Source organism: Candidatus Bathyarchaeota archaeon (assembly GCA_018396705.1).
Taxonomy (GTDB): Archaea; Thermoproteota; Bathyarchaeia; order Bathyarchaeales; family Bathycorpusculaceae; genus DRVP01.
In genome coordinates this window covers 111,499-222,098 of record JAGTQZ010000009.1, presented here as the reverse complement: position 1 = coordinate 222,098, position 110,600 = coordinate 111,499, and the positions used below count along the sequence as shown (strand labels likewise).

Annotated in this window: 120 protein-coding genes, 5 tRNA genes, 2 other RNA genes and 2 pseudogenes (1 of these 129 running past the window's edge); 69 read left to right on the top strand and 60 right to left on the bottom strand. The window is 43.3% G+C overall.

All coding sequences use genetic code 11. The features are described from left to right. A partial coding sequence (locus KEJ24_09355) for a hypothetical protein (GenBank protein ID MBS7648020.1) occupies positions 1-524 on the bottom strand: 524 nt, incomplete at its 3' end. Between the two features lie 650 nt (positions 525-1,174). On the opposite strand from KEJ24_09355, the gene KEJ24_09350 reads away from it, so the two are divergent. Then, positions 1,175-2,734 carry a right-handed parallel beta-helix repeat-containing protein gene (locus KEJ24_09350; protein ID MBS7648019.1) on the top strand — a complete coding sequence of 520 codons (1,560 nt, stop codon included), beginning with the start codon at positions 1,175-1,177 and terminating at the stop codon, positions 2,732-2,734. Between the two features lie 155 nt (positions 2,735-2,889). Here KEJ24_09350 and KEJ24_09345 read toward each other — a convergent pair. Continuing rightward, positions 2,890-2,974 (bottom strand) — tRNA-Leu (locus tag KEJ24_09345). 117 nt (positions 2,975-3,091) lie between these two features. Between KEJ24_09345 and KEJ24_09340 the strand changes: the two genes are divergently transcribed. Next, positions 3,092-3,186 (top strand) — tRNA-Thr (locus KEJ24_09340). Between the two features lie 76 nt (positions 3,187-3,262). Continuing rightward, complete coding sequence (locus KEJ24_09335; protein ID MBS7648018.1) at positions 3,263-3,409, top strand: hypothetical protein; 147 nt, start codon at positions 3,263-3,265, stop codon at positions 3,407-3,409. Positions 3,410-3,777: 368 nt separating this feature from the next. Here the strand turns inward: KEJ24_09335 and KEJ24_09330 are convergent, their stop codons facing one another. Next, positions 3,778-3,999, bottom strand: a complete 222-nt coding sequence (locus KEJ24_09330; protein ID MBS7648017.1) for a hypothetical protein — start codon at positions 3,997-3,999, stop codon at positions 3,778-3,780. A gap of 197 nt (positions 4,000-4,196) precedes the next feature. Between KEJ24_09330 and KEJ24_09325 the strand changes: the two genes are divergently transcribed. After that, positions 4,197-6,884, top strand: a complete 2,688-nt coding sequence (locus KEJ24_09325; GenBank protein MBS7648016.1) for a bifunctional acetate--CoA ligase family protein/GNAT family N-acetyltransferase — start codon at positions 4,197-4,199, stop codon at positions 6,882-6,884. Between the two features lie 120 nt (positions 6,885-7,004). On the opposite strand, the gene KEJ24_09320 is transcribed toward KEJ24_09325, so the two are convergent. Then, positions 7,005-8,549, bottom strand: coding sequence for an AMP phosphorylase (locus tag KEJ24_09320; protein MBS7648015.1), 1,545 nt, complete (start codon positions 8,547-8,549; stop codon positions 7,005-7,007). Positions 8,550-8,626: 77 nt separating this feature from the next. Between KEJ24_09320 and rbcL the strand changes: the two genes are divergently transcribed. Further along, positions 8,627-9,841 (top strand): type III ribulose-bisphosphate carboxylase, encoded by a 1,215-nt coding sequence (rbcL, locus tag KEJ24_09315; GenBank protein ID MBS7648014.1) that lies wholly within the window; start codon positions 8,627-8,629, stop codon positions 9,839-9,841. On the opposite strand, the gene KEJ24_09310 is transcribed toward rbcL, so the two are convergent. Continuing rightward, complete coding sequence (locus tag KEJ24_09310; GenBank protein MBS7648013.1) at positions 9,821-10,756, bottom strand: S-methyl-5-thioribose-1-phosphate isomerase; 936 nt, start codon at positions 10,754-10,756, stop codon at positions 9,821-9,823. The two genes, rbcL and KEJ24_09310, sit on opposite strands and share 21 nt — an antisense overlap. A gap of 444 nt (positions 10,757-11,200) precedes the next feature. On the opposite strand from KEJ24_09310, the gene KEJ24_09305 reads away from it, so the two are divergent. Together KEJ24_09305 and KEJ24_09300 are read left to right on the top strand one after the other, a co-directional pair. Further along, the gene (locus tag KEJ24_09305) at positions 11,201-11,734 is read left to right on the top strand and encodes a hypothetical protein (protein ID MBS7648012.1); all 534 of its coding nucleotides are present in this window, start codon (positions 11,201-11,203) and stop codon (positions 11,732-11,734) included. 35 nt (positions 11,735-11,769) lie between these two features. Beyond that, positions 11,770-12,120, top strand: a complete 351-nt coding sequence (locus KEJ24_09300; GenBank protein ID MBS7648011.1) for a type II toxin-antitoxin system CcdA family antitoxin — start codon at positions 11,770-11,772, stop codon at positions 12,118-12,120. Here KEJ24_09300 and KEJ24_09295 read toward each other — a convergent pair. Both KEJ24_09295 and KEJ24_09290 read right to left on the bottom strand, forming a co-directional pair. Next, positions 12,079-12,432 (bottom strand): hypothetical protein, encoded by a 354-nt coding sequence (locus KEJ24_09295; GenBank protein ID MBS7648010.1) that lies wholly within the window; start codon positions 12,430-12,432, stop codon positions 12,079-12,081. The two genes, KEJ24_09300 and KEJ24_09295, sit on opposite strands and share 42 nt — an antisense overlap. A 7-nt stretch (positions 12,433-12,439) precedes the next feature. Beyond that, the gene (locus KEJ24_09290; protein MBS7648009.1) at positions 12,440-13,114 is read right to left on the bottom strand and encodes a hypothetical protein; all 675 of its coding nucleotides are present in this window, start codon (positions 13,112-13,114) and stop codon (positions 12,440-12,442) included. Between the two features lie 308 nt (positions 13,115-13,422). On the opposite strand from KEJ24_09290, the gene KEJ24_09285 reads away from it, so the two are divergent. Beyond that, on the top strand, positions 13,423-13,626 hold the full coding sequence (locus KEJ24_09285; protein MBS7648008.1) for a hypothetical protein: 204 nt from the start codon (positions 13,423-13,425) through the stop codon (positions 13,624-13,626). A gap of 42 nt (positions 13,627-13,668) precedes the next feature. Here KEJ24_09285 and KEJ24_09280 read toward each other — a convergent pair whose 3' ends face one another. Then, positions 13,669-13,950 carry a hypothetical protein gene (locus KEJ24_09280; protein ID MBS7648007.1) on the bottom strand — a complete coding sequence of 94 codons (282 nt, stop codon included), beginning with the start codon at positions 13,948-13,950 and terminating at the stop codon, positions 13,669-13,671. 643 nt (positions 13,951-14,593) lie between these two features. Here KEJ24_09280 and KEJ24_09275 point away from each other — a divergent pair. Continuing rightward, positions 14,594-16,879: an N-6 DNA methylase gene (locus tag KEJ24_09275; GenBank protein ID MBS7648006.1), complete on the top strand. Its 2,286-nt coding sequence runs from the start codon at positions 14,594-14,596 to the stop codon at positions 16,877-16,879. A gap of 15 nt (positions 16,880-16,894) precedes the next feature. Here KEJ24_09275 and KEJ24_09270 read toward each other — a convergent pair whose 3' ends face one another. Then, positions 16,895-17,542: a hypothetical protein gene (locus KEJ24_09270; GenBank protein MBS7648005.1), complete on the bottom strand. Its 648-nt coding sequence runs from the start codon at positions 17,540-17,542 to the stop codon at positions 16,895-16,897. Positions 17,543-17,734: 192 nt separating this feature from the next. On the opposite strand from KEJ24_09270, the gene KEJ24_09265 reads away from it, so the two are divergent. Together KEJ24_09265 and KEJ24_09260 are read left to right on the top strand one after the other, a co-directional pair. Beyond that, entirely contained in the window at positions 17,735-18,265 is a 531-nt protein-coding gene (locus KEJ24_09265) for a hypothetical protein (GenBank protein MBS7648004.1), read from the top strand. Continuing rightward, on the top strand, positions 18,255-19,037 hold the full coding sequence (locus tag KEJ24_09260) for a hypothetical protein (protein MBS7648003.1): 783 nt from the start codon (positions 18,255-18,257) through the stop codon (positions 19,035-19,037). The genes KEJ24_09265 and KEJ24_09260 overlap by 11 nt, the downstream gene beginning before the upstream one ends. A gap of 57 nt (positions 19,038-19,094) precedes the next feature. Here the strand turns inward: KEJ24_09260 and KEJ24_09255 are convergent, their stop codons facing one another. Continuing rightward, positions 19,095-20,030, bottom strand: coding sequence for a DUF4268 domain-containing protein (locus KEJ24_09255; GenBank protein MBS7648002.1), 936 nt, complete (start codon positions 20,028-20,030; stop codon positions 19,095-19,097). Positions 20,031-20,115: 85 nt separating this feature from the next. Here KEJ24_09255 and KEJ24_09250 point away from each other — a divergent pair, with 85 nt between their 5' ends. Beyond that, positions 20,116-20,448: a hypothetical protein gene (locus tag KEJ24_09250; GenBank protein MBS7648001.1), complete on the top strand. Its 333-nt coding sequence runs from the start codon at positions 20,116-20,118 to the stop codon at positions 20,446-20,448. A gap of 152 nt (positions 20,449-20,600) precedes the next feature. Here the strand turns inward: KEJ24_09250 and KEJ24_09245 are convergent, their stop codons facing one another. Further along, positions 20,601-20,915: a hypothetical protein gene (locus KEJ24_09245; GenBank protein MBS7648000.1), complete on the bottom strand. Its 315-nt coding sequence runs from the start codon at positions 20,913-20,915 to the stop codon at positions 20,601-20,603. Positions 20,916-20,966: 51 nt separating this feature from the next. On the opposite strand from KEJ24_09245, the gene KEJ24_09240 reads away from it, so the two are divergent. Then, entirely contained in the window at positions 20,967-21,308 is a 342-nt protein-coding gene (locus KEJ24_09240; protein MBS7647999.1) for a hypothetical protein, read from the top strand. A gap of 6 nt (positions 21,309-21,314) precedes the next feature. Here the strand turns inward: KEJ24_09240 and KEJ24_09235 are convergent, their stop codons facing one another. Then, the gene (locus tag KEJ24_09235) at positions 21,315-22,130 is read right to left on the bottom strand and encodes a hypothetical protein (protein MBS7647998.1); all 816 of its coding nucleotides are present in this window, start codon (positions 22,128-22,130) and stop codon (positions 21,315-21,317) included. A gap of 66 nt (positions 22,131-22,196) precedes the next feature. Between KEJ24_09235 and KEJ24_09230 the strand changes: the two genes are divergently transcribed. The 3 genes from KEJ24_09230 to KEJ24_09220 all read left to right on the top strand — a co-directional run bounded on the left by KEJ24_09230 (position 22,197) and on the right by KEJ24_09220 (position 24,050). Beyond that, positions 22,197-22,355 (top strand): ribbon-helix-helix protein, CopG family, encoded by a 159-nt coding sequence (locus tag KEJ24_09230; protein MBS7647997.1) that lies wholly within the window; start codon positions 22,197-22,199, stop codon positions 22,353-22,355. Positions 22,356-22,582: 227 nt separating this feature from the next. Beyond that, on the top strand, positions 22,583-22,834 hold the full coding sequence (locus KEJ24_09225; GenBank protein MBS7647996.1) for a hypothetical protein: 252 nt from the start codon (positions 22,583-22,585) through the stop codon (positions 22,832-22,834). Between the two features lie 286 nt (positions 22,835-23,120). Next, on the top strand, positions 23,121-24,050 hold the full coding sequence (locus KEJ24_09220; GenBank protein MBS7647995.1) for a site-specific integrase: 930 nt from the start codon (positions 23,121-23,123) through the stop codon (positions 24,048-24,050). 31 nt (positions 24,051-24,081) lie between these two features. Here KEJ24_09220 and KEJ24_09215 read toward each other — a convergent pair. The 5 genes from KEJ24_09215 to KEJ24_09195 form a co-directional block, all read right to left on the bottom strand. Then, positions 24,082-24,160 (bottom strand) — tRNA-Pro (locus KEJ24_09215). 26 nt (positions 24,161-24,186) lie between these two features. Then, positions 24,187-25,119, bottom strand: coding sequence for a tyrosine-type recombinase/integrase (locus tag KEJ24_09210; protein ID MBS7647994.1), 933 nt, complete (start codon positions 25,117-25,119; stop codon positions 24,187-24,189). Between the two features lie 307 nt (positions 25,120-25,426). Further along, the gene (locus KEJ24_09205) at positions 25,427-25,618 is read right to left on the bottom strand and encodes a hypothetical protein (GenBank protein ID MBS7647993.1); all 192 of its coding nucleotides are present in this window, start codon (positions 25,616-25,618) and stop codon (positions 25,427-25,429) included. 15 nt (positions 25,619-25,633) lie between these two features. Continuing rightward, positions 25,634-28,690, bottom strand: a complete 3,057-nt coding sequence (locus KEJ24_09200) for a bifunctional DNA primase/polymerase (protein MBS7647992.1) — start codon at positions 28,688-28,690, stop codon at positions 25,634-25,636. Positions 28,691-28,707: 17 nt separating this feature from the next. Then, positions 28,708-28,872 carry a ribbon-helix-helix protein, CopG family gene (locus KEJ24_09195; GenBank protein ID MBS7647991.1) on the bottom strand — a complete coding sequence of 55 codons (165 nt, stop codon included), beginning with the start codon at positions 28,870-28,872 and terminating at the stop codon, positions 28,708-28,710. 82 nt (positions 28,873-28,954) lie between these two features. Here KEJ24_09195 and KEJ24_09190 point away from each other — a divergent pair, with 82 nt between their 5' ends. Continuing rightward, complete coding sequence (locus tag KEJ24_09190; protein ID MBS7647990.1) at positions 28,955-30,034, top strand: hypothetical protein; 1,080 nt, start codon at positions 28,955-28,957, stop codon at positions 30,032-30,034. Between the two features lie 73 nt (positions 30,035-30,107). Here the strand turns inward: KEJ24_09190 and KEJ24_09185 are convergent, their stop codons facing one another. After that, entirely contained in the window at positions 30,108-30,350 is a 243-nt protein-coding gene (locus tag KEJ24_09185) for a hypothetical protein (protein MBS7647989.1), read from the bottom strand. A 418-nt stretch (positions 30,351-30,768) separates the two neighbouring features. Here KEJ24_09185 and KEJ24_09180 point away from each other — a divergent pair, with 418 nt between their 5' ends. Next, complete coding sequence (locus KEJ24_09180; protein ID MBS7647988.1) at positions 30,769-31,266, top strand: hypothetical protein; 498 nt, start codon at positions 30,769-30,771, stop codon at positions 31,264-31,266. 103 nt (positions 31,267-31,369) lie between these two features. Here the strand turns inward: KEJ24_09180 and KEJ24_09175 are convergent, their stop codons facing one another. Both KEJ24_09175 and KEJ24_09170 read right to left on the bottom strand, forming a co-directional pair. Beyond that, positions 31,370-32,056, bottom strand: a complete 687-nt coding sequence (locus KEJ24_09175) for a peroxiredoxin (protein ID MBS7647987.1) — start codon at positions 32,054-32,056, stop codon at positions 31,370-31,372. A 111-nt stretch (positions 32,057-32,167) separates the two neighbouring features. Further along, positions 32,168-32,725, bottom strand: coding sequence for a hypothetical protein (locus tag KEJ24_09170; protein MBS7647986.1), 558 nt, complete (start codon positions 32,723-32,725; stop codon positions 32,168-32,170). A 159-nt stretch (positions 32,726-32,884) separates the two neighbouring features. Here KEJ24_09170 and KEJ24_09165 point away from each other — a divergent pair, with 159 nt between their 5' ends. Both KEJ24_09165 and KEJ24_09160 read left to right on the top strand, forming a co-directional pair. Next, a complete protein-coding gene (locus tag KEJ24_09165) occupies positions 32,885-33,778 on the top strand; it encodes a VIT1/CCC1 transporter family protein (GenBank protein MBS7647985.1) in 894 nt (297 codons plus the stop codon). A 39-nt stretch (positions 33,779-33,817) separates the two neighbouring features. Beyond that, a complete protein-coding gene (locus KEJ24_09160; protein ID MBS7647984.1) occupies positions 33,818-34,240 on the top strand; it encodes a hypothetical protein in 423 nt (140 codons plus the stop codon). A 56-nt stretch (positions 34,241-34,296) separates the two neighbouring features. Here the strand turns inward: KEJ24_09160 and KEJ24_09155 are convergent, their stop codons facing one another. Then, positions 34,297-34,416: a desulfoferrodoxin FeS4 iron-binding domain-containing protein gene (locus KEJ24_09155; GenBank protein MBS7647983.1), complete on the bottom strand. Its 120-nt coding sequence runs from the start codon at positions 34,414-34,416 to the stop codon at positions 34,297-34,299. 256 nt (positions 34,417-34,672) lie between these two features. Between KEJ24_09155 and KEJ24_09150 the strand changes: the two genes are divergently transcribed. From KEJ24_09150 to KEJ24_09135, 4 genes are all read left to right on the top strand, one after another. Then, a complete protein-coding gene (locus tag KEJ24_09150) occupies positions 34,673-34,978 on the top strand; it encodes an Hsp20/alpha crystallin family protein (GenBank protein ID MBS7647982.1) in 306 nt (101 codons plus the stop codon). Positions 34,979-35,197: 219 nt separating this feature from the next. After that, complete coding sequence (locus KEJ24_09145) at positions 35,198-35,386, top strand: flavodoxin domain-containing protein (GenBank protein ID MBS7647981.1); 189 nt, start codon at positions 35,198-35,200, stop codon at positions 35,384-35,386. 119 nt (positions 35,387-35,505) lie between these two features. Continuing rightward, positions 35,506-35,643 carry a hypothetical protein gene (locus tag KEJ24_09140; protein ID MBS7647980.1) on the top strand — a complete coding sequence of 46 codons (138 nt, stop codon included), beginning with the start codon at positions 35,506-35,508 and terminating at the stop codon, positions 35,641-35,643. A 465-nt stretch (positions 35,644-36,108) separates the two neighbouring features. Next, positions 36,109-36,504 carry a hypothetical protein gene (locus tag KEJ24_09135; GenBank protein MBS7647979.1) on the top strand — a complete coding sequence of 132 codons (396 nt, stop codon included), beginning with the start codon at positions 36,109-36,111 and terminating at the stop codon, positions 36,502-36,504. Positions 36,505-36,598: 94 nt separating this feature from the next. On the opposite strand, the gene KEJ24_09130 is transcribed toward KEJ24_09135, so the two are convergent. After that, a complete protein-coding gene (locus KEJ24_09130; GenBank protein MBS7647978.1) occupies positions 36,599-37,543 on the bottom strand; it encodes a site-specific integrase in 945 nt (314 codons plus the stop codon). A gap of 290 nt (positions 37,544-37,833) precedes the next feature. On the opposite strand from KEJ24_09130, the gene KEJ24_09125 reads away from it, so the two are divergent. Continuing rightward, positions 37,834-38,025, top strand: a complete 192-nt coding sequence (locus KEJ24_09125) for a tautomerase family protein (GenBank protein MBS7647977.1) — start codon at positions 37,834-37,836, stop codon at positions 38,023-38,025. An 18-nt stretch (positions 38,026-38,043) separates the two neighbouring features. On the opposite strand, the gene KEJ24_09120 is transcribed toward KEJ24_09125, so the two are convergent. Beyond that, positions 38,044-38,358 (bottom strand): hypothetical protein, encoded by a 315-nt coding sequence (locus KEJ24_09120; protein MBS7647976.1) that lies wholly within the window; start codon positions 38,356-38,358, stop codon positions 38,044-38,046. Positions 38,359-38,470: 112 nt separating this feature from the next. Here KEJ24_09120 and KEJ24_09115 point away from each other — a divergent pair, with 112 nt between their 5' ends. The 5 genes from KEJ24_09115 to KEJ24_09095 all read left to right on the top strand — a co-directional run bounded on the left by KEJ24_09115 (position 38,471) and on the right by KEJ24_09095 (position 42,492). Further along, on the top strand, positions 38,471-38,959 hold the full coding sequence (locus tag KEJ24_09115) for an AIR carboxylase family protein (GenBank protein MBS7647975.1): 489 nt from the start codon (positions 38,471-38,473) through the stop codon (positions 38,957-38,959). A gap of 12 nt (positions 38,960-38,971) precedes the next feature. After that, positions 38,972-40,030, top strand: a complete 1,059-nt coding sequence (gene purC, locus KEJ24_09110; GenBank protein MBS7647974.1) for a phosphoribosylaminoimidazolesuccinocarboxamide synthase — start codon at positions 38,972-38,974, stop codon at positions 40,028-40,030. After that, positions 40,027-41,127, top strand: coding sequence for a formate--phosphoribosylaminoimidazolecarboxamide ligase family protein (locus tag KEJ24_09105; protein ID MBS7647973.1), 1,101 nt, complete (start codon positions 40,027-40,029; stop codon positions 41,125-41,127). Before purC ends, KEJ24_09105 begins: the two co-directional genes overlap by 4 nt. After that, a complete protein-coding gene (locus tag KEJ24_09100) occupies positions 41,124-42,209 on the top strand; it encodes a formate--phosphoribosylaminoimidazolecarboxamide ligase (GenBank protein ID MBS7647972.1) in 1,086 nt (361 codons plus the stop codon). The genes KEJ24_09105 and KEJ24_09100 overlap by 4 nt, the downstream gene beginning before the upstream one ends. A gap of 91 nt (positions 42,210-42,300) precedes the next feature. Continuing rightward, a complete protein-coding gene (locus KEJ24_09095) occupies positions 42,301-42,492 on the top strand; it encodes a hypothetical protein (protein MBS7647971.1) in 192 nt (63 codons plus the stop codon). Here the strand turns inward: KEJ24_09095 and KEJ24_09090 are convergent. Further along, complete coding sequence (locus KEJ24_09090; GenBank protein ID MBS7647970.1) at positions 42,489-43,259, bottom strand: serine/threonine protein kinase; 771 nt, start codon at positions 43,257-43,259, stop codon at positions 42,489-42,491. The two genes, KEJ24_09095 and KEJ24_09090, sit on opposite strands and share 4 nt — an antisense overlap. Positions 43,260-43,335: 76 nt before the next feature. After that, positions 43,336-45,555: an elongation factor EF-2 gene (locus tag KEJ24_09085; protein MBS7647969.1), complete on the bottom strand. Its 2,220-nt coding sequence runs from the start codon at positions 45,553-45,555 to the stop codon at positions 43,336-43,338. 218 nt (positions 45,556-45,773) lie between these two features. On the opposite strand from KEJ24_09085, the gene KEJ24_09080 reads away from it, so the two are divergent. Beyond that, positions 45,774-47,984, top strand: coding sequence for an elongation factor EF-2 (locus tag KEJ24_09080; protein ID MBS7647968.1), 2,211 nt, complete (start codon positions 45,774-45,776; stop codon positions 47,982-47,984). A gap of 7 nt (positions 47,985-47,991) precedes the next feature. Next, on the top strand, positions 47,992-48,882 hold the full coding sequence (locus tag KEJ24_09075; GenBank protein ID MBS7647967.1) for an 8-oxoguanine DNA glycosylase: 891 nt from the start codon (positions 47,992-47,994) through the stop codon (positions 48,880-48,882). Between the two features lie 2 nt (positions 48,883-48,884). On the opposite strand, the gene KEJ24_09070 is transcribed toward KEJ24_09075, so the two are convergent. From KEJ24_09070 to KEJ24_09060, 3 genes are read right to left on the bottom strand one after another with little or no spacing between them, the layout of a single operon-like run. Further along, positions 48,885-49,253 carry a hypothetical protein gene (locus KEJ24_09070; GenBank protein MBS7647966.1) on the bottom strand — a complete coding sequence of 123 codons (369 nt, stop codon included), beginning with the start codon at positions 49,251-49,253 and terminating at the stop codon, positions 48,885-48,887. 5 nt (positions 49,254-49,258) lie between these two features. Beyond that, positions 49,259-49,588, bottom strand: coding sequence for a thioredoxin family protein (locus KEJ24_09065; protein ID MBS7647965.1), 330 nt, complete (start codon positions 49,586-49,588; stop codon positions 49,259-49,261). Positions 49,589-49,636: 48 nt separating this feature from the next. Continuing rightward, a complete protein-coding gene (locus tag KEJ24_09060) occupies positions 49,637-51,946 on the bottom strand; it encodes a tRNA(Met) cytidine acetyltransferase (protein MBS7647964.1) in 2,310 nt (769 codons plus the stop codon). A 276-nt stretch (positions 51,947-52,222) separates the two neighbouring features. Between KEJ24_09060 and KEJ24_09055 the strand changes: the two genes are divergently transcribed. Next, entirely contained in the window at positions 52,223-52,981 is a 759-nt protein-coding gene (locus tag KEJ24_09055) for a hypothetical protein (protein MBS7647963.1), read from the top strand. Positions 52,982-53,052: 71 nt separating this feature from the next. Here KEJ24_09055 and KEJ24_09050 read toward each other — a convergent pair whose 3' ends face one another. The 8 genes from KEJ24_09050 to KEJ24_09015 all read right to left on the bottom strand — a co-directional run bounded on the left by KEJ24_09050 (position 53,053) and on the right by KEJ24_09015 (position 59,421). Continuing rightward, on the bottom strand, positions 53,053-53,502 hold the full coding sequence (locus tag KEJ24_09050; protein ID MBS7647962.1) for a hypothetical protein: 450 nt from the start codon (positions 53,500-53,502) through the stop codon (positions 53,053-53,055). 72 nt (positions 53,503-53,574) lie between these two features. Beyond that, the gene (locus KEJ24_09045) at positions 53,575-54,654 is read right to left on the bottom strand and encodes a hypothetical protein (GenBank protein MBS7647961.1); all 1,080 of its coding nucleotides are present in this window, start codon (positions 54,652-54,654) and stop codon (positions 53,575-53,577) included. A gap of 89 nt (positions 54,655-54,743) precedes the next feature. Next, a complete protein-coding gene (locus KEJ24_09040; protein MBS7647960.1) occupies positions 54,744-55,718 on the bottom strand; it encodes a hypothetical protein in 975 nt (324 codons plus the stop codon). Positions 55,719-55,725: 7 nt separating this feature from the next. Next, positions 55,726-56,052: a hypothetical protein gene (locus KEJ24_09035; GenBank protein ID MBS7647959.1), complete on the bottom strand. Its 327-nt coding sequence runs from the start codon at positions 56,050-56,052 to the stop codon at positions 55,726-55,728. Next, a complete protein-coding gene (locus KEJ24_09030; GenBank protein MBS7647958.1) occupies positions 56,042-56,326 on the bottom strand; it encodes a hypothetical protein in 285 nt (94 codons plus the stop codon). Before KEJ24_09030 ends, KEJ24_09035 begins: the two co-directional genes overlap by 11 nt. Continuing rightward, positions 56,326-56,625 carry a hypothetical protein gene (locus tag KEJ24_09025; GenBank protein MBS7647957.1) on the bottom strand — a complete coding sequence of 100 codons (300 nt, stop codon included), beginning with the start codon at positions 56,623-56,625 and terminating at the stop codon, positions 56,326-56,328. The genes KEJ24_09030 and KEJ24_09025 overlap by 1 nt, the downstream gene beginning before the upstream one ends. After that, positions 56,626-59,013, bottom strand: a complete 2,388-nt coding sequence (locus tag KEJ24_09020) for a hypothetical protein (protein MBS7647956.1) — start codon at positions 59,011-59,013, stop codon at positions 56,626-56,628. A gap of 252 nt (positions 59,014-59,265) precedes the next feature. Next, positions 59,266-59,421, bottom strand: coding sequence for a hypothetical protein (locus KEJ24_09015; GenBank protein MBS7647955.1), 156 nt, complete (start codon positions 59,419-59,421; stop codon positions 59,266-59,268). Between the two features lie 108 nt (positions 59,422-59,529). Here KEJ24_09015 and KEJ24_09010 point away from each other — a divergent pair, with 108 nt between their 5' ends. Next, complete coding sequence (locus KEJ24_09010) at positions 59,530-60,258, top strand: winged helix-turn-helix transcriptional regulator (protein MBS7647954.1); 729 nt, start codon at positions 59,530-59,532, stop codon at positions 60,256-60,258. Positions 60,259-60,293: 35 nt separating this feature from the next. Here KEJ24_09010 and KEJ24_09005 read toward each other — a convergent pair whose 3' ends face one another. The 3 genes from KEJ24_09005 to KEJ24_08995 are packed head-to-tail and all read right to left on the bottom strand — an operon-like array spanning position 60,294 to position 61,273. Further along, complete coding sequence (locus KEJ24_09005; protein ID MBS7647953.1) at positions 60,294-60,719, bottom strand: winged helix-turn-helix transcriptional regulator; 426 nt, start codon at positions 60,717-60,719, stop codon at positions 60,294-60,296. A 36-nt stretch (positions 60,720-60,755) separates the two neighbouring features. Beyond that, a complete protein-coding gene (locus KEJ24_09000) occupies positions 60,756-60,968 on the bottom strand; it encodes a hypothetical protein (protein ID MBS7647952.1) in 213 nt (70 codons plus the stop codon). Then, positions 60,968-61,273 carry a hypothetical protein gene (locus KEJ24_08995; GenBank protein MBS7647951.1) on the bottom strand — a complete coding sequence of 102 codons (306 nt, stop codon included), beginning with the start codon at positions 61,271-61,273 and terminating at the stop codon, positions 60,968-60,970. Before KEJ24_08995 ends, KEJ24_09000 begins: the two co-directional genes overlap by 1 nt. Before the next feature lie 83 nt (positions 61,274-61,356). Between KEJ24_08995 and KEJ24_08990 the strand changes: the two genes are divergently transcribed. The 3 genes and pseudogenes from KEJ24_08990 to KEJ24_08980 all read left to right on the top strand — a co-directional run bounded on the left by KEJ24_08990 (position 61,357) and on the right by KEJ24_08980 (position 62,186). Then, positions 61,357-61,530 (top strand): hypothetical protein, encoded by a 174-nt coding sequence (locus KEJ24_08990; protein ID MBS7647950.1) that lies wholly within the window; start codon positions 61,357-61,359, stop codon positions 61,528-61,530. A 295-nt stretch (positions 61,531-61,825) separates the two neighbouring features. Continuing rightward, positions 61,826-62,083: pseudogene (locus KEJ24_08985) on the top strand (type II toxin-antitoxin system CcdA family antitoxin). Positions 62,084-62,111: 28 nt separating this feature from the next. Next, positions 62,112-62,186 (top strand) — tRNA-Ile (locus KEJ24_08980). Between the two features lie 87 nt (positions 62,187-62,273). Here the strand turns inward: KEJ24_08980 and KEJ24_08975 are convergent. The 3 genes from KEJ24_08975 to KEJ24_08965 are packed head-to-tail and all read right to left on the bottom strand — an operon-like array spanning position 62,274 to position 63,522. Then, positions 62,274-62,441, bottom strand: a complete 168-nt coding sequence (locus tag KEJ24_08975) for a hypothetical protein (protein MBS7647949.1) — start codon at positions 62,439-62,441, stop codon at positions 62,274-62,276. Between the two features lies 1 nt (position 62,442). Further along, positions 62,443-62,922, bottom strand: a complete 480-nt coding sequence (locus KEJ24_08970) for an NAD(P)H-dependent oxidoreductase (protein MBS7647948.1) — start codon at positions 62,920-62,922, stop codon at positions 62,443-62,445. Between the two features lie 18 nt (positions 62,923-62,940). Continuing rightward, positions 62,941-63,522 (bottom strand): cysteine hydrolase, encoded by a 582-nt coding sequence (locus tag KEJ24_08965; protein ID MBS7647947.1) that lies wholly within the window; start codon positions 63,520-63,522, stop codon positions 62,941-62,943. A gap of 125 nt (positions 63,523-63,647) precedes the next feature. Between KEJ24_08965 and fba the strand changes: the two genes are divergently transcribed. The 3 genes from fba (at position 63,648) to KEJ24_08950 (ending at position 67,314) form a co-directional block, all read left to right on the top strand. Continuing rightward, positions 63,648-64,565 (top strand): class II fructose-1,6-bisphosphate aldolase, encoded by a 918-nt coding sequence (fba, locus tag KEJ24_08960; protein MBS7647946.1) that lies wholly within the window; start codon positions 63,648-63,650, stop codon positions 64,563-64,565. A 12-nt stretch (positions 64,566-64,577) separates the two neighbouring features. Then, entirely contained in the window at positions 64,578-65,606 is a 1,029-nt protein-coding gene (locus tag KEJ24_08955; GenBank protein MBS7647945.1) for a 6-phosphofructokinase, read from the top strand. A gap of 109 nt (positions 65,607-65,715) precedes the next feature. Continuing rightward, the gene (locus KEJ24_08950) at positions 65,716-67,314 is read left to right on the top strand and encodes a restriction endonuclease (GenBank protein MBS7647944.1); all 1,599 of its coding nucleotides are present in this window, start codon (positions 65,716-65,718) and stop codon (positions 67,312-67,314) included. An 11-nt stretch (positions 67,315-67,325) separates the two neighbouring features. Here KEJ24_08950 and KEJ24_08945 read toward each other — a convergent pair whose 3' ends face one another. Then, positions 67,326-68,288 (bottom strand): 6-phosphofructokinase, encoded by a 963-nt coding sequence (locus tag KEJ24_08945; GenBank protein MBS7647943.1) that lies wholly within the window; start codon positions 68,286-68,288, stop codon positions 67,326-67,328. 110 nt (positions 68,289-68,398) lie between these two features. Between KEJ24_08945 and KEJ24_08940 the strand changes: the two genes are divergently transcribed. The 5 genes and pseudogenes from KEJ24_08940 (at position 68,399) to KEJ24_08920 (ending at position 72,253) form a co-directional block, all read left to right on the top strand. Then, entirely contained in the window at positions 68,399-69,205 is an 807-nt protein-coding gene (locus KEJ24_08940) for an ATP-binding cassette domain-containing protein (protein ID MBS7647942.1), read from the top strand. After that, positions 69,202-70,017, top strand: coding sequence for a hypothetical protein (locus KEJ24_08935; GenBank protein MBS7647941.1), 816 nt, complete (start codon positions 69,202-69,204; stop codon positions 70,015-70,017). Before KEJ24_08940 ends, KEJ24_08935 begins: the two co-directional genes overlap by 4 nt. Positions 70,018-70,029: 12 nt before the next feature. Beyond that, a complete protein-coding gene (locus tag KEJ24_08930) occupies positions 70,030-70,350 on the top strand; it encodes a divalent-cation tolerance protein CutA (GenBank protein MBS7647940.1) in 321 nt (106 codons plus the stop codon). Between the two features lie 36 nt (positions 70,351-70,386). Continuing rightward, positions 70,387-70,703, top strand: an RNA gene (gene ffs / locus KEJ24_08925) — signal recognition particle sRNA. Between the two features lie 92 nt (positions 70,704-70,795). After that, positions 70,796-72,253, top strand: a pseudogene (locus KEJ24_08920) (glycoside hydrolase family 1 protein). Between the two features lie 314 nt (positions 72,254-72,567). Here KEJ24_08920 and KEJ24_08915 read toward each other — a convergent pair. Further along, on the bottom strand, positions 72,568-73,032 hold the full coding sequence (locus KEJ24_08915) for an Lrp/AsnC family transcriptional regulator (protein MBS7647939.1): 465 nt from the start codon (positions 73,030-73,032) through the stop codon (positions 72,568-72,570). Between the two features lie 138 nt (positions 73,033-73,170). Here KEJ24_08915 and glnA point away from each other — a divergent pair, with 138 nt between their 5' ends. The 4 genes from glnA (at position 73,171) to guaA (ending at position 76,816) form a co-directional block, all read left to right on the top strand. After that, positions 73,171-74,634, top strand: a complete 1,464-nt coding sequence (glnA, locus tag KEJ24_08910) for a type I glutamate--ammonia ligase (GenBank protein ID MBS7647938.1) — start codon at positions 73,171-73,173, stop codon at positions 74,632-74,634. A gap of 25 nt (positions 74,635-74,659) precedes the next feature. Next, the gene (locus KEJ24_08905; GenBank protein ID MBS7647937.1) at positions 74,660-74,893 is read left to right on the top strand and encodes an Lrp/AsnC ligand binding domain-containing protein; all 234 of its coding nucleotides are present in this window, start codon (positions 74,660-74,662) and stop codon (positions 74,891-74,893) included. A gap of 24 nt (positions 74,894-74,917) precedes the next feature. Continuing rightward, on the top strand, positions 74,918-75,196 hold the full coding sequence (locus KEJ24_08900; protein ID MBS7647936.1) for an Lrp/AsnC ligand binding domain-containing protein: 279 nt from the start codon (positions 74,918-74,920) through the stop codon (positions 75,194-75,196). A gap of 75 nt (positions 75,197-75,271) precedes the next feature. Then, on the top strand, positions 75,272-76,816 hold the full coding sequence (gene guaA, locus KEJ24_08895) for a glutamine-hydrolyzing GMP synthase (protein ID MBS7647935.1): 1,545 nt from the start codon (positions 75,272-75,274) through the stop codon (positions 76,814-76,816). A 144-nt stretch (positions 76,817-76,960) separates the two neighbouring features. On the opposite strand, the gene KEJ24_08890 is transcribed toward guaA, so the two are convergent. Continuing rightward, on the bottom strand, positions 76,961-77,662 hold the full coding sequence (locus KEJ24_08890; protein MBS7647934.1) for a DUF3786 domain-containing protein: 702 nt from the start codon (positions 77,660-77,662) through the stop codon (positions 76,961-76,963). A gap of 136 nt (positions 77,663-77,798) precedes the next feature. Between KEJ24_08890 and KEJ24_08885 the strand changes: the two genes are divergently transcribed. Further along, complete coding sequence (locus tag KEJ24_08885; protein ID MBS7647933.1) at positions 77,799-79,139, top strand: hypothetical protein; 1,341 nt, start codon at positions 77,799-77,801, stop codon at positions 79,137-79,139. Positions 79,140-79,455: 316 nt separating this feature from the next. Further along, the gene (locus KEJ24_08880; GenBank protein MBS7647932.1) at positions 79,456-81,081 is read left to right on the top strand and encodes a hypothetical protein; all 1,626 of its coding nucleotides are present in this window, start codon (positions 79,456-79,458) and stop codon (positions 81,079-81,081) included. Between the two features lie 4 nt (positions 81,082-81,085). On the opposite strand, the gene KEJ24_08875 is transcribed toward KEJ24_08880, so the two are convergent. The 3 genes from KEJ24_08875 to nucS are packed head-to-tail and all read right to left on the bottom strand — an operon-like array spanning position 81,086 to position 83,386. Further along, positions 81,086-81,616 (bottom strand): inorganic diphosphatase, encoded by a 531-nt coding sequence (locus tag KEJ24_08875; protein ID MBS7647931.1) that lies wholly within the window; start codon positions 81,614-81,616, stop codon positions 81,086-81,088. Between the two features lie 52 nt (positions 81,617-81,668). After that, positions 81,669-82,529: an MBL fold metallo-hydrolase gene (locus KEJ24_08870; protein ID MBS7647930.1), complete on the bottom strand. Its 861-nt coding sequence runs from the start codon at positions 82,527-82,529 to the stop codon at positions 81,669-81,671. Positions 82,530-82,576: 47 nt separating this feature from the next. Then, positions 82,577-83,386, bottom strand: coding sequence for an endonuclease NucS (gene nucS / locus KEJ24_08865; protein MBS7647929.1), 810 nt, complete (start codon positions 83,384-83,386; stop codon positions 82,577-82,579). Between the two features lie 42 nt (positions 83,387-83,428). Here nucS and KEJ24_08860 point away from each other — a divergent pair, with 42 nt between their 5' ends. From KEJ24_08860 to KEJ24_08850, 3 genes are all read left to right on the top strand, one after another. Continuing rightward, a complete protein-coding gene (locus tag KEJ24_08860; protein MBS7647928.1) occupies positions 83,429-83,989 on the top strand; it encodes a class I SAM-dependent methyltransferase in 561 nt (186 codons plus the stop codon). Between the two features lie 94 nt (positions 83,990-84,083). Further along, on the top strand, positions 84,084-85,016 hold the full coding sequence (locus KEJ24_08855) for a 4Fe-4S dicluster domain-containing protein (GenBank protein MBS7647927.1): 933 nt from the start codon (positions 84,084-84,086) through the stop codon (positions 85,014-85,016). A 2-nt stretch (positions 85,017-85,018) separates the two neighbouring features. Then, positions 85,019-87,475: a hydrogenase iron-sulfur subunit gene (locus KEJ24_08850; protein MBS7647926.1), complete on the top strand. Its 2,457-nt coding sequence runs from the start codon at positions 85,019-85,021 to the stop codon at positions 87,473-87,475. Positions 87,476-87,663: 188 nt separating this feature from the next. Here the strand turns inward: KEJ24_08850 and rnpB are convergent. After that, positions 87,664-87,968, bottom strand: an RNA gene (gene rnpB / locus KEJ24_08845) — RNase P RNA component. Positions 87,969-88,062: 94 nt separating this feature from the next. On the opposite strand from rnpB, the gene KEJ24_08840 reads away from it, so the two are divergent. Next, on the top strand, positions 88,063-88,647 hold the full coding sequence (locus tag KEJ24_08840) for an adenylate kinase family protein (GenBank protein ID MBS7647925.1): 585 nt from the start codon (positions 88,063-88,065) through the stop codon (positions 88,645-88,647). A 10-nt stretch (positions 88,648-88,657) separates the two neighbouring features. Here KEJ24_08840 and KEJ24_08835 read toward each other — a convergent pair whose 3' ends face one another. Then, positions 88,658-89,023, bottom strand: coding sequence for a restriction endonuclease (locus KEJ24_08835; protein ID MBS7647924.1), 366 nt, complete (start codon positions 89,021-89,023; stop codon positions 88,658-88,660). A 67-nt stretch (positions 89,024-89,090) separates the two neighbouring features. Here KEJ24_08835 and KEJ24_08830 point away from each other — a divergent pair, with 67 nt between their 5' ends. Continuing rightward, on the top strand, positions 89,091-89,300 hold the full coding sequence (locus tag KEJ24_08830) for a DUF1922 domain-containing protein (protein MBS7647923.1): 210 nt from the start codon (positions 89,091-89,093) through the stop codon (positions 89,298-89,300). Here KEJ24_08830 and KEJ24_08825 read toward each other — a convergent pair. Together KEJ24_08825 and KEJ24_08820 are read right to left on the bottom strand one after the other, a co-directional pair. After that, positions 89,278-90,036, bottom strand: coding sequence for a ZIP family metal transporter (locus KEJ24_08825; GenBank protein MBS7647922.1), 759 nt, complete (start codon positions 90,034-90,036; stop codon positions 89,278-89,280). The genes KEJ24_08830 and KEJ24_08825 overlap by 23 nt on opposite strands. 28 nt (positions 90,037-90,064) lie before the next feature. Next, positions 90,065-91,018 carry a TIGR00269 family protein gene (locus KEJ24_08820; protein MBS7647921.1) on the bottom strand — a complete coding sequence of 318 codons (954 nt, stop codon included), beginning with the start codon at positions 91,016-91,018 and terminating at the stop codon, positions 90,065-90,067. 85 nt (positions 91,019-91,103) lie between these two features. Here KEJ24_08820 and KEJ24_08815 point away from each other — a divergent pair, with 85 nt between their 5' ends. Continuing rightward, positions 91,104-91,811 (top strand): nucleotidyltransferase domain-containing protein, encoded by a 708-nt coding sequence (locus KEJ24_08815; GenBank protein ID MBS7647920.1) that lies wholly within the window; start codon positions 91,104-91,106, stop codon positions 91,809-91,811. On the opposite strand, the gene KEJ24_08810 is transcribed toward KEJ24_08815, so the two are convergent. Together KEJ24_08810 and KEJ24_08805 are read right to left on the bottom strand one after the other, a co-directional pair. After that, positions 91,797-92,894 (bottom strand): mRNA surveillance protein pelota, encoded by a 1,098-nt coding sequence (locus KEJ24_08810; protein MBS7647919.1) that lies wholly within the window; start codon positions 92,892-92,894, stop codon positions 91,797-91,799. The two genes, KEJ24_08815 and KEJ24_08810, sit on opposite strands and share 15 nt — an antisense overlap. Before the next feature lie 33 nt (positions 92,895-92,927). Continuing rightward, positions 92,928-93,362 (bottom strand): CBS domain-containing protein, encoded by a 435-nt coding sequence (locus KEJ24_08805; protein ID MBS7647918.1) that lies wholly within the window; start codon positions 93,360-93,362, stop codon positions 92,928-92,930. Between the two features lie 92 nt (positions 93,363-93,454). Here KEJ24_08805 and KEJ24_08800 point away from each other — a divergent pair. From KEJ24_08800 to KEJ24_08790, 3 genes are all read left to right on the top strand, one after another. After that, positions 93,455-93,529 (top strand) — tRNA-Ala (locus KEJ24_08800). Positions 93,530-93,673: 144 nt separating this feature from the next. After that, positions 93,674-95,500, top strand: coding sequence for an aldehyde ferredoxin oxidoreductase family protein (locus tag KEJ24_08795; GenBank protein MBS7647917.1), 1,827 nt, complete (start codon positions 93,674-93,676; stop codon positions 95,498-95,500). A gap of 24 nt (positions 95,501-95,524) precedes the next feature. Continuing rightward, positions 95,525-95,791, top strand: coding sequence for a MoaD/ThiS family protein (locus KEJ24_08790; protein MBS7647916.1), 267 nt, complete (start codon positions 95,525-95,527; stop codon positions 95,789-95,791). Positions 95,792-96,009: 218 nt separating this feature from the next. On the opposite strand, the gene KEJ24_08785 is transcribed toward KEJ24_08790, so the two are convergent. From KEJ24_08785 to iorA, 4 genes are read right to left on the bottom strand one after another with little or no spacing between them, the layout of a single operon-like run. Further along, positions 96,010-96,744: an acetate--CoA ligase family protein gene (locus tag KEJ24_08785; protein MBS7647915.1), complete on the bottom strand. Its 735-nt coding sequence runs from the start codon at positions 96,742-96,744 to the stop codon at positions 96,010-96,012. 21 nt (positions 96,745-96,765) lie between these two features. Beyond that, positions 96,766-98,157: a CoA-binding protein gene (locus KEJ24_08780; protein MBS7647914.1), complete on the bottom strand. Its 1,392-nt coding sequence runs from the start codon at positions 98,155-98,157 to the stop codon at positions 96,766-96,768. A 47-nt stretch (positions 98,158-98,204) separates the two neighbouring features. Further along, on the bottom strand, positions 98,205-98,795 hold the full coding sequence (locus KEJ24_08775; protein MBS7647913.1) for an indolepyruvate oxidoreductase subunit beta: 591 nt from the start codon (positions 98,793-98,795) through the stop codon (positions 98,205-98,207). Between the two features lie 3 nt (positions 98,796-98,798). Continuing rightward, positions 98,799-100,622 carry an indolepyruvate ferredoxin oxidoreductase subunit alpha gene (gene iorA / locus KEJ24_08770; GenBank protein ID MBS7647912.1) on the bottom strand — a complete coding sequence of 608 codons (1,824 nt, stop codon included), beginning with the start codon at positions 100,620-100,622 and terminating at the stop codon, positions 98,799-98,801. Between the two features lie 213 nt (positions 100,623-100,835). Between iorA and KEJ24_08765 the strand changes: the two genes are divergently transcribed. The 5 genes from KEJ24_08765 (at position 100,836) to cysS (ending at position 105,405) form a co-directional block, all read left to right on the top strand. Beyond that, positions 100,836-101,870, top strand: coding sequence for a phosphoglycerate dehydrogenase (locus KEJ24_08765; GenBank protein ID MBS7647911.1), 1,035 nt, complete (start codon positions 100,836-100,838; stop codon positions 101,868-101,870). A gap of 94 nt (positions 101,871-101,964) precedes the next feature. After that, entirely contained in the window at positions 101,965-102,714 is a 750-nt protein-coding gene (locus KEJ24_08760; GenBank protein ID MBS7647910.1) for an alpha/beta hydrolase, read from the top strand. 256 nt (positions 102,715-102,970) lie between these two features. Beyond that, complete coding sequence (locus KEJ24_08755) at positions 102,971-103,525, top strand: hypothetical protein (protein MBS7647909.1); 555 nt, start codon at positions 102,971-102,973, stop codon at positions 103,523-103,525. Positions 103,526-103,753: 228 nt separating this feature from the next. Then, positions 103,754-103,903, top strand: a complete 150-nt coding sequence (locus KEJ24_08750; protein MBS7647908.1) for a hypothetical protein — start codon at positions 103,754-103,756, stop codon at positions 103,901-103,903. Positions 103,904-103,965: 62 nt separating this feature from the next. After that, positions 103,966-105,405 (top strand): cysteine--tRNA ligase, encoded by a 1,440-nt coding sequence (gene cysS / locus KEJ24_08745; protein MBS7647907.1) that lies wholly within the window; start codon positions 103,966-103,968, stop codon positions 105,403-105,405. Here cysS and KEJ24_08740 read toward each other — a convergent pair. Then, entirely contained in the window at positions 105,402-106,190 is a 789-nt protein-coding gene (locus KEJ24_08740; protein MBS7647906.1) for a lipoate--protein ligase family protein, read from the bottom strand. The two genes, cysS and KEJ24_08740, sit on opposite strands and share 4 nt — an antisense overlap. Before the next feature lie 204 nt (positions 106,191-106,394). Between KEJ24_08740 and KEJ24_08735 the strand changes: the two genes are divergently transcribed. The 3 genes from KEJ24_08735 to KEJ24_08725 all read left to right on the top strand — a co-directional run bounded on the left by KEJ24_08735 (position 106,395) and on the right by KEJ24_08725 (position 108,335). Further along, positions 106,395-107,165 carry an FxLYD domain-containing protein gene (locus KEJ24_08735; GenBank protein MBS7647905.1) on the top strand — a complete coding sequence of 257 codons (771 nt, stop codon included), beginning with the start codon at positions 106,395-106,397 and terminating at the stop codon, positions 107,163-107,165. Positions 107,166-107,286: 121 nt separating this feature from the next. Further along, entirely contained in the window at positions 107,287-107,727 is a 441-nt protein-coding gene (locus tag KEJ24_08730) for a 30S ribosomal protein S12 (protein MBS7647904.1), read from the top strand. A 5-nt stretch (positions 107,728-107,732) separates the two neighbouring features. Beyond that, positions 107,733-108,335, top strand: a complete 603-nt coding sequence (locus KEJ24_08725; GenBank protein MBS7647903.1) for a 30S ribosomal protein S7 — start codon at positions 107,733-107,735, stop codon at positions 108,333-108,335. A gap of 12 nt (positions 108,336-108,347) precedes the next feature. On the opposite strand, the gene KEJ24_08720 is transcribed toward KEJ24_08725, so the two are convergent. Continuing rightward, complete coding sequence (locus KEJ24_08720; GenBank protein ID MBS7647902.1) at positions 108,348-109,526, bottom strand: 50S ribosome-binding GTPase; 1,179 nt, start codon at positions 109,524-109,526, stop codon at positions 108,348-108,350. 295 nt (positions 109,527-109,821) lie between these two features. On the opposite strand from KEJ24_08720, the gene tuf reads away from it, so the two are divergent. Beyond that, positions 109,822-110,600, top strand: partial view of a translation elongation factor EF-1 subunit alpha gene (tuf, locus tag KEJ24_08715; GenBank protein MBS7647901.1) — the 5' portion only. The gene runs 529 nt beyond the window's last position; 779 of the gene's 1,308 nt are visible here — the first part of the coding sequence; it begins with the start codon at positions 109,822-109,824; its stop codon lies beyond the right edge, outside the window.

Genomic DNA, 110,600 nt, shown 5'->3' with positions numbered 1-110,600 from the left:
CCTTTTTCAAGCTCTTCTTTGATGTCGCCGTATGTTAGGGTTAGCAGGTCAGATAGGCTTAATCCGCTTTGGAGGATGGAGGCTGCAATGCTTCGGTACATTGGCTTGTCCATGGCGGCTATAAACTCGCTTATCTCCGCTAAAGTCCAGGGATGCTTCTTGTATACTGGCTGTGCTGGTGGAAGACGCACATAACGCAAGCTCATGGGTATATTATAATATTTGGCTAGGCTTTGGACAGCCCCAACATAAACCCTAACGGTTTTTGGCGCATAACCGCGACTTTGAAGCCAAACCACAAAAGCGTTCAAAACCTCCATAGCTATGCGCCTCCTTTCGCGTCTAGGCAAAAGCCTATCCCGTTCAACTCGATCCAGAAAATCCCTCAAAGATCCCTGACCAGCATAAAACTGCTCAAAAAGCTTCAACCCTCGACCATAAACATTACGAGAACTCACTCTCAAAACCGACAAGAAATCCCTTAAATCGGCGTCATCTAGACATGCCAAACACGACACCAGCAACTATCCTGCCCAAAACATTAAAATTGCAAGTAATGGAAAAGCAAAACTAAAAAAGAAGATCAAGAACTAGATGTTCAAGTTTCCTTGACATCTTACTTACCATTAGAGACGCTGAAAATATCAGTGTAAGTAAAAATTTCACCGTAACTTTATAAGGGCACCCAGCGGTGTATTTTGATGCTGGTGTTCAAAAATGAACAATCTCCCCTTCCAAGGTGACAGAGAAATGCATGAAAAAGGAACCTTGAAAAGGGGAGGGATTTGTACCCAGAATGGCGGTGCCCGGCCAGGGCGCCACACTTTAGGATTGAGTCCCTTCCTTCTACTTTTAAGTACATACACTTAGCCATTCTCGGCGTGGGAGTAGACGATATACAGCTTTGATGCAGCAATAATGGTGTACAAAAGGATTTTCAGGTAAAGAAAGACGAATTTGCCTTTTCTTACCTCAACTACATAGCGTTCTTCGGATGTTTTTAAGGAACAGGTATTGAAGTGGTCTTGCTGGTCGTAAGCTGCAGACGTTGTCTTCTATTATCCAATACTAGCCGGTTCCTTTAGATATTGTTTAACAGAAAGTATGCTTCTTTTGCTTGGCTCTACGAAAATTTTAAAATTGCATTATATTAATGAGGATTTTGGTGTTTTGAATGAGACGTGTATTTGTTGTTTGCGGGATAGCATTGTTAACATTGGCTTTCTTGTGTTTCATTTCTAGGGTTCCCATGGTTCATGCATGGGTTGGCACTGTTTACATAAGGAGTGACGGACGTATTGAACCTGTTGGTGCGCCAATTAATACAACCGATGGGATAGTGTATAAGCTGTGGGACAACATTAGCGTGAACAGTTTTATGGCAAAAGGCATTGTCATAGAGCGGGACAACATTATTCTTGATGGTAATGGTTTCACCGTGTATGGGTCACAATCCCAATTAACGACAGGAGTGGATTTGGGGCAGCGAAACAATGTGACCGTTAAGAACTTGAACGTTGAGGGACATGCCTTTGGTATTAACTTGTATCAAAGCGTGAACATTAAGGTTCAAGCATGTAATATAACAGGTAATAATTGGGGAATTGACTTAAAATATTCCAACAGCAGTATGATATCAGAAAACAGTTTGGCAGACAATGGTTTGGCAATCCGCCTAGGAAGTCCCTCAACTCACAACTTTATATTGCGTAACAATGTGACTGGCGCTGGAAGCGGCATCGTAATCCAAGAAAACTGCAACTTCACTATCATATCAGAAAATTATCTGAATGGTAGCTTTTCTGTAACAGCATCTGGTATAGCGGTCAGCGCTTCAGAGAATAAGATTTTAAGGAACACAATAACCGCATATGGTGCAAGCGACATCAGTCTTTCCTATGCCACAAAAAACCTAATTTATGGAAATAATATTACCTTCAGCGGATCCGGAGTTGATCTTCACGAGAATGCCGACAATAACACAATTGCTGGAAACATGATCGCCTTCAATGGATTTGGCATATACATCTACATGGCTTCTTACAATAGAATATACCACAATTGGTTTTACCAGAACGGCGTAGATATTGAAGTTGATGATGGAGTTATTAACTATTTTGATGGAGGCTACCCTATGGGAGGAAATTACTGGCTAGGCTACAGCGGGGCAGACGTATATCATGGGCCAAACCAAGATCAGGAGGGTTCTGACGGAATAATCGATCAGCCATACCAAACATCTTATGGCATCGTTGACCGTTATCCGCTGCTCGCTCCCCCTGCACCATTGCCCCTCATAACCATCGATGGATTGACATATATCATTGAAATAATGAGTAACTCAACAGTTTCAGACTTATACATCAACCCGGAGGAAGGCCCGTTCATAAAATTCAACGTTTCCGGCCTAGACGGGACCATAGGCTTCTCAAGAGTAATTATCCCAAAAGAGTTCCTTTGGACCGAAAACTGCTGGGTCATCACCATCAACGGACAAGCCGTAACATACGCCTTAGAACTCTCAGACACGGAAAACACATACCTATACTTCACTTATACGCATAGCACAAAAACCGTAACGATCCAAGGAACAAACATCATACCAGAATACCCAACAATAACATCGCCAATACTCCTGCTGCTTATAACAACCCTCATAACAATCACAAGAAGCAAAAAGCAAAAGACGTCACATGACATTAAAAACCGCTATTTTTACATCAGTGTTTCCTAACAGAAGTGTAAGAGTTTAAAAAGAGTTTCGAAAACACGCAGGATATTTTGACTTTAGAATGTGTTGGTTACTGGCTTTTGTCTCCTGCCAGCCTCGTCACAACCATCAAAGAAGAATAAAGCAACACTGACATCTATAATTTACCAGTTAACTAGTGCGGGGGGTGGGATTTGAACCCACGAACCCCTACGGGACAAGGTCCTAAGCCTTGCGCCTTTGACCAGGCTTGGCGACCCCCGCATTTCAAAGCTGCACCATTATTTTGCATTTTTGTCTGAATAATAAAAGTATTTGTTAAGTTTTATTTGCAAAATCCTTTAAAGACTCTGCAATTTAAATTCTTGTTAGAGTCTCCATGCCTCGGTAGCTCAGCCTGGTGGAGCACCGCCTTGGTAAAGTGAATTGTGGATCCGAAAAGGCGGTGGTCGCGGGTTCAAATCCCGCCCGAGGCTCTAATGTCCTATTCTAAGTTTTGTTTTAATGTTCAATGGAGCTTCTATATGAAGGAAATCAGGATTATTCAACGCATTGGTTAGCGCGGGCTCTGCTTGCGGTGCTTTCATAGGCCCATTTTTAGCTGAAAAAATGGGATTCGCTTATACATTTATATCAAGCAGCATAATCTTCCTTCTCGCCTACGTGGCCTTCAAGATTTTTGACCGAATTTCTGCATAGGACATGGATAAAATAAAGGGAAAAATGAAAAGGGTTGCATAGCCATTCTTTAGCATGACTATGTACACGTGCCTGATGCAGGCTTGCTTTCCTCAGACTTCTTCTCTTCACACTTCTCCTCCTTCTTCTTTCCCTTCTTCGGCAAGCCTAGTCGCCTCCAATTTAAGTCTGAGAGAGGGCTAAACGCGTTTAGCCCTCGTTGTGGGCTGAGGCGCACTTACCTAAAAACTTTACCATAAAACCCAATATGCATTGAACGTTTCACTAACGCCCATGAATTGATTAGTTATTTGACCACTCAAATGTAACTATATGACAGAGCTAGAGAGGGCGGTTTTGCTGAAATGTAAATGTGAAATGTAGCCTTGCTAGTGTTTCAACAATGAGATAAAAGCTACCGCCAAGAAAGCCACGCCAGCTAGGAAAAGGCTGCCGGTGAGGAACCAGATCACAAGCGCAATGATGGCGGCGGGGAGTATGAAAAGCAAAACTTTGACAATCAAGATAATAATGGCGATTCCTATAATAAGCAATAATAAGAGCAATGCTAACTCGTAAATGTTGGGAAACTGGAAAAACGGTGTAGGCAAGCAACTCCCCACTCATTTTCTTATAATTTTAACTATTTAAGGGTTAAACAAGAATTTCTTTAGTGCTTCGTTGTAATTGGCGGACTTGCAGGCTAAAATGCGTATAGAGCAAAACTGCACATGATCAAAATTTTAAGTGGTAGTTAAAAATATATGGCGTATATACTTTTATTAGTCTTAATTAGAGGATCCGGGGAGTGGGCACCGAAAATCTAGACAAAATTTTCAACCCGAAAAGAGTAGCCATAATAGGCGCCAGCGACAGAGAAGGTTCAATAGGGGCAAAGCTGTTGCGTAACTTAGTTGGAGTAGGATATCCCGGGGTTGTTTACCCTGTTAATCCCTTCAAATCCACCATTCAAGGCATAACAGCTTATCCAAGCATCACAAAGATCCCATGGCAAGTAGACCTTGCAATAATCGCCACACCAGCGCACATCGTGCCCCAAATTGTGGAGGAATGTGGGAAAGCTGGTGTTAAAGGAATAATTATTATTTCAGCGGGTTTTAGAGAGGCCGGTAAGGAAGGAGAAGCCCTTGAAAAACAAATCCTTGAAATTAAGGATCGCTATGGCATGCGCATAATAGGCCCCAACAGTATGGGTGTGATAAGGCCAAGCATTAGGCTGAACGCCACTTTTGCAGATAAAACAACCCTTCCTGGGAGAATAGCCTTCATATCGCAAAGTGCAGCCTTATGCGCTTCTGTTCTAGACTGGGCCTCTGAAGCTAACATTGGATTCAGCGCGGTAGTTTCAGTAGGATCCATGCTGGATGTGGATTTCGGCGACTTGATCGACTATTTCGGAACGGATCCACAAACCCGCAGCATAATTCTCTATATGGAATGCGTGACAAACGCACGAAAGTTCATGAGCGCTGCCAGAGGCTTTGCCAGAGCCAAACCCATCATGGTGATAAAGGCTGGACGCTTTCCTGAAAGCGCGGAGGCAACATTGTCTCACATTGGAGCTTTGTGTGGAGAAGACGCCGTTTACGACGCGGCCTTTAGACGCGCAGGCATAGTCCGAGTGGAGGCTATAAGCGACTTGTTTAACTGCGCAGAAGCTTTAGCTATGAGAGCAAGCCCAAAAGGCCCGAACCTCACAATTATAACCAATGCCGGTGGCCCAGGTGTGATGGCTACCGACGCTTTGATTTCGAGAGGGGGGCGTCTCTCTAAATTGAGCAGCGAAACAATTCAAGCTTTGAAGAGCGTTTTGCCTCTCTACTGTTGTGTCTCTAACCCGGTGGACATATTAGAGGAAGCAACGGCTGAAAGATTTAGCAAAGTGATGGAAATATGCTTTAAGGACCCCAATAGCGACGGTTTCCTAATCATCTATACACCCCAAGGGGCAGCTGATCCCATCTCAACAGTTAAAGCCATAATTCAAGCTTCTAAACAGACTAACAAGCCTGTTCTGGCGTCCTTTATAGGCGAAAGCGTAGCGTGCCGAAAGGCAAGACAGATTCTACAAAAGAGAGGTGTGCCTGCTTTCAGCACACCTGAACAGGCAGTTTCCACTTTCATGTACATGTACAGCTATACCCAGAACTTGGAGCTTCTTTATCAAACTCCAGAGGAAATCCCGGTGGAAGTTTCAATCCCAACATTCCTTAAAGAAGTCTTGAAAAAAGCTTTTAGTGAGGGCAGAACTGTTCTAAATCAACCGGAATCCCTTCATTTTCTTGAAGTTTACGCCATCCCCACTATAAAAACGGTTGTAGCTAGAACGCTTGAAGAAGCAGAGATCTTGGCTTCGGAGCTTGGGTTTCCAGTGGTTATGAAGGCTTTGTCTCCGCAAATAATTCATAAGTCAAAAGCTGGTGGAGTAATCCTCAACGTTTGGTCAAAGGAGGAGGTTAGAACTTTCTTTGATGAGTTGGCGTCGAGAGTTAAGGAAATGCGTCCGGATGCAGAGTTCCAAGGCGTCATCCTGCAACCCATGGTTTTGAAGAAAGGATATGAACTTTTACTCGGTGCAAGGAAAGATCCCCAATTTGGCTCAGTAATCATTTTCGGCACAGGTGGGATTGCAGCGGAGATAATGCAAGACATAAGCGTTGGGCTTCCGCCTCTTAACCAGGTGCTTGCAAGACGGCTTATGGAAAGAACCAGATTCTACAAACTTTCAGAGGCAAGCGATTTCCGTCCAAACTTTAAGCTTCTCGAAGAAATTCTAGTTAAGTTTTCCCAACTTGTTGTAGACCTCCCCGAAATAAAGGAGATAGAGATAAACCCATTAATAGTGGACGAAAAAAGCGCCGTAGCTGTTGACGCCAGAATAATCATTGATTCGGAAAGAATCTTGGAGAAAACTCATCCTCACGAGCATCTCGTGATTGCGCCCTATCCAAGAAAATACGTTACTCAGTGGACGCTTAAAAATGGGGTTCCGGTGATCATCCGCCCCATAAAGTCAGAAGATGAACCACTGTTGAGAGAGTTTTACTCTTCTCTTTCCGAGGAGACTATGAGACTTCGGTTTTTCCAAGTGTTCAGGGAGTTTTCCCATGAAACCTTGACAAGGCACTGCAACTTAGATTATGACAGGGAAATAGCCATTATTGCAGAGATTCAAGGGGAGAAGAGAAAAATCATCGGAGTAAGCCTTCTAACAACAGATCCGGGGAGAAAAAGCGGGGAATTCGCCGTGGTTGTTGGAGATCAATGGCAAGGGTTAGGCTTAGGCTCAAAGCTTATGGACTGCATCATCGAGGTTGGCAAGGACATGAATTTAGAAACAATTTATGGCTTTTTAGCTTCAGACAATTATAAAATGATTGATTTATGCGCTAAAAAAGGTTTTAAAATGCAACGAATAGACGCAGAGCTCACAAAGGCAACTCTAGACTTAACAATTCCACCCTTAAAGGAATAATCATGAAATATTTATTGGAAAGTCTCACCTGAAATGAAAGACGCGTTTTCTTTAATGGAAACTAGCAATCAAAATCATAAAACTGGAAATATCCGAAAACCGTTGGAGGATCTATTACCCTTACCGCTCTATGGCAAAGATTTTCAGATGTCTGGTCTCAGTTGGAACTGTTTCTATGAGCATTTGTTCATTCCATCTTTTGCCTAGGCCAATGGGGTTAAGACTTTCAGCCAGTTTTAACGCACTCTCCAGTTTGGTGCTTCTTTCAGCATATATTTCAAATAGAGTGCAACCTTTTTTGACACGGTCTCCAAGCTTAACGTGAAGTTTAACGCCAGCGCCCTTGTCTTTCGGGGCTCCCGCTTCTCTTGCTATCTGGGCAATGTGTTGATTATTTATCCATAAAACTTGGCCGTCCCTGTTAGAGGTGACCTCTGCAATTTTATCGCCTACTTTAATGTCTTCTGGCTTTATCCGCGGATTACCACCTTGAGCTTCAATTATATCTCTAAGTTTTTTCTCAGCTTTCCCTGACTTTAGAATGAAATCGGCTTGACGCTTCCCATCATGTATTCCCATCATCCTAAATAGGATGCCAGCCAACTCGGTTGCTTTGTCGCTGAGATCTCTCGCACCGCCGCCCATAATAGTTTCAAGAGCTTCCTTTGCCTCTAAAGCGGGTCCAATGGCATAGCCTAAAGGCTGTTCCCCAAAGGTTATTCCACATTGAACTTGAATCCCCAAGGCTTTACCAAGCTCGATGAAGTCACCGGCAAGCAGCTGAGCTTCCCCTATAGTTTTAACCTTAGCACCTCTTCCGGTGGGAATATCAACCACCAAGTGGGTGGAGCCAATAGCCTTCTTTTTACTCATTATAGAGGGAAGAAGCATGGGATCTATGCCTAGGGAATATTCCACTTGGATGAAGATGTCGTCGGCTGGGGCTAGCTCAAGGGCGCCTCCCCAGACCATGCATCCGTTGGTTTTGTTTACAACTTCGATTATCTCCTCTACAGATAGATTTACTGGGCAGAGGCATTCCACCCTATCAGCGGTTCCAGCGGGGGAGGTTACAGCTCTTGAGGAGGTTTTAGGTATAACGTAGCCGGCTGCCGCCACTATGGGCGTCACAAGAATTGTTGTTTTGTCGCCAGGTATCCCTCCAATGCTGTGTTTGTCGAGAATGGGTTTTTTGCCAAAGTCCAAGGTTTTGCCTGTTTCAACCATTGCACTGGATAGGGCTGCTATTTCATCCATACTAACCCCTCGGATATGTATGGCCGTGAGGAAGGCTGCTATTTCAACGTCGCTTAGATGATGTTCCACCACATCACTAACTATCGCTTTAATCTCTTCTTCACTCAGCCTCTTCCCCATGATTTTCTTCCTAACAAAATTTAGGGATTTAGGGAGACATGCATATTGTACATCAACATTTTCGCCGGATTTTATACCAAGCTCTTGGGCGATTTCCCTATACAGGCCTATTTGGTTGCTGGGAAAACTGCTGGCAATGTTGACTATGGCTGCTATTCTCCGACTCTTGTAGGTGATTTGCACTCTGTCTGAAGAGTGTATTCCCAAGGCGCTGGCTGTTTCATCACTCAAAAGTACAATTCTCCTTCCACTGGCGCTTATGTCAAGGATTCTGGCTTCGAGCTCCATAATAGGCATCTCCGGAGAAGTTTATCTACATGTACTATTAAGGTTTAAGCAATAGGGGCGTGGGTTAATTGCGCTATATCGACTTTGTAAACTTAAGTTATAAACCCGACGGCAACAATGTTATCTGCGTTTTCTATATTGAGCCTGACGGCACCAGCATAGAAGAGGCTGCGGGTGGAGTTGCAGCGGAAAGCTCCATCGGTACATGGACAGAGTTGACGACTGAACAAGAGTATGTTAAAGCCTTTGCCGCCAAGGTTTTCGAGATAAGTAGCAACATCGTTAAGATCGCCTATCCCACAGAACTTTTCGAGGAAGGCAACATGCCTAACCTCCTCAGCAGCATAGCCGGAAACATCTTTGGCCTCCGCACTCTTAGATCCCTAAGACTGTTAGACATAATTCTTCCAGAAAAGCTTGCAAGAAGCTTTAAAGGTCCAAGGTATGGGATAGAAGGCATCCGCAGCCTTCTGAAAATTTATGACAGGCCACTGGTTGGCACCATAATAAAGCCTAAACTTGGCTTAAGAACCGAGGATCATGCCCGCGTGGCCTACGAGGCTTGGCTGGGTGGATGTGACATCGTTAAGGACGACGAGAACCTGAGCAGCCAACGCTTTAACAGGTTCGAGGATAGGGTAACGAAAACTCTTGAGAGCAGAGACAGAGCAGAGAAGGAGACGGGTGAAAGGAAGATTTACATGGCTAATGTGACCGCTGAAGCTAACGAGATGATTAGACGAGCGGAATACGTGCTTTCCCAAGGCGGCGAATGCATTATGGTGGACATTCTAACAGTCGGCTTCGCTGCCCTACAGAGTCTCCGTGAAATGGATCTTCCACTAGTTATCCACGGCCATCGAGCTGGACATGCAGCGGTAACCAAAAACCCGAGGCATGGCATAGCCATGAGAGTAATCGCCAAGCTGGCAAGGATCGTAGGCGTGGATCAGCTTCATGTGGGAACAGTGGTTGGCAAAATGTCCGATACAATGGAGGAGGTAAGAGAGAACATTAAGGCTTTGAAAACAGAAATGGTTGGTTTGAGGCCATGCATGCCCGTGGCCTCGGGCGGTCTGCATCCGGGGCTTGTGCCTGCCTTGATGGAGATTTTTGGAAGAGACTTTGTCATACAAGCTGGTGGGGGCATTCACGGTCATAGAGATGGAACTATAGCCGGAGCTAGAGCCATGAGGCAAGCCGTAGACGCCGTCATGAGGAAGATACCTCTTAAGGAGTATGCAAAAGAGCATAAGGAACTCGCCGTAGCCCTAGAGACGTGGAAGACCTGAGTTGAAGACCCAAGGATACCTTCTCCGGACAACCTCCGCTATTGAGTGAGGTGATATTATCCCCTCCTCGCATATTATGCCGTGAATGAAATCCCTTCTTGTGATGTCGAAGGCCGGGTTTCTTATGGTTAACGCTTTAGGCGGATTTTCCCAGATCTCCTCTGGGCTCCGCTCCTCTATCTCTTCATAGTCACCATACATAGTTTCTGGGTCAAACTTTAGAAGTTCCGCGGCCACATAGAAGGGTGTCCTAGCCTCCTTAGCGATTAGGGCTATGGCGCTTGTGCCAATCTTGTTTATAACGTTTCCCTCAGAGGTTATAGCATCAGCTCCCACAAGGACCATATCAGCCTCGTTCATGAAAAAGCGAGTGGCGGAATCCACAATCAGCGTTGTCTTTATCCCTGCCTCTACAAGCTCTTTGGCGGTTATCCTTCCTTGAAAAACCGGCCTAGTTTCAGTGCAGATGACTTCGAATGTTTTCCCTTGCGCTTTTGCCCTCTTGAGAATATTAGTAACCGTGGATGAGTGACAGTGAGTGAATATTACCGCTTTGTCTTTTACCCGCTTGGCGCCAATTTCAGCTATAAGCCCACTTGAACGGTCAAAATCCATCAAAAACTGCTTGGCGGCGGATGAAACAACATCGCGCAAGACTTTGACATCATCTTCTGTACTTTCCTCCACTCGGGCAAGTATCCTGCGAACAGCGTTCCTCATTAATGGTTCAGTGGCCCTGGATGTGAAGAGAATATTTCTCGCGGCGTATAACTCCTTCAAAAAACCCTCCTTATTCTTGGCCGTAGTCTGAACCGCCATGGTCTCGATGGCTTTGATAGCGGCTATGGCAATGTTCCTTGCCCCTTGAATTTCAAGCATTTTAATTTTATCCGCTACCTTCAAAACAACCCTCAAACTTCATCCTCGCCTACCATAAAAAGGGACTGACCGTATAAAGTTTTAACCACTAAACCAAACTAAAGCATCCGAGCCGCAAAACGTGAGGACTTCAGAAAACTTCGACACAGTAGCGGTGGGACAAACAGAACAAGAAGAATAATCTCTTGCTCTGCTTAGGAACATGTCATAGTGTAATGATTGCATAACGCTTTATGCATACAAGTATATACCGTGAAACCTATGAAACCAGAACAAGCATCCTAACAGAAACCAAAATCTTCAAACACGCACAAGAATTAGGCATAAACGTTTCACAATACTGTGAAAACACTTTAAAAATTTGGAATAGAAGCATTAACCAATTCATTCCAAAAAATAGCACAGAACCAAACTGCTTCTAACGAAAAGGGAGATTTCAAAACCTATCATGAACATGATTTAGTTATTGAGTTATGGCAAATGCCGATGGAAGTCTATTATGAAAAATTAGTTGAACACTTACAAGAGGCAAAGGATAGGTTTGTGTTCTCTCCAGAAGACGAGGGAGTGCACCATATTGCTCTGAAGCTATATGCGTATGCCCATTATGCAACTATTCGGGATTGCCTAGGAATTCCAACGGATATTAAATATGAGTGCCCTAAGGGTTATTATCCATTTGACCTTCTTGTAAGCGGATTATCATATATCGACCCAAACAGGAATATTGGAATAGAATGCATATCAAGGAAATCTTATTTGCTTAGACCTTCAATAATAGAAGAGAAAATTTCGAAAGCTCATTACCACCTAAGAATGCATGATATAAGTAGATTTGAAATCTATCTAGAACCGTCTTTTGAAACGGAAAAAACGTTGCGCAATATTGCGGATAAAATTAGGACATTCGGCGAATTTATTGCATGTAAAGTTCCAACATATAGATACGATGAGTTCGTCGAGGCGGCGGAAGAGTTGAGGTTTACAAAGGACTTAGAGCAATCCTTAGAATAAAAAAGAATGTATGGCATTTGCCATATGGTGGTTATATGAAAACCAAAACAACAATCCAAATAGAAAAAGAACTTTTAGAAAAAGCGGAAAAATATGGAATCAACATAAGCAGAACAGTTGAAAACTTACTCCAAATCTTCATTAAAGGAATAGAACAAAATTACACGCAGATACAAGGCAAAACTGAAACGCTAATCAAAAAGGAAGGTATCGGAAACGTAGTTTCTGATAAAGGATGGTGGGGTAGCTGGGATTTGAACAGGAGAATGCATGGAGATTTCTCCCGCAAATCCCCATTTTTTTATACAGAAATTTTAGGATTACAATTCTTTGTCTCATTCAACTTACGTAATGTAGGCTTTATGGTGTGGTCGTTTGTGGATTAGGCGTTGCAGTTTCTCATGCCTTTTCAGCCTTTTCAGTTCGAGTTTTTCCCTTTCAGTGGCTATGCGGTTGTAAAGCTCTTCAAAGTCAATAGTTGGCTCTTCTTTTGGTGTTGGTGGTTTCAATGCTGTTTCTTGAAGGTTGTCTTCGTCCTTTTCATCTAACAGTTCTATGGTTACTCTCCATTTCGGCTGGTTTTCTTCGCCTATAAGACCCGCCTCTCTGAGAATGCTTAGGATATAGTCGCAGGTTATCGCGTCGAGGTCGAACGCCTCATCGCTGAACATAAACTCAACGGTGACTTTCTTCTTCAAAGCTCAATCACCTCATTTGAATGCGTTGCTCCCACCATGCTTTGCGGAACAGTTTCCGCTTTACCCTTGTGAAAGCCTTGAGCCGACGCTCAAGCTCCAGCACTTTTTGGAGTTCTGGCTCTGGAAGGTAGGAGTTTTTGCTGTCGTAGCCCAGATAAACTCTTTCAGGCTTGATCCGCCTAATCCAGCTTACAAACTCGTCCATGTCAAACTCGAGGACCGGCTCTATGGTTAAAAACTTTCTCGGATGGTTCACGCTAAGGTAGCCTATGAACCTCTTGCTTGGCAGTGGAGCTTTACTAATCAGACGATAACCTTCATCTCGGTTTGTTTCGAGGGTTACATCCAAAACAACGTTTGGCGGGAAAGGCTCATAGTATTTGAACACAATTGGGTTTTTGGTTTGCAGTAGGAAGGTGCGGTCTGGATAACGCCTAATCACCTCAAGGATTTTACGCATCCACTCGGGCTTGCAGAAAGTTATGTCTCCGCTACTGCAAGGCCAGATGAACTGGTCACCTTTTGTTCTCGGCAAGGGACGATTAAGTCGTTCTGGATGAAAGTGCGGCTCGTAATTGTAGCATCTGCTACATCGGTTCTTTTGCCTTTTCATCTGCAACTTGAAACTCTTCTCACAATAAACACAGTCAAAACGGCAGCCGACAAAAACGTTCCACTGCAACACGCTATCACGATACATGTGTGTTTTCATAGGCTCATCAATTCCTCCTTAAGTTTCATACAAAGTTTTGGCAATATGGGTAGGGCTGCAAATTGTTCCCTAAACATAAAATCACCTCCCTTTCAAAAATTTTCTAAAACCAGAACCCTTCAAAGGGTAAAGATGAATTGACACAAACCACTATATAAAGTTTCGAAAAATTACTCCCAATTTCATGAACAACGAAGACCACGCTTAACGAGTTTGCTGATTTAAAATTCATAATTTATTTAAAAACGGAAACGTAGAACCGTTGTCTGCGTGAGAATATGCCAGAAACAAAAGCGAACACCACCACTATGAAGTTCGTCCAAATTGAGGTTAACCTTCTGATAAGAGCCACTGACCATTTAATTGACGCGTATAAAAGCCTCATAGACAAAAACCAGCAAATTAAGGCGACAGTCACCATTCTCCAGAAGCTAAAGAAAAGACTTAGCAGAGCTTCTTCCCGTCTCAAGAAACAGTCATAAAATAAAAGAACCAATGAATCTTTAAGATTCAGTTTACGCTATTTAGGGATTCAACTCAAACTTGGCAATGTCTTCCCATGTAACTGGTTTTTGTTCTTTTTTGCGTTCTCTACAGAGCGCGTTGAAAGTCTTTCTAAATTTCCGATTTAGCTCATAGAGCTTTCCGTGCCTCCATTCTTTTCCAATTATTCCCTTCTCTTTTTTCCAAAGTTCCCAAAAAGCGGCGGCATACAGCATTTGCCTTTTTGATTCCTTGTGAGGATAATAGCAGAAATTTTCTTTCCTAAACCTTTTGCCATCAAACTCGATATCATAACTGCTCATAGGCTTCCCCGTTAAAAAAATGCTGTAGGATAACTAATATGCTTTTATTGGGATTTTAGAATAACATTATTATAGGGAAGAGTCCTTGAGTTCGGTTCCTGAGAGAAACATTCAGGTTGAGCTTTATCGCATTTTGAAGAATGTTATCGCTCAAAAGTTTTCTTTTAACGGTATTGAGTTTGTTGATGTTAGGTTTGAGCCGACTATTAATGGGAGGCCAGATCTTGTTGTTGAGGCTATTGATAAGGGTAAGAGGATTTCTTTGCTGGTGATTGAAACTAAGCGTAAGGTTCCTTTCATTGATAGGAAGTTTGATCCTTACAGTATTGATGTTATTAGGCAGGCTTCTGGTTATGCTGTTGAGTTGGGTGCTCCTTATTTTGCTACGTGTAATGGTGAATTTTTTGTCTTGTTTGATACTTTTACTGCTGGTGTTCCTCTTCCACAGAGGAAGTTGAAGCATTACAAGGTTTCGTTTGATGAAGACTTTGCCAAGATGCTTTTGGAAGAGGTTTCAAGGTTTAGAATTGGTGTTGGAAAGTGGCTTGAGCTTGATGATGTTTTCTTGCAGAGGCTTAGAACATTCCATAATTTTATAACGCCTTATATTTTGGAATCTTTGAATCAGCTTTTACGCGAAGATTTGAAGTTTAAAGAGGAGTATATTCGATGGTTGAGAGCGCAGCTTTTCGAGTATTCTCCAGAAATGAATGAGAGGATCGCCGAACAGCTTGCTTACATGTTAATGAATAGGCTAACATTCTACAAAACACTGGAAACCCAAGTGGCAACTATTCCGAAACTTTCCAAGATTGAAACAGAAGATCCCAAGGAATTCTCTGCTATTCTTAGAGGCTATTTTGATAAGGTGTATAAAGAAGTTGATTATGAAGCCATCTTTGAACCTCATCCAGTTCTTGATCAGATACCCTTCTCCAAGAAGCTGATGTATGCCTTAAACGAGTTCATTGAAGAGCTGGGAACATATAACCTTGCCAAGATAAGAAGCGATGTTATCGGAAGAGTTTATGAAGAATTAATTCCGGATGTTGAGAGGCATAGGCTTGGACAATATTATACTCCGCCGCCAATTGTTGAGTTAATAACGGAAATGTGCATTAGATCGCCCAACGATAAGGTGTTGGATCCAGCTTGTGGAAGTGGAAGCTTTCTCGTTAAAGCTTACCATAAGTTAAAGGATTTGAAGAAGAAGGAAAATCCGTTTGCAGATGAGAATAGGCTACATGAAGAGATTCTCAACCAGTTATATGGTGTTGATATAAACCCGTTTCCAGCACAACTCTCGAGCATAAATTTGGCGATAAGAAACCTCAGAGTCCCAAGTAGGCACATGAACATTGTTGTAAGCGATTTCTTCAAAGTTAAGCCTTCAATGGGTGTTATTCCAGAAGTTGATGTAGTGATAACTAATCCGCCATACACAAGGCAAGAAGAAATGGAGTATAAAGATCAAATCAGAGAAGAAGCACTAACATATTCTGATGGATCAAAGATTCAACTTGATGCGAGAGCTGGAATATACGCTTACTTTTTCACTCATAGTGCTAAGTTCCTAAAAGAACACGGTATGATGGGACAAATAACTTCGGACACGTGGCTGGATGTAGGTTATGGAGAAGGCTTAAAACAATTCTTCTTGGATCATTTTAAGATTCATGCAATAATATGGTATGATGTAAGAGCTTTCGAGAAAGCACTCGTTGGAACATGCATAACAATCCTTGAAAAAGAGGATAAATCGAGAGAAGAAAGAGAAAACAATCTTGTAAAGTTTGTGAGAATAAAGAAGGCTATACCAACAGAAGGATTGGTTAGGATAATTGAAGAAGCAAAAGAAAACTTTGAAGATGAACGCATAGGCATAACAGTTAAAAAACAGAAAGAACTCGAACCAAAAGATAAATGGGGAAAATATCTCAGAGCACCAACCATCTATTATAGGATTTTAAATCATCCAAAAGTTACAAAATTAGGTAAAATAGCATTAGTGCGGAGAGGTATCACAAGTGGCGCAAATGAATTCTTTTATTTGGATAAGGAAAAAATAAAGTTGTGGTCAATCGAGGAAAAATACCTAAAGCCTATTGTTGTTTCTCCAAAAGAAAAGAAAATTGAGATAACGTTAGATGATATCGATCAATGGGTATTATATGTTCATAAAGGTAAAGAAGAGCTTGCAGGAACGAATGTTTTAAAATACATCCAATGGGGTGAGGAGGTAGAAACTCGAATAAAAGGTGGCATAAAAGGAGGTACTGTAATTAAAGGGTATCATAACTTATCAACGGTGAAATCAAGGAAACTCTGGTATGCCGTTGGTGAACGAGAACCAGCTCCTATTCTTAGAAGCCGAAGAATATGGGAAAGATGCATGTACTTCCTCAATAAGGCAGATGCATTAGCAAATGATTCATTATATGAGATACATCCAATCAACAAAAATGATGTTGATGTTCTTGCAGGTATTCTTAATTCCTCACTTACCGCTTTAATATCAGAGTTAGAAGGGCGATTCTATGGCGGCGGCGTTCTTGAACTTGAAATATACGAAACAAAGAACATGACCATTGTAGATCCAAATAAATTATCTTTAAATGAAAAGCAGAATATTGAAAAAGCTCTATCTAAAGTTTGTGAGGCTCAAAGGAAAGGTGATGAGAAGTTGGAGCAAGAAGCGAGAAGGGAGCTTGATTATGCTGTTTTTGATATTCTTGGATTAGCTGAGGATGAGCGTAGGCAAGTGTATGAAGGTTTAGAGGCTCTTAGGAGAATGAGGCTTCAGAGGAAAGAGGTTGAAATTTTAGTTGAAACTGCTGAGCAATGGAAACCAGCCAAAAAGCCTAAAAAAGAGCGAATAAAAAGAGTTGAACCTTCAAAAAGGCTTGACGCATGGATAGATAAATCTTAAAGCATTATCTAAACGCTAACCTTCTGGAAAACGTTTTGAACCAAGGTAGTTCAAGTCGCCCAAGTGATTAATTTCGTATCCAGCAATTTCTATTCTCTGAGATTCATCTTCCATTTTACCATGATATAAAATCAATATAACCAGATATTTCTCCGTTGGAATTCTGATTTCATGATGGGCAACCATAGCCACAAGTTCATCCAGAACTTCTTGCCTATCACGTAGTTTTGGAGCAAAAATTCCAACTTTAGCATATGCCTTTACATCTATTAATTTACGGAAATCGCGTTTTATAGAATCAATGGCTTGTTCAGAAATTTCAGATTCTAAAGCCAACTCAATCCAATAAGCCTTCTCATACCGAGGATCTTCAAAACACCAACATAGATCAACCAGGTATTCTTCGCAAGGCTCATTGTTCAAATCAAGGATACTATACTTCCTGTTTACGTATATCTGATATTTGTAATACTTCCCAAGCTCAGCAAAGAAATTTAAAATCGTTCTTGTCCACTTATCCCAATCATCCTTCCAACTCAATTTCATTTCTGGAAAAGCTTCTAAGAAAGCATTAAAAAGGAATCTGCATGAGCGCAAATTAACCACTTTTGTTTTTAACCCTTTGAAAAACTCAAACTGTTTAACTTCGGTTTTACCTTTCAAATAACTTCACCTAATAGCAAGTATCTCCAAGATTGGTTTATAAGTTATAAAAACTTTAACTTAACCAACATCAACGATCGAAAACTTATTAGACTCGAAAATATGATTATCATTAAAAGGTAGAAAATTTTTACACAAGATTCATAAAGTTAAAAATTATTATTTCCTTATTGCTACATGAGTGTTTCCAAAATGAAGAGTATGCCTGAAAAGCCGAACCCATTCCATGCAATTTACCGAAAGCTTAACACAATGGACGAGGAGAAAATCATAGATCTTTCAATTCTGGAAGAATTCCAGAAACTTCAGGCGGAATTCTCAGAAATCGAGGCAAGATGCATCAAAGATCAAAAATTAGCTATTGAAGATGCTTTTATTATATATCACGCTTCCAGAAGTTCTCGAATGATACTTGAAAAAATTTCTCAACGATTTAAGGAAGCCGAAAAACAACATGAAAACCCAATAATTGTAGATTTATCCAAAAATATCTTTCCTCATATGAATGATCTTTATAATCTAATATCCGCTTGCAAACGTGAAATGCCAAAAAATTTCCGATCTTTGATACTGCAACGTTTAAAATCTTTGCGAGACGCAGCAGCCGCCTCTTCAATGCTGCCCTCCATAACTGAGGAAAAAAGAGGAATCTCAAAAATTATGTTGCGAAAAAGCTTCCAAAATATTGCAGACGATTTCCAAGCGATGCTAAATGAAGAGTAGAATTTTAGTAGATTCTTGTGTTATAGTTTCAGCTTCCATTCTCGTAAGCAGTAGCGATATAGATGAGAAACTTTCAATAAAACATCACTTTTATGAGGAGTGCAAAGAACTTTTTACATTTATCCAGAAAAACTTAGCAAAACGCATTGGTATCATAACTTATACTATAGAAAATGAAGCATTAGGTGTTCTTGATAAAGTAATCGAAGGTGAGCTTAAAAGTAGAGGATATTCTCGAGAGAACTTCGAAGTTTTTTCTGCTGTATTTAACATTTGCGAGAATAGAATGAGAGGTTTGATTGCCCTCTTGCAACGTGAACCAGTAGATTCTGCTGATGTTGCTCAGAAGATTCTTCTCATAAAAAAGATGTATGAAGAAATGAAGGAAAAAGCTGTAAAATTGCCAAAAACTGCGGCGCTAAAAACCCAAACTGTGCCGCCAAAATTTAGAAGAGCGTTAAATTGGTTTGAACTCTTTAAAACTCAAGATGAAATGGAACATGCACAATTATACAACTTATTACGTAAAGACGTGGAACCATCGGACATTGCTATTCTGGCTGAAGCTTATCATCTTTATACAACATACATTGCAACCGAAGGGAAAGGTGGTAACCTGTATATTGCATCTAAGGACTCCCATTTTGTTCCAGTTAGAAGAAAAGGTTGGACATATGAAGGCCGTGAAATCACCGATGAAATCCAAAAGCGCTTTGGAATCATCTGTGAACATCCTAAAAAAGTAAAAGAATTGTTCATCAAAAAACAGTAAATCAGAGAAGATAGCTATGCGGCGTTCATCAAAAAGGTCAAGAGAATGCTTTATTATTTATGGCAGTTGTCTTATATGCTTAGCCAGCGCCTTTTCAAACCTAATCATAGCGTTGATCATTTGATCTTGAATTGTTGGCCAATCGTCCACGTTCTCCAATCCTTTGTTTGTAACGATTTTCGCTATGCGAGAAGCCCTTTTCTCGTTAAGGCGTTGCCACTCTAATTCGCCACCAAACTCTGCCTCAATTTCCTGTTTATGTTTGTAAAGTTCATCGAAAATCTTTTTATTTCTACCAGCATCTCCAGTGTCTATATACAGTTCAATCCTTGCTTGATCCATAAGAATGACATAGGTGTAAGCCAACCCAGTTTTACCTGCTCCGGTGCTTATCCAACATTCTCTGCTTGGAGAAACATTTGAAAACAAATCAGTCCTTCCTTTACTTCTTTCCAAAAGCTGCTTCCAAAATTCAATCCTCTTTACATGTCGCTCCGCAAGTTCGCCTTTCACAGCTCCTGCTTCTTTCATTTGTTTACTTGGTTGAGCGACTATAGAGAAGTGAGGAGCCGGCGGGGAATTTTCAATCTGGAAAACTTCTAATTTGATTAAATATAAAGCCACATCTGACGGAGTATTCTTATTTAACCATCTGATTGCCTCTATATGCTCAGGTTGGGGATCTTCACAGACCCAAACAGCTGTTTTCGCTTCCAGATTTGTCAAATAAGTGATTAATTTCCCTAAATGGTCATGATCGCTTCGACCAAACTGGTTCTCAATTACCACATAATCGCCATCAGGCCCCTCGGCCAAAAGATCCGCCTCATAATGTTCGCCTACATCCACTTCTTTATCCACAGCTGATAGTTCCATCCCTAAGACTTCACCGAGAAGATCAATATTCTCTTTCAACCATGGAGTAAAGTCCTTCTCTTCGTTTCTCCAGACATGGCGAACTGGAATACGCTTAATTCTACCGACACTTACCATATCCGTCCTCTCTTTGCCATAACCATAAATATAAAAAGTAGCAACCTTTAAATTTTCTTCGAGTTTGAGCTTACATAGTAAGATTATGCCCGAGGCGGAGCACGGATTTGTTCGAGCAATTTCTGAGGTAGTTGGAGGACTTATAATGTCACTGTTATTAAATACGTTTGCAAGTAGTGGATTAATACCTACTTCATATCTTTCGATGTTTAGGCTGCTTAATTTAATGCTAACAATAAGCTTTATTCTCGCAATACCATACTGGGGAACAGGCTATCTTCTGGGATGGCTTTTCGGCCTCACAATGATGGCGCAAACCGGGTTAATAGATCCTCTTGATTTCGTTATCTACTTTATAATCCCCGCAATTATTTTGATAGTCAGGATCGTCAAAAAGATTGGATTCGCAACAGATTAGCCCTTAGCAGTCCTTAAAACGTCGACAAACTTCTATCTAATGAATAATGCTCTATATTTCAACACTTTCAACGTTTATCCTTCAAGACAATAAATTAATTTTAAGAAGTAGCCATGTTTCCGGACGTGACCATTCGTGGGCAGCGTCATTTTTTATGGATTTTTGCGGTTTTTAATCGAAAACTGAAATCTATCCAAGCCAAATTTAACCAAAAATAGCTTCTTCCGTCGAAAGGAGACGGATTTCGGCTTAGTTAAAGGTAAGACTTTGATGGGAAATCGGTGGACTATGCATGTTTTGGGGCTTTTAGCTATAGTTTCAGCCATATTCACACCTACATAGTTGGTGTTCTTTTGGGTTGTTTTGGCTGAAAGCCTCGGATTTGAAGAGATTTTGCGAAAAGATGCTGTATCAGTTTCAAACTTTAAGTTTTTCTTGTCCATTTTCGGATGAGGGTTCATCGCCATATTAGGCCTGGTTTCAAGGTGTTTTACTGGAATATTCATTATTTGGAGGTGATGAGAATCCCTCATCCAAATTATCGGAACATCAGCTTAAGAAAGGAGGTTTACTGGAAGCTTCAAAGATTGGCTGAAGAGCAGGGAATGAGCATTAGCCAATTGTTAAGCTTGTTACTGGAAAATGTTAATCCAGCAAGCCTTCAGCCGACACAAGCTTCTTCCATAAACCAAGAACCATGCGGAGAACTATCGGAAAAAATTCAAACAACCATTCAAAATGAAAAAAATGATATAGGAAATAGCGAAAACTGGACGGATTGCCCTTTCAGTGACACCTGCCCCTTCACAGATCCAGAATACATAAAGCGCCACGGTTTTATCTATAAACCAAGGGGTTAGCAACTGCTACTTTTCTTCAATAACCAGTTTTCTGTGCGGACAGAAATCACAGTAACCCTTAAGCGGGATTCCGCTTTCAACTTCCTTATATATAGTGTCAAGTTCATCAGCTAATTCTTTGAGCGCTTTTTCCAATTCTTTATCTATTCCTTTAAGTTTCTGTTTTTCAGCAAAAGTAGCGGAAACGAGACTACTACAAAGCGTGTAGTTTACCTTTAAGGTGTTCTTCTTTAGGCCAGTTATTCGATTAATGAAACGTCCCCTTTTTCTCAAAATTCTGAGACAGTTTTCAAATTTTTCATAAATTTTAGGATAGCCAGTTCTCAGATGGCTAAAAAAAGGCATAACCTCTTTTCGAGACATAACATAGGCATTAAGAAGTGAACCAATAGAATAACGAGAAATCCCCATGTGCGATCCATTGCCAAAGATTATGTGCTTGCTGTGCTGCAGAGCAAGCTCATAACCTTTCTGGGTAAATTTAAAGATAGAAAGATCTTTTGAAGTTTCTCTGCCTTCCGAAGTATATGTTACTGTAAATTTTTCAGCTTGAGTTCCATCAGATCGGACAAGAAGAGGTTTCAATTTTTCTAAAATTGTTTTATACATTGTTGTTTCTGGATAAAATATGCCTAATTTCCCTTTTGTAGTTATTTGAATGGAAAAACCTTTCATATCTTTAATTTTAAAAGAGAGCCTTCCTTGGTAATCGCTCATATCACCTATTAATTCCCTTCCGTGTTTGAGCAAATTTTCTTTTGTATTATCAAAATCTAAATCTGTTTGGAACCAAATCGACTCTTTCTTTATTCCTGTCCGCATTTTTGTCCGAAAAATAGGGGGACTCAAGGGGGACTTATAATTTTCGGACATGAAGGTGTTCAAGAAATGAAAAGGAACTTGCGAATAACCGTAAGGTTAAAGGAAGCAGATAGACGCAAAATTGAAGAACTCCTGAAAGCTGGCAGGTTCAAAAACATAAGTCAAGTTGTACGTGAGGCCATCAAAGAGTTTCTTTCAAAGCAGTTAGGAGAGGCTAAACCATGATGAGTACTCTAAAGTTGTTCATTAAAGGCCCTCGGCCAAATAATATTGAAGTTCAGCTTAACTCCAAAAAAATAAAAATAAAAATTGTCTCTCTCTCCTCTCTCTTCTCTCTCAAGTCTCTCCCTCTCTCAAGGTCTCCGTTCAGTCTCTCACCCTTTCCCAATCTTTTAAATGAAACTGAAGCATTCCCTTCGCTTCTTTTTTTATTTTTTTAGAAGGTGGGCTTCATGGAATTTGTTAAGCCAAGAAGGAAGATTAGCTTCAAAGAACGCGTTCAGGAAATCGGGGAGCTTCTTAACAAGCAAGGAGAAGTTTCAATAAACGATTTATTCAAAAAATGGAGAATCACACCTCAATACATTAAAACAATCATGAAATGGGCGAAACAAATCTATTCTTATGCTGAATTTGACGAGGAAAATGGAATTCTGTTTATTCCTGAAAGAAAGGTAGGAGCTTCTAATGAGCGTTTGGGATAAAGTAAGGCGTAATTCTTCGCTTTTAACAATCGCTTGTAGCACGGCGACTCAGAGAGAATCTAACCGTTGGAAAGTCTGTCTTAAACCATTGAAATGTCCAGAGTGCGATTCAACAAGAATAGTCAAGGATGGCTTAAGATGGCTGCAAAATGGTCTAAGCATTCAGCGGTTTTTATGTAAAAATTGCGGTTTTCGCTTTTCATTAAATTCCAGTAAAAATGCGGAAAATTTAAGGAACAATTCAAACAAAATAATGGTTGATGCACATGAGGAGAAAAACCTTCTCATGGAAGCTGAGCCAAAAATCGAAAAGCGGGACGCGGGAGCCACAGAGCGGACACAGCAAGTCAAAGGTAAAATCATTGAGTTTGCTTGGTGGATGAAAAAGGAAGGCTATGCTGAAAACACTATTACCAGAAGGGTTAAGTTGCTTTCAGTTCTTGCCAAACGTGGTGCTAACCTATTTGAACCAGAAAGTGTTAAGGAAGCAATAGCCAGACAAGACCGTTGGAGTGTTAAGACAAAGGAGTTAGCTGTTGAAGCCTATAACTGTTTTCTAAGGATGGTTGGCGGAAGTTGGGTTCCACCAATCTATAAGCCTGTTAGGAAGTTGCCGTTTATACCCACGGAACAAGAAATCGACCAACTTATAGCTGGATGTAACCGCAAAACGGCTACGTTCCTTCAACTTCTTAAAGAGACTGGTGCCAGATGTGGGGAGGCCTGGAAACTTGAATGGATTGATATTGACTTCCAAAACAAGCTGGTTAAAATAACTCCTGAAAAAGGTGGAGAGCCAAGAGCCATAAAGATAAGCGACAAACTGATATCAATGCTCAATACGTTGCCCAAGAATCAACCGAAAATATTTCAAGGCTCCCTAAGACATTTTGCAAGGTCTTTCAGAAGACAAAGAACAAAGATAGCCCTCAAGCTTCAGAATGACCGAATTAATAGGATAACTTTCCATACGTTCAGGCACTGGAAAGCGACCATGGAATATTACAAGACCAAAGACATTTTGCACGTAATGAAGCTTCTCGGCCATAAAAACATCAACAACACGTTACTTTACACGCAACTCGTCAACTTTGAAAGTAACGAATATCATGTTGCTGTTGCGAAAACTTCAGAAGAAATCAAAAAACTCCTTGAAGCAGGCTTTGAATATGTATGCATGAAAGATGATTTGATGTACTTTAGAAAGCGCAAATGACAGAATGTTAGAGATGGGGCCTCTGGTGTTATGGTGGGGTAGCTGGGATTTGAACCCAGGATCGCCAGCGCCCCAGGCTGGTATCCTTGACCAAGCTAGACGACTACCCCAATAGAATAGTCGAGTACCCCAGGGCTTATTTTCTTTTCTTGAACAGTTTGCAGTTGTCAATTTCGCAAACATATTCGAAGCCTGCTTCAATGAGCTGTTTTGCCTCTTCTAGGGTTTTGGCTGTTTTGCAGATGTATTCGTCTTCGGTAATGTTTTGGACTAACTGGGTGTAGATCAATGTGTTTTTTATGTTTTTGTGTCCGAGCAGTTGCATGACGTGAAGTATGTCCTTGGTTTTGTAGTATTCCATGGTGGCTTTCCAGTGGCGGAAAGTGTGGAAGCTTATTTGGAGAAGCCTCGGGTTTCCAAGTTTGAAGACTATTCTTTTTCGTTGCTTTTCAAAGCTTTTTCTGAGGTAGAACTTGTTTTTATAGGTGAAGACTTTGATGTCCTTTTTAGGAAGGTTTGCAAGCATTGAGGCAAGTTTTGATGAGATTTTGAATATGCGTGGGTTGCTTCCTTTTTCAGGGGTTATTCTTACCGTGTTGCTTGCCAAATCAATGTCTGTCCATTTCAGGTTAAAGACTTCGCCGCATCTTGCACCTGTCTCTTTTAGCAGTTGGAGGAATACAGCCATTTGGCCGTTGCAGCCGGATATTAGGTCGTCAAGCTCTTTCTCTTGGGGAATGAATGGAAGCTTTTGTGGAACTTTATATTTTGGCGGGGACCATGTTATGCCTAGAAATTTGGCGAAAGCCTTGTAGGCTTTAACCGCTATGCATTTTCTGGCTTCGCTCCATGTTTCCTGTCTAGCGATAGTTTCTTTGACACTTTCAGGATCCGTTAAGTTGGCTCCTCTTTTACTTAACGTCTCAAGAATGTAGCAGTAATCTTTAATGGTGGCTTCGCTGTAACCCTCCTTTTTTAGTTTCCAAGCAAAGTTTACTATGCTGCTTTTTACATTAGCCTTGCTTGTGGCTCCCGCAGCCCTCTGCCCATTTTCCGCTTGCCTATTCATGGCCCATTCCACGCTTTGCTCCAGAAGGGCCAAGGCTCTGGAGCTGCATCGGTTAAAAGTTAAGCCCGCGTTGATTTTTAAATTCTTGCTTCCATGCTGCTTTGGCTTTTCAGCCCTCGGCCATGAAAAGCGGTAACCGCAATCTCTACACAAATAGCGTTGAACTGTGCAGCCGTCTGCTAGATAGCGTAAGCCGTCTTTGTAAAGCCTTTTGCTGCTGCATTCTGGACAGCAAAGCCCATTATGGGCTTCAACCATGAAAGCGGGCTTTTTTGACGGGCTTGCTGCAGGAGCCTCCTCAACCATTTTATACACCTTCAACTATTCGCCTTATAATGAGGGGAAGCATAGGGTTTTTCAGGCAGGCCCTCATGTAAGCCTCTAGAACTTGGCTCGGATGTCCATAGCCCCGATGGCGGCATAACAGCTTGAAGGCTTGATACACAAGTGTGTCAAGGCTTAGTTTGAAGCGTTTTTTGCCCTCAGCTAGAGGGCCCACTTTTCACCCCTCCTCCTAGCCAGCTTTTGTTTTTCCCAAATCTCTAGTTTTAAAGTGCCAAACACGTGAATGGGAAACTTTAAACATGGTCTTTTCCACTGGGTAAACGTTGCCTTTCGTGGTTAAAAGCTCGATTAAACTGGCTTGAACCTCTTCAACGTCGGCTTTCCACACGGTGAAAGAGGCCCAGTCGTCAACCACCCCGAAGAATTGTTTGTAAATATGTTTGTTTGCCTTATGGCTTAAAATGTAGTCCGCTATTAGGCGCCATAAAGCCCGCTGCCCTTCGGCTGTTAGGCGATAGGGCGTTTCGCATAAATAGACGTTAATTTCCGCGTAACGCAAGCCCTTGCGGATTTTAATCACTTTTTTGAATTGCTCGGCTAGTTTTGCCTTGAAGTCTGGCAAATCGAAACAGCTTAAGTCTCCATAGCAGTTTTCGCATTTGTTGGGCGGTATGGGCTTGCCTAGTCCTATGCAACCCGGAACCGTTGAATCCCTAGTTAGGCTTAACTCTTTTCTGAAGTGTTCAAGGGCTTTAACCCGGGCTAAGAACCATGTAAGAGGGCCTCTAACTTTAATTTCGGTTCCGTCTGGAAAAGTCAAGTCCATTGGTAGGTCGCGGTTGCACTTTCGCGTAAACTCAACGGCTTTCCAAACCCAAACATTAGGGATTTTAGCGGTTAGCCCGGCCCAACGCAGCATTCCAAGGCGTATCCCGGGCTTACGCTCAGCCTTAGCTTCCTCACAAGGCTCTATAGCCTCAACCTCTTCTTCGGTAGAAGCTTTAGCCTTCTCTAATGGGTGTAAGTCATCAAGCTCGATTATTTTGACGGTTTTGATGCCGATAGGTTTGATAGGTGCGGAAGGCTTATAGGGGAGCCCCACTTCTATAACGGTGCGCCTTTTACGATCCTTTAAAACCTTAAGCCCAAGGCGGTTTTTCGCAATCCTGGACAATTTTTGGTTAAGGCCCTTCAACTCATCTGGGTCCGGGTTTGGGTCGTCAAGGATTATTTTTGAAATCTTAACCAGTGGAATCCTCAAAACCATTTTCTGTGGTTCTGGTTGCAGGTAGGGCTTTAGAGTAGCCTTTTCATCTTCTACCCGGCTCACTAAGAGGCCTTCCGAACCACTCACACCTATCGGCACTTCACCGCAAATCCTAGCTAAGGCATCATTAAACTGCTCCTCAAGTTGCCAGTCTGGATCCGAGGCCTTAATTTGGGCTTCAAGTTCTTGAGCTAGCTCGTTAATTTCCTGTTTAAACTCTGGGTTTAACAAAAGCAAAGGCGCCAAAACTTCTTTAATACGGCTGCTTGACACGCTTAACTCAGTTTCCAGCTCCGGTGTTTCAAGAGTTTCAGCTTTTTGTTTAAGCTCATGGTATTTTCTAAACCGCCATAAAATCAGTTTATTACGAATGGCTTGGGCTTCCGCGAGGAATTTCTTATCCCTATATAATGGCATTGGCCGGGTTTTCTCACGTGCAATAAAAGTTAAACAACGGCTTTCAAGGGCCTTGTCCTTAAACTCTTCTCGGGTTGCTAAAAGCTTAGGCCCGAAAACATAATACGAAATTGTTTTTTGAGGATTGACATCATCGGCTCGCGTGTAATGAGCCAATCTTTTATCATAACCAATATTCAAAATTTTCACGATAAACGCGTAGAGGCTTGATTTATCAAAGTCAGCCTCATCTATGAGGGCCGTTCCACGCCAAAGGTTAATTCTCCTAACAATTGCCTTATCCGTATCACAGCCGGCTAAGATGATTGGGCGATAACAAATGGAGCCAACAGTGTCAAGCCATGTGCTTTTGCCCCGTCCATAGGGGCCTAAAGCCCGCCTATAGGGTAGCCTGGGCAAGAGGTCATAAACATAGGTGAGGAAAACGTAAAACGCGTCTAGTTTTCTTTCGAACTCGTTGGGTGCCTCGTGCCAACGGTTCAGAAAGTCTATGACTTCCTTGAATAGTTGCTCTTCGCTTTCATACTCCTCAACCTGACTTGGTAAAAGTGTTAGCCCGTTTTTTACGTCGGGGTTTTTAATTGGCTTATAAATGCAGTCTTCAAATTCGACAGTCTCCATTTTTTCAACAGAGCCCGTTTTTGAGTCATAAACTAGGAAAAAGACGTTTTGGCCGTCGAACCCCTGTTCTATCAGCCGGCTGTCTGGCAATCCAGCCGACGGAGTCCTCACAACTTTCTTAGGGCCTTTGATAATGGGACATTCAGCCTCTTTACAGTTAACCTTTAAAAGCGGATCATCACAACCGTAAACGTAGCCATGGGTTTCAGCGCTTTTTAATATGGCTTCAACTTCTCTGTTGGGTAAAGGCGGCCGGTTGCGGCTGTTCCAAGCTTTAAGTTTCACTAAGGCTTTGGTTTTACTTAACCCTCGAAAATTAACAAGGTAAGACGCTAGCCGGATGCCAACCTCGTTGCGTAGGCCCTCTTCAACCCCTTGGATAAGAGCCTTAATGCATGGTGGTTCCGGCCCCTTATAACCCTTGACAGGCTTTTCCTTGTTAAACCATGTTTTGGGCGGAATTTGAACCCCGGCCCTCTGAAGGGCCTCATAGAAGACGGCTTCCAAATCCTGGACTATGGTTGGCGAGTTATCGTTAAGCCTCCTGTAGCCCTCAGAGGGTGCCATGATAACGAGTTTTCCTTCACCGATTAACTCAAGCCCACAAACATTGTGATAGGCGCTTATGCTCTTTGGCTTGACATGGCTTAGATAAATCCAATGTTGGCCCTTGCTTGGAGTCTCCTCTATCTGGGTTATTGGCAAATTTCGAAGGACATTGCGGCCCCTCTCTACAGCCTCTTGACTGACATTTTTAACATCGAAATCGATAGCCCCGAGATACAAGCCGTTTTTTGCTTTCGAGCCACAAATCACCGCGAAACCGTCCGCTTGACTCCATGGAAGGCTGCAGAATTCCTCTTCCGTCTGAGGCTCCTTTTGCCATTTAGCCCATTCAATGAGCGGCTGCTTGCCTTTAAGCGGAACAATCGGAAGCCCTAAACTCCAATAATTGCGCGCAGCTTCAACGATTTCGCTCATTAAAATCAGTCACTCCTTCACGCTCTTTCGCCATCCAAAAGGCCGAGGTTGCGAAGTTTTTCTCTAACCGCATCTCTTATGAAGTCACTTTTTGAAACATGGGAATCTTTTTGAATGGCTTTTTCCACAGCTTTATCAAGTTGCTCTGTCACCGGGATTGACCATTTTTTAAGCCGCGACATCGCCACGTTCACCGCACTTTTTCAGCGAAAGTTAAATAACAAGTGGTTATTATACATGTATCGAGTACACGTGTGGTGTAGAATGCCAACCCTTGAAGAAGTCAAAAACAAAATCTTGACCTATCTGTTAGAAATCGGAGAAGCTAACGCTTCTCAACTTGAAGAGAAGGCTGAATGTGCAAATAAAACGTTCCTTAAAGCCCGCCAACAACTAGAAAAAGAAGGTTTAATAACGAAACGTTATGAGCCAAAACCAAACGGCGGCTTACATGCAATATATAGTTTAACGCCTAAAGGCAAAGAAGAAGCTGAGAAAGCAGCCATGAAAAGAGATTATAATGCAAAAATCGATAAAGCCAACCCATATGAAATTGAACGGATGAAACTTCAAAAACGATATGATGAAGTGTGTGAAAAAATCGCAAAACTGCAAAGTAAATGTCCACCCATTAGAGCTGTTATTGATGAATTGCGCAGGCTTAGATGGGATGAAGAGAGTATACAGCAGGTTGTAAGACAACATTATGCGAGATATCATAAAATTGAGGAGGGCCCTAGTAATATAATATTGAAGTTGATTTCGGTTGAGGAGCTTGAAAGGTATATGGATGAACATCCAGATGTCAGAGAGACTATATTAGAGACTATGAAGATCCCACATGAGGAAGCCAAACATAAAATGGACATGGAGTTAGATGTTTTCCGTTACATCTTAGCAATTGAATTTTACTTGATAGACGACTTGAAAGACGATTCGCTGCATATTCTAACACTTAAACCCGTTAAAGGTTTTTTTGTTTTATGGAGTTTTAAAGAGCTTGGCGATTTATATCTTGAAAAACAGAAACTAGAAAGGGAATTACAAAAAATGGAATGGAAGCTCAAATTTAATTTAAGCGAAGAAGACTGGAGGAAGCTAAACCCGATAATAGAGGAAGTTGAAAGTCGAAATACAAAGCAGGAGATAACATTGATAGGAAAAGAGCAAATTGAGGATTTTTTGGAGCGTTATGCCTACAGTAAGCAGCCCGACGCCCTTATTAAACTTATAAGACATTATATACGAAGAGGCTTTGACTGGAGAAGGGCTGAGCAGGCGGCTAAACAGGACCTTGAAAACTTCAAAAGGGAAAAACCAGAGTTATACTACATCTTTGCCTAAAGGCTAAATATGGCCCTTGTTAACGAAATTTTCGAGGTAAACGCATCAAAAAGCAATCCTGCATCGAGCTGCCTTATTTTTCTTGTATTTCCCCATACCATGAGTTTAGAGTTTCGAGGAGTTTTTGGGTTATGGGGCTGGAATTGTTTAATGTCACTAGGTAGTCGCGTTTTCCAAAACGTGAAACCAAAAAGATTCCTCCTGCTTGGAGCTTTTCGACAATCTGCCTAACTCTATCGTAGTCGTTGACGCCTATTGCCCGTGCAATTTGGCCTATTGAGCCGCCGCCAAGGCTTAAATACCGTATAACCTTCACCACCTCCGGGTTTTGCAGACAGTAGCTTAAATCACGTTTTTCAATTTCCAGCCCGCGTCAAGTCGCCTTTCTCCCTGAATTCCTCAGCCTTTCGGTGTCAAGCCTCGATTTTCCGTTGCAAATCCCGCTTCAGGCCCTTCGGCAGCTCATCAGCCTCTCCATGGCTAAATCACCGCCACAAGGCTAAAGTCTTCGTTACCCTACAATAGTAGGCTTCAAACTCGGCCTGCACGGTTTTTCCCAACAGGAAACCCCAACTTTTTGCAAAGCCAAAAACTGAATTTAAGATGCGTCACGTTTTTAGTTTTTCTTTTAGACGTTACTAACAGAAATAGGTTATTAGAGTTTATTTCTAACCAGCATTTTTCAAAGGCACAATTTTTATAATACAGCAATCCCTTAGAAGGATGGATGGAATTTGAGTAAAGCTTTGTTTTTGATGATCGCTATTCTGTCTCTGTTGCTTATAGCCGCGCTTGTAACCTTCAATGTGGGTCCTGGGGCTAGACGTCAACAAAGAGGATCTTATAGAATCTTTCCGAGGGATGCTGCCCATTGGTTTGGGTGGGCGGGTTTCGCGATTTTTGCAGTTTCAGCTTTCTATTCGGCTTTAAAGAGGGGTTTCCCAGGAAGCATTAAAAAGTGGTTGCTGATTCACTGTATCACAGGAGCACTTTCCATAGTGCTCGTTGTCTTCCACATAATCAACAAAATACAGGTTCCAAGGCCAGGATACTTTATCAGCTTCTTCGCTTTTCTTCTCATGGTGGTAATAGTTATAAGCGGGATACTAGGACGATATGTAAAAGCCAAAATCATAAAAGATTATTGGAAAGCACTACACATACCATTAACAATAGTCTTCTACTTCACACTAGCCTTCCACATACTCGAAAAAATAAATCTATTATGGTAGAGCACAATCATACTGTTCGTTTAATGTCTCTTAACAGATCTTGGGAGATTTATGTAACATCGTGAGAAAAATGTGGGGAGATATTTATGTAGATTGCTAGGTTTTACTCTACCTTCTTGTAGCATAGCCACCAATCTATGCACTTTATCTCTCCAGCCTTCTCTTGGTCTCTTCTTTTCTGGATCATGTCTACAGTGTTTGCTGGCGGAACGATCACGTTGTCGCCGATTATCTCATTGTTGGGCCAGTTAGCTGGTATAGCGTAGCCTTTGTCGGCTATTTGGAGCGCCTTCACCATTCGGAGTATCTCGTCCATGTTTCTGCCGAGCTCCATAGGATAATAGAGTATCGCCCTGACAATGCCTTTAGGGTCAACTATGAATACGGCTCTAACTGTCTGTGTTCCCGCGGCCTGCTTGTGACGCATACCTAATCTGGCGGAGATTTCGCCTGTATTATCCGCTATTATCGGGAACTTTATTTCTACATCAAGCTTTTCTTTAATCCATTCTTCCCACTTTAGATGGGCGAAAACTTGGTCTATGCTCAATCCTATTAGTTCGCATTGCAGCTTCTGGAACTCTTCATATCTTTTCTGGAATGCGACGAATTCTGTGGTGCATACTGGTGTAAAGTCGGCTGGATGGCTGAATAGAATAAACCACTTACCGCTGTAATCGTCTGGAAGCCTAATCACGCCTCTGGTGGTTCTAACCTCCATTTGAGGGAATCTGTCACCTATTAATGGCATTTTATACTCTTCCACAAAAATCACCAAAACACTTTTCATAATGAAATGACATATAAAATTTGCCTACAAAATTCGTCTCTTAAAAGCAGCTGAAAAATTATTTTCAGCGCTTTTATACCATTTCTTAACGAAAATTGGTTAATGCTGAAGTTAAGAGTTGGAGAAACCATTAATTTTTCTGCTTTCTCTTTTTATCAGCAGATTTTCGATCATCCTAAGGATTTGCTCATGCCTCTTTTCATCTTCAACTATCCATTCAAGAACCGCTTTAAAAGGCTCTAAATCTATTTTTCTTTCCTCCGCCATCAACTCAATCAATTTTACATGCAATACTGTTAGATATTCCTCGGCAGCAAAGCTTTCAAGCTTCATTAAACCATTTATCAACGAAACAAGTTCTTCATGGCTTATTCTACGCTTGCTCAGAAATTTTTCAGCGTCAACCACAAGGTTTTTCCAAGTTTCGCCCCAAACTTGTTCACACTGTTCAAAACGATCCTTCATATTGCCAGACGAACATTCGCCTATAACCTTAAAACATTCTGCATGTTTAAAAGAGTCGCGAGCAATAAAACTTAGAAGGCAACCGATAGGCTTGTCGTCCACCAACTTAACGATGTGTTCGTAAGCCTTTGCAACTCTCTCCTCCAGAAGGCCAGAGCAATATAGAAACTTTTCCAATTCCCTTTTTAACGTTGTCCTAACCATAAGGGTCCCCAACAAACTCGGAGGATATTACTGCAAACATAAAGCATTTGTTAACTAGAAATAAAGACCGTGACTCCAAATTTCAGCTGCTGGCAGACTTTAACGATAAGCTTAACAGAGCCAAAGGAACTAAAAAATGAATTAGGTGTTAGAGATACCATGTCGTATGGTTCTGAAAACTGTATGTTAAATGAGAAAGTCAAAAGGGCGTTATTAATGGCACAAAAGAATGAGATCACTGAGCATTTTATCTATGAAAAGTTAGCTCAGATGGTAAAACAGCCAAATAATAAGGAGGTCTTAAGACGTATTTCAAATGAAGAGTTAAAACATTACGAGTTTTGGAGGAAATACACGGACAAAGATGTAAAGCCAGATAAACTTAGGATTTTTAAGTATTTTTTGATTTCAAAGTTCTTCGGGATAACTTTTGGAATGAAGCTCATGGAAAGAGGTGAAGAAAAAGCTGAAGTGACCTATGAAAAAATATCCGAGTTTGTGCCCGACGCTAAAAACATTGTGAAAGACGAGGATGAACATGAAAGACAACTTATGAATTTAATTGATGAGGAAAGACTGAGGTATGTTGGCTCCATGGTGTTAGGTTTAAATGACGCTCTCGTCGAGCTTACAGGGGCTCTTGCAGGGTTCACCCTCGCCCTTCCAAACACTCGTTTAGTGGCATTAACTGGGCTGATTACTGGATTTGCAGCGTCGTTATCGATGGCTACGTCAGAATATTTATCAACGAAATCTGAAGGAAACGGTAAAAACCCGCTTAAGGCGGCTGGGTATACTGGAGTTGCCTATATCCTCACAGTTTTGCTTCTAATATCTCCGTATTTGCTTCTTTCAGACGCATATGCTTGCCTAGTTTTAACAATATTATTGGCGATCGCCATCATCTTCTTGTTCACGTTCTACATTTCAGTTGCAAAAGACCTGCTATTCAAAAAGAGGTTTCTAGAAATGACAGCCATTAGCCTCGGAATAGCAGGATTATCATTCACCATAGGATTTTTCATAAAGGCATTATCAAATTTAGAAGTATAATTATATGAGAAATTTGCTGGGAGAATTGTCGGTGCTAAAATGAGGCTGTGGTTAATTCATCCTAAATACCTTGATTGTAGAGGTTTGGTTGCCGTTTGGAGAGAAGGCCTTTTAGCAAAAAAGGTTCTGGAAGGAAAAACCAAGGGCTACAGAAATCATCCACAACTCAAAATTTTTAAAGAGTATGAAAAGCCCATTGATTTAATTAACGCTTATTTATTTCAAATCTATCTGGAAGCGAAAAGAAGAGGTTATTCGTTCGATTTTACAAAAATAGAAAGTTTGAACTTGAAAGAAGCTGTAACCATTACCAGAAGGCAATTGAGGGAAGAGTTTAGATTATTAATGGAAAAACTCCAAACACGAGATAGGAAAAAGTTTGAAGAATTAAAGAGCCTAGGCTTCAATAGCATAGAGCCAAACCCTGTTTTTAGAGTGGATAAGAATAAAAATGATGAATAGCCGTTTAAACAAAATTGCAGGATATAACTATGTTATTTGACAATGGAAAATTGGTTTTACGATTTAGTCAATTTCATTGGTTTTCCGCAGCAAACAAGCATTCCTTTTCCGGCTTCGATAACTTTAACTTTGTTACCACAGATTTCACAAAGGTAAATTTCTCCAACTTTAGTCACTTTCTCACCTCTTATTTCTTAAAGTTTAGCATAGGTTAAAAATGTTGTGAATTGTAGAAGCATGGAAAACATCAAGCTTTTCCATAAGGCAGGTATTAATTTAACAGAGGCATTGAAACAAGCGCTCTATGAAGGTGAAGATGTTTTAAAGAGATTCCTATTAACGAGATTTTAAGCAAAAATAAAGACTTAGCATTGTATGAATTTCCGCAAAACTTTTTAAGTTCAAATTTCCAAAAAATAATTGGTGGTCTTTTTGGCTAAAAAAGAAGAGAAGGTGAGAATACCAGTTCTACCGGACGCTTGCTTTTATCACGATGACGAAAAGTACATTGTTGAAATAGAGTTGCCAGGAGTTACAAAAGAAAATATTAACCTTGAAGTAGCCGAAACAAGTATATGCCTCAACGCACCGCGAAATGATGTGGAATATTTCGGGTGTTGGATTTTCGCCCACGAAGTTAAGCCAAAACAGGCAAAAGCATCCTTTAAAAATGGACTGCTTACGGTCACAGTTCCGCTAGCTAAACCAATGAAAGGAGTGAAAGTTCCCATAGAATAGAAACAAGGCGATTAATAATTTTCACGTCCCCCTTTTCTGGGATGAAAGTTTAAAAAGCTGGATATTTTGCTAATAACAACAAATTCCAACGTGAAGCTTGGGAGGTTACCCTCTTAATGGTTTTAAGAGTTAGAGTTTAAGAAACACTAGCTAATCAGTAATAAAATAGAAAAAAATTCTGATATGCTTTTAAAGGTAAATAATTGGAGGTAGGGATGTTTGGTTCGGATTCTTGTAGTTTATGATAGTCGAACTGGGAACACTGAAAAGCTTGCTGAAGCGGTGGCCAAAGGGGCGCGTAAGGTTTCTGGGGTTGAGGTAGTGCTGAAGAAGGCAAAGGATGTTACGCCGACGATGTATCTCGTGCTGACGCTTATGCTTTCGGCTCGCCATCTCATTTCAGCATAATGTCCGGAGAAATTCTAACAATGTTCACAAACTTATACCCTCACAGACATGCGATTGCAGGTAAACCTGCATGAGTATTTACTACAGGAGCCGGCAGCCAAGTCACAGCATTAGAAAATGTGGAGAGAATTCTTGGTACTTTTAACCCCAAATGGATAAAACCCGGAGTAGCTGTTGAGGGCGCACCTAAGGCAAAGGACCTTGAACAAGCAGAAAAACTTGGAGAAAAACTAGCTAAAGCCACGTTATCAAGATAATTAAACGAAGCCGTAAACAATTAGTTCCCTCACATTTTTATCTAAAATGTAGCTTTGGGTAAAGTTATGAGAAATGAGAAAGAAGAAAAGATATTATGCTATCGTAAAAAGAGAAAATGGGGTTATTGGTTGTTTTGACTTGTTTTAGACAATTTCTAATTTCACTTTTAATGGTATTGGATCCTTAAAAATTGACAAGACTGGGGCAGTTTGCTTCTGTTCCCACTCCAGGCTGCCTCAACTAGTTCTTTTCTCGCATTTACAGACACTTTAACTTTGACCGTTGCTTCGCTATCCAAAGCATGAAACAAACCCAGTTATCCTGGTATTTGTTAATAAGTTTAGGCTGATGTTCTTTTAATCATCGCTAACAGAAAATTGAAAATTGGTGTTATTTTGTCGGACAAATTCAAATGAGTTATATTAATATTTTTGTTTTGAATGTATATTAGCTGGATTTCATTTATGAAAGAGGATTGCCTAAACGTCATGCTAAACGCCCCAGATGTGCTTCAAAAGTTGGCTGGCGGCCTCAAAATCTCAAATACAGATGAGGTAAGCTTTATTGAGGCCTATCTTTACGATGCTCATGTGAGGGTGAAAATTGAGCCGAGGGGCGATGGCTCTCAGCTGAGGATTTCATATGATTTCACAAGGTATTGGCTGATGTTAACACTTGTAACGCTTTTGTTGATACCTATTTTCCTCGTAATAGATAAATTTCTATTTGGGAAGCCTGATCCACATTCTATTATGATACCTCTCATCATGCTCTTCGGATGGGCTCTTATAGCAAATCAAGACGAAAAGAAGAAGCGAGAGAAAATATTAAAAAAAATTACGACTATTGTAAATAGTTAACCCAAGAAACAGTCTACAACCCTGAGTTCAGCAGAGCACTATAATAAAGTAAGCGAGTTTCAACACGTTAGCGTTAGCATTCTGTTAGTCGCTGCTAAGTGCTGTTTTTGTATTGGGGTGGTGTTAGCCATGGTTCTGCTTGTTGGCGGTATGTTTGTCTCCAGCTTTCTATGCTTTTGATCATGTAGGCTTTTTGCTGTTCTGGAATTGCATGGCCCATCCAAAACTCGATGTAGAGCGGATCAACCTTGTGATCGCTTAGAAACGTGCGGAAAGCAGCCCGTAGCGAATGGGGGCTATAAGGATTTCTTCCCTTAAAATCTTCAGTAAATTTTTGAGCGATTTTGTGAAAGTAGGCGTGCACAACCCTCGAGGATACGTCATAAACTGGTGTCTCATTATTCAATTTCTGATCAGCTAAATAATTCTTAAGCAGCTCCACAGACCAGGTGCCCAAGAACGTTATAAAAGTTATGCCTGTCTTCTTCCTTGTTAGGTTAAGGCATATAGGCGTTATTCCCTTTTCAAACTCTTCTTTTATATCGCCGTATTTTAGAGCTAAAAGATCTGATAGGCTCAGCCCACTTTGAACAATTGAAGCAGCTATACTCCTATAGAGCGGCTTGTCCATTAAGGCTATGAAATCGCATACTTCCGCTATGGTCCATGGATGCTTTTTGTTGACTGGTTGAGCCGCCGGTAGTTGCACATAGCGTAAACTTATAGAAATGTCATAGTATTTGGCTAAGCTTTGAACAGCACCCACATAACTCCTCACAGTCTTTGAAGAATAGCCCCTACTCTGAAGCCAAACCACAAAATTGTTAAGCGTCACGCGGTCCACATGCTTTCTCTGGATTCTTGGTAAAAGCCTATCCTGTTCCACACAATCCAAAAAATCCCTTATAGAGCCTCGACTCGAGTAAAACTCTTGAAACGCTGCTAAACCACGACCATAAACATTACGCGTCGCGGGCTTCAAAAAAGAAAGAAACTCAGAAACCTCAGAACAAACCTCAAAACAATCTTCAACCTTCAAGGGCGCCTCTGTCAAATACGCCACAACCCAACAATTCTAAAGACTTCCTAAACGTTGCACAAAGAAAAAGATGGGGTTGTGCGGGAGAATTCGCCAGAAAAATCCTTGACCAAGCTAGACGACTACCCCATATATCGGATGGTTATCCTTCTGTCTTATTTGTGTTTCCGGAAGTTTTGATTTCGTTGGTATGGCTAAATGTTTAGAGCGCTGTTTCTTCCCACCAGCTTAGTGAGAAACTATTTATAAGCTATTTTTCTATTCTAACTCAAAAGTCTTGGAGGGTTAGGATGCCTTTCGTTCAGGTACATTTGCTTGAGGGGCGAACTGAGAAAGAGAGGGAGAAAATTGCAAAAGCGTTCACCGACGCTTTGGTAGAGATTCTCGGAGTGCCCAGGGAGATTGTTTGGATTCAGTTTATTGACATGCCTAAATCATATTTTGCTGTTGGCGGCGTTCTTAAGAGCAGGGAAACAAAATAACTTCCATTTTTCTTCCTTTTAAGTTTCTTCATCTTCTTTTACTTGCCTTGTTGATATCTCTCTTATTAGAGGTTCTTGCCGTCCACCTTCTATTTCTATTTGGGCTTTCGGATACTGTTTCTCAAGCTGTTTGCGGAGGGCATTCACGTCCACGTCTTTGCCCACTTTGGCCTTGACTTTTATACCTTGAGGTGTTTGAGTCACGCGTATGGAGTATCCGCTTGAGAACGTGTCTCCCTTCAGGTCTTTGAAAAAGTTTTCCATCTCGCTAAATAAGGAGCCGCCGAAAAGTTCATCTATAAAATTTCTTTCTCGCCTTTTTCTAGCAGACATCCTCTTCACTATTAAATGAGAATAGCGCAAGCTTTGCTTAAAAGTTTCGTTAACCACGCTTATGTTGATAAAGTTAATAAGCGGGCCCGGCAAAGTCTGTTCCGTGAAGTTGATGGTTGGAAAAGTTATAGTTTTAATGGGCTCAGAGAAAGACTTGGATTTCGCAAGGGAAATCGCCAAAAATTTAGAGATTTTCGGCTTAGCTTACGAGTTTCGGGTTGCTTCAGCCCATAAAACACCGGAAAAAGTTCTCAAAATTCTTAAAGAGTATGAAAGTGAAGCGGTTGTTTACATCACAGTGGCTGGAAGATCTAACGCTTTAAGCGCTTTTGTAGACGCTAACACCACTAAACCGGTTATTGCCTGTCCACCTTACTCGGAAAAGTTCGCCGGGGCAGACATTTATTCTTCGCTAAGGGTTCCAAGCGGCGTAGGCTCCGTTGTGATTATTGAGCCGGAGGGTGCCGCTATCGCTGCAGCTAAGATCCTCGCTTTGGCGGATAAGAGGCTTGAGGAGCGTGTGAAAGTTTACCAAAACGCAAAAAAGGAAGAGATTGAAAAAGCGGATGAGTCTGTTAAGAAAGGTAAAGCTAAAACTTAAGGTGCATAATGCGTGGGAAGCGTTAAAGACCTTGAAATAGTTGAAAAACCGACGAAAACCCGCATGGGTATTGGCAGATTCCACTTTTCAAACCGCTACTCGGTTTTCGACTGGGGTGAGATGCCCGATCATATAGACGGAAAGGGTGCAGCCTTATGCCTTATGGGGGCTTACTGCTTTGAAAGAGTTGAGGAGAAAGGTATTAGAACCCATTACCGCGGGCTTGTGGATAAGATAGGCAAGCTTATACATTTCGACGAGCTTGAGGAACCAACAAACATTATGGAATTTCATCTTGTGAATGTTTATAAGCCGAAAATCTATGTGGAAAATGGCAAATTAAAATATGACTACAGTGTTTACACACCTAAGCTGAAAAATTTTCTAATTCCATTAGAGATTATTTATCGAAACGGCTTGCCTGAAGGTTCATCGGTTTTTAAAAGGCTTGAGCAGGGGTTGATAACCCTTAAAGATCTAGGTTTAGACCATCACCCCAAGCCCGGTGAAAGGCTTGCCAGCCCCATTTTTGACGTCAGTACAAAGCTAGAGAGAGGAGACCGCTACTTAACATGGCGAGAAGCCCAGCAGTTGGTATGCTTAACGGACAATGAGGTAGAGGAAATAAAGGGCGTGCTCCTAAAAGTTGATGAAACAATTACAGAGTTGGCTGCCAAGGCTGGTTTGGTGAACGAGGATGGCAAAATAGAGTTAGCCTTCGACGACAAAAGGAGGCTGATGGTGGCGGACGTCGTTGGCACACTGGACGAGTGCAGATTCACCTACCAAGGCTTACACGTAAGCAAGGAGGTAGCCCGAATGTACTATAGGCAAACGGAATGGGCTAAACAAGTGGAACAAGCAAAACAAAAAGCCAGAGAACAGGGCTTAGAAAACTGGAAATCACTTGTTAAAATGCAACCTCCAAAACTGGATCCGATGCTGAAAAACTTGATAAGCGAAATGTATATGGCGACGGCGAACGCAATCACCAACCGCAAGCTTTTTGATGTACCAAGCCTCGCTGAAACAATGAAAAAGTACAGGGAATATGCGGGCGAAAAGTTATGATAAACAAAAGAATAATCGATAAAATAGTAAGCGAGTATGACGACCGCCACATTAGGATAGGTGTTTTAGGCTCTCATTCAGCTTTAGAAATAGCCCACGGTGCCAAACAAGAGGGATTTGAAACGATTGTTGTCTGCCAGAAGGGGCGGGAGAAAACCTACACTAAATATTACCGAAACCTTTTTGACCATGTGCTTTTGCTGGACAAGTTCGCAGACATAGCGCGCGAAGAGAACCTTGAAAAGCTACGCGCTCTAAACACGATTTTCGTGCCAAACCGCTCTTTTTCGGTCTACGTTGGCTACGAAAACATTGAAAAACGTTTCACCGTGCCCATGATGGGAAATCGTTTTATGCTCAAAACTGAAGAACGCAATGTCCCTAAAAACCAGTATTACCTCCTAGAAAAAGCGGGAATCCCAACTCCAAAAGTTTTCAAGTCGCCGAGTGAGATAGATCGCCTAGTCATAGTTAAGGTTCCAGAAAAGGAACGCGCCATTGAAAGAGCCTTCTTCTACGCCTCTTCGCCAGAAGAATTTAAACGAAAATCAGAAGAGCGTATAGCAAAGGGCATTATAAGCCGGGAAGCCCTTGAAAAAGCCGTCATTGAGGAATATGTTATAGGCGCCAAATTCAATGCAAACTTTTTCTGGTCGCCGTTAACCGATGAGCTCGACTTATTAGGTTTTGACAGACGAATTCAAACAGACCTGGATGGTGTGTTAGACCTTCCAGCTCAAGAACAATTAGAGATTGGAATAGCCACTCAAAACATTGAGATTGGACATATGGGAGTAACCATGCGGGAAAGCCAGCTGGAAAAAGTGTTTGAAGCCGGAGAACGCTTCGTCGAAATATGCAAGAAAGAGTACCCGCCGGGAATAATAGGACTTTTCGCACTGCAAGGGGCGGTGACTAAGAACCTTGAATTCTATGTGTTTGACGTGAGCCCCCGCGTACCCGGATGCCCATGTGTAGAGCCAACATCACCATATATGAAGTACAAGTATGGCGTTGAGGTTGGACCGGGCAGAAGAGTTGCCATGGAAATAAAACGCGCCATTAAAGAGGGCAGACTAGAGGATATTGTAACATGATAACACGTGAAGAAATAAGCCAGCTAATAGCCAAATACGACTTGAAAAAGTTGGCGGTAGGCACTATAGGCTCTCATTCGGCGCTTAACATTTTCAAGGGCGCCAAAGAAGAGGGCTTCAAGACCGTCTGCATATGCAAAGAAAGTGACACAATCGTCTACAAAAAATTCCCCCTAGCAGACGAGCTCATAATAGTAAACAGTTTCACAGAGTTGTTAGACGAGAAAGTGCAGGAAAAACTTAGAAGACTTAATACGGTGATCGTGCCCCATGGCTCTTTTACCGCTTACCTAAGCACCGAGGAGCTTATGAACCGTTTTTATGTACCAATGCTTGGAAACCGACAGCTTCTCGAGTGGGAGGCAGACCGTGAAAAACAGGCAGAATGGCTTAGAAGAGCAGGACTTAAGCTTCCAAAAACTTTTAGAAAATCAGAAGAAATAAGCAGCTTGGCGATAGCCAAGCTTCCAGGAGCGAAAGGAGGGAAAGGCTATTTTCTAGTGAATTCTCCCGAAAACTTCCAAAAAAGGGTTAAGGAAATGATTCGCCGCGGCTTGCTCAGGAAAGAGGATATGGACCACATACACCTGCAAGAATACGTTTTAGGAGTGAACGTCTACCCTCACTACTTTTCATCCATAATCCGTGACGATGTGGAGTTTCTAGGCGTGGACAAACGCTACGAGTCAACTGTGGATGCAATTGGACGTGTACCCGCAGCCGAACAATTGGAAATAGGTTTAAGCCCCACTTACACTATTGTGGGAAATATTCCCATCACGCTCCGCGAGTCGTTGTTGCCTGAACTTTTAAGAATGGGCGATAATGTGCAGAAAACAGCCAAGGAGTTGGCTCCACCTGGCATAATTGGACCTTTCTGCTTAGAAACCGTCGTCACTGACAACTTGGAGATTTACACTTTTGAGATTTCAGCGCGTATAGTCGCTGGTACAAACGTGGGCATTGGCACTTCGCCATACGCTTACCTCAAATACGGCGAGAAAATGTATACTGGCAGGAGAATCGCCCTAGAAATAAAGGAAGCATTGAAAAGGGGGAGAATACAAGATATTGTCGCGTAAAGCTTGATGGAACTATTTTCTATACGATTTTTCTATACAAGGTTATAAACGGAGAACCCATTTTCTTGGACAGGAGGAAGGAGAGATCAATTTGGCTGAATCTTACGGCTGGCTCTTCGTTGATTTTATTCCACTATTATATGAAAAAAGAAGAATTGCCAGACAGCTCCAAGTAGAGACATGGCTGGATTTAACTCAACTTCTGAACGAGTTGAAATTAGAATTAACTGACGGCGGAGCAAGCAAACAGAATATTGGTGCTAACGTAGATTATGTGGTTTAGAGGCCGCAGACTTTCAAGACTTCCTCGAAGGCTTGGCGACTCCTCTGAACCTTGTACTGTCTTAAAGTCTCTATTATGGTTTTTTTATCTTTTCTCCCAAGTTTCTGGTTTATTTTTTCAGCCACTACACCGCTTATAAAGAGAAATTGTGTAATAGAGGTAACGTTGGCTGGCTTACGGTTTAGACTTGCCGTTTCGAAGTCCACTATGACCGGCGTGTATTGGGCGTCCACGATTATGTGTTTTGGGGCGTGGCTTAACTCGCCATGGTCTAAACCGGCTTTGTCAAGGCGCCAACATTGTTCCAAGATTTCCCTCAAAACCTTCCTTAATCGTATCTTGCTTCGACATTTCTCCAACCAGTTGGGCAGCAAGTCACCCTCAACGAATTGCATTACAAGATAATTTTTGCTGACATCCAAAAGCTTTGGTCCAACATCAACGGAATTAGCCGCTCTAAGCATTTCGGCTTCATGCTGCATCATTATACGGTCAGCGTCCACTCGCCTGACTTTTAGGGCGAGAGGCTCATCATTCGCCTTGTAGGCTTTTATCACGAGGCCCACGCATCCTTTGCCCAAAACGTGTAGGTTTAAAACTTGTTTTTCGCCATTGAATTCTAGGGTGATGATGCCGAGTTTTTTAAGTTCTTTTATGCGTTTTTGCAGTTCAATCTTGCTCGGCTTTGGATAACAAATTATGGTGGCATATGGCTCTTCTATAAGCTTTTCAAGAGGCACCCGTGAGTTTTCAGCCTTCATTTTCATTCTGATATAGGCATATAGCAATTCACTTTAAAAGCTGATGAGGATGGAAAGAAAAGGCATGCGCAATTTTTGGTTTTTATTCTTCTTCGCAGAACTCTTCCGGCTTCGGTGGTGTAGGCGGTAAGCCTTTACGTTCACGAATCTGTCTTATCACATCTGCCTGCATGGATTCCGGCACTGGAGCCCATCGGCTAAATTGGGTTGCCCAGAAGGCGCGGCCTTGCGTTGAGGAGCGAAGCTCGTCAGCTATTCCGAATGATTCAGCTACTGGAAGTTCAGCCTTAACTATGACCATGTCTTCCTCGTTTACCATATCGAGGATTCTGCCCCTTCGCTTTTGTAACAGCGATATTACTGGGCTGACAAAGTCGTTCGGCACTTTGCATTCAAAGCTTAGGATGGGTTCTAAAAGCTTCGGCTCACTTAAAAGGAAAGCGCCCCAGATAGGACGCCAAGTCATCGGCAAGATTTGGGCTGGGCCGCGGTGCACCGGATCCTCATGAATGAGAACGTCTTCAAGGTTTACTTTAAGCCCGTACATGGGTTCTTTGGCTAAAACTCCTGTGGTGACAGCGTCGCGGAACCCTGACTTAATGTGGTCTAAAACTTCTTCAACATATTGTCTTCCCTTAATTCTATTGACTAGGATGTTTGTGCCCTCTATAGCAACCACGTTGCGGGCGTCTTCAGCAGGCCAACCATACTCTTTCATTAGGATTTTCTGGCGTTCGTCGCGGGTTTGCATCTCATTAATCTTTCCGGTTTTAATGGCTTCTATGACTTCTTCTGGAAGCTTTTCAACGGTTACCCAAAGCCTGTTATGCTTGTTTGGACTTTTACCCATAACAGGCGGGCCTTTATAGTCGCGGGTTATGGTTTCACGGTAAATAACTATAGGCTTGCTCATTTTGACCTTCAAACCAGCTTCCTGCATTCGGTAAGCTGTAACTTCTAGGTGTAGTTCGCCCATTCCGCTCAGCAAATACTGACCGCTTTCCTTGTCTATTTTAAAGTGGAGGTTTGGATCTTCAAGCGTAATCTTATGAATAACTTTGTCAAAGAGTGGAAGGTCCTTAACGTTTTCCGGCTCGACAGCCACCGTGACAACGGGATCTGAAACATATTTCAGCGCTTCGAAAGGTGCGGTTTCAACACCTTCCTCGGCTAGGGTTTCACCAACGTGTATGGAGGGTAAGCCTGACAAAGCGGCAATGTTGCCCGCTGGAATCCGCTCGACGATAACTCTGTCGGTAGCCATGCTCATGTAAACCTGCTGTATTGTGCCTTTCTGTCGGCTTGTTATAAGGCGGACAACTTTCCCCTTTTCTACAGTGCCGCTGAAAACCCTTCCAATGGCGACAACACCGCTGTGGGGGTCAACTTCAATAAACGTTACACACATTAGGAGAGGCCCGTTTGGATCAACCTTGGCCATGGCCTTTCCAACGGGGCTGTTAACATCGCCTGGCCAGATTTGGCTTTGCCTATAAGGTTGGGCATCCTTCGGGCTTGGGAGATGCTCACAGAACATGTCTAAAATTGGTTCATAGACGGGTATGCGTTTACTAAGAGCGTCAACCTTACGGCCAACATCCTCTGGCTCACCAGAGTAGGCCTCAATAATCTCCTTGAAAGTTACACCTTTAGCTCTCATGTGTGGCAGATTTAAGCCCCATTTGTGAAGTGCCGAGCCGAAGGCAACCCGGCCGTCCTCAACTTTAACTTGCCAATCTTTCTTGTGTTCTGGAGGTGCATATTTCTCGATGATGGTGTTTATTCGCGTAATTATCCTTGCAAATCTCTTCTGTATTTCTTCTGGGGAAAGCTTCAACTCTCGAATCAAGCGGTCAACTTTGTTGATGAATAGAATGGGCTTAACCCTCTCGCGGAGGGCTTGCATCAAAACCGTTTCGGTCTGAGTCATGGGACCTTCTACGGCGTCAACAACCACGAGGGCACCGTCAACAGCTCTTAGGCTTCTGGTGACGTTTCCGCTGAAGTCTATGTGTCCCGGCGTGTCAATGAGGTTTATGAGATAGTCGACGCCCTTGTAGGTGTGGACTAGGCTTATGTTGGAGGCGAAAACGGTCATCTGCCTTTTCTGTTCAAGCTCCCAAGAGTCAAGGAAAAGCTTTTGGCCGGCAACTTGCTCGCTTATGATGCCGGCTGCCGCCAGAAGGCTGTCTGAAAGAGTTGTCTTCCCATGATCTACGTGGGCAATGATGCTTGTGTTTCTTATTCGCTCGGTTTGTGTCATTAGTTTAACTATGTCTTCTATCTGCCTATAACGTCCCATGGCTAATTATACCCCACACTAACCAAAAGCTTGAAAACTGAAAGTGGTCTGCATGATTTCCAGCAAACATTTTATGCCACTCGTTAAATTAGGCTACATGCAAAAGCGAACTGAACAATATTAACTTTTTGCATGAAAACACAAGACTTTTAAGACTACATGAAACCTTGTCTCTTAACCCTTGTGGACTGCCAAAAGCTAGCGCTGGGGATTTTGTCTTGCCGAGATTTAAACAAACCAGTGAAGTACTCAAACTGATGCATAAGAAAGAGGACATACGTAACATTGGTATAATAGCCCATATAGACCATGGCAAAACAACCATGACGGACTCGCTTTTGGCGAAGGCTGGTTTACTTTCGCCTAAAATAGCCGGTGAGGCACGGGCCTTAGATTATTTGGAAGAGGAGCAGAAACGCGGGATCACCATTAAAACTGCAAACATTTCACTTTTACATGAAATCGCTGGACATCCATACCTCATAAATCTTGTTGACACGCCGGGACACGTGGACTTCACGGGTAAAGTAACCAGGGCCCTAAGGGCCATTGACGGCGTTGTGGTTGTTGTTGATGCCGTAGAAGAGGTTATGGCTCAAACAGAAACCGTAACACGGCAAGCCCTAGAAGAAAGAACCCGCCCGGTACTTTTCATAAACAAAGTTGACCGTTTAGTTAATGAGTTGAAGCTTACACCCGGCGAAATCCAAGACAAGTTTTTGCGAATAATCCGCGACTTTAACAGTTTAATAGAAATTTACGCCGAACCAGAGTTTAAGGACAAATGGAAAGTAGACCCTCAAAAAGAGACTGTGGCTTTCGGCTCAGCGCTTCACAAATGGGGCTTCACAGTAAAGATCGCCCAAGAAAAGGGTGTAAAGTTCAGCGATATAATAGACGCCTACAATAAGGGTGAACGGCAAAAACTTGCAAAGCTTATACCGTTACATAATGCCATCTTAGACATGATTGTGAAAAACATTCCAAACCCCATTGAAGCCCAGAAGTATAGACTGCCAAAAATATGGAAGGGTAATGTAAACTCTGAGATTGGGCAAGCTATGCTTAACTGTGATGACAATGGACCAACGGTTATGTGCATCACGATGGTTCAGACGGATCCCAATGCGGGGCTTGTGGCAACTGGAAGACTTTTCTGCGGCACCATTAGGCAGGATGACCATGTCTATCTTGTAGATGCTCGAAGGGATTACAAAATCCAGCAAGTTTCCATATACATGGGGGCCTTCCGAGAAGTTGTGGACAAAGTGACAGCCGGCAACATCGCAGCCCTTTTGGGATTAGATTTAGCTAGGGCTGGCGAAACTCTTGTGGATATAACCCACAAAGACGTTATGGTGCCATTTGAACGTATCAGATACGTTTCGGAGCCGGTCATAACCATAGCTGTCGAACCAAAAAATCCGAAAGACCTGCCACGCCTTATAGACGCCATGAACAGGCTTTCCATAGAAGACCCCAATCTTGCTACGTCCGTGAACATGGAAACTGGTGAATATTTGCTGAGCGGAATGGGCGAACTACACCTAGAAATTGCCGTGAAGTTTCTGCGAGACTACGGCGGAGGCTTAGAGATCATAACATCAAAACCCATAGTTATTTACCGTGAGGGCATTTTAGAAAAGGGTGCTGTAGTCATGGCTGAAAGCCCAAATAAACACAACAAGTTCTGGGTTCAAGTTGAACCATTAGAGGAAAAGGCCATAACTCTCATGGAGAAGAACGAAATCACTGAAGGAATTGACGGAAAACAGATTGAAAACACACTTTTTAAAGAGGCTAACTGGCCAATTGAAGAAGCTGAGAATGTTTGGGCAATAGACAAACACCGCAACATATTATTAAACATGGCTAAGGACATGCAACACCTACACGAAATAAGGGAAATGATCATAGACGGCTTCAAGTGGGCGTGTAAGGCTGGGCCGTTATGTGAAGAACCCATGCGCGGAGTGAAAGTTAAGCTCATAGACGCAGAGCTTCATGAGGATCCGGTGCACCGCGGCCCAGCCCAAATCTTGCCGGCCATACGTAAGGCAATGTTAGGCTCGTTTTTAACGGCTAGACCAGTACTTCTGGAGCCGGTGTACCGCATTACGGTTTCGGTTCCAGCCCAATGGGTTGGCAAATGCATAGAAATCATAACCAGAAAAAGAGGCAAAGTTTTAGCTTCCGAGCAAAGGGGTGTCTTAACATTGATTAACGGGATTATACCAGTTGCGGAAACCTTTGGTTTATCGGCTGAAATGCGTTCAGCCACGTCTGGACATGCTTTTTGGCAATGCTCTTTCAACAATTGGGAAAGAGTTCCAGAAAACATAGCCGCAGAGGTTATTAGGCAAATCCGCGAACGCAAAGGCTTACCGCCGGAAAAACCAAGTCCGGACATTTTTATGAACGAAGAGTGAGGCTTCCATGGGAAAAATAAACTTGGCACCTGATCAGCCATTTGATTTAGATTTAACTCTCCGCTGTGGACAAGCCTTCCGGTGGGAAAAAAACGGTGAATGGTGGTATGGCATAGTCACTGACAAGCCTTTCAAGGTACGGCAGAACGGCAACATGCTAGAGTTTGAAAACATAAGCTCAGACTTTGTGGAGAAGTATTTTGGACTAAGAGACGACTTGCCCTTAATTCTCACGCAGATAGCGAAGGACAGACATGTAGAAGAGGTGGTTAAGGCCCTCAAAGGATTGAGAATTTTACGTCAGGACCCGTGGGAATGCCTCATATCCTATATTTGCGCTACGTACAAGAGCATACCCGCCATAAAACAGATGCTTTTTAATCTCTCTAAAAAGTTTGGAGAAAAAAGGGTTTTTGAAAATCGCGTTTTCTACAGTTTCCCAACGCCCCAAAGACTTGCAAAGACAAGCCTCCGAGAACTTGCCTGTTGTGGTTTAGGCTATAGAGGTAAATATGTGGCGGAGACAGCCAAGCGCATCGCAGATGGTGAGTTACACATCGAAATGTTGAGGGCGGAATCCTTTGAAAACGCTAGAAAAGCATTGCTCACCCTGCCAGGCGTCGGCCCAAAAGTAGCTGACTGTGTTTTGCTTTTCTCCCTTGAAAAACTTGAAGCCTTCCCAGTGGACGTATGGATTAAACGCGTAATCATAAAGTATTACACAAACCATTTCAAAAATGATTTTTTAAGGAGAATTTCGTTTAAAAAGTCGCTAACAAATGCGGAATATGAAAAAATCAGCTTTTTCGGGAGAAAGTATTTTGGAAGCTATGCTGGCTATGCCCAAGAATATCTATTCCACTTTGAAAGGATTAGAGCAGGAAAAGCTACAGCCTAAACCTAGATAAGGTTTCTCTCTTTAAGTTTTTGCGCCGCCCAATTGCCATGGGTAGTCGCCATAGAAATGGCTTCTGAAACAAGCCTCTGCGCCACGATGGGATTATGTTGCCTCACATATCCAATAGCCTTCTGAAGATTTGTGGCAATTTCCCTGAACCCTTCAACTTTTGAAGCGTTAGCCGCAATGTTTACCTCCAGAATTAGGGCGTTAAAATAGGCTATGAGCATTTTCGCTGCGCCGGCTAATTCAGCTTCCTCTTTGACTTCACCTAGAAGCTCCAGTAGACTTGAAGCCACAATAAGGCTTGTTTTGAATTTTTCTGCATAATTGAACACTGTTAAGGCCTTTTTAACATCATCTTCCGCCAAGAAAATCAGCTCTCAGAGATTGAGGAAGGATTCTCTAAAGAGGCCCTAGCGCGCCACTTCGCCAGTCTTTTCTGCACTTCTTCTTCAAGCTTTTCTTTTGAAATTAAACGCCCAGCAACGATGACCTCATCGTTTAAGGCTATGCTTGGAGCACTCATAATTTGGTGAGCTAATCCTTCTTCTAGACCCTCCTTGGTGTTCATATCCACCTCTCGGTAAGCTAAGCCGAGTTTTCGGGCAACCTCAAACACAATCTGCTTAGCAGCATGACAGCTTGAGCACGTCGGTAAAGTGAAAACTTTTAATTCGGGAACATTAACGCTGAAGCCTTCCATACTCTAATTTTCACCGGATGCATCCTTAAAATTGTTTTGATTAACCATTCAAATATTATAGAAGGCAATCATTTTTGCAATGTAAGATCGCACTTCAGCTTTAAGATTTGCGGAGGTCGTTTTAAAAGCTCTTGTAACATGTCCCCATGAACGAGCCTGTAGACATCTCGCCACAAGTTTAGCTTCAACATCCACTTCTAAATTCAATCTGGCCTCGCCGGAACTCATAAAGTGAACCTTTAAAAGATGCTTTACGGCGTCGCATGCGCCCTCATAGGCAAGGTTTCCCTCAGAGTATTGAAGAAGCCTGCCCAGCTGGGATTTGGAAAGCTGAAAAGGTTCACGGCTTGCCCAATTTTGCCCCTTAAGTAGTCTCGCTGCCACTTGGGGGTCAAGGTTAAAGTACGTGTCTGGTAAAGCGTCTAAAAGTCTGAGCTTAAATTCTCTGTGGATTTCCTTCACTATGTTTTGTACGTTAATGTTCAGTGGTTTAACAACTATTATGCTAAACTCTCCAGAAGCCACATTACGCATGGGGCTTATGTGAACAGGTACAAAACCGTTTTTAAGCCAAAAATCTATAAGCTCTGCGTTCGCTCCAAAACTGGCGCCAACCCAGTCAAAACCTTCCCGCTCAGCCTCTTCGCAAAGCCTTTTTAGGGCCAAGCTTCCTAAACCCCTACGCATAAGTTCCGGGTGAACTGCTACCCTGACAACCCTTAAACCCCTAAGCTTGGAAAAAGCCACGTGCTGCGGATTGTACTTCACAATACATGAAGGTATAAGGTGGCCTGATGGAGGCTTACCCTTCAAAACTTGTTCCAGAAGCTCGTCGCTCATCCGTCCCTCCTCGTTAACATGCAGAGCTGCCAAAACTTTGCCGGAACCGGATAAAAGAGCCCTAGCTGAGTGATGCGGTGCATCACCAAGTATAAGCAGGTCGTCAGGCCTGTTTCTATAATGAGCTAAGGCATATATGCCTATAAACTGGCGGAGCCTCTCCTCATCCTTTTCGAACCAAAAGTCTAGATTTGGCTTTTCATATTTGCATTCTTCAAGGTTGATTTGTTCGCCTTCAAGTTCAGCTGGCTCAGCGTTCAATAGCAAAGCGTCGTAAAGCCACTTTTCAACGGGATCTTCGGGCGCATATCTTATAGGCTCCCTAAGTTCGATCATGTAAGGTTTAACATCTTCAAGCTTCTCAATAGATTTCAAAAACCTTATGGAGAAACCTCTTCCGGCACCCTCATAGCCGTGCACTGTGGAAGCGAAAACTGTTTTCGGAAATTTTTCAGCGACTCTAAACAACAGGGAAACGTGGATTCCGCCAGCCTCATCTACAAGAACGGCGTCGGCGACTTCGCCAATAGTTCTATAAGGTGGTACAAACTCTAAGATGCTCTTCTTGCATGTAAGCTTGTAAATCAAGTCGTTTGCGCGTTCGCATTTAGTTCTCTCGCCCATAGACAAGAGAGCCCGCTCAGCCATTTCAAAAACTGTTTGAACTTCTTCACATGCCGGAGCGGTGACAATCACCCTCTTAAAGCCTAAAGAAAGAAGTGATGCTGCTCCAAGTCCTAGAAGGGCTGATTTCCCCCTTCCACGGTTAGAAATTAAAATGATTAAGCCTTTCTTTTTAATGTCGAGAAACTCGAAGGCTTCTAGGGCTTCCATTTGCTCTCGGGTTAGGGTAAACTTGAAAATCGTTTGGGGGATCCTGCTTCTCTTGGGCGGCATAGGTTTTTCTCTAACAGTTTTTGGCGGGTTTAGGAGTTCTCCCTTAACAATTTTCCAGTTTTCAAGGATCCATGTACATGGGTGTTCAAGAATCTTCCTCACAAAAAACTTTTCAAATCTGTTCCTTAAGTCGTCTTCAGTGTAAGGTGGGGAAGCAAGCTTTTTGTGGATGCTTGTGCTCCAAGGCTTCTCCGCCCTCAAGTCAAGGTTATATAGTATTACTAATCCTCCGCCTCTAACGGTTTCTACAAGTCTTCCGATGTCGTTGGGCCTTGCGCCTTCAGACATATCGAGAATTAATAGGTCATTGGTAGTTCCCATAATTTTGTGAGTACCTTCATATGTACAGTGTTTAAGATGGGTTGCCGGGCACCCCATCTCTCTAAGTTTTTCAATTAATCCATTGTAGATTGCCATCCCGTCGTTTCCGCCGTGACTTACAAAAACAACTCTTTCACTATTTTCGCCTCTGAGTGTTTGATGCTTCAAAACCACATAAGCCATAACATTTAGAGCCTCTTCTCCACAAACAACAAGGAGCCTTCTATGAGAGGCTTTAAAGGCCTCCCTCATCATTTCTATTATTGAACGCTCAACGGTCAGCCTGTCTTCAGCGCTCACTTAACCACCAATTCTTGGGAGCAACAAATAGGAAATTCAGCAAACAATCTATGAAAAGACAATTAAAAGGGTTATCCGCATCTAATATAAATTTCAACCGTAAAACTTTCATAAAAGCGCAACAAAATCTATCAACCGTGGGCCCGTAGCTCAGCTAGGTTAGAGCGACAGGCTCATAACCATTTTTTGGGCTTCTTTCACGTAAATTGGAGTGATTTTAAACGTTTTCTGCTGGATAACCATAAATCGTGGAGGTTTGCTAAGGCGAAGTTTCGAATGGCCAAGAAGTATGCTGCCTGTTTGTTTACGGGTGACTTGACGCCTTTATGTTTGTTGCCTGAAGGCATGCGTAACACGGCTATGTGTGCGCTTTCAAGCCTTGCCAAGTTTTTGGGGGTTCATGGAGAGTTTAAAGTGTTGGTTAAAAATTTTGGGTTGAAGTGGAAGGATGTTAAGCCTGAGGAGCTTCTTTTAGCTAGGATTTCCAAGGCTGTTGATGGCCAGAATGTTTTAGCTTGGGTTAGACGTGTTAAGAGCCGTGTTTCAAAGCTTAGGATTTTTATGGATTTTGTGGTTTTAACGGGGTTGAGGCTTGAGGAGGCTGTGAACAGTTATAATTTAATCGTTGAGCTTGCAGGCAAAGGCTGCTTGCATCAATATTATAATGTGGAGAATGGAACGCTTGAGCATTTCCGTTTCCGCGACTTGTTTATGAGGAGAACTAAAAAGGTTTTTGTAAGCATCGTGCCCAAAAGCCTTGTTGAGGCTGTTGCTTCTCAGAAAGAGAAGCTTACGGTTTACAAGGTTTGGAACAGTCTTAAAAGGCGAGGTTTAAAATGTAGGTTTCCAGATGTTAGAGAGTTTTATGCAAACTTTATGACTAGGTGGCTTAGCCAAAGCGAAATAGACTTTCTGCAGGGCCGTATAAGCGGAAGTGTTTTTATGCGGAACTATTTCAACCCAGCTTTGATAGCCGACTTAAAGGATAGGGTGTTCAAAGGCTTGGCGGAAATACCGAAAAACATAAACTTGTGAATTATATGCCTCGTAAAATTCTAGGAGGCTTTCCAAGCTGCTTTTATTTCACTTGCAGTGGGCTAAGCATTTCAATTCATTTTTACGCGGAAAAGGATGATGTCTTCTGGCGGTGTTTCCCCTTTTTCGAAAATTTTCCGGTAGTAAGCCAAAGCCTCGTTTATTTTTGTTTCCGCTTCTGAGGTTAAGTTTTGATTGGTGATTTTTGGCAAAATTTTTGTAATGTTTTCAATGCAGCCTACAATGTTTGAATAGTTTTCCGCTTCGCCATGTTTCATGTCATAGGTTAAATATGCATCCAGCTCAGTTAACACTTTCCGAACTTGTATCTCGTAAGTCTTTTTTTCCGAAACGTTTGCTCCTTCCAAATTCCTTAAAACATCAGCTACGCTCTGATAATCTAAACATGTTTTAATGAAGGCTTCTAACGCTTCGTTAGGCCTTAAATGGTTTTGGCTGCACAGCTCTTTGAATTGACTCCAAATTTTTGCGTCTATTCTTACGCCTATTTGCCTTTTCACCTAGCCCCCCTCACCATTTTAATGGTAACATTTTCCGGTAACATTGAACGGTAACAGTGTCTATTTGCCAACTCATGGCAGCCGCCTCCGCAGAGCATCCGCTATACCCTTATCAACATGTTCACGTAGAGTTTCCAAGTCAACAGTGCTTGAAACTGTTCCAATGTTGATGGTTGGATAAACAGTGATGTATTGTGCGCCGAAATTGAAGCCTTTCCGCAATGGTATAACGGCTTCCGGGCCTTTTTCGCCAACCAACGCTAAAGTTGGCTTGGTGACTATGCCGCCTTCAGCCATAGCCTTCGCCTGCTGGATGAGTCCAAAGATTCCGGCAACTGCAAAGCCTACAGCCGCCATAATAATTGGAATTGCAACTCCAAGAGTCATGGCGCCCTGAAGCGCCATCCAAGCCACCGCCAAAGCTGTAACCGCGCCTATGGCAACCATACAGGCTGCAGCTATGCCGCGAATATCCTCGGGCAACGCTTGAAGTAACGCGTAGCCAGCGGTGAATGTTGCCATAAACGCTCCAGCGGAAACCGCCGCCGCAGTTAACGGCCCCTTCAAAGCTGTGAAGCTGCTGCTTAACCCTTGTATTGCACTGCTTAAACTTGAAATGGTGGGCTTCAAGTTTTTCAGTAAGTCGGAAAGGCTTGAAATCATGGTGATGGCCTGTGGAACCGCCATTATAGCCGTTTGAAAAACCGTTTCATTATATTTTTCATGCGCCTCGCGGGCAGCTTCAACCGCCAGTCTATGTCGTTCTTCAGCCAAAGCTAAGTCGTCGGCTGCAGCCTTGGCCTGTGAACTGTCCACGCCATATTTGGCTACCGCCTCGTTGTAGCGTCTCTGCGCGTCTTCTAAAGCATTAAGCGTAGCCTTAACCTTCAAGTTAGCCCTGTCAAGCGTCAACTGCATGTCCTGAACTCTGTCAATACTCTGGTAAAGGCTCCACGCAGCTGTGGTTAAACCGCTGAAAGCCTTAGTTGCATCCTTAACAGTTAAAAGCGTCTCCTTCCAGTTGCGCCCCGTCTCCTCAACAACACTATTCACTTCACTTAAGGTTTGCTGGACTTCCGTGCCCACAGACTCAATTATTCGGCTAGCTTCATCAACAGCTGAAATATGAATCGAAATATTACTACTCAACATTTTTCACCTCCCTTAATTTTTGAACGTTGAACGGTAACAAAGACTAAAAAGGGGGAAAATGGGGGGTTACTCAAAGAGTCCCGCTGGTTTTAGCTAACGGCTTTGGTTTTGATTTCGCATATTGCTTTGTTGTCGACTATTGCTATGCCAAACGTGTAGGTGCCAGTCAAATTCAGAATTCTAGCCGCTGTGTCTCTTTCAGTTTCAAAGAGCATTTCACGTTTAGGCGCAAACACCACAGCGTTTTTATGGATTAGAAAGGCGCTGTAACTGTTTGTCGTGTGCGTAGGCAAGTAATCGCTTACTAGAATTTTTACGCCGAAAAGCGTTGTTATCAAGCCTTCCCTAATTGTTTCTGGTAAAGCGAAAACAATAGGCTGAGAGCCGGCAACGTCTACAAACAAATCCTTATACATTAATGAGTTAATCACTAGCACAAAGTCTTGGGGTTTAACGGTTTTGCCTTGACTGCCTATGGTGTGGATTGCCTCCGCTATCCAGTCCGCGTCAAAGTAGACGGCTGCAGTTGTCTTGTTCAGTTCTGGAACGCCTGTGTCCGCTATTATTGTGTCTAAGATTTTTTTGTCGATGGCTCTTAAAATTGCAGTCTGCCCTTGAGCTTCAATTTCAGCTATCAGCCTTTCGCTTATTTTTTCAACGTCTGCGTAGGGAATTTCAGTGGTGAAGCCGGCTTCGCGAAGCGTTGTTTGAATAACGCTATAAATTCCTGTAACAGCGGTTAAGCTTGAACCAGGCGTGTCAAGCACTTGAGCGTTGAAGGGCTTAACAACTGTTAGGTTGACTACGTCTCCAGGGTGGCCGCGAATCTCGTCTGAACGGTAAATATAGTCGATTATGTTGGCGGTTGGCTTGTCAACGCCAAGCATAGGTGCTTCCCACTGCTCTTTAAGGCTGCCTCTACGCAGGGCCTCAGCTATTCTTGCATGGCGGTTAACGTTGACTGGCGTTGGCAAAACTTCACCTTTGCCGCCTGTTTTAGCAATTTTCACAGTTTCCAATAAATCGCTTAGGTTGAGGTGAAGTTCAACAGGCTGTTCACTCATTTTAAACTCACCTTTTACGGTTTAAGCCGTATTCCATTGTAACGGAGTGGCCAGGCTCCGTCGGCCTCATCGAGCCGAATCTCATCCTCATAAACTGAGGACTGTGAAAGTCGGAGAGGATGTCTTTGAGGGCGGCTACATGGAAATCTGAAACCCTCAAAGCAACGTTTAATAAATTGAGAAGGCTTTCATAAGCGTCGGTTTCTGCATACTTATCGATTAGAAACCTCAAATCTGCCAAACGTTTTTGAAACTTCCTCTCTCTTTTAATCTGCCTCTTCAAAAGCGTTTTTAATTTAAACCGTAAATACGCTTCTGAATCTTCAATATTCAATTTTCTCCGCCTCCTTGGAGATTTTATGTTTATGTAAATCCTCGCAGGTTGTGGAAAACACCCACAGAATTAAGTCATGTAGAAAAGAGGCTAAACATGACTTGCAAAACGCGAGGCTGGGCGGCTGGTTTAATATGCTTTTAAGCTCACGGTAACAGTCCGGACAGAACCAGAAAGTTAGGAAAGCTGCACCGTTACGGTGAACAATGATTTTTTGATGTTCATCCACCCTCCGTAAACATTTCATACAAACATACGCTTTTTCAGGAACCATTATTCTCCCTCCCGTTTTAAATGGTAGCTGATGTGGAGGCCTTTTCTCGCCTGTTTCAGTTTGTACTTTTCAAGGACAACTGGAAGTGGAACGCCATGGTAAACGGCGGTTATCGCCTTGTAAAGCAGTTTCCGTCCCATGTAGCCCTCGCTTGGCGGATAACATGCGTCCTCGCTTTCAAAGAGGACATTGATGATTTGTAAGACATGTTCAATTCGCATGGGTTCACGGTGGGCCGTCACCAGCACAACCTTGTCGCCTTTAGCCTTCCGCCCCTGTACAACTTCAAGTTTAACCATTTAAGCCCACCTCCAAACACCCTCATAAGTGCTGAAAACCTCACCACGTTCAACCAGCAGCTTGAAGAGGGCTTCGATTTCCTTTGCTGGCAATCCTTTACGGTTAAACCAAACGTAAAACTCACAGTTGTTAAAGCATTCAGGGTAAGCAGCCCTAAACTGCTTCAAAAGCTCACCAACAGAGGGAGGTGTAACAAGTGTAACAACTGTAACAGGTTTTTCTATACTGCTTAAAAATTCTCCTTCTTCACTATTGTTTTCTTGCATTTTATACGAGTACGGAGAACTTGTTACACTTGTTACAGTTGTTACACCTACATCTTCCGCTTTTAATGACACCGTTAAGTCCGCCTTTAAACCCACACCAACCCAAACCCAAGTCACTTTCCCATTAACGCGCTTTTGCACTGCTGAAACTCTAGGCCTTTTTCTTACCTCTCGGCTGAAGGCCTCTTCACTGATTATTTGTAGTCCTTCCAAATCACAAACAAGTTTGAACGCTTCATACAGTTCCTTCTTAGCCACCCATAAGTTTGGTTTAAACTCACAGTATTTGTCTAGGAAGTATTGCGCGGGCTGGCTCCACCGCTTATACTGTTCAACAACATCTAACATTTCCATGCTTCTTGTGAACTGCCTGTTTGCAAGCAGCCTTTTCAACCCCTCTAAAGCCCAATTTATGATTCCACTCCGCTCTTCCGGACTGTCAAGCCACTGTTCCTCTATGTTTGGCACAATTTTATCGGGCGGTATTGTCACCGGAAACTCGATTACGATAACGCGGTTCCACCATGCTAGGCTTGTATCGTTTACGGGCGGCAGCCTGTTAGCCACAACAATAAGCTTGGCATAATTTGTAAACTGCACAAGCTTTTGTTTACCCTTGAACTCAGCGCTTATTAAATCCTCTCCCGTAAGCATTTTAATTATTTCCGTTGTTACAAAGGTGGTTTTAGGCTCTGAAACAATGTTCGCCAGTTTACCAATCAGGTTTGTTGTTTGGAAACGTTCTGGAAGCCTCTCCAAAGGCACGCTTGCACAGTTTTCCCTGCCTAAAAGCGAAATCAAAGTTCTCATTAACGTGCCTTTGCCGTTTCGGCCGTTGCCCACTAGAAAGAAGAGGTAATGCAGCGGATACGCCCTGTACAGGCAGTAGCCAAACATTTCTTGGATGCATCGGCGGGCTTCCTCGTCTGGCAAGATTTCTTCAAGCCATTTTAGAAACTTTTCAGCTTTAGCGTTTGGGTTGTAGTCCGCGTGGATGACGTTTCTGAAAAAGTATTCGGGGCTGTGAGGTTTCAACTGCATCGTGTTTAAGTCGAGCACCCCATTGTTGAAGCATATTAGGTTGGGCGGCGGCTCCTCAAGGTTATCCTTAAACGTTAAGCCTTGAACAAGCTCCCTCAACGTTGTCAAATGATAAGGTTTAAAGTCCTCACCCTCAGCCTCCACAAGCTTTTCATGAATGTAGCCTTCAGCGTCATCCGTCCACGCTTTACCATTCCAGCGGAACATTAAATACGTGCGCCTGTCCGTAGCTATCGGCGTAAACTTTAGAATTTTTACGGCGAAACGGTAAAGTTGGCCTTCACCTTCCTCATTTAAGCCGGCTAACTGCAACCCTAAAGCCTTCGCCAAATCCTTCAAACTGTACACTTTACCGTCATGATAGTCAACCGCATAGAGTTTCTGCTTATTTATTGCAAAGCTTGGATTCTTGTCCGGCGGATGAAATGGACAGTGGCAATAGTAATAGTTTGGCCCCTCACTTTTAACATTCAACGCTTGAAGTATCTGGTTTAGCCAGCCTTCAAGAAGCCCCCTATCCTCAATTGTTGGCTGCTGCCTTCTATCCGAAACACCTAAAACCTCGTAAAACAATCCTTCAACGTCTTCGATGATTGTGGGCGAGTTATCGTTTAACGCTTTGTACCCTTTGCTTGGCGCCATCAATATTATCTGCGGGCCGGCGATAAGCTCTAAGGCGTGGCTTTCATGGAACTCTTTAACAGGCCGCGGTTTTACACGACTATAATAAAGCAAGTGCACACCATTGTTAACCGTGGACTCCATACGCGTTATTGGAAACCTTTTAAGAAGCTCTTTTCCTTTTGCTTTAGCCTCTTCCGAAACATGCTTTACATCGTAATCAACGCATGCAATGTATAAGCCCTCATGGTTGGGGTAACCGGCGATTATCCCAAAAGCATCCGCATCATTCCAGTTGAGGTTTTCAAACTCCTCCAATGTTTGCCTCTGCATCTGCCACTTCTGCCAGGAATCAACCAGAGGACGCTTCCTAAACTCGCCACCCTCATAAACGTAGCGAAAAGGCACCACGTTGAATCCTTGAAGCCAAAAAGCTTTAGCAGCCTCTTTTAGAAGCATTAGACACCACCTTTATCAATTCAGGGTTGAAATTGCAGTAAACCCTTAAGTTATCATTGAAAGCTTGATGTAAAATTCTCCTGATTGGTTTTAACCGACGCGGACAAAGCTGGAAGTTACAATATCCGACGGTGCCATCAATAGCTAAACAGTTTAACAATCCATGATTGTCAGCGATTTGAAACGGGCAATTTTCAAGCGCTGGTTTACCTCGCGTATGATAACCTCCTTGGAAAGCAAAAGTTACCTCGTTTAACTTTCGGGAATTACTCGTATCTCATTGTTGACTTCAAGCAGCACATACTCTATCCGTTGCCCAGTTTTCTCTTCAAGGAACTCCAACCAATGTTTAGGCAGTATTACCGCGCGACTTGTTCCAAACTTCACCAGCTTTTTTCTTAATGGCATTTTCGCTTAGCCCCTGTCAGTTTAGGTTATTTAAACTCATTTAGTATTAAGCGCAAAAGTTTTATATAAGTTTTTCTTATTTAAACTTGGTTTAAGTGGTGTAAATCTATGTCTGAACCATGGTTTACAGGTGTATCGCCCAAAGAAAGAATGGAGATATCAGCCAGGAAAATCCTAAAGCTGCTTGAAGAAGAAGAAAAACCTTTCTCCACTTTGGCTAGAACGGCGGAAAAACAGGGCATAAGCAGAGCAACTCTAACCAAGCATTTGAAGAGACTGATGGCTTTAGGCCTAGTTAGTCGACGTGTAGATGCTTCAACTTATCCGCCTACAGTTTATTACCGGCGAATTAAAGGGGAAACTCCAATAATACTCATGCCTTTTGAGGTTTGGCGTGCATGGATAGGCGAATATCCGCCTAAGCCTGAAGAAGGCTTAGAGGAAACTTTGAAATGGGTTCAAGCCATTTTACACCTTATCATGGCAAAGGTTGTTTCAACCCTAACCCCTCCGCCATTCTTTTTGGGACAAAGCCTTTCAGAAAATGAAATTGAGGAATGGTGGCGCAGCCAGAAATTCGAAAACCAATTTAAACTATTATATGAACAGCTTGTTGAAACAGCCTTGGACATCTGCAAAGCCACCTTCACAAACAAACAAAAACTCTTAACAATCAACGAAACTTTGAAGCTGACATACTTCAGCCTGTTAGAAGAAGCCTTGAAACTTTACGGTTTAAACTTTGAAAAAGTCGCCGAGAAAATTAGAAAGGGTGAAACGCCAAAGGTTACAAGGCCCATAAAGGCTTATTTTTCCACGTTAAAGCCAAATACTTAGGGTTAAAAGGAAGATTTGACGGTTGAATTTATGCTTCATTTTTCATACCATGAGTTTAGAATTTCGAGGAGTTTTTGGGTTATGGGGCTGCTATGGTTTAACGTTATCCAGTAGCCGCGTTTTCCAAAACGTGAAACTAAAACGATTCCAGCGGCCTGCAGTTTTTCAATAAGGCTTCTCGCTCTACCATAGTCGATGCCTACAGCCCGTGCAATTTGGCCTAGTGAGCCGCTGCCAAGGCTTAAAAACCGTATAACCTTCACCATCCTCTGGTTTCGCAGGTAATAGCTTAAATCGTGTTTTGCGATTTCGTAAAAGCTTTGATGTTCCAGAAACTTTTTTAGGGCGTAACACGCAGCCTCTTCAACGCTTAAACGTTTGAATTTTGCGAAGCGTTCTATGCAGGCGTAAAGCTCAGGCGGCAGCTTGATAATGTAAACACCCTCAACCCTATTCAGCAAAACTTTTCAACCCTCATATTCCACAACGGATATCCTTCAACAACCTTCAAGGAAACGCTTAAACTCTGGAAAACGTTCAATGATGTTTTCCATGAATGGGCCGGAAGACGCGTTTAAATCCGCCTTAAACCCCTCAATAATTGTGTTCTCCAGATATTCCTCAACATTGACTCTTAAAGCCCTTAGAAAATCGAGAACCGCTTTAGGAACCCTCACTTGAACTGTTTCATATTCCTCATACTCAAACATCAACCCGTCACCTCGAGGAGGCTTAGCTGGACAGTTTCAGGCTCCTCTTCCACATAGCCTTCGTATATGTTTGGCAACCTGTAGCCTGTTGCGTTAGGCAAGTCAAACCTTATCCGGTAGCCCTCATGCTTAACCGTGAAGCCCCAGCCGTTGTTTAAGCAAACCTGCACGTTATAAGCCCGCCTGACTTTTTCCACAAACCTTTCATCATCCATTAACCATTCAACTGAAGGCTCAACGGCTGCGAAGGTTGTTCTGTCCAAGCGGATGTATCTGCGGCCCCTAACCGTTATCACATCAGTCATGTCTTTATCACCAAGACATAATAGCACAGACGAAATATTTAAATGTTTCGATTACAAAGACACAATAACGGAGACGTGTCAAAATGGCGCGCACCTACATCCTCACAAAACATGAACGCGAAATCCTCAAAAGGTTCGTGGAAACAGGTGAAAAATTAAACGGGCTGCGAAATCTAATCTACATTTTTAGGAAGGCGAAAACACAGCTTGAAGAGGATATACAACTTATTCAAACTGCCCTAGAAAAATACGGTTAAAGTCAAGAGTAGCCATTTTTGCGTGGTTTAGTCTAGCTAAGTTGTGTAAAAATGCCTAGTCGCGAACATGCCCCCTGCTTCAGTCGAGGGTATCTTCCGCATCGCCCCCATTTAGGAAGGCTTGGTTTTCTGCAGCCCCTCATCATGGCCATTGTTTAAACTTTTTCACGTTTCTTTAAACTTTTAGCTGTTTGTTTAAACATGGCTGAAATACGAAAACCTCACAGTCCTCCATTTTATGAACCCTTTAAACGTTGCACAATGAAGGTTTCTCTGAAAAGTTTAAAAATTCAGCCTGCATTTTAACCTTAATGATTGGGGCTGCACACTGAACAAAGCCTTTCAAAACTCGAGTGAAAACCGCCAAAAAACTCGAGTGAAAAGGCATAAACGAGAACTGCGGAAAACAGTGGGAATAACGCTTCCGCCAAAACTAATAGCTCAAGCCCGCCTCAAAGGCTTAAACATAAGCAGAATAGCTGAACAAGCTTTAAAAGCAGCCCTAGAACAGACAGAAAACCAGAAAAACCTTAAAAACGGAAAGGAAGGTATCGGAAACGTAGTTTCCGATAAAGAAACGTGGGCCCGTAGCTCAGCTAGGTTAGAGCGACAGGCTCATAACCTGTTGGTCGCCGGTTCAAATCCGGCCGGGCCCATAACTCCCGGTAAAATGAGACTTAGATTTTTACAATTTGAAAAACATGCAACATTGCGCTGGAGTTTGATGCTCAGCAAGCTTTAACTTATGATAGTAGTATTTCGTCTAGCACTCTTTCAAGCTCCTTGTCGACGGAAGCTTGATAAATGCCCTTCCACCATAGGTGGGCGGAGCCAAATATTTCCTCAAATTGCAACCCGTTTTCAAAAAGCTTACAATAGTATTTTGATTTTATTGATCTGGGTATTTCCAATTTAATGTTTCAATTTTTTGACTAGAGTGGCTGTTCTTTTTCCAAGTTCGCGGCAGTATTCAAGTTCTTCTTCGTCCGGGGTTTCCACAGCTGCCGCGCCGTAATGTTTGTCGTCAGCTCTTCCTTGAACAATCATGCCGTGAATTATCATGGCGTTTAATATGGATAGCAACGTTGTTTCGGCGCCTGTGACTGTTCCGCCCGAGCTTGTGAAGGCTGCGCCTACTTTGCCTTCAAGTTTGCCGTGAATTTTCACAGACTCATCTATCAAAGCTTTGAGCTTTGAGGACATTTGTCCATAATATGTGGGTGAACCCATTATTATACCGTCTGCTGCCAGCAAATCATCCAAACTCGTTTGTTCAACCCGTTTGACGACCACGTCAACACCCTTTACTTGTTTTGCTCCTTCAGCCACTGCGAAAGCCATCTTCTCCGTGTTCCCGGTTTTCGAATCGTAGACTATTAGAATCCTCGCCATAACAAAACACCGTTTGCCTCAGCAATTATTTTTTCCGCTTCTTTCTATTTCCTTTATTATTTCGTCTACGGTCATCAGTTTTGCGTTGTAAACGTACTCTAAATAGCGCAAGCCTTGCTCATGATCTTCTTGTGTGAATGATTCCACTCCATCCTTTGCAACTATTATTCTGTAGCCTCTGAAAAAGGCGTCGGCAGCTGTATGTCGTACACATATATGCGTGTGTAACCCGCCCAAAATCACGGTTTTCACGCCTTCACCATCATATAGGCTTCTCAAAAGCGGATCCAAACCGGTCTCGTAAAAGCCGCTGTAGACTCGTTTCTCTACAATAAAGTCTTTGTCGGTCGGCTTAAGCTCCGGAATAACCTCAGCGCCTTGCGTGCCTTTTATGGCATGTTTCCCCCACCGATTTACAACTTCAAAATCGTTAGGATAGTGGGCATCGTTACAGTAGATTACTGGAACACCGTTTTTGCGTGCAGCCTCCACCAGCCTCTTCAGATTCGGGATAATATACTTTGCCCTTTCACACTTTAAATCGCCGGTTACGAAATCATTCAACATATCGATTATTATAACAGCCATTCTTTCTGACATGATTAAAACTTTTTAAAGAGGGGGATTTATTGTTTTCCTCGCCTTGATGTTTTGCGGGTAGAGATTTTCAGCAATTAAACAATTATATAAATGATTAACAGCAATATTACTGTTAGTGGAATTATATGCTTGTTACAAATAAGGAATTGCTGTTAGCCGCTAGAAGGGAGGCTTACGCGGTAGGCGCCTTCAACATTCAAAACCTTGAGAGCCTACTTGCTGTTGTAGAGGCTGCTGTTGAAGAGCGGTCACCGGTTATTGTGGCTGTTACTCCAAGTGCAATAAAATATGGTGGGCTAAGATATTTAGCAATGCTTGTTAAAATTGCAGCTGAGAACGCGTCGGTGCCCATGTCGCTTCACTTGGACCACGGTGAAGACGTTGAAACCGTCTGTAAGTGTCTGGAGGCCGGTTTCACTTCGGTCATGATTGACGGTTCACATTTGCCCTTTGAGGATAACGTTGCCTTAACAAGACGTGTGGTTGAAATTGCCCACGCGCGGGGAGTTTCGGTTGAAGGTGAGCTTGGAAGACTTGCGGGTGTCGAGGAAAAGACCGTTGAAGAGCGGAAGGCTGTTCTAACAGATCCAAGTGAGGCGGAGGAGTTTGTTAAGCGTACAGGCGTGGATGCTTTGGCAGTTTCTATAGGAACCTCTCATGGCGCCTACAAGTTTAAGGGCGAACCCCAACTGGACTTTGAAAGGCTTAGGCTTATCCGTGAAAGAATTGATGTGCCGCTGGTGTTGCATGGGGCCTCCAGCGTTCCCCAATGGATAATAGAAAAAGCAGCAAGGTATGGGGCAGAGTTAGCTGGAGCTAAGGGCATTCCGGAGGATCACATTAGAAGGGCGATTGCGCTTGGCATAAATAAGATAAACATTGATACAGACTTGCGGTTGGCTTTTACTGCCACAGTCCGCGAGGTTTTGGCAAACTCGCCAAAAGAGTTCGACCCCAGAAAAATCCTTGGGCCGGCGAAGGAAGCCATGAAAGAGGTGGTTAAGGCTAAAATCCGTTTGTTTGGGAGTTCCGGAAGGGCGTAGGATGGTGGCGGGATGAGGGTTGGTGTTTTAAGCGGAGGGGGAGACGCTCCGGGCATAAACGCCGTTATAAGAGCCGTTGTAAGGCGTGGAATTCAAATTTATAACGATGAGATATTAGGTATAAAAGACGGGTGGCGCGGCCTTCTAGAGGGAAGCTTTACACCATTAGACTTGAACGCAGTTGCTGGGATTCTCTACCGTGGAGGCTCCATCCTTGGCACTTCAAGAACAAATCCTTTCAAGCGGGAGAAGGGTCCGGAGCAGATGATGGAAAACGCCCAGAAGGCTGGTTTGGACGCGGTTATCGCCATAGGCGGAGACGACACTTTAAGCGTTGCCCACAAGATGGCGGATTACGGACTCAAATGTGTAGGCGTTCCTAAAACAATCGACAATGACCTAGTCGGAACAGACTACACTTTTGGGTTTCACACGGCTGTTTCCATAGCCACGGAAGCCCTTGACCGACTGCATAGCACGGCTGAAGCCCACAACCGCGTCATAGTCCTAGAAGTCATGGGCCGCTATACGGGGCATATCGCCCTATACGCGGGGCTTGCTGGCGGAGCCGACGCCATACTAATTCCAGAAAAGCCCTTTGATATAGAAGAGGTCTGCGAGCACATCCGAAGCCGACAGCGGCGGGGCAGAAACTTCAGCCTCATCGTGGTGGCGGAAGGCGCTAAACCAAAAGGCGGCAAAGAAATCGTTTACAGCGAACGCATAGACGAGTTCGGCCACATAAGCCTAGGCGGAGTCGGCTACTATTTGGCTAAGGAGATAGAACAGCGCACAGGCATAGAAACCCGCGTGGTCGTGCTGGGCCACTTGCAGCGGGGCGGTTCGCCAACAGCCTTCGACCGCATACTAGCCACCCGCTTCGGCGTAGCAGCCATAGACTACGCCCACGAAGGAAAGTTTGGCTACATGCCAGCCCTCCAAGGAAAACGCATTGTGCCAGTGCCGCTTAAAGACGTGGTGGGCAAAAGAAAAACAGTAGACCTAGAACTCTACAACATAGCCACCACATTCTTCGGCTAAACAAGGTAGTTTTATAAATGATTACATGAAGCTGACATGAGTTTAGTAAGGCGTGCTTGTGCTTTAATTTTAAATATTCCTAGACGTTAAAGTCTTTTGGGAATAGAAAGTGTCTAACTTTTGCCCAAACTGTGGCACAAAACTTGGAGTTCCAAATCCGAATTTTTGTCCTAATTGTGGCACAGACCTTAGAAAGCGTCGGGGAGAAATCCCTATGCAAGTGAACGAGTATGAAGAAGCAAGAGTGCAAGCTACGATTCATGAACTTGGTGAAAAACTCGAAGAGTGCGTAGAAAAAATACTGGCGAGCAAGGGATACCATACTCAACGTAGAGTGCGAATGAAAGGTATCAGCGGTGCGGAAAAGGAAATTGATATTATTGCAACCAAAGGCAATAAGATAATTGCGGTTGAATGCAAAAACTGGAAGAATCCCGTGGGTGTAGATGAAATTGAAAAGTTTTGGGCAAAACTTAAAGATTTAGGACCGCAGTGGCACGGGATTTTCGTAGCTTATCCCGGTGGATTCACTGAAGAGGCAGAAAAATATGCGGACTATTATAACATCGATAGGTGGGATACAGATTTCCTTAAAGAAGAATTTTGGGCTATCAACATGGGTAGAGCAGAATATGTCAGTGTTGAAAAAGGCATCATGATTAAAAACGCACTTCCTTTAAAGGTCAACTTTTTAGACGCTTCTAAAATAGGGTTGCAAAACAAAGAGAAAATTAAAGCCTATGGGATGTTGTCTTATCATCCTTATTATGTCATTGCTTACTCCTACTTCGCTAAGGTTAAGGATCCAACAAAAAAGGTTCACACATTTAGGGATTCGGGTAAAGTTTTAATTGATGGTTTAGATGGTACTGTTCTGAATCCTGCTCCTATTAAAGGCGTTCAAACGATTACAAAGGCTTTAAAGACTGTTGTATCAAAAGAAGAACGTGAAGAAAGCAAGCGGAATAAAAAACTGATGGAGGAATTGGAGAACAGCGTCTCTATTAAGGAATACGAGGTGAGAGCTGGAGAAAGCTACAAAGTGAGAGTTTTGCAACCCTCTATTAGTTATCGCTCAATTAACAAGTCAGCATTAGAATACATAGTCCAGAAAAACACAGAGGTCATTCGATATACACCAAAGACAAGTGGAGATGACTTTTTCCCAGAAGTAAAAACGAAAACATATGTTCCCAAAGTTAAAAACATCAACATAAAAGGTAGAACTCTAGTTTTCGTCCCACGATGGGACATTACTTTCGAGGCGCCAAATAATAAGATATACTCTAGAGAAGTACTTGCGTTTTCTGGAACAGTTTTAGAGGATACATTAAAATACTGTCCAAAACACATAGGTCTTCTTAAAAAAGAAACATTTGCCATTTGCGAGGTTTGCGGGTTAGCACTGTGTGATGCCCACGTGTTTCAGTGTGCAATTTGCGGGAAGTGGCTATGCGAAGATGATGGCGTTCGATGTGAAGGTTGTGAAAGAATTTATTGTAAAGACCACAATTTGTCAACATGTACCGTTTGCGGTTCGGTCATCTGTGAGGATTGCAAGCTAATATGTCCCATTTGTGGAAAAACTTACAGTAAAAAACATGCACAAGTTTGCAATAACTGCGGGAAGTCTGTCTGCCCCGACTGTACAACAAAGGTTGGATTAATAAGGAAAAAGATATTCTGCAAGAAATGCCAGCCCGAATAATAATTCAATTCCTATGTTGCTAGTGTTTTCGCTAGCTCTAAGAGTCTTAGGTTTAATGGTTTTTGGTTTTTGCATGATGTTTCTAGGCCTATGTTTGTGATTGTGCCTTTCTGCAGTCCAACCACGCGGTTTCCAACTCCTTGTGTTATCAAGTGTACGGCTTCTTCTGCGAATAGACTTGCCAGTAGGCGGCTTCTGGCTGTTGGACTTCCGCCTCTTTGCGCATAGCCTACTATGCTTAGGCGGACTTCTGCGCCGGTGTTTTCCTCTATGTCTTTAGCTATTTTTCTTGTGTCGCCTACGCCTTCAGCCGCCACAATTATGCCGGATCGCTTTCCCTTGGCGGCGTTCTCCCTTATGGTTTTGTAGACTTCTTCCATGTTTAGGGGCACTTCTGGCACGAGAATTACTTCGGCGCCGACGGTTAAGCCTACAGCCAAAGCCAGAAAGCCCCGTTTTCTGCCCATGACTTCCACGACGAAGACTCTTTCATGGGATATCGCCGTATCCCGGATTTTGTCTATTTCCGCCACCGCCGTATTCACAGCCGTGTCAAACCCTATGGTTTCGTCTGTGCCATAAACGTCGTTGTCTATGGTGGCTGGCACCCCAACAATAAGCGTGTCTGTTTCACGGCTAAGCTCATAGGCGCCCCGGAAAGAGCCGTCGCCGCCAATAACCACAAGTCCATCCACCTTATTAGCCGCCAAATTTTGAGCGGCTTTCCTAACGCCTTCAAGCGTTTTAAACTCTGGACACCGGGAAGTCAAAAGGATGGTGCCGCCCAACTGGATTATGCCGCCTACAGAACGCGGGTCCAAACGCCTAAAACGGTTCTGTATCAATCCTTCCCAGCCCCGCTCAAAACCCAAAACCTGAAAGCCACTGGCATACGCTAAACGCGTAATCGCCCTTATAGCCGCATTCATACCCGGCGCATCACCGCCGCTTGTAACCACGCCTATAGTTTTCATTTTGCAACCACGCCAATGTTAGAAGTCTCTGCTGCCATCGGTAAAAGATTTTGCACATGTGACCTGCAAAATTTTCAAATAGTTGCATCCGTAGATAAATTTGCATTGATATGATTGTTTGCCAAAATCTCCATGTGACCTACAGATGGCGCCAAGAACCAGTCCTAAAAGGAGTCAACGGAACTTTTAAGGGAAAATCCCTAATTTTGGGGCCGAACGGGTCGGGCAAAACCACCCTTTTTAGGGCTATATGCGGCTTAACCAACATAAAGTCCGGAAAAATCTTGATAGACGAAAAGCCCATCGAAGAAATTTACGCCACAAAAGGAGTTGTTTCAGCAAACTTCCAAGACATCTACACTCTTATAGATGCTAAAGCCTTCGACCTGATAAGACTGTACACAGACTTGGCCGAAGGAGACCCGCAGCTTGCCCTCAAAATAATAGAGGACTTCGGCATAACCCCCGATTTCCTTAAAAAGAGGAAGCTTGGGGAACTATCCTCTGGACAAGCAAAAATATTTTGCACAGCCCTTGCACTAGCAATGAAGGCTAGGCACGTTTTGCTCGACGAACCCTTCGAAGAGCTTGACCCAGCCCGCAAGGGGAGGATGGTTAACTACCTAAACGAGTATGAGGGTGTGGTTCTCATTAACACCCATGAAACATGGTTGCTGAAAAACCTGCAAGACTGGGAGGCCTTCCTAATGTTTGAAGGAATTCTCTATGGACCCCTAACAGTTAAGGACCTTTTAAATGCCAGAATATCCATGGCTGAAGAGCCCGGCTCTCTGCTCAGGCTTAGCCTTTCAGGAAAAACCGTAAGCATAATCAAGGGAAAAGGTAAGGGCAAGCTGCTAACCAGCCTCGAAAACCTAGACAAAATGTACGAGATAGCGGAGGGACTGAAGACTTGACAAAGTATCTTTGGATGAACGCCAAACACCTCCTAACAAACCCGTACCTAATTTTCTGGTCAATCCTATTCATCGAATTCTGGGTTTTCATGTGGGCATACGTCTTCGGAAACTATATACCACAAATGGAGGAGACCGTAAGACTTTACATGGCTTCAGCCTACGGAAACCTTCTTATGCTCTCCCTGTCTGGAGCAGCCATAACCATAGCGTCGACGCTCCTATACGGGTCAAAATCAATACGATATGTAACCAAGTACACTAGGCTTTCGCCCACACGCTTCCTAACGGAGAACTTCGCATCAGCCTTGATCGTCCTCTTAACAATTTCCGCAATAATGTTCCTTTCCGTGGTAGGCGTATTCCATGCCAAATTCGGATTCACCATACTGCCAGCCAACCCTGCCGGGCTCTTTCTCAGCATACTTCTGGGCGCAGTGTTCATCTATGCGCTGGCTCTCTTCCTAAACGCTGTAGTCGTTGTTTTAAGGTCGCCGAAGTCGTCTTCCTTCATCTTCTTCCTGCCCCTCATATTTGCCTTCACAGCTTATGCGGCGCTATGGGTGGACTTCGGAAACCTAGCGTATGTGTCTCCATTTAACTGTATAGTTTCAACATGCTACTACTACCTTTCCGGAAAAGCTCCTCCAACGGGCAATCTAACCTCAATGGCGCAGAACAACCGCACACTGGTCGACGTAAACATAGCGCTTGCATCCCTCATAGCATGGTCAATAATTCTCATGGCGCTTAACATCCTCCTATTAAGAAAGATGAGGGGAATAAGCATAGAAGAAATAAGGACGGCTTAAAGGCGAAAAATCATGAAAAAACAGTACATAATCATGCTTGTAACAGCATCCAGCAAGGACGAAGCCGAAAAAATCGCCCGGAAGCTGCTTGAGGAGCGGCTGATCGCGTGCGCCAACATAGTCGGCCTGGTGCATTCGCTTTTCTGGTGGCAAGGCAAAATCGACATAACCCAAGAATACTTGATTCTCATGAAGACTAGGAAGGATTTGTTTGCAAAGGTTGCTGAAAGGGTGAAAGCCCTCCACAGCTACCAAACCCCAGAAATAATCGCCCTGCCAATAATAGAAGGCTCAAAAGACTACTTGAAATGGCTAGACGAAAGCCTAGGGTAAAGCTTTATAGTTTTTGTCATCCCATTTTCATTTTGGCGGTGGGTCTTAGGCGGGGGGCTAGGGGTCCCCTGTACCGTAAACCCCCTATATGACGGGCCGAAAGCTGAGGCTGAGGCGCCTGTGGCCGCCCAACCCCCCTCTCTTCCGAAGCGGTGACCATCCGTCCCTTGGGGTCGGCGGTCGCCGGGCGGCCTCCGTAGGGAGGCTTGCCACGGTGTTTGCTGGGTGAACCTGGCTAGGCCCGGGAGGGAGCAACCTAAGCCTGGACGTTCGGCGCTCAAGGGGGTGCGGGTGCGAGTGTAGGGTTTGAGGGGGTGGGCGGATTCTGGGCGTCGAACCTCAGTGACCCACCGCCGCTTTCGGCTTTGGCTGTGTGGAGTGGTAATGTTTGGGTTTGAAGGGCGAGTTTTTGTGGGGTGTTTCCTCCAGCGGTTTTCAGTTTGAGATGGGCAACCCATCTGGCAAAAGCGTTGACGCCAACACAGACTGATTTGTTTGGGTTCATGACGCCGAAAACATTAGGCGGGGCGTTGTAAGCGGCGATTTGCCGGAAAATGGCATAGATTATTGGCACTTGTATGCGAAGGACCATGAGCTTGCGAGGCGGCTTGGCTTAAACGCCTACAGGATTGGCTTGGAGTGGAGTAGACTCTTTCCCAAAAGCACCGCCGCCGTCGAGGTTGGCGTGGAAAGGGCTTCGGATGGCAACATCGCAAACATATCAATAGACGACAAAGCCCTTGAAAAGTTGGATGGGCTGGCGGATAAAGATGCGTTGAACCATTACAGGCTTATTATTGAAGATTTGAGGGCGAGGGGCTTCAAAGTTTTCGTCTGCCTAAACCATTTCACGCTTCCCCTATGGATTCACAACCCAATAATTGCGCGGGCTACGAGACTCCGGAAAGGTCCAAGGGGGTGGCTTGACAAAACCCACATAGTTGAGTTTGTTAAGTATGCGGCTTATGTGGCTTGGCGGCTCGGCGACTTGGTGGATTGCTGGGCGACCTTCAATGAGCCTATGGCTGTGTGCGAAGCTGGCTATATGATTCCGGAGTCTGGTTTTCCGCCGGGAGTAAGCAGCTTTAAAGCGGTTAAAAAGGCTGCGAGAAACTTGGCTGTGGCTCACGCCCGGGCATATGACGCCATAAAAAGATTTGACACTGTTAGGGCGGACAGCGACAGTCCAGCCTCGGCTTGGGTTGGCTTAATCCACAATGTTATCCCAGCCCAGCCGCTTAATGCCGGCGAGAGGCTTGACGTGGACGCGGCGAGGTTTATGGATAACATGCACAATCAACTCTTTCCTAGGGCGCTGACTGAGGGTTGGCTGGATGAAAACTTTAACGGCGCGAGAGAGAAAAGTGAAGTTAAAGCCTATTTAGGACAGCGACTTGACTGGCTTGGCGCAAACTATTACACGCGGTTTGTCATCCGCGGAAAACGCAACTTTTTGGCTAGGCTTTTCGCCGGAATCCCAGCCGTTCCAGAAATTGTGCCCGGCTACGGTTTTGGATGCCAACCCAACAGCATGTCCACCGCCGGAAACCCCACGTCGGATACTGGTTGGGAAATTTATCCAGAAGGACTACTTGAAGCCTTAAGGGCTATGGCAAAGTTTGGCAAACCGCTCTATGTGACGGAAAATGGCTTGGCGGATGCTGAGGACAAGCTTAGACCAAAATTCTTGGAAGACCACACGGCGGTTTTAGAAAAAGCCGTCAAAGAGGAAAAATTGGACGTCCGAGGCTATTTCCACTGGGCCTTAACTGACAACTACGAGTGGGCTAAGGGCTTCAAAATGAAATTCGGCTTATACGACGTAGACCTCCAGACAAAAAAGCGAATTGCAAGAAAAAGCATAAAAACATACAAGCAAATAATTGAGGAGCTGAAAATCTAGAATATGAAGCTTGTTTTGATTGTTAAAGCTGAACCATTCTTTTTAACTGTGAAATCCTTCTATTAGGAAATCGTATATCAGGTATCGGTATAATTCCATACATATCGCAAAACTAAAAAGGACTTACCAACTGTTTGCCATCCACAGAATCAATGTATAGAGAGGGGTATAGAAAATAAGCTGTGCCACTCCACCATTTTCAGTCATCTACACTAAAATGGTTTCATGGCAAGCCAACGGTCTTGTCACCAACCAAAGCTCATGGCTGGTTATTTAGAAATTCTAGGCTTTTGAGCTTGAGGCTTTACAAAGCCTCATACGAAATTGTAAATTTTCAGTCTGAAGTCTTCTTTAACAACGTTTAAAACTACATTAGTCACTGTTCTTTTCACGTAGGGTAAGCTCAGCAAGCTTTTTATGAACTGGTTTAAACCATCCCTATCCCTGAATCTTGCGATTACGGCAATATCGAAATCTCCTGTTATATCGTAAACAGATATTATGTTGCCCATTTTTGCGATTTCATTTTCAACGTCTATAAGATGTTTCCCCTCAGCTTGAATTAGTATGAGCGCTGTTAAGTTATAACCGATTTTGTTTGGATCGACTAGAATTGTGTATCTTTTTAACACCCCTTTTTCCTCTAGACTTTTAACTCGGTTGTACGCTGTGCCAACTGATATTCCAAGCTTGTCTGCAATTTTGTTATAGGAAAGCCTTGAATCTTCCTGTAACAAAGTAAGAATCTTAAAATCCAAATCATCCAGTTGCTCGGTCATGCTGTTTTCATCGCCTAGGCGTTTGCTGCTGAACAATTATTCATCAAATTAAAAAAAATATAAATATTTTTCTATCAATTAGAAAACATTTATATGTTTGTGAAATAAAATATACGGAGCCCTAAATGGTGTATTAGCATGAAAAGGAGCGAGGATGTCGAGAGAGCCTTGGAGCTTTTGAAAGCACATAAGGTACGTTGGGTTCATTCAGCTTTCGTTGACATACGAGGGCTTTTACAGGACATGATTGTGCCCGCAAGGGAGTATCTTGAAGGGGACGCCTTTAAGTCAGGTTTAGGGTTTGACGGTTCTTCTGTGAGAGGATTCAAATCCATAGATGAATCAGACATGACCTACATGCCTGACCCCAAAACCTTGGCCATACTGCCATGGGAAACTAACGAAAATCAGAGAAGCGCTATAATTTTGGGTGATGTACATGAAGCCTACGGCGGAGGCCCCTCAGAAGTGTGTCCAAGAAGCTATGTTGCAAAAAGAGCTGTGAAAGCTGCTGAAGAAATAGGCTTTGAAGTGTTCATGGCTCCTGAACTTGAATACTTTGTGTTCGCATCTATAGATCCGACGAAGCTTGTTTGGGATCTTTGGGTAAGCCCCAAAGGCGGTGAGGGCGATTCTTGGGGTCCTCCAAGAGTTGTGCCACAGTCTCCTGAAATAACACCTGGAAACTTTGTGCTAAGGCCGAAAGAAGCTTATTATAGGCCTCCCCCTGAAGACACAACAATACAGTACCGAAATGAAGTATCTTCAATTCTAGAGGATTATTTCGGCTTCAGAATTGAAAAGCATCATCATGAAGTGGCCACAGCTGGACAAATAGAGATAGACTTCCAATATGGACCTCTCGTTGAAACCGCTGACCGAGCCATATATTACAAGTTTGTAGCAAAAAACGTTGCCAAAAAATACGGTTTAATAGCCACCTTTATGCCGAAACCGGTTTACCTCGACAACGCTAGCGGAATGCATACGCATATATCCCTATGGAAAGGCGGAAGAAACGTGATGTACGATGAAAACGATGAATACGCAGAGATTAGCCAGATCGGCAGGTACTTCATCGGTGGGCTTCTGGAACATGCTAGAGCTCTGAGCGCCGTATGCTGTCCAACAGTTAACTCTTACAAGCGTCTGGTTCCAGGTTTTGAAGCGCCAATTTACATAATGTGGTCCCGTCGCAATAGGTCAGCGCTGGTGCGTATCCCGGTCTACTATAAAGGTCCAGAGTTCGCATACCAAAAGAGAGTGGAATATCGTGGTGTCGATCCCTCATGTAATCCATATCTAGCTTTCGCGTGTCTATTAGCCGCAGGACTCGATGGAGTAAAAAAGAAAATTGACCCGGGTGATCCTGTAGATGAAGACGTATATAAAATGTCTGTGGAGAGGCGGAGAGCCCTTGGAATAAAAGAACTGCCAACAACACTAAGAGATGCATTGGAGGAAATGAAAAGCGACGAAGTAATACATCAAACCTTAGGAAGCCATATATTCGATGCATTCATAGAATATAAAATGAACGACTGGAACCAGTACTGCCTCTATGTAACACCCTGGGAAATTATGAAATATTTAGACTATTAAGATTATGGAGGGGGATAAAGCAAAAATGAGGGCTTACATATTTATAAAAACAAAACCGGGAACTTCAGAGGAAGTTGTCAAACGAATAAAAAACAACGTTAAGGAAGTTGTCCAAGCTGACTCAATCTACGGAAGATTCGACGCCATAGTAATCATAGAGGCACCGAAACTTGAAGACATAAACGAAATAGTATACAAGGTCATCGAAAAGGACCCAAACATAATCCACACGGAAACCTCACTAGCCTTATCAAGTTGACATGCCCAAAAGGAGTAATGTGTAATGTCTTCAAAGAAGGATCTACGCAAGAAAGCTTTAAGGGCCTTTGTAATGGTCACCATGAAGCCTGGTACATCCGAAGAGATTGTGCGGTCTAGGCGGATAAAGGGTGTTAAAATGGCTAATTCAGTTTTGGGAAGGTTTGACGCCGTAATCGTTATCGAAGCTGAAAGCCTCGAGGAACTTAAGAAAATAATTTATGAGATGGTGGAACAGCATCCAAATGTCGTTCATACAGAAACTCTAATATCCATTTTCCATCCGCCCCAAAACGCATCCTAGCCTGTTTTGGCGCTCCTTTTTGCTTAACATCTTAAAGAGCAACGTTTTGCTGAAGATCGCTCAAAGGTGTGAAAATTGAAGTGCGATGCCGTGCTGGTTTTAGACTTCGGCGGTCAATATTGTCATCTTATAGGAAGACGCATAAGAGAGAACGGTGTTTACTCAGAGATAGTTCCTTACAACATAAAAGTTGAAGAAATCAGATGTCTAAGCGAAAAATTCAATGTCAAGGGCTTGGTTTTGTCAGGAGGACCATTAAGTGTCTTTGACAGTGGGGGGCCTAAACCAGACAGGGAAGTTTTGGAGTTAGGATTGCCTGTTTTAGGCTTGTGTTATGGGCACCAATTGTTAGCGTACATGGCTGGAGGACAAGTTGGGCCAGCTAAAAGAAAAGAATATGGCGCAACATATGTCACTGTTGACAAGCCGGTTGGAGTTTTAAAAGGCTTAAACAAAAGGGAAAAGGTTTGGATGAGTCATGGTGATACTGTCTTTGCGGTGCCCGATGAATATGAAGTGTTAGCGCATACCGAAAATTGCCCCGTCGCTGCTTTTAGGCATAAGGTAAAGCCAATTTATGGTTTGCAGTGGCATCCAGAAGTAGCGCATACGGAGAAAGGCATGCAAATGCTTCGTAACTTTCTCTTTGAAGTGTGTAGGTGTGAGGCTAACTGGAGGATGGAAGACGTTATAGAGCGGATGGTTGAAGAGGTTAAAGCTGAGGTTGGCGAAGGCAAGGCCATAATTGCCCTAAGCGGAGGCATAGACTCCAGCGTAGCTACAGTGATTGCTGCAAAAGCGTTGGGCGATAGGCTTACAGCGGTCTTTGTTGATCACGGTTTTATGAGGGAAAATGAACCGGAATTTGTCAAGAACACTTTTCAAGATTTTAAAATAAACCTAGTAATTGTGAATGCAAAGGAAAGGTTTCTAAAAAAGCTTAAGGGCGTGGTTGATCCGGAGGCTAAAAGGAAAATTATTGGTGAAGAGTTCATACGAGTTTTTGAAGAACAAGCCGAAAAAACTGGCGCAGAATATTTAATCCAAGGAACAATTTACCCCGATAGAATAGAATCTGGGTTTAGAAAGTTTTCAGACAAGATAAAAACTCATCATAACGTGGCAGGACTTCCAACGCGGTTAAAGTTTAAGAAGATCGTTGAACCCTTACGAGACTTGTATAAGGATGAGGTTAGGAAGGTTGCTGCCTTGCTTGGGCTTCCTAAAGAAATCGTCTTTAGACAGCCTTTTCCAGGTCCAGGCCTAGCCGTAAGGATTATAGGGGAAATAACTGAGGAGAAAGTTGAGATTGCACGTAAAGCAGACAAAATCGTAAGGGAAGAAATTGAAAAAACCGGATTAAAAGAGAAGTTGTGGCAATATTTCGCCGTTTTAACAGACACAAAGGCAACGGGTGTTAAAGGTGATGCGAGAGCCTATGGCTATGTTGTCGCTATAAGGGCTGTGGAGAGCCGTGAAGCCATGACAGCAAGCTTCGCGAAAATTCCCTATAGACTTCTAGAAAGAATCTCCACAAAAATAACCAATGAAATACCGCAAGTTACAAGAGTAGTCTATGACATAACCCACAAACCACCCGCAACTATAGAATGGGAATAAATAACAAGCTTTTCCTGCGTAAGGATTCTGAACGCATTAAATTTCGGTTTCAATTCTATTTTCGAGACGTTTAACCTTAAATATCTCAATTTCCAGCATAGAAAACTCGACTTCAGACATGCATTCTTACGATAATTTGATGTCTTAGAGGTATAGGGAGTTGTAGAGTTTCGGTTTTCTCCCTGTTTCTTTTCTATAGAATTGGACGAACCGGTTCATGGCTATTTCTACAATTATCATGAGCTCTTCTATGGATATGTCAACTTCTTTGACTTCCTCTCCGAGGAAAATTGATGCTCCTGATGGTATGCCCTCCTCACCCTGCCAGTAAGCAACGATTATCCTGACGCCGTTTAATGGGGAGACTTCGAAGCTCCATGTTGCTGTTGGATGATTTACCAAATGGCCTCCCATGTTTTTGACGGCTTTTTCAACCCCTGAAGCGTTTGAGTTGTCTAACTCCGTGGCTATAAAAGTGGTAATTCTCTTTTCGTAAAGCCGGGCGGATTCTCCTCCCTTTAGCTGGCCCATTTTTATTAAGTTAGCTTTGCAGGAGGCTACTTTGCCAGCTATGACCCTTTCTAAAGTGTTAATCATGTATGCTATAAGCTTGGTCGCATCTTCCATTTTTCCCAGAGGATCTTCGTAGAAAACTTCTGCGCTATTATTAGAGATTTTGACGAGATATTTTATCCCTAAAATCAACGCTTCAAAACCAGCCCCTTTAATGTAAGGGGTTCCGCCAAAGGCTTTCTCAATAAGTTTTGAATCTATTGTACTTGCTTCCTTAACTAAAGTTGCCAGTTTCTGTTTTTGTTGGGAGTCAAATTGCAGACGTAACGCCATACTTTCATTCCCGCGTAGTGAAAGGATTCTTAGGCTATAGTATTTGAGCCTTACTCCGTCTTTGCTGTATGTTTTTCGGAAAAAATATGAGTTGGAGTTTTCTATACTGTTTTGATCAGCTTTGAGCTTTTCATCTATGCATAGAGATCGGTTTTCGCCTAATATTTGGCTATTTGAGGTTTTGAAAGGTTCCGGCGCTGCCGCCGACGTAAGTTATGATGAGGGGCAGATTTTTGTTAAGGCCTCCAGTAGCGGTTTATGCGTTGCATGTAAAGGTTCCCGTTTTCTCTGCGGCAAAACACGTTGCCCAATTGTTGTTAGGGCAAACTATTTTTTGAAGAGTGTTCCATTGCTGCAAAGCGAAGACATCGCTGGAGCTTCCCCGCCAAGCGTTTTTGTAGGCAGAATTGGGTATCCATACGTTTATGCTGGACCACTGGTCCCCCCAGTTCAAGAGGACACAAGCCTTTACGACTTGCCGGAATACTGGTTTGGAAAATCCATTGACGAGATTGTATGTTTCCGCTCAATGCTTATTCGCGGCAAACACCGTGTACACGTGCAAAAGTTTCAAGATGCCGGAAAAATCATTGAGAAGACGCGGGAACTGGCTCTAGCAGTTAAACCCGTAGACGTGGAGCTTCTATTGAAGAAAAAGCCAAGAGGCTTCATACTTTTAGACGATGAGGTTCAGCCCTTTGGGCCTTCCGCGCCCATACGCGACTTACGAGTTAGAAACACCAGCTGGGACCACCAAATTGAGAAAGCCTACTATGACACGGATTTGAGGGCTGCCGAAGCTGTTTTAGAACTCTACCGGAAAGGCGTGTTAGTCACAAAGATTCAGCGAGCCTTCAGCGTTGGTGCATTTGGCTTAGAGCGGAACCGCCGCCTTGTGCCTACCCGCTGGAGTATAACAGCCGTGGACAGCATAATCTCTAAGGCTTTGATGGAGAAAGTGAAAACCTTCCAGGAAATAAGCGAGTACCGCGTTTATGAGTCCTGCTATTTGGATAACATCTTCGAGGTTTTGATGATTCCGGGCAGGTGGAGCTATGAATCAATAGAGGCGTGGTACCCCGGAACCATTTGGAACCCACATGGCAGAAACATCATAATGTACTCGGATTGGGAAGGACATGAGGGGCGCACAACCTATGCGGAAATCGGCGGCTGCTATTACGCGGCGCGTCTAGCCGTCTGTGAACAACTTGTCAAGGAGCAGCGTCAAGCCACGGTCATAGTGCTTCGGGAGGCGCATCCAGGCTACATAATGCCCGTAGGCGTATGGCAGGTTCGCGAAAACATCAGAAACGCTATGCGTAAAAAACCACATACCTTCAAAACACTGGAGGAAGCCCTACAGTTTATTGCAGGACGTTTCCAAATTCCAATCCAACGATGGATAATGCAGAGCGTTCTATTGAAGAACGCCCTATTCCAGAAAAAGATAACAGATTACCTAGAGAAGATTTAGAAGCGATTTAGAGGTGCTGAAAGCTAGAAAGTTTCTGTCGACGGTTTACACATTCTTCTTCCCAGTATTGGGGTATGAAGAAAGAAATCATAGAACACATGCAGTCTTGCATCAGAATTTTCAAGCGGTCAATTTTGTCCACAAGTGTCCTATGTGTGCCTTTGACGATCTTCTTTTTTAACGCGAATATTTTGTGCTCCATCTATAGAATAGAGAAGCGCCTTAAGGCTGTTGGCATTCCGTTGTTAAGGCGAAGAAGCTGAGGGTTTTAATAAGAAATTTAAATCCACAAGGACAATTTTACAATGGTGAGGATTTGTCTAACAAGATTGATAGGCTAAAGTTGCCGTTCACGGTTCTGGCTGAAAACCGCAAGGAATTATTCACGAAGAAAATGGAGAAGGCCGCCATATACTGTTTCACTGAACTTGAGAGGGTGAAGGGTGGTGGCTTAATCCTAAAAAAGCCCGAAGAAAAAACCGTCTTCCTAGCCGAGTTCCATTATCCCTTTTGGGTTGCGCCTTGGAATGGACTAAACCTTGTTTTTGATGGACTAAAGCAGGTGTCCCACACTATTACATATAAGGGTATTCCAGGCTTCAGAGAATTTTTCGAAAATGCCTCCAGAAGCTCCAAGTCTATGGAGGCTTATATGGCTTTCCTATCCGACCACGTGAACTTTTTCCAAGCGCCTGCCGAGGAGAAGGCATTGGTCCTAGACGCTTTGGTGGTGGACTCAGTTTTTCTCGGCGAATTTGCCCAGTGCTTGTCGGAGGCAAAACCCTTAGAAGCGGAGGAGGCTCGAGAAGCTTTTATAACGCCTCACGTGGATGAACTGGCAGTTTCGTCTGTCACCGAAGAGCTTGAAAGGCTCAAGGTGGATTTTGAGGCGGAAGCTGCGGTCCTCAATAGTTGCATAAAACTTTTGAACAGAACAACGAGGGGTTTTGTCAAAGACATTCGTGGAAAGATAAAATCCGTTAGGGAGGAGTTTGAGGCGGAAATCCGAAAGCATGAAGAAGCCGTGGCTCAGAAAATCAGCCGTCTAAACGAGGAGTATGAGGAGCAGAGGGTGAAGCTTATGAAGGACTTTGAAAAGCAGCTGATGCCGCTGCAGAAGGAAAAACTCAAGCTAGAGAAAATGCGAGACCAAATTGCCAGGAAAATAGAGCAGTACAATTTAGAGGCGAAGTCTTGTGCTGCTAGCAGCGACTCTGCTGGGGAGAAAAGGTGGAAGGAGAAGGCTAATGAGGCTAGAAGGGAGCTTTCAGAGATAGAGCGGAAGATCGAGGAAGCCGAGGATCGAATTAGGGAGCTTGAGGAAAGCCGTGAAGCGGAATCTTTTAGGCTTAGGTCCGAATGGGAGACGCGGATAAAAGAGGCAAGGAAAGATCTCCTTGAGCTTGAGGCTTCTAGAGACGCCAAAATCCAAGTCTATCAAGATGAAATGGCACGGCTGGAAAGCCTCACATCAAAAATAATTCAGCAAATAAACAGCGTTGTGAAAATGCGAGAGGCAGATTTAGCCGGATTCAATAACCTTGGAATCCAGCAAAAATGTGAAAACTTAAGCCTTCTATATGTGCCGTTTTACATGGCTTGCTTTGAAGCAGAACTCAAAAAGCGCTACGTGGTTTTTTCACCCTCCGCCGTCAACAGCATAGGCTTCACTACGAAGCTCAAAGGCGCCCTTGGCAAGGCAAAGGTTAAACACCTCTTAACCCCAAGGTTCAGAGCTGTAAGTTCACTTCTCGAAAAACTTCCAGCATTGATAGAGAAGGATGCAGCCTTCGCCCGGGAAGTCTACGAAGCTGGAGAAAAAGCCAACATGCTGAAAAGCGAGGCTACGCTGGAGGCTATTGGTGAGGGTTTAAAGAGACTCAAGGACGAAGGCTGGCTTTCTGATAAGGAGTTTGAGGCCTTCAGTCAAAAATTTGCTTAACCGCCTATTTCTTTGATTCCCGAAACTTTTTTATGGCGTATTCCACGATTTTCATGGCTTCTTTGGCGTTTTTCCATTCCTTAAACTTGACCCACTTGTGGGGCTCTAGGCGCTTGTAGGTTTCGAAAAATTCTTGGATTTCCCTAAGCTTGTGGGGGTGCACGTCGCTTATGTCCTTGTAGCCGTCAAACCTTGCGTCGTTTACAAGCACCGACAATATTTTTGGGTCTATGCCCTTCTCGTCCTCGATTATTAATGCGCCTATAACCCTAACCTTTACGAGGCAGCCTACTTCAAGGGGCTCATAGCTAAGCGCCATAATATCCAAAGGGTCTTCATCGTCAAACCATGTTTGCGGAACAAAACCGTACTCGACGGGAAAAACCACCGAGGAAGGTATTATGCGGTCTAAAACAAAGGCTTCCCATTTAATATTATACTCGTATTTATCTCTTGAACCACTGATAACTTCGATAATCATGTTTAGGATTTCAGGAGGCTTTTCGCCGCATGGGATATCGCGCCAAAGATTCATGGATAAACACCTCTAGCCAGAGGTTTAAACATGTATTTAGACTTTTGTGAGGCTACTCCTCTCTCAGTGGACGCTTTTTAACTGTGAATTCTTTCATGTCATATTTGGCGTAAAGCTCCTTTCGCAAGGCTTCCAACATTTCAATTTTCCTTCCAGCGAACTCCGCGGCTGTTATGACTTTTACACTGTGTCTTTGGGCTTCTTCGTAAATGGGCTTCACTCGCACTTTATAGTTTAGGTCACGGAGGAAATGGTGATCTAAAACCAGCGTGTGCAATTCCCCCTTTTTGATGGCTCTGATTAAGTTAGCGTTGGCTGTCTCTAGGCTTTGGAAGGAGTAGCGGTATCCCAGCATGTATGTCATAGGCCCATCCACGAAGAGCACATCTGGCTTCTGTTCTAGGATGAAGGCTATTTGATCTTCAAGGGATGGGCCTTCCACGTCGGATGTGTGGAGAAACTTTTCGCCGCCACAAGCTATGCATGTTTCTGTCACATAGCCTAGCCGTGGGTTTGTGCCGTGGCAAACAGCCCTTGAAAAAGTTATCGTGGTTTCGCCCAACGTGAAGCTTTTGCCATCCGCGATCTCTAACTTTTTAGGCAAGCCTTTTATGGCTTCTAGAAAATAGGCGGCGCGATTCTTTTGGCTCAAGTTAATGTTCCGGCTTGGATGCTTGACAAAGACTATTTTTCCACGATAAAGTTCCGGGTAGTCTGGATCGTGGTGATCGTAGTGGTAATGTGTAACGACAAGCACGTCGGATTCTTCAGCATACTGTTTGATGCTCTCCCATGTTTCATCAAGCCTCCGCCACTCAAGGGGATGCGGCTCTAAACCGTAACGCAGGGGCGCCAAAGAAACGCCCGGATCAATTAGAACCTTTAAGTTATCTGTTTCCACGAAAGTCGCCATGGAACGTGCGCCGAAACTATCAAAACCTAATGGGACGATTCTTTTAATCACGATGAGGTTTCCTCCCTAAAATAGGCTTCAAGTCCTTTTGTTTCCGCCCTTTTCAGGATTTCCGCGCACTTTTTCGGGTTTAAAACCTTAAATTCCAATCCGAGGGTTTCCAGCAGCCTCCGCGTGTCTTTGGCAATGTTTGGCGCTACAAGGATTCCGCGCACTTCACGATTTGTGCGTGTTTTAACAGCCTCAATGTATTTGGCAAGCTGCATGACAGCCTCTTTCCCGGCTGTTCTGCGTTTAATCTCCACAACCACGAGGCGTCCCTTTTTATCTACGCCGTAAACGTCCACGAATCCTGGTTCCACCTTCTTCTCGAAACTTATGGGCTTAAAGTCCTCTTCTAAAAGTGAGGGCTCCGCGAGAATGGCTTTCTGCATGTCCTCTTCGCTGGCATAGAGGGCGAATTCGCCTGTATCTCTTAGGCTTAGAGCTGAAATCATGTAAACTTTGTCAAAAAACACTTGAACAGTTTCAGGAGGCTTCTGTCTGAATGCATGAATCTCCAAAATGTTGTCGCTTGTTTTTGTGTGGAATATGCAGCCCGGTGGTTGCCAGTTAACTGGTTCATAGCCGACTGAACGGTGGACGAGAAGTGATCCGTCCCCCTTTATGATAAGGATACGTTCGCCCGGCTCAAGTTTTGAGGAAGCCCTTCCATGATAGTGAACCCAGCAGTTTCCAACAATTAGCAGTGTTTTATGTTGGGATAAGGCTACCCTAATGATTTTTTCTGCATCGTTTATGTTTGGGTTGACTGAAACCGTAGGGAGCTTGTAATTTAACAAATTTTCCGCCGACAAAATTTAGAAGCTTTTTCTACATAAAATTTCTGAAGATCTAGTATGAGCGAGTGGAATCAAAAGCGCGATACCATGCAACATTACAATTTGATGGCGAGATCGTACGATGAATTATACGCTGATGAACAGAAAGCAAAAATCGAAACAGCCCTTGAAAAAGTTAGGATAGACAGCGACAGCCTAGTCTTGGACAGCGGTTGTGGAACGGGTTTGCTGTTTGGATATTTGGCGGAGAAAGCTAAGGCGATTGTGGGGTTAGATATCTCAAAGAGTGTTCTGGAGGAAGCCAAAAAACGTACCAAAAAGTTTGGCAACGTGTATTTGGTCTTGGCTGATGCTGATTATGCGCCATTCCGAGACTGTTTTTTCAGCCATGTGTTTGCTGTAACACTACTGCAAAACATGCCTGATCCACAGAGAACATTAGCCGAGCTTAAAAGGGTTGCACGCAAAAACGCTTTCTTGGTTGTCACAGGTTTGAAAAAGAAGTTTTCTTTGGCCTTTTTTGAGTTTTTATTGCGTAAGTTTAATTTAAAAGTGATTGAAATTAGGAATGAAAGCGACGCACTTAAGTGCTACGTGGCCGTTTGCGTAAAAGGTTAAACATTAAAAACTTGCACGATGCATACCTAAAATATATATGAAAGTGAGATGTTAAAGCTATAATCTTCATGTCTTGAAGCTTCGGTGGTGTTGCTTGCCCATAAAAATCTTGAAGAAAGAAGATGCTGAAACCCTTACATTGGAATGGATTTTACATGTCAAAAATTACCGGTTAACCCTAAACAGGAAGCTTTGTGTTGGATGTGAAATCTGCAGCCTTGCATGCCCCAAGGAGGCTATCAAGCTTATAAAGCAACCTAAAAGTGCGGATGGTAAAGCGCAAATGGCGAAGGTTGACATAACCCTTGAAAAGTGCAATTTCTGCGGGATATGTGATATTCTATGTCCCTATGGCGCCATAAAAGTAACCATTAACGGCGAGCATGTCCTAAATGTGGTGGAGAAGGAAAGTTTTCCAACTCTTGTCCGCGACATTCAGGTGGATGCTGCCAAATGCCCGGTGGGTTGCGTGGAATGTGAGAAGGCTTGTCCGTTGAACCTTATTAAGGTTTCATGGCAGACTCCGGATGGCAAAACTGTTATGGATGTGGGCAATCTATCTGCGAAGGAAAAGGAAGGGTTGAAGGCCAACGTTGAAGTGGACAAGGAGCACTGTCCATGTTGCCGTGTCTGCGAGTTTAAATGTCCAGAAGGTGTACTTCATGTACGGAAAGCCTTCCATGGTGTGATTCGCATTTATCCAGAAAAGTGCCCGGAAGGCTGTAGAGACTGCTTGGACGTTTGCCCTGTAACTGGGGCACTTTACTTTTCTGAAGCTGACAAGAAGGTGCATGTAAATGAGACTTTCTGCGTTTATTGCGGAACATGCAAAGTTGTTTGTCCCGTAAACGAGGCACTGGAACTAAAGAGGACGAAAATTATGCATACTCCTGTCCGCTCTGGGGCTTGGAACAAGGCCTTGGAGCGTTTGGCTTCGCCTCTTGAAGTGACTAAAGAGTTGAAGGCTAAAGGTTCGCTTAGGGCTTTAAACTCTGTGGAAAAGAGGTTCATTCGGAAGGTGTCCTAAAAATGGTCGAAAGCCAAGCTCAAATTAAAAACAAGCCTGAAGAACTTCGCATAGGCGTTTTCATATGTCATTGCGGCTTGAACATCGCCGGTGTCTTGGATATTAAAGAGCTCGTCGAATATGCAAAGACGCTTCCAGATGTTGTTTTCGTGAAGGACAACCGCTACACGTGCGCCGATCCAGGTCAGGAGGAAATTCGAAAAGCCATTAGAGAGCATAGGCTTAATCGTGTTGTGGTGGCTGCATGTTCACCGCGCATGCATGAAGTTACTTTTAGGCGGACAGTTTCTGATGTTGGCTTAAACCCATACCTTTTTGAGATGGCTAACATCCGAGAGTTTTCTTCATGGTGTCACCCAAGCACACCTAAGGAAGCCACTGAAAAAGCTAAAGACCTTATCAAGATGGCTGTGGCTAAGGCTAGACTGCTGATGCCATTGCAAACTATTGAGGTGCCCGTCACCAACAAGGCGCTAGTTATTGGCGGAGGCATAGCTGGCATGAACGCAGCCTTGGACTTGGCTGAGATGGGCTTCAAAGTCTACCTTTTAGAAAAGAGTGAAAGCATCGGCGGGCACATGGCGCAGTTGGACAAAACGTTTCCAACATTGGACTGTTCCATATGCATTGAAGGGCCAAAAATGGTTGATGTGGGTAGACATCCTAACATAGAGATTATTTCGTATGCAGATTTGCTTAGCGTCAGCGGTTTCATAGGCAACTTTAAAGTCCGCATTAGAAAGAACCCGCGTTACGTTATTGCCGAGAACTGCACTGGCTGCGGTGAGTGCAAGGACGTTTGCCCTATAGAGTATCCAAACGAGTGGGACATGGGACTTGGCACTAGAAAAGCTATATCCGTGCCCTTCGATCAAGCAGTACCGCTTGTTTACACGATTAACCGCGACTACTGTATTGAATGCTACAAGTGTGTAGACGCGTGTGGCGCCAGGCAAGCCATAAATTTTGACCAGAAACCTGAAGAAATCGAGCTTGAAGTGGGCGCCATAATTGTAGCTACGGGCTACGACATCTATCTGCCTTATGACAATCAGCTCTATGGCTATGGAAAATACACAAACGTAATAACCTCCTTAGAGTTTGAGAGACTGATTTTGGCAGCCGGTCCAACTGGCGGAAAGGTTGTGCGAGCCTCCGACGGGCAGAAACCTCACAGCGTGGCGTTCATTCAATGTGTTGGCTCTAGGGACACAAACAAGTACCCCTACTGTTCGAACTTCTGCTGTATGTACACGCTTAAACACGTGGTTCAGCTTAAGGAGAAATACAAAGAGGACATTGAGGTTTACGTTTTTTACATGGACATGAGAACCAACTTTAAAGGCTTTGAAGAGTTTTACCAACGTGCCCGCGAACTGGGCGTAAATTTCATTCGCGGCAGAGTAAGCCGCATATTCGAAGACCCGAAGACCAAGAACCTGATTATTCACGCCGAGGACGCAAATCTCGGCATGCCCATAGAAGTAGAAGTGGAAATGGTTGTTTTGGCGACAGCCGCCATCCCCAAGAAGGGCACGGAGGATATTGCCCGAATCCTAAACTTGACAAGAGGTGCAGACGGCTTTTTCATGGAGAGCCACCCGAAGCTTAAACCTTTAGACGCGCCGACAGATGGCATATTCTTGGCTGGAGCATGTCAAGGACCAAAAGACATCCCATACAGCGTTTCGCAAGGCTGCGGCGCCGCAGCCAGAGCCGCAACGGTGCTTTCAAAGAAGACTTGGAAGATTGAACCCATCATCGCGGTTGTAGACCCGAGTAAATGCCGCAATGTCGCGACTAAATGTGGCATTTGTGCCGAGCGTTGCCCCTACGGCGCTATAAAAGCTGAAGAAAAAAAGCCAGCCCAAGTTATAACTGCCATGTGTCACGGCTGCGGAACTTGTGTCGCCGAATGTCCAGCTGACACCATTCAACAAATGCACTTCACCGATGCACAGATACTGGCGCAGCTTCGCGCAGCTTTAGAGAAAGACCCAGAGGACAAGATTTTGGCTTTCTTATGCAACTGGTGTAGTTATGCAGGCGCTGACTTGGCTGGAACAAGTCGCTTTGAGTATCCACCCGTCATCCGCCCAATACGTGTTATGTGTTCCGGCAGAGTTGATCGCGACTTCGTGCTCGAAGCATTCCGGCTGGGCGCGGGCATGGTGCTTGTGGCAGCTTGCCACCTACCCTACGACTGCCACTATATCAGCGGAAACTGGAAAATGAAAGCTAGAATGGATGCCTTGGCACCCATGCTCCACAAGCTAGGCTTAAGCCCAGAACGGTTCCGTGTAGAATACATCTCAGCAGCGGAAGGCGTAAAATTTGCAGAGCTAATACGCGAAATGGCAGAACAAATGCGAACACTAGGAAAAGAACGCATAAAAGCAGAAAACCAGAAACTAAAGCCAATCCTAGAAAACATGCTTAAACGAAAAGAAAAACGTTAATCACCATTCATTTTGCATTTTCACCCAACTTCTCTTTAAGTCCAGTAATAAATGCTTCTAAGAGTTAAAGCGGTAACTCTAAGGGTCCAAGTTACGGCAGTCCATTTTGGCGAAAAATCAGAAACAAGCACGCAAGTGACTGGTGAAACCCGCGCTATAGCTGTCCGGGTTACAGCATCAATGGGCTGGCGTGTTGGCTGTAACCCGCCTTCTGTTTTATGTGGCATTCGGCTAATCGGGCTACCTGCGCTTTGGGTAGACTCCTCATCAGCGCTGTTTGCCCTTTCCACGTGCAGGACGGCCGTTTCACCGTTTCCACCCAGCATTTTCGACAACTTAGCATGTCTCATTAGCACTTGCTGGGTGGACGTTTCGTTTCTGCTCCGTTGCCAGGGCTCTCGCCCTACGCCCTTGCGGGCGTTGCACTTCTACATGTGGGCGGAGTTTCCTCAGGCCCCATTAGAGTCGGCCCGAAGGCCACACGCCAACTCGCCAGCCCAAGATATTTTAGAATTGAAAGCGCACCATAAATGTTTTGGAAAGCTTATTTTATGTGTGGCATGTATTTGTTTGACGGTTGATACTTCATGAGTAGGCTAGTTGTTTTAGTTACTGGTACGCCTTGTGTAGGCAAGACTTCCGTGGCACGTTTACTGGCTGAAAGACTGAACGCCTCATATGTGAATTTAACTGATTTGGCTATGAGGGAAAATCTTGTTCTCGGCAGAGACGAGAAAAGAAATACCGTGATTGTGGATGAACAACGCATGAGGAAGATCATCGGCAGAATCGTGAAAAACAGTCCGGAGCAAGCTATCGTAATTGATGGGCATTATGCTGCAAGCGTTGTCCCCAAAAAGCTTACAACTCATGTTTTTGTTTTAAGACGGGACCCGGTGGAGCTGCGGCGTTTCATGGAAAAATCTGGTTTTTCGGGCAGCAAGCTCTGGGAGAATTTAGCTGCAGAGATTTTAGACGTCTGCCTCATAGACGCGTTGAGGGTTCATGGTGAAAAAGTATGCGAGATCGACGTTTCTGGCAAAAGTGTTGAGGACGTTGTGGAGGAAATCCTCGAAATTTTGAATGGCTCTAGGCAATGTTATATAGGAATTGTGGACTGGCTTGGCAAACTGGAGCGGGAAGGAATTCTGGAAGAATATTTGCGAATTTGAAAAAGCGCTTTTAGGTTTTTAGGCTTTGAAGAACCTGTCTAGTGGTTAAGAGCATTATTTTTCTCCTGTTGGCGTATGCTTTCGCGTGGTCACTGAACTGTTCCCCAACAATTATTGGATTCGGCAATCCAACCTCTTCCGCGGCCTTGTCAAGATTTATTACAACATTTATGCCTATAGTTCTTTTCCAGTCTCTTATCCAGACGCACTGTGTTAGGCGTCCCTTCTGGACTATTAAGTCGAAGTTTCTCTGGATTCCACGGTATCCTTCTAGGCTAACGTTTTCCTCCACTTTGTAGCCCTTTTTAAGAAAATACTGGGTCACCGCGTTTTTAAGGTTAAATTGCTCTTTTGATTCTGTTTTTTCAGCGTTCATTGACATCCTCTTGCGGCATTAAGCGTTATCTAGTTGTACTGTGAAAAAGTTTTCGGAGCAAAAGCTTATGACAAGTTACGTAGTTGTTGTATGCAGCAAATGTGGCGGGTATCTGCTAGCCAAAACAGATCAGAAGACAAGAACATGCCCATATTGCAGTTCAAAAATATTGATGGAAAAAGTCCAAAAGGTGGCCGCGGCTAAAACTGCTGCTGAAGCTTCGGTTTTATTGCGCAGAATTAAAGAGAAGAAGGCTAGGGTTCAAAAACCATTTTGAGAAGAGCCATTAACCCTATTCCGAGAAGAATTAGAAAGAACTGGGTTAGCGATTCCCGGGCATGGGCTTTTTTGTGTAATTCAGGCATTAGGTCTGTGGCAGCAATGTAAATGAAACCGCCTGCTGCAAACGGGACAAGAAACGTTTCTATGCTTTGCATAGAAGCCAAGAAATATGTCAATAATGCGCCAACTATAGCGGTTACAGCTGAAACAAAATTGAAGGCCAAAGCCCTTTTGCGACTTAACCCTCCATAAATTAGCACTCCGAAATCACCTAATTCCTGCGGAATCTCATGGAGAAGTACAGCTACAGTTGTGGCAAAGCCTAACCGGTAACTGCCGGACGCTGCGGAAACAAAGTAGGCGGCTGCAATTATCATTCCGTCAATGAAGTTATGGATTCCATCTCCAATAAGGTTTAGATATACAAAGGCGTGAGTTGGGCATTCTTTCTCGTGACAGTGACGCCAGTAAAAGAACTTTTCAAGGGCAAAAAAGACGATTATGCCAGCTATTACGTAAAAGAATACCGTTGACGCATCTCCTTCAGATGTTAGGGCTTCCGGCAGCAGATGCAAGAAGGCTCCACCAATTAACGTGCCGGAGGCAAAACCAACCAATAGCATTGTTATGCGGTTTAGCCTCTCCTCTCGCATTCCAGCGAAGATCAGTCCCACGAAGGCTATTAAACTCACAATCGTCACGGATGTGAGAATGATTATTAAATCAATCATCAAGCCTTATGGTTTAGCTGTATCCTTATTAGGATATCGGTTTAGGCTTTAACTCTTTGAGCATTTCACAAGCCTTGCACAGTTCCTGTATTGTTGGCTCTCCGCAAACGCGACACTCTCTCAAGGCTTCAGCACCAGCTGACTTTTTCAAAACTTGTCTAATTCGCTCCGCAGCCCTAAACACCGTATATTTTATCCCAGCATGTTTTTCCTCCATCCTATTCAAAAACATTCGGATGTCGCTCCGCATCGCATCTTGGGCATAAGGACATGGCATACTTTGAAACTTTATCCTTTTGACATATGCAAATAGAGCAGTTTCTTTCTCTGGGATTTCGCAGAAAGGCTTGACACGCCTAACAAGTTTTGGATGCACTTCATCCGTAACCGGTTTTTCTCTGGCTATGCGCATGACATCACCATGAAGCATGTTTAGAAGCACTGTTTGAACTTCATCGTCTAACGTGTGGGCGGTTGCAAGCTTATCCGCCCCAACTTTCCTCGCGACGGTGTTCAATGCTTTTCTTCTTAAAACTCCACAGTAAGCGCATGGTGTTAACCCTTTTTTACCGCTCACTCTAATATTTTCAACAATTTCATCAAGGGTGAAGCCGTAAAGCTCCTTAAACGAAATTATATAATGCTCAACTCCAAGTTTTATGCAGTTTTCTGAAGCAATTTTTAGAGCTTCATCTCTATAGCCGGCAATTCCTTCATCGACTGAAACAGCTACCAGCGAGGCTTTTGGATAATCATGTTCTATTTTTGCTAGTATGTGTAGGAGACTAACGCTATCCTTGCCGCCTGAAACCGCTACGGCTATTCTATCGTCGAAGTCGAACATTTTGTATTTGGCTATGGTGGCTCTAACCCTGCCCTCGATGGACTTAACGAAACAGCCCTTGCAAAGCATTTCGCCAGAGTACTGCCTATAGAAGAAGGCTTGCTTACGTTTGCAAAATGTGCAGACAGTATTATTCATAAGCGATGTCACTTGTTTAGGTTGCTGTTTACGCTTAAGGTTTTTAAACGTGATAAGGGTTTCTCAATGCTGAAAGTGAAAACACTTGGCTAAGAAACCACAGCGACGCCTAGAGTTCAATGAAGTCAAATATACAAGCAAAAGATGGAAGCTCCTTGAAGAACTTAGGGCCAAAGCAATGTGGCTTATGAAGGCGCTGGAAAGCTTCAACATAGAATGCATCGTTCACGGCAGCATTGCCAGAGGAGACGTGACAGAAAAAAGCGACGTAGACGTTTTCATACCAAACCAACCATCATCCTTTCTTGTGGAGGCAGCCCTTGAAAGGGCTGGCATAACGGCTAACAGGCGGCTTGTAGTGCAGGCTACACCAGTCTACGCCATGAAAGGCTATATTGAAATAGATGAAAAAACCAGCCTTTCTTTTCCGCTTATGAAGATGCGCAGGGTGGAACGCGAATTCTACCGATTCAGCGGAGAAGCTACTTTAAAGGACTTAAAGGCTGGACTACGTTTTCCAGGTGTAGACAAACGCCTAATGCTTATTGAACCAACAGATGAAGGGCATAGGGAAAGCTCTATATTGGGATGTGAAGAGCGTATCGCAAAGCTTCTTGGAATATCTGTGGAAACAGTTCTTGACAGGGTTCACGCCCTCCTAAGAAGGGATGAAGTTGGTAGAACAGGCGTTTTCATTGAGCGCGAACTGGCTGAAGGCGAAACCTTTGAACAAGCACTAAAAAAGCTTGCGGAAGAAAAACCGGCGGTACGGAGGAGATTAAAAAGCGTTTAAGCTGTTTGCGGGCAACGCATACCTTAACATGGCAGCAATTCCGCCTAGGGCTGTTAATTTTGCTCCAGCCTCGTGTTCTGTGCTTACAACTAGAATTTTCCCGCCTTTGGCCTCCACATTTTTCATTAGTTGTTCAAGGGATAAGCGTTCTACATCTGACGATTCACGCAGCAATGCGTCAGTCAAAACAAGCAGTTCAACAGCTCCTAAGTCGGTGGCTTTATGCACATCTTTCAATCCATAAGCTACAGTTTTTTCATTTTTTCCAAGTCTCTTCAAGATTTCTTCAATGGCTTCCGTCTCTTCTATGATACGCAGGTGCCTCATAGTTTTGGCTAGAACACCAGACCTTATAGCCTCATAAATTCCGGCAACACCGCTGTTGTTCACGCTTTTAACGTCCACAATGGATTTGGCTATTTCCGGAGCCTCTTTTCTAACGAAATCTACGAAGTCATTTTTGATGAAACCAACACCTATAACGGCTATTGGGTTATGGTTTTCACTCCACGTTTGGCGAAGACTCTCTAGGGCTTTTTGGAAAAACTCTTTTAGGGCTGTGATTCTCTTTTCGGCTTCAAGTTTTCCCGGAAGTCTCGTTCTCTCTTCAACGTTAACTTCAACTCCATATTGAGTTGTTGTGGCCACAACGTAGCATTCATCGTCTATGGCAACTATGATAACTGGTTTTTCAGAAACTTTCTTGGCTGCTTCAAGTCTCTCCACGTAGTGACGGGGCCACTCTTCCTTGACTATGGTCACTGGTGTGTTTAAGACGATGTTTAACGTGTGATGCGCGCCTATGGGAACCGTCTCAGGTGCTTGACAGATGGTTCCATGAACTCTAAGCCTTCCGAGAAGCTTATCCCAAAGTACTTTTTCCACCTTCACGCCAAGGAAAACGGGAACTCTTTCGCTCCGTTTAGTTCTTGCATATTTTTCGTCCTGCTTTATTTCTCGTGAAGTGTAAGCATAAACCTCGTCGCCCTTGTAAATTATATTGTAGAGATGCCACAAATCGTCAAAGGTTTCTGGAATAACCTTCACAAAACCCTTCCTCAAGTTCATTTCCAGAATCTTCAAAGAAAGTTTCCTCTACAGCCAAGGCTATTCCAACTAGTATTTACGGGTCTGGGGCCGTACAAGCTCCTCCAACAAGCTGAGCATATCTGGAACCTTTGTCACAATGTCCGTGAAGGTTATTATACCGGCAAGCTCGTCATTGTTTCTTGAAACCAGAAGCCTCTTAATGCGTTTTTTAGCCATAAGCTTAGCGGCTTCGTTGATGCTAGCGTTTTCGTTGATAGTCACCACCGGGCTGGTCATAATCTGTCTTGCCGTCAAAGTTTCCGGAGCTAAACAAGGCTCAACAACCCTCTTGAGAATATCCCTTTTTGTTATTATTCCAACAGGCCTATCACCTTGAACAACCACCACCGAACCAATGTCAAACTTGTTTATTGTAGCAACAACCTCTTTGACACTTGAATCGGGACGCACGACACGAACATCCTTCGACATAACATCTCTGACAAGGAGGATCCCAGCCAAACTCAACAACCTCCACAATACTGAAATCAACAAGAAACTATTAAAACCTTCCAGCAAAACCCTTAATAGAAAACGTGTAACGTTTAATCTTTGGGCCGGTAGATCAGCCTGGTATGATCGCAGCGTTGGCATCGCTGAGGTCGCGGGTTCAAATCCCGCCCGGTCCATCACCTTTTTGAGGAGTCTAGCTTCCTAGAGTGTGTTACATTTTCTAGTCCGAGCCTCGTAGACGTGGGTTGCCAAGTGTAGAAGGTAACGTTTGGGAAAATTATTTATGAAAAGTTGACGAAAAATCAGTTTGAGGGAAAATGATGTACGGGTATGGAGGAAAAATGCTTCGAATAAATCTAAAAAATAAGAGTGCAACCGTGGAACCTCTAAAGGACAGTCTAATTAGACGTTTTATTGGTGGACGAGGTTTTGGTATCAAAGTTTTGTGGGATGAAGTGCCCGCTGGTGTCGATCCGCTGGGTCCGGAAAATAAATTAGTAATCTCTGTGGGGCCGTTAACGGGCACGAAGGTTCAGTCAGCTTCCCGATGGGTTGCACAGTTTAAGTCTCCTTTGACTGGCATATACTGCAGAAGCGTTGGAGGTGGCTGCTTCGGAGCTGAACTCAAATTTGCAGGCTATGATGCCATAGTCGTGGGAGGTAAATCAGAAAAATCAACGTATGTATGGATAAACGACGACAACGTGGAATTTAGGGATGCAAGTAAGGTTTGGGGCTTGAATACGATGGCCACGAGGGACATTCTCCTAGAAGAAACAGATAGGAAGGCAAGAATGGTGACGATAGGACCTGCAGGTGAAAAACTTGTCAAATTTTCCTCTATTGTAACTGACGATACAAGAACCGCGGGCAGAGGTGGTGGTGGAGCGGTAATGGGTTCAAAAAACCTAAAAGCAATAGTTGTGAAAGGATCAAAGAGGCCTGACGTTTATGATGAACGTACTCTAGACGAGGCAGTAAACGAGCAATTGAAAGCTTACCGGGAGTGGCCAGCCGTACCGCCTGCAGATTTTAGAAGACTAGGAACAAACACCGGTACTTATGTATGGTATGTTACAGGCCATTTTCCGACTTATAATTTCCAGCAAAGAGAATGGGAAGGTATAGAAAGATTTAGACCCGAGATTTTAGAAAGTTACATAATCGGGCACAAAGGATGCTATGCATGTGCGATGCGTTGCGGAAAAATTTTCAGAATTACTAATGGACCATATGCGGGCATTGCATGGGAATTTCCCGAGCTTGAAACTGAGTGGTCTCTTGGAGGGATTGCGGGAGTTAACAACATAGAAGCCATAACATATGCCAATATGCTCTGTGATTTATATGGTTTAGATACAATCTCTACTGGCGTAGCAATAGCCTTCGCCATAGAACTATGTGAAAAAAGTATTATAGACAAAACTGAAACTGATGGACTGGATTTAAGTTGGGGTAAGCCAGAAGTTATAGTAGAACTTGTAAGGCGCGTAGCACTTAGAATAGGAAACCTAGGCAATTTATTGGCCGAAGGGGTAAGAAGGGCTGCTGAGATCATTGGACGAGGCGCTGAAAAATACGCGATGCACATTAAGGGATTAGAGATGCCGGCTTACGATCCTCGAGCAATGAAAGGACAAGGCCTCGGTCTTGTAACTGGAACAATAGGCGGCAGCCATGCAATAAGCTGGAATAAGTTTGAAATACTCGGTGTACCTAAGAAGGTTGACCCCTTTACAGTTGAGGGAAAAGCGGAGTTAACCAAGTATGTGCAAGACGAAATGGCAGTTTGTGAAACTGCGGTATTCTGCAAACTTATAGTAAACCATGACGTGATTAATCCAAAATTCTATAGCAGAGTATTATATGCGGTTACTGGTATTGAAACTTTTAAGGATCCAAAATATCTTTGGACAGTCGGTGAAAGAATATGGAACCTTGAGAGGATGTTCAATGTTAGGGAAGGTGTTGATGGCAAATATGATACTTTGCCCGAAAGACTTCTTAAGGAACCGCATCCAAGAAATCCTGCAAAGGGCCAAACGTTCGAGCTTGACCGTCTTCTTAAAGATTACTATAAAGTCAGAGGATGGAACGAACAAGGCATACCCACTAAGGAGAAGTTAGCTGAATTAGAAATATCCTAGCCCCCCTCTTTTTTGGTGAATTAAATGAGGGTTCTCGTTAAGTTCGTCGGACGACCTTATGATCTAATTAAGGTAAAGAACATTTGGTTTTATTTCGATAACGACGTCGAGGTAACGTTAAAGGGACTTCTAGACAAAATTGAAGCGGAAATGGGAATAAAATTCAATGTAGGTGAAGAAGGCATAATCGCTTTAATCAACGGGAGAAGCATAGATCATATCGGAGGTTTGCATGCAAAGCTAAAAGACCTAGACGAGGTCGTAATCGCCTCAATAGTTGGCGGAGGCTGAATATTGTACATGACCACAAAAATACATTACTTACTCACCAACCCCTTAAATAGAGGTTTTTAAGTTCCATGTGCAAGGTCTCAGCCGTTTAGCTTTTGCTAGCAAGCTCCTTAAAAGAGATTATTATTAAAGCGATAGTTTCTTTCTGATAAAAATGTTATGGAGCTTCCGCATAGCATTTAAGAGAAGACCTCAAAGTAAACTTATGACCGGAATAATTACTCGGAAACTGCCGAGTCATTGCATATATGTCGTGTCTGGGCATCACCCCTTAATAATATTCTTGCATCTGCGATTTTTGCGCCGTTCCGCCATACAATAACAGGATTTAAGTCTATTTGGCATATCTCTTTGTTTTCTATTATGAGTCGGGAAACAGCTGTGATTATTTTCGCCAGCGCATTTGTATCAGCCGGTTCTTGCCCTCTGTACCCCTCTAATAGTTTGTATCCTTTCACTTCCTTCATCATTTTCTTAGCTTCGTCTATGGTTATTGGTGCTGCTCTGAAAGTGACATCTCTCAACACTTCGATGAATATTCCTCCTAATCCAAACATCACTATTGGACCGAACTCTGCGTCTTCTAGGGCCCCAACAACCACCTCTAAACCTTTTGGCAACATTTCCTCTATAAGCACACCCTTTATTTCAACGTTGGAGCCAACTTTTGAGGCGTTAGCTACCACATACTTGAATGCTCTTTCAACCTCTTCGCTGCTGTTAATATTTAAAACTACGCACCCAGAGTCGCTTTTATGAATTATGTCTTTGGAGACTATTTTTAGAACTACTGGAAAACCTATGCCTTTAGCAGCCTTTACAGCCTCGTCGACTGTTGACACTACTGCGTACCGTGGTACTGGTATTCCATAAAGTGAACATAACTTTTTAGCCTCGGGCTCCAATAAAAGGTTTCTGCCTTCTTTTAATGCCTGGCTAATTATATGACTCATGGTCAAATAATTCCTCCATGTCTATGAAGCGTAAGGTTTAGTAGCTTCCAATTGAGTTTGATGTAACATAACTGCTATTGCTTCGACAGCCCTTTCGGGCATAAAATAGTTAGGTATCCCTCTTTCGCCTAGAAAACGCATGGCTTTAATAAGCTCTACAATGTTGAGAAGCCCGGTCCAAGCCACTACGACTGGTTTTCGAATTTCATTGGCAATGTTTGCAGTGGTTTGGGCTATTTCTAGGTGGTGCGTTAGAGGGGAAATAACTAAAATTACATCTACATTTTGATCTGATGCGACAACCTCTAAAACTTTATGGTAAATGCTTAAGTCTTCGAGTGCTGATGCTGTCATATCTATCGGATTTGCCATGGATGCGAACGGTGGAAGCATACTTTTGAGCTTATCGATGCTTGCGCTACTTAGTCGAGGAATTGCTAATCCATGTTCACCACACATATCTGTTGCGATCACGGACGGCCCACCCGGAGCTGTGACTATTCCAACATTGCGACCTCGTGGTTTCAGGGGCGAGGCTAAAGCCATGGAGAAATCGTAGAGTTGTTCAAAAGTGTTAGCTTGGATTATTCCAGCGTATCTGCAAACGGAGTTCCACACTTCAATAGAACCAGCCAGTGCGGCTGTATGTGACTTAGCGGCTAACCTACCTATCTCAGTCTTACCGATTTTAAGGGCGACAAGCGGCTTAGTTGTAGACCTACAAATTTCTATGAATCTTTTTCCGTTCCTTACTTGTTCAATATACATTGCAATTACGTTTGTTTCAGGATCACCTACAAAGTACTCTAGAAAGTCGTTCAGGGTTGTGACGGCTTCGTTACCTGTGCTGACTCCCTTATTTAGATAAGCTCCCCTTATATTTGCCATCGACATGAAACTTGCTAGTAATGAGCCGCTTTGAAAAATAGCGGATATCTTTCCAACTTTTCCATGATACTCTGCCTCTGGAAATGTGCACACATTTTTTGGAGCGCTTAAAATGCCCAAGCAATTTGGCCCAACTATTATCATGCCGCTCTCCTCAGATATCTTCCGAATTTCAAACTCCATGCTTTTTCCTTCCTCAAGAGAACTTTCTGAAAAACCAGCCGCAAGCACTATAGCTGACTTAACACCTTTCAATGCACATTCTTTTAATACTGAAATGCTTGCCTTAGCGCTTACGGCTATAACTGCTAGATCAATGTTGTCCGGAATGTCTAACACACTTGAGTAAACGTTGTAGCCCAGCAATTCCTTGCCGCTGAGTTTCGGATTTACTGGGTAAACTCTCCCAGCATAACCAAATTCTCTCAAATTTTTAACCAAGACATAGCCGATCCTGGCAGGGTTATCGGTGGCTCCCAGAACTGCTATAGAGTTTGGATAGAAAAGTGACCTAAACTTACTCACATATTTCACCTAAGTTTGGCACGTTTCTGTTCTGGTTAGTGGACCATTTAGCCTTTACTTACGGCTTTAACGCCCTCCTTAAAGGCCTTTACGTTTATGTCCTTCCATTTTTCACCAAACCTTGAAACTATGGCCTTGATTAACGAGTTTTCGGAAACATCCAACTCCCCAGTAGCCCAAGAAGCACCTAACATAATAGTGTTAACGACGTTCAATGACCCCACTGTCTTAGCTATTTCTTGAGCATTTACAACATAGACCTTACCAGTGATTTTTGAGAGTTCCTCCACAATAGTTTTAAGGTTTGGATATTTAACCCCCTTAATTACAGCCAGTGGAGGCGGCAATTCAAGATTATTGATTATTATGGCACCTCTTGCTTTAAGATAATGTGCCACCCTAAGTGCCTCAGAAGCTTCTAAAGCAACTATTAAGTCTGCAGTTCCCTCCATAACAAGCGGCGAATAAACTTTGGCCCCGTATTTTACGTGACAAACCACTTGCCCACCCCTCTGGGCCATGCCATGCACTTCTGACATTCTAACTTCGTAACCGTCAAAAATTGCAGCGCTACCAATCAACGCAGCTAAAGTTAATACACCTTGACCACCAACTCCTGACAAAACCACGTTTGCCATCTATCAACCTCCACTTTTTTCAATAGCGTCATATGGACATACTTCCTCGCATAAACCACACCCCGTGCATGTCATTTTATCTATCGAAACTTTCTCGTTGCTTGGCAGCAAAGCTGGACACCCGGTAAGCTTTATACAGGCCATGCAGCCAATACATTTTTCAAGATTTATGCTCCTTTTAACAAGTTTTATTTTTCCATCCCGAGATTCCCGTAGTAGCGTGAGCGCACATTTTCTGCGAGATATTACGACGGCTGGCCCCAAGCCCTTTTGCACATGATCTATGGCCTCAATGATAGCTGAGACCGTTTCTTCCAGGTTATAAGGATCCACTACCTTACAGAATGATGCTCCACAAGCCGTTGCTAAGTTTTCAGGGAGGATTATTTTTACTTTCTCACCCATGAGATTAACCCCTGAAACTGGACTGGGTTGATGCCCAGTCATCGCCACAAGTCCGTTGTCTAAGATTACTAGAACAAAGCTTGAGGGATTAAAGGTGGCATTGATGAGAGCTGGAATGCCTGCATGCATGAAGGTAGAGTCGCCTATTGTTGCGATAACGACTTTTCCTGTGAACTTAGCCAGACCGCACGCGAGCCCTATGCTTGAACCCATGCACAGACTCACGTCTATAGCTTCTAGTGGAGGATAAAATCCAAGTCCATAGCAACCTATATCACTTGGATATATAGCATCCACCTTTCTTTTTTTCACAGCTAATTTTATGGCGTAAAACGTACTTCTATGTGGACACCCCGCGCACAACACTGGCGGACGCGGCGGCGCTTCAACCGCCAATTTTTGTTCTCTCTTGCATTCCAACTTTTTATTTAAGAATTTAGCTAAACCTTCCAAGACCGCTGAGGGGGTTAATTCCCCCACTAGGGGTATGAAAGCTTTTCCATAAACTTTTGTCTTCGAATCTAAGTCGCAACAAAAGCTTTTTACATAGTTTTCAATGAAAGGTTCTAATTCCTCAATAACTAAGACTTTTTCTTTCCCTTCGAGAAAAGATGTCACAAGTTTTTTCGGCAAGGGATACAATGTTGATAATTTTAATAGCGACACCTCATCCTTCGCTTTTAGCGTTTCAAGGGCTTCCATAACGTATTCATAGGCCAGTCCGGAGGCCACCACACCGATGTTGGATTCTCCGCAAACAGAATTGAACGGCGAATTGTCAAAATGCTCCTCAACCAACCTAATTGTATTGATCAATCTTAGCCTCATTTTTCTAGCATTCGCTGGTAAACAGCTCATTTCTTCAGGTTTTTTCTCAAAAGTTCCTTTTTTGCCCACTTTCAATAAAGGACCGAGTTTTACGTTACCTCTGCTGTGGTTTAATCTCGTTGTTGTTCTAACCATTATAGGCATTTTAAACTTTTCAGATGACTCAAAACTGTATATGATTAAGTCTTTAGCTTCTTGAGGAGAGGATGGTTCTAGGACCGGTATGTAAGCATGGGGCCCGTAGAGCCTATTGTCTTGTTCGTTTTGAGAACTGTGGCAGCTGGGGTCATCAGCAGAAACTAGGACAAGTCCTCCTTTAACTCCGGTATAGGTTGCGGTGAATAGAGTATCTGAGGCTACATTGACGCCAACATGTTTCATAGCAACTAAAGCCCTGAGATTACAATAGGCTGCGGCCAATGCTACCTCTAAAGCCACTTTTTCATTGGTGCTCCATTCAACATAAATTCCATAGTCCTTAGACCAAGCTGCTAAAGTTTCAATAATTTCTGAAGAGGGTGTTCCAGGATACCCTGTCGCAGCTTGAACCCCAGCCTCAACGGCGCCACGCGCAATGGCTTCATTACCAAGCATTAACACAACGTTTTTCAAATTAAACCTCCATGCTATGGGATGGATAAAGATTGTTCTATCTAAGTGTTTCGTTAATTATTTCCCGCTTTGCTGCATTAAGGCTTTTTATATGCAAATTAAAAGAGGAAGTCGATCGCTTATCTAATTACTTCTTTACGACGGCAGCAAAACTCCTAAGAAAAATTTATTTTGATTACTCCCTAAAGTGATCTTATGCAAAAATTAATTTTCGTAAGTTTCCCCATAAACGATCCAAAAGTTTACAAAGTTTTAGAAAATGAGGGGTTTAAAGTAATTTTCGGAAGGAAACCTTCATCACCGATTGCTAGCGAGAAAGAGACATATTCAGAAGACGAAATCATTGAAAAATGCAGGGAAGTGCACGCGATTATTGCTTCTCCAAGATTAAAACTTTCATCACAGGTCTTAAGGTCAATGCGAAAACTTGTCTGCATTTGCCAGCGAGGGATAGGCTTTGATAATGTGGATATTGAAACAGCTTCTGAACTTGGCATACTAGTCACGAACGCACCAATAGAGTTGGATTTTATCAGCGTTGCGGAACATACATTAGCGTTAATTTTGGCTTTAGCTAAAAAATTAAAGAACATTTCCATGCTTATGTCTCAAAAAGATGCATCGATTTATTATGATGAGCGCGTCGATACAATTACATTGAAAAATAAAACAGTGGGCATCATTGGTCTTGGAAGAATTGGTGCTAAAGTTGCGACATTACTCACCCCGTTTGATGTAAAACTTCTAGGCTATGATCCTTACATATCAGAGCAAAAAGCAAAAAGCTTCGGAGTACAATTAGTTGATTTGTCAACATTGTTAAGAGAATCCGATTTTGTCACCATCCACGCTCCGTTAACTAAGCAAACTTACCACTTGATAGGTGTCAGAGAACTGGGGTTGATGAAGAAAACTGCTTTCATAATTAACACTTCGCGAGGAGCAATAATTGATGAAAACGCGTTGATTGACGCCTTGAAAAATCAGAAAATAGCCGGTGCTGCTTTAGATGTTCTAGAAAAGGAGCCGGCAACCCCAGATAATCCCCTGTTAACAATGGATAACGTTATTATCACTCCTCATATAGCCGGCCGAAACAGTGAGTCTCTCATCGAGGGAGAGAAAGTTGCAGTGGACAATTGCGTGAAACTGCTAAAAGGGATCGTTCCAGAGTACGTTGTTAACACAGAAGCTATCCCAAAATGGCGAGAAAGATTGTTGAAGATTTAGCCACATGAAATACCCAATTAAGGAATTGTCTGCTTCGAAATTTTATAAGTAATCCTTTTTGTAATTCCTTTTACCAAATGGGAAGGTGGATTTAATGCCATACTTACTTGTGAACGACATCAACTTATATTATGAAGAAATTGGTAAAGGAGAAACTCTCATTCTTCTTCACGGATTACTTGGATCCATGGAGGATTGGCGCCGATTTATCCCTCTGTTTTCTAAATATTATCGTGTAATTGCGGTGGACCTTCGTGGGCACGGTCGAACTAACAATCCTAAAGGTGAGTTAAGTAACAATCTTTTTTGCAGCGATCTTACAGGGCTTCTAGACATGTTGCACTTAGAGTCTGTTTTAATCTGTGGATACAGTTTGGGAGGGTATGTAGGGCTCATGGCTGCGCTAGCGCAGCCATTTAGAATCAAAGCCCTTGTGATGCATGCGTCGAAAATGTTTTGGAATGATGATATCGTGGGGTTTATGCTCCAGAGACTTAATCCAGATCGTATTCTCGCCAAAACACCTAGGTTTGCCGAGACACTTCAAAAGATGCATGGCCGCGATAGATGGATCTTACTTCTAAAGGAGGCATCAGAGTATCTGCAAACAATGCCGAATGAGGTGTTAGGTTTAAAAGATTTTGGTCGTGTTAATATTCCAGTTTTGGTTTCTGTTGGTGATCGTGATGAGCTAGTTCCTGTTGAGGAGGCTGTGCGTTTTTATCATGCGTTACAAAGGGGTGAATTGCTGGTAATGCCTAATACCCGCCATTCCTTGGATACGGTGCGGGAACAGGTATTTATACAAGCTATACTAGACTTCTTAACCAGAGTTCAAAAATAGGTGCTGTTGAGTCGTTACTAAAAAATGTGGTTTTGGAAGTGTTAAATACTCATTGGATGGACCAGAACTTATCTGTGTATAAATCTACATGTCCCATTATCTATTAGGCTAGATGTTTTGTGTATTTTAATTTCCTCATTTGTCATGTGAGTTTTTATTGTTAATACGTATGTTTGGCCATTTGCATAGATACATTTTGAGGATTCGCTACCTTTATTTATAGAGGAGCCAAATGAAATAGGCAGAGGAAACTGCCATGTCGAAGAAGCCTCCCTCTAAGGATGATGCATTAGAAGCATTAGACTTTATTATTAACGTTCTAAGGGAACATGAGAAGGATTTAGACCGTTTGATAAACGAGTTAGGCAAGATCACCGAAAGACTTGGTGAGGCTGGTGAGTTAAGCGGGAAAATAGAAAGCGTTGAGTATAGACTTACAGATCTTCAAAATGAAATATCTAACTTAATCGCTTATTTGTCAACATCGCAAGCTTCTCATGAATCCCAAAAAGTGCTTGCGCCTTCATCAGTGCAGAAAGCGCAGATTGCCGCTGAAATGCGGGGTCCACCAGTTATACTGCGCTGTAAGCATTGGGAAGATTTCCAAACTTTAGCACGACAGGCTCAGACACTTTCGTTCCTTTACAAGGAGACTGAGAAAGCTTTTCAAGCAGACGCCTTAAAAAATAACCAAATAATAACTTATAGTGGAGAGCTCCCTAAACAAACAGCTCTTTTGAAAAGCTGGCTTTCAAAGCAGCTGGATGTTCCTGAAGATAGAATTCTTGAGGGCATATTAGCTGTAGGTTAGGCTTTGCAGCGTGTCTATTTGTGTTATTCAGCAATCTTTTTATATAGCTTTGAATATTAAATCTTACGACGCTATTCAGGGGATAGAGGTTGAAGGCCGACCAAAAGCAGCCAATTTCGGTTTTTCCGTTTTCGAAGCCTTCTCCTTTCTCCTCGATGACGGAAATGGCTGCTTTTGGTCGGCCAAAAAGCGATGACCACCCCGTTTAATGTTTTTGCGGTGGAGTTTATGGCTGATGAAGATAGGATCACTTTAGAAAAGTTTCATGAGGAGTTTTTGAAGTTTAAGAAAAGCATGGAAGAACTTCGTTTTTTGAAGCTAATTGCGGAGGATTTAAAGAGCTTTAGGAGAATGTTAAGGTTTAAGAAATATGATTAGCCTCCGCCATCTATGGGGTAAAAGTCTTTAAATGTTTTTGTCGCTATTCCTTTTGATGAAACATGGGAAAAGCTAAGCGGGAAGTATATCTTTTCAACACTTTGACGCGGAGAAAGGAAAAGTTCGTTCCAATGGAAGAGGGCAATGTTAGAATGTATTGTTGTGGTCCCACAGTTTATTGGTACGCCCACATAGGCAATTTTAGGACATACATATTTGAAGACATTCTCCGAAGGGTCTTGGAATTTAATGGCTTCAGGGTAAAGCATGTGATGAATATCACGGACGTGGGACACTTAACTTCGGACGCTGACGCTGGGGAGGACAAAATGGAGGTTGGTGCCCAAAGGGAGAGAAAAACTGTTTGGGAGATAGCTGATTTTTACACAAAGAAGTTCTTCGAAGACGCGGAGAGACTTAACATTCTCAAGCCGACGATAGTCTGTAAGGCGACAGACCACATTGCTGACATGATTGACTATATTCGTAAGCTTGAGGAAAAGGGCTACGCGTATATAATTGACGACGGTGTCTATTTCGACACTTCTAAGTTGGAGGATTACGGGAAACTCACTGGAATGGATTTCGAGAAGTTGAATGAAAGTCTGAAGGCTGGAGCAAGAGTTGAATTCAACCCCAACAAAAGGCATTTAACAGACTTCTGCCTTTGGCGCTTCTCTCCAAAGGACAAAAAGCGGCAGATGGAATGGAATTCTCCTTGGGGTGTGGGTTTTCCTGGATGGCATATAGAGTGCACTGTCATGGGGATGAAGTATTTAGGCGAGCACTTTGACATTCACTGTGGAGGCATAGACCACATACCAATCCACCACACAAATGAGATTGCGCAAGCTGAAGCTTTGACTGGCAAGCCTCTGGCGAATTATTGGTTGCACGGAGCGTTCTTAGTTTTTGGCAAATCAATGAAAATGGCAAAGTCCGCCGGAGAGATAATCACGGTTCAGACGCTGGTGGATGAGGGATTTGATCCGTTAGCCTTTAGGTACCTGTGTTTGACAGCTCACTACAGGTCTGAGCTTGTTTTCACTTGGGAAAGCTTGCGGTCAGCTCAGAATGCGTTATTCACGTTAAGGGAGCATGTTAGAGACTTGGCTGAAAAATTGGAGGAAAATGCGGGTAAAAGCTCAAAGTATGAGGAATATTATGGAAGTTTTATTGAGGCGATAAATGACGACTTAAACATGCCTAAGGCTTTAGCCTTAACATGGACCTTGGTCAGAGAGGAGAAAACTTTGACTAACCGTGAAAAGTATGATTTGCTCATGGAGTTTGACAAAATCTTTGCGTTGGATTTGGCCAAGGAGGTAGGAAAGAAGGAGGGACTGCCGCCAGAAGCTGAAGAACTTATCCAAAAAAGGGAGGAAGCGAGAAAAGCTAGGGACTGGGCTACGGCTGATAGAATCAGAGAGCAGCTGCGCGCTATGGGTATAATAATCGAGGATACACCGCAAGGCGTGAAATGGCGAATAGTGAAACACTAATTTTCTTTCCCATACATGTTCCAGTCAGCGGTGGCATATTTCTCCTTGCAAAGTTTTTCAGCTAACTCCTTTTCGTATGGTGTTAAGTTTTCTTGCTGAAGCGGTGTTTTCAATGTTTTTCGAAAGCCTTCAATTAGGGCTTTATGAACTGTTTCGAGTGAAATTTCCTTGCCAAGCTCCGCTTTTATTGAGGTTATTTTGTTTTTAGCCACGTTAACAACTTCCATGCATGTTTTTGCCCATGGAACTTTCAAGAAAGTGAACATTTTCTCTAGGTTAACGTCCACCAACATTGTGCCATGTTGTAGGACTACGTCGGCCTTATGACATTGAGCGCTTCCTGAAATTTTTTTGCCGTTTACCGTCAAGTTCGGACAGACTTTTGGGTTGCCTTCATTGAAGTCTGCCTTTAAACCTAAAACATTAAGGGCTTCAACTATGCCTGCATAGATTCGCGCATAAACCTCAGTTATGTCCTTAGCGTCTAGGTCTTCTTTGCTTACGACTACACTGTATGTGATTTCACCTTCAGCATCATGGTAAACGGTGCCTCCGCCGGTTACGCGTCTAACAACGTCCACGCGATGTTCAAGACAGTTTTGCAGATAAACCTCGTTTTCTATGTTCTGAAATCTTCCAATAGAAACTGCCGATGGGTTCCAGCGGTAAAACCGTATAGTGTTAGGCACAAGCCCCTTTATCCTCGCATTTAATATAGCTTCGTCCACAGCCATATTCATGTAAGCGTTATGTGCCTCAAGTTTCAATAGCCTCCAGCTGGCCATTTCTAGCACCCACTATATCAGCTCTGGCTTTTGGCTTAAAATCTGTTTCTCCCAAAGTCTAGAAAGTTTATTGCATAATATAGTTGTCATTTAACCAAGACTGATAAGGGCTAAGATTCAATACAGCATTTGAAATAAAGGATATTAAACCGTCTAAGGGTCTAAACTGACCTATAAAGAGCAAGCTGAGTGAGAGGTGAGAAATTGAAAAAAGTTTGGTTTATGCTGATAGCTTTAGGTGTGCTGTCATTTGCCTCCTATATCTTTGAAGCGAAAGCAGGTGATACGGTTGTTGTGTTGCCAAACCACACGGGATGGTATGATGCCATAGGCTATTATCGCGTTTCAGGAGAAGTAGAAAATTCCAGGAATAATGCTGTGAAGGATGTTTGGATCACTGTAAATTTCTATGATTCAAGTGGCAACATGATAGGGACAGCCTACAACCATGCATATCTGCATGTCCTCTTACCGGGGAGAAAATCTCCTTTCGAAGTGCTTTTAACAACGGCGGCGGCAAGCCGGGTTCACCATTACAGCTTAAACGTTGTTGCAACGGACACAGATCCGGTTCCAGAGGGCTTAGAGATCCTTTCAAGCAGTTCTCACATCGAGATTTCAGGTGACCTAGTTGTAACGGGGAGTATAAAGAACATTGCCCAGAACACGGCACACAGCGTAAAAGTGGTGGCCGCTTTCTACAATGCAACTGGGTATGTGGTGGCGACGTCATACGCATATTTAAGCTCCCAAGATTTGGGTTCAAATGAGATAGAATCCTTTCAGATAGTGCTAAGCTCTAGTACTGGCAGGGTGCAGCTGGTGTCAAGTTATTCTTTAACTGCAGAGTCTTTGGAGTATTCTGTGGTTCCGGAATTTCCGTCGGCTGCAAGTTTATCAGCAGTTTTAATGGTCTCTCTTTTTACCGCGGCAATTACAACATTCAACCGTAGAGCGCAAATAAAAGGGATTTAACATTTTTTGGAGCTTTTTCAAGCCAATAGTGGGGCCTTCCCCTCTAGTTTTTACGGTTTAGGCTTCGTTCAGTTTAAATATTAGATGTGTGATTAGACGTAGCGAGAGGATAACCGAGGCTATGGGTTCAAAGTCTCCAAGAGGTGAGTTTGCCGCTAGAAAGTTAGCGGCAAAACGGCAAAAGTTCCGTTGGAGTAGCATGTACTATAAAAGGCGAATGTTGGGTTTAGACGTTAAGGCGGATCCTCTTGAAGGTGCACCAATGGCTAGAGGCATAGTCCTCGAAAAGGTTGGTGTTGAAAGCAAGCAGCCCAACAGCGCCATCAGAAAGTGTGTTAGAGTCCAACTTATAAAGAATGGTAAAGTTATTACGGCTTTTCTGCCCGGAGATGGTGCTCTAAACGTTGTAGACGAACACGACGAAGTTCTAGTAGAGGGAATAGGTGGTTCTCGTGGAAGAAGCATGGGCGACATCCCGGGCGTAAGATGGAAAGTTATAATGGTTAACGGAGTTTCGCTTAAAGAACTTGTGCTTGGTAGGAAACAGAAACCGATGCGGTGAAAACCTTGAGCAAAGAACAGAAAGAAGATAAAAAAGAAGAGACAAAAGAGATAAAACTTTTCGGAAAATGGAACTTCAAAGAAGTTGAAGTCAAAGATCCGGGATTAAAGCGATATATATCGCTTAAACCTCTTGTGATTCCCCACAGCATGGGGCGTCACGAGCACAAGCGTTTTGGAAAGGCAAACGTGAACATTGTGGAGAGGCTTGTAAACAACCTAATGCGTCCAGGGAAAAATGCAGGCAAAAAGGCTAAAGCCATAAACATTGTTAAACATGCCTTCGAAATCATTCACCTACGCACTGGGAGAAACCCCATAGAAGTTTTGGTTAGGGCCGTTGAAAATTCTGCACCATGCGAGGACACTACGCGAATAGCTTACGGTGGAATAGTTTACCATTTATCCGTGGACATTTCGCCCCAAAGAAGAGTTGACCTTGCTTTGCGACACATATGCGAGGGAGCACGGCAAGCAGCCATGCATAATCCACGTTCCATTGAAGAATGCCTAGCTGAAGAGTTGATTTTGGCGGCGAGCAACGACATGAAAAGCTACGCGGTTTCAAAACGTCATGAACTCGAAAGAATAGCCATGGCTTCAAGATAGCTTCCACTAAGCCTATTTTGTGTGGATTTCAACAACGTCTCCATCCTCTAAAATGAAGGTAGCTCCTACCTTCTGTGGGCTAAAGACCAGGCGTTTTGCCCAAACCTTTGCGTAAGCAAATTTTTCGCTGAAGTCGCTATGAATGTTTCTTGCCAAATCATGAATCGTGGAGCCCCTCTTTAGGACGAATGGTTTCTGTGAGGGGCCCCTTTCGCTTGGCTCTTTTGTGTAAACACGTATTAAATCTAACGTATGAAAAAGTGTTGTGCCGATTTTTTCCAAGCCCTGTCCAGTTTTACATGAAACAGCGATTATTGGAAGTTGCCCGTTAACCTCTTCCTCTAGAAGCTTTAGGTTTGCATACGCGTTTCCTGCATCGATTTTGTTTGCCACTATTATAGCTGGCTTGTAGGTTGTGCTCTCAAAAATGGCGTCTTCAACATCGTCTAAAGCGGCTTCGCCGTAAATTTTTACAATAGCATCTGAAACTCTATAGCTTTTAAGAAGCTCCTCAACATCCTTGAAAGTGCAGTTTAAAAGCCTCCCAAAAACTATTATGCGTAAACCGGCGCCCATAAACTTCCTCTCAATTTCAACCCGTGCTTTTGGTTTACAGACCAATATCCGCGTTTTCTCTAGCTCTCCAAGGATTATGGACAATTGTTCCATCGGATTTTGCGTCAAATCCACCATGAGAATTAAGCCGTCAGCGTTTCTAGCTAAGGCTAAAGTTTGAAGTCCCCAAGCTTTTCCTTCCGCCGCCCCTTCCATGAGTGCTGGGGCCTCAACCAACTGGAACTGGATATCTTCGTAATTGAGCATTCCAGGAACCGGCTCTCTAGTGGTGTAGGGAGCGGGTGAAACCTCAACCTTCGCGTTTGTTAAAGCCGCGAGAAAACTGCTTTTACCCACATTTGTAAGCCCTAGAATAACAACTTGAGCGGCTCCTTCTTTTTCTAGGAAAAATTTAGGGCCGCCACCTCTGCCAGCTTTTCTACGTTTTCCCTCCTCGATTTCTTTACGCAGAACAGCCATCTGCTTCTTAACTTGCGCGCAAAGTTTAGCTGTCCCTTTATGCTTGGGAACAAGGCTCAGAAACTCCTCCATAAGCCTAAGTCTTTCTTTCGGATTTCTCGCGGCTGAAACCTCAGCCCACTTACGCTTAGCTTCCGCCGGCAGATTCGTCGGCATAAACTGTACTCGTCCCGAAAATCCCTTATCCCAATAACGCTAATATCCGTTTCGAAAGACCACCGGATACTATTACGCTAAAACCGCAGCAAAAGCCGAAAAGCTCGCTAATTTTAAGGCTGTTTCTAATTATAAAATTGACAAGCTGGAAATCATAAAATGCGGAAACCACCACATTTCAGAGCCATATAATTAAACGCGCAGATATGATAAACTTAAAATAATTGAATGAACAGTTGTGTAAACGAATTCACTAAAAATAGGAAAATTTAGAAATTTAAAATGAGGGAGAGAAATGAGTAGGCCAGAAAAACCCCACTTAAACCTTGTGATCATGGGACATGTTGACCATGGAAAATCAACGACAACCGGACACCTACTGTACTTGGCGGGAGTCGTCGACGAAAGAACAGTGAAACAATATGAGGAAGAAGCTAAAAAAATGGGCAAGGAAACCTTCAAGTTCGCTTGGATTCTCGACAACCTTAAAGAGGAGCGGGAAAGAGGTTTAACAATTGATCTGCGTTTCCTAAAGTTTGAAACTAAGAAATATTACTTCACAGTCATCGACGCTCCAGGTCACAGAGACTTCGTTAAAAACATGATTACAGGTGCAAGCCAAGCTGACGGCGCCATTCTTTTCGTTTCAGCTAAAAGAGGTGAATTCGAAGCAGGTATAGGCCCGGGCGGCCAGACCCGCGAGCATGCTTTCTTGGCTTTTACTTTGGGTGTTAACCAGCTCGTCGTAGCCATAAACAAAATGGACGACCCGACTGTCAACTGGAGTCAAGAAAGATACAACGAAATTAAAAACGAAGTCAGCCGAATGCTGAGGATGGTAGGCTACAAAGTCGACAAAATTCATTTCGTGCCTGTTTCCGGGTGGACAGGTGACAACCTTGTTAAGCCAAGTGACAAGATGCCATGGTATAAGGGGCCGACACTGCTAGATGCTTTAGACACTTTCGAGCTTCCACCTAAACCCCTAAACAAACCTTTGCGAATTCCAATTCAAGATGTTTACAGCATAACGGGTGTAGGCACGGTGCCGGTAGGCAGGGTTGAAACCGGCGT

Excerpts from the sequence above, each read along its gene's own strand:
- KEJ24_08890 (MBS7647934.1), bottom strand. The coding sequence starts at position 77,662 with ATGGCGTTACGTCTGCAATTTGACTCCCAACAAAAACAGAAACTGGCA.
- KEJ24_09055 (MBS7647963.1), top strand. The coding sequence starts at position 52,223 with ATGGCCAAGAAGTATGCTGCCTGTTTGTTTACGGGTGACTTGACGCCT.
- KEJ24_09120 (MBS7647976.1), bottom strand. The coding sequence starts at position 38,358 with ATGTCTGCTAGAAAAAGGCGAGAAAGAAATTTTATAGATGAACTTTTC.
- KEJ24_09045 (MBS7647961.1), bottom strand. The coding sequence starts at position 54,654 with ATGTTGAGTAGTAATATTTCGATTCATATTTCAGCTGTTGATGAAGCT.
- KEJ24_09255 (MBS7648002.1), bottom strand. The coding sequence starts at position 20,030 with ATGGTAAGTGTCGGTAGAATTAAGCGTATTCCAGTTCGCCATGTCTGG.
- KEJ24_09125 (MBS7647977.1), top strand. The coding sequence starts at position 37,834 with ATGCCTTTCGTTCAGGTACATTTGCTTGAGGGGCGAACTGAGAAAGAG.
- KEJ24_09100 (MBS7647972.1), top strand. The coding sequence starts at position 41,124 with ATGATAACACGTGAAGAAATAAGCCAGCTAATAGCCAAATACGACTTG.
- KEJ24_09220 (MBS7647995.1), top strand. The coding sequence starts at position 23,121 with ATGGAAGCTGAGCCAAAAATCGAAAAGCGGGACGCGGGAGCCACAGAG.
- KEJ24_09030 (MBS7647958.1), bottom strand. The coding sequence starts at position 56,326 with ATGGTTCCTGAAAAAGCGTATGTTTGTATGAAATGTTTACGGAGGGTG.
- KEJ24_08995 (MBS7647951.1), bottom strand. The coding sequence starts at position 61,273 with ATGACTGATGTGATAACGGTTAGGGGCCGCAGATACATCCGCTTGGAC.
- KEJ24_08740 (MBS7647906.1), bottom strand. The coding sequence starts at position 106,190 with ATGGCCAGCTGGAGGCTATTGAAACTTGAGGCACATAACGCTTACATG.
- KEJ24_09305 (MBS7648012.1), top strand. The coding sequence starts at position 11,201 with ATGCCGATGGAAGTCTATTATGAAAAATTAGTTGAACACTTACAAGAG.
- KEJ24_08785 (MBS7647915.1), bottom strand. The coding sequence starts at position 96,744 with ATGAGTCATATAATTAGCCAGGCATTAAAAGAAGGCAGAAACCTTTTA.
- KEJ24_09000 (MBS7647952.1), bottom strand. The coding sequence starts at position 60,968 with ATGTTTGAGTATGAGGAATATGAAACAGTTCAAGTGAGGGTTCCTAAA.
- fba (MBS7647946.1), top strand. The coding sequence starts at position 63,648 with ATGCTTGTTACAAATAAGGAATTGCTGTTAGCCGCTAGAAGGGAGGCT.
- KEJ24_09165 (MBS7647985.1), top strand. The coding sequence starts at position 32,885 with ATGTCGTATGGTTCTGAAAACTGTATGTTAAATGAGAAAGTCAAAAGG.
- KEJ24_09245 (MBS7648000.1), bottom strand. The coding sequence starts at position 20,915 with ATGGCGATGAACCCTCATCCGAAAATGGACAAGAAAAACTTAAAGTTT.
- KEJ24_09210 (MBS7647994.1), bottom strand. The coding sequence starts at position 25,119 with ATGAATAGGCAAGCGGAAAATGGGCAGAGGGCTGCGGGAGCCACAAGC.
- KEJ24_09115 (MBS7647975.1), top strand. The coding sequence starts at position 38,471 with ATGGTTGGAAAAGTTATAGTTTTAATGGGCTCAGAGAAAGACTTGGAT.
- KEJ24_08760 (MBS7647910.1), top strand. The coding sequence starts at position 101,965 with ATGCCATACTTACTTGTGAACGACATCAACTTATATTATGAAGAAATT.
- KEJ24_09160 (MBS7647984.1), top strand. The coding sequence starts at position 33,818 with ATGAGGCTGTGGTTAATTCATCCTAAATACCTTGATTGTAGAGGTTTG.
- KEJ24_09260 (MBS7648003.1), top strand. The coding sequence starts at position 18,255 with ATGAAGAGTAGAATTTTAGTAGATTCTTGTGTTATAGTTTCAGCTTCC.
- KEJ24_08915 (MBS7647939.1), bottom strand. The coding sequence starts at position 73,032 with ATGACCGAGCAACTGGATGATTTGGATTTTAAGATTCTTACTTTGTTA.
- glnA (MBS7647938.1), top strand. The coding sequence starts at position 73,171 with ATGAAAAGGAGCGAGGATGTCGAGAGAGCCTTGGAGCTTTTGAAAGCA.
- cysS (MBS7647907.1), top strand. The coding sequence starts at position 103,966 with ATGGGAAAAGCTAAGCGGGAAGTATATCTTTTCAACACTTTGACGCGG.
- KEJ24_09025 (MBS7647957.1), bottom strand. The coding sequence starts at position 56,625 with ATGGTTAAACTTGAAGTTGTACAGGGGCGGAAGGCTAAAGGCGACAAG.
- KEJ24_08850 (MBS7647926.1), top strand. The coding sequence starts at position 85,019 with ATGGTCGAAAGCCAAGCTCAAATTAAAAACAAGCCTGAAGAACTTCGC.
- KEJ24_09265 (MBS7648004.1), top strand. The coding sequence starts at position 17,735 with ATGAAGAGTATGCCTGAAAAGCCGAACCCATTCCATGCAATTTACCGA.
- KEJ24_08835 (MBS7647924.1), bottom strand. The coding sequence starts at position 89,023 with ATGAACGCTGAAAAAACAGAATCAAAAGAGCAATTTAACCTTAAAAAC.
- KEJ24_09350 (MBS7648019.1), top strand. The coding sequence starts at position 1,175 with ATGAGACGTGTATTTGTTGTTTGCGGGATAGCATTGTTAACATTGGCT.
- KEJ24_08730 (MBS7647904.1), top strand. The coding sequence starts at position 107,287 with ATGGGTTCAAAGTCTCCAAGAGGTGAGTTTGCCGCTAGAAAGTTAGCG.
- KEJ24_08720 (MBS7647902.1), bottom strand. The coding sequence starts at position 109,526 with ATGCCGACGAATCTGCCGGCGGAAGCTAAGCGTAAGTGGGCTGAGGTT.
- KEJ24_08875 (MBS7647931.1), bottom strand. The coding sequence starts at position 81,616 with ATGAATCTTTGGCGCGATATCCCATGCGGCGAAAAGCCTCCTGAAATC.
- KEJ24_09175 (MBS7647987.1), bottom strand. The coding sequence starts at position 32,056 with ATGAAAAGTGTTTTGGTGATTTTTGTGGAAGAGTATAAAATGCCATTA.
- KEJ24_08820 (MBS7647921.1), bottom strand. The coding sequence starts at position 91,018 with ATGAATAATACTGTCTGCACATTTTGCAAACGTAAGCAAGCCTTCTTC.
- KEJ24_08860 (MBS7647928.1), top strand. The coding sequence starts at position 83,429 with ATGAGCGAGTGGAATCAAAAGCGCGATACCATGCAACATTACAATTTG.
- KEJ24_09090 (MBS7647970.1), bottom strand. The coding sequence starts at position 43,259 with ATGAAAATGAAGGCTGAAAACTCACGGGTGCCTCTTGAAAAGCTTATA.
- KEJ24_08970 (MBS7647948.1), bottom strand. The coding sequence starts at position 62,922 with ATGGCGAGGATTCTAATAGTCTACGATTCGAAAACCGGGAACACGGAG.
- KEJ24_09065 (MBS7647965.1), bottom strand. The coding sequence starts at position 49,588 with ATGGAAGGCTTCAGCGTTAATGTTCCCGAATTAAAAGTTTTCACTTTA.
- KEJ24_09240 (MBS7647999.1), top strand. The coding sequence starts at position 20,967 with ATGAGAATCCCTCATCCAAATTATCGGAACATCAGCTTAAGAAAGGAG.
- KEJ24_09230 (MBS7647997.1), top strand. The coding sequence starts at position 22,197 with ATGAAAAGGAACTTGCGAATAACCGTAAGGTTAAAGGAAGCAGATAGA.
- KEJ24_09015 (MBS7647955.1), bottom strand. The coding sequence starts at position 59,421 with ATGCCATTAAGAAAAAAGCTGGTGAAGTTTGGAACAAGTCGCGCGGTA.
- KEJ24_09170 (MBS7647986.1), bottom strand. The coding sequence starts at position 32,725 with ATGGTTAGGACAACGTTAAAAAGGGAATTGGAAAAGTTTCTATATTGC.
- KEJ24_08840 (MBS7647925.1), top strand. The coding sequence starts at position 88,063 with ATGAGTAGGCTAGTTGTTTTAGTTACTGGTACGCCTTGTGTAGGCAAG.
- KEJ24_08775 (MBS7647913.1), bottom strand. The coding sequence starts at position 98,795 with ATGGCAAACGTGGTTTTGTCAGGAGTTGGTGGTCAAGGTGTATTAACT.
- KEJ24_09135 (MBS7647979.1), top strand. The coding sequence starts at position 36,109 with ATGAAAGAGGATTGCCTAAACGTCATGCTAAACGCCCCAGATGTGCTT.
- KEJ24_08945 (MBS7647943.1), bottom strand. The coding sequence starts at position 68,288 with ATGAAAACTATAGGCGTGGTTACAAGCGGCGGTGATGCGCCGGGTATG.
- KEJ24_09195 (MBS7647991.1), bottom strand. The coding sequence starts at position 28,872 with ATGTCGCGGCTTAAAAAATGGTCAATCCCGGTGACAGAGCAACTTGAT.
- KEJ24_09075 (MBS7647967.1), top strand. The coding sequence starts at position 47,992 with ATGGGAAAAATAAACTTGGCACCTGATCAGCCATTTGATTTAGATTTA.
- KEJ24_09320 (MBS7648015.1), bottom strand. The coding sequence starts at position 8,549 with ATGGAGCTCGAAGCCAGAATCCTTGACATAAGCGCCAGTGGAAGGAGA.
- KEJ24_08765 (MBS7647911.1), top strand. The coding sequence starts at position 100,836 with ATGCAAAAATTAATTTTCGTAAGTTTCCCCATAAACGATCCAAAAGTT.
- KEJ24_08940 (MBS7647942.1), top strand. The coding sequence starts at position 68,399 with ATGATTGTTTGCCAAAATCTCCATGTGACCTACAGATGGCGCCAAGAA.
- KEJ24_08990 (MBS7647950.1), top strand. The coding sequence starts at position 61,357 with ATGGCGCGCACCTACATCCTCACAAAACATGAACGCGAAATCCTCAAA.
- KEJ24_09200 (MBS7647992.1), bottom strand. The coding sequence starts at position 28,690 with ATGAGCGAAATCGTTGAAGCTGCGCGCAATTATTGGAGTTTAGGGCTT.
- KEJ24_08830 (MBS7647923.1), top strand. The coding sequence starts at position 89,091 with ATGACAAGTTACGTAGTTGTTGTATGCAGCAAATGTGGCGGGTATCTG.
- KEJ24_09040 (MBS7647960.1), bottom strand. The coding sequence starts at position 55,718 with ATGAGTGAACAGCCTGTTGAACTTCACCTCAACCTAAGCGATTTATTG.
- KEJ24_09085 (MBS7647969.1), bottom strand. The coding sequence starts at position 45,555 with ATGGGACGTTATAGGCAGATAGAAGACATAGTTAAACTAATGACACAA.
- KEJ24_08885 (MBS7647933.1), top strand. The coding sequence starts at position 77,799 with ATGCATAGAGATCGGTTTTCGCCTAATATTTGGCTATTTGAGGTTTTG.
- KEJ24_09225 (MBS7647996.1), top strand. The coding sequence starts at position 22,583 with ATGGAATTTGTTAAGCCAAGAAGGAAGATTAGCTTCAAAGAACGCGTT.
- KEJ24_08755 (MBS7647909.1), top strand. The coding sequence starts at position 102,971 with ATGTCGAAGAAGCCTCCCTCTAAGGATGATGCATTAGAAGCATTAGAC.
- iorA (MBS7647912.1), bottom strand. The coding sequence starts at position 100,622 with ATGCTTGGTAATGAAGCCATTGCGCGTGGCGCCGTTGAGGCTGGGGTT.
- KEJ24_09250 (MBS7648001.1), top strand. The coding sequence starts at position 20,116 with ATGCCCGAGGCGGAGCACGGATTTGTTCGAGCAATTTCTGAGGTAGTT.
- KEJ24_09020 (MBS7647956.1), bottom strand. The coding sequence starts at position 59,013 with ATGCTTCTAAAAGAGGCTGCTAAAGCTTTTTGGCTTCAAGGATTCAAC.
- KEJ24_09285 (MBS7648008.1), top strand. The coding sequence starts at position 13,423 with ATGCCAGAAACAAAAGCGAACACCACCACTATGAAGTTCGTCCAAATT.
- KEJ24_09280 (MBS7648007.1), bottom strand. The coding sequence starts at position 13,950 with ATGAGCAGTTATGATATCGAGTTTGATGGCAAAAGGTTTAGGAAAGAA.
- KEJ24_09010 (MBS7647954.1), top strand. The coding sequence starts at position 59,530 with ATGTCTGAACCATGGTTTACAGGTGTATCGCCCAAAGAAAGAATGGAG.
- KEJ24_09300 (MBS7648011.1), top strand. The coding sequence starts at position 11,770 with ATGAAAACCAAAACAACAATCCAAATAGAAAAAGAACTTTTAGAAAAA.
- KEJ24_08825 (MBS7647922.1), bottom strand. The coding sequence starts at position 90,036 with ATGATTGATTTAATAATCATTCTCACATCCGTGACGATTGTGAGTTTA.
- KEJ24_08965 (MBS7647947.1), bottom strand. The coding sequence starts at position 63,522 with ATGTCAGAAAGAATGGCTGTTATAATAATCGATATGTTGAATGATTTC.
- KEJ24_08790 (MBS7647916.1), top strand. The coding sequence starts at position 95,525 with ATGAGGGTTCTCGTTAAGTTCGTCGGACGACCTTATGATCTAATTAAG.
- KEJ24_08795 (MBS7647917.1), top strand. The coding sequence starts at position 93,674 with ATGTACGGGTATGGAGGAAAAATGCTTCGAATAAATCTAAAAAATAAG.
- KEJ24_09235 (MBS7647998.1), bottom strand. The coding sequence starts at position 22,130 with ATGCGGACAGGAATAAAGAAAGAGTCGATTTGGTTCCAAACAGATTTA.
- KEJ24_09190 (MBS7647990.1), top strand. The coding sequence starts at position 28,955 with ATGCCAACCCTTGAAGAAGTCAAAAACAAAATCTTGACCTATCTGTTA.
- KEJ24_08955 (MBS7647945.1), top strand. The coding sequence starts at position 64,578 with ATGAGGGTTGGTGTTTTAAGCGGAGGGGGAGACGCTCCGGGCATAAAC.
- KEJ24_09105 (MBS7647973.1), top strand. The coding sequence starts at position 40,027 with ATGATAAACAAAAGAATAATCGATAAAATAGTAAGCGAGTATGACGAC.
- KEJ24_08750 (MBS7647908.1), top strand. The coding sequence starts at position 103,754 with ATGGCTGATGAAGATAGGATCACTTTAGAAAAGTTTCATGAGGAGTTT.
- KEJ24_08900 (MBS7647936.1), top strand. The coding sequence starts at position 74,918 with ATGTCTTCAAAGAAGGATCTACGCAAGAAAGCTTTAAGGGCCTTTGTA.
- KEJ24_08870 (MBS7647930.1), bottom strand. The coding sequence starts at position 82,529 with ATGGCGACTTTCGTGGAAACAGATAACTTAAAGGTTCTAATTGATCCG.
- KEJ24_08905 (MBS7647937.1), top strand. The coding sequence starts at position 74,660 with ATGAGGGCTTACATATTTATAAAAACAAAACCGGGAACTTCAGAGGAA.
- KEJ24_08930 (MBS7647940.1), top strand. The coding sequence starts at position 70,030 with ATGAAAAAACAGTACATAATCATGCTTGTAACAGCATCCAGCAAGGAC.